We start from the raw sequence: 115,343 nt of genomic DNA on the forward strand, positions 1-115,343 counted from the left end.
TTATCGTCTTTGCCGGCTCGGCGGTAAAGCCCCCAACAGCCAATTCGTCCGTATCGTCATCATTCTGCTCGATGGTTTTCAAGCAGCGGTCGTAATAATCCGGATTGAGGAAATTGATGCAGAATTCCTTGTCGCGGAGAATATTACGGTAAGTATGCGTGCTTTGCATCAGGCCGGACATGACGGCGAAAAAGCCGCCGCCGTCGCCGGAAAATGTGCTCCACGCGTGCAGGCAGGCGTTTGGCTTTCCGTTTTCTTTTCGTGTCGTAATCAAAAACAGGGCGGAGGGGACGCCGCACGCAAACTCCAGGTGGGAAAACACGTCATACTGACCTTGCCATTCTTCCGCAAAGGTTGCGGGCCGATTTTCGTCAACTTCAAATCTCATTCTTTTGACTGCTCCTTCCATTTGACATAAAAAAGTTTGAGCGGCCTGAAAGGGGATCTGCAGCAATTCCGGTTGAATTGTAGAATTTTCTTATGTCCCTCCCCCGCCGAAGGCGGGGGAGGGACATGTCCGTATTTGCAATCTAAATTGGAAATGCTGTAAGGAGCGCCCTGATGGACACTCCGGTTCCCGGCTTCGGTCTTTTTTCTGGATCTTAGCCGACCGCTTCTTACTGATACAGAATACCACGTCAATCCTGACAACTGTATGTCAGCTTCACTCGTACTGCTTTAGAATTATTTTCGCTTCTTTCCGAACAGCATCGACAAGGCTTTTGGGGGATAGAACTTTCGCGCCTTTCCCCAGCCCTAAAATGGTTTTTACCATTTCGTGTTCGTTTACATAATCCCATTTGGCAAGAATGCGGTGATCAACAATTTCGTAGGAATCCGGGCCGTATTCATCCACCGCCACATATTCGAGACTGCGGTCCAGCAGAAGGGTCGCGTATCGTTTTGTTTCAGGATCGGACAAAAACGCATCAAGATTCAAACTTTCTTCGGGAACGTCCCGAAACGGAAATGAGTCGTCGGTCATTTCCAGATGAAGCAGACGGCTGAGCTTAAACAGCCTGAAATCATCGCGCAAACGGCAATAGCCGAACACATACCACGCGGACCATTTGAAAGTAATCAAATACGGTTCCAATTCCCGCTTGGTTCTGCCGGTTTTACTGCAATATTCAAACCGCACCGCTTTTTTTGTCAGGATTGCTTCTCGAAGCAGACCGATTTTGGGCGCGAGATCGTTCTTATAAAAAGAGGCCAGATCGATGATGATTTCATCCTTGAGTGAAATAAAACGATCGGGTTCAGGGGAAAGCTTCGCGATCAGGGAACGGATGGATGGGTTTGACATTACGCTTGAAAGACCTTTCAGCCCAAGTAAAATACTCTGCATTTCCTCCCGTGTGAGCGCGCTTTTGTCCAGCTTAAAGCCTTTCTCGATTCCGATTCCGCCGTCTCCACCCGGGTAGGTGATAATTGGAATTCCGGCTTTCCCGATATCCTCAATATCCCTGTAAATGGTACGCAGCGACACTTCGAACCGTTCGGCAAGATCTTTTGCTTTCACTTTATTCTTTTGTGTAAGGATCGTCAGGATTCCGAGTAAACGGTCGACCTTCATGACATCACTTCCATTCCTACCGGTATCATAGCAAAGCTGTCATGAGAATGTCAACTTAATTGCCTCCCCGCAGAACTGTTTTTCGGTTCAAAAAGCATGATGCGAAATCCAATTCTCTATTCTAAAAGGAAGAGATGTATGGTATAATTTTTTAAAACATCGGTCCGTTTTTTCCTTTTCATGTTTGAATATTTTCGGCTCAGAGATCGAAGAGCAGGATTGGGATTGGGATGCGGAGCAAGGAGTAACAGCGTGAAAACAGACCGGCTTCTGGAGATTATTATTTATCTGCTGAATCACGAGAAGGCCACGGCGAAACAGCTGGCAGACAAATTCGACGTTTCTGTCCGAACAATCCAGAGAGATGTTGACAGCATTTCTTTAACCGGAGTTCCGATTTTGGCCGCGACGGGCCTTCATGGCGGTTATTCCATAGATTCCGATTATAAAATCCGAAACCAGTTTATCGGCAAAGAGGATTTTGCCTGGATTGTCATGGCGTTGAAAAGTTTGAGTACAAGCTGCGAGAATGACAGGCTGAATTTGATTCTGGAGAAATACCGTTCCCTGAACCACGTGGATGAGCCGAAAATATTTTTGGATTACAGTGTTACAAGGGAAAATCAAGACGTTTTGCTGCATAACAAAATAATAGAAGAAGCAATTTCACGCTTATTGCAGATTCAATTCGATTATCAAAATGTCAAAGGCTCTCTGTCGCGAAAAACCGTGAACCCCTTGATTTTGCGTTTTAAGTGGTACGCATGGTATCTGTTTGCTTTTGATGTGGAAAAGGAAGAATATCGGACCTATAAAATTGCAAGAATGGCAAATCTTGTGATGACAAACGTTCCATTCCAATCCCCTGATAATGTGGAAGAACGATTGGCTGACAGCGATAAAAATTATCTTTGGACCTGCGAAAGCATAGAGGTCTGGTGCAGGGAGGACTCAATCGCGGAGCTTGAGGAGTATTTCCCCGGGGAAAAGAAAGAACGGCTGAACGACGGAAATTATTTGCTGCACCTGCATGTACCGCCGCAGGAAAAACTGTGGCAGGCCCTGCTTCTCAGTATGGGACGCAAAGTCAGAATTTTAAGCCCGAAATCTTATCGGGACAGGCTGGTTCGTACCGCGGCCGAATTTTTATCGAACCATGACATGCTTATGTCGTAAATGCTGTGCTATGATGAGGAAAACTTGAAGGAGTGATTTTTATGAATTCATTTGGCACGGCGCTGATTGCCTCTCAAAAAAATGCGGTGATTCCGGAAGAACAAAACCTATTCGGGCAGTTTGTCGGCGATTGGGATTTTGACTGGTATGACAGGATCGGGGCGCATGCGGGAAGGCATGCCAAAGGGGAATGGATTTTTGCGTGGGTGTTGGAGGGTGCCGCCGTTCAGGATTTGTTTATCTGCCCCTCACGAGAGGAACGGCTGGTTAACAGCCAGCCTGATAACGAGTATGGCACGACAATCCGAATCTACAATCCCCAAACCTGCGCATGGGATATTTTTTATGGCTGTACTGGGGAAGCCACTCGGCTGGAGGCACGGAAAGAAGACGATAAAATCGTACTGACTGAGACCGGTGACAGGAAAATGAAGTGGATTTTTTCAGAGATTACAAAAGATTCTTTTCGCTGGCAATGCGATGATACGGAAGACGGCGTGACATGGAAGACTTACCGGGAACTTTTTGCGGTGAGGAAAAAAAGATAAGAACTATTCCTTTACGGTCCATGCGTAAGAAAAATATCCAATGGATCAAATAAAAAAGAGAAGGCTCGGCATCAAGAGGAAACTTGAAGCTGAGCCTTTTCTATTCGCAGCAGAAACGGCTGCCGATCTTATTCAAAAAATCCAGGTTTTGCCAACCTGCGGCAGGTATGGAAGAGTTATCCTTTCACAGCCCCGGCGGTCAGGCCTTTCATCAGGCTTTTCTGAAAGATCAGAAAAGCAACGATCACGGGAATCACGGCAATCACGGCCGTCGCGGCCATCAAATTCCAATGCGCACCGGCAAACTGCTGGAAATAAACCGACAGCGCCTGAGGAATGTTATGCTTTTTTGTGTCCTGCAGGAAGAACACCGCCTGGGCGTAGTTGTTCCAGATGCCGAATCCATTCAAAATTACAACGGCGGCAACGGACGGCTTGAGCAGAGGAAACGTGATTTTCCAGAAAACCCTGAACCAGGAGCATCCGTCGATAATCGCGGCCTCTTCAATCTCCCTTGGCAGGGACTTTACAAATCCCGTAAAGATGAAGACGGAGGAGGGAAGAGCGATTGTGGCGCAGACCATGCTCATTCCCCAAAGCGTGTTGATCGCGTTCAGACGGATCATCAGAGCATAGAGAGGGACGGTGTTGATGATTCCCGGGATCATCATGCAGCTCATAAACAGCCAGAACACAAACTTGTTGAATTTATAGTCGAACCGGGCGATGGTGAAGGCGGCCATTGCCCCGAAAATGAGAATGATCGCCAGCGATTCCACAGTGATGACGGCGGAATTGACAATCGCCGTTCCAATGTGGGATTTCTGCCAGGCATCAATATAGTTTTGAAAATAAAAATCCGGTACGAACAGATTTCCCTGGTAAAAGATCCGCTGGGGCTTGTTGAGAGACAGAATCAGAAGGATATAAAACGGAATCAGACAAACGGCGCAGATCAGAATAATTGCCAGATGTTTCATGAAATTGACTGCAGAATTCAAACCGTTCACTCCTTTTCCCGCGTCAGCCGCATCGAAATCATGACGGGAATCAAAATGATAAAGAACATGATGATCGCCACGGCGGTGGAATACCCGGTTTTGCTTCCGTAGCACATACGCATGATATATATGCTGAGAGTTTCGGTGGCGTACCCCGGGCCGCCGTCGGTCAGAGCCATGACAATATCGAAGACGGCAAGGGAACCGATAATGTTTGTAACGACGTTGATCCGGATAGAAGGCAGCAGCATCGGCATGGTGACATAGCGAAAGCTGTCCCAGAAACCGGCTCCGTCAATTTTCGCGGATTCGTACAGCTCATCGGGAATATTCTGCAGCCCCGCCAGGTAGATTACCATGGTCATACCGGCGTACTGCCATACGTTTACAAGAACAAGCACAACCATACACGCGGTGTAATCCCCAAGCCAGTTGCCGAGAAGCGATGATTTCCCGATCAGCTCCAGCGCGTGAAAGACAAATCCGCGGTCCGGCTGCAGCAGCATATACCAGATGTACCCCATGATCAGGGGGCTGATTATGGCGGGCAGATAAATCATCACGCGGGCAATGCCTTTTCCCTTGAATTTTCCATTCATTAAAAGCGCGTACCCGAGCCCGACGATATTCAGCAGCGGTGCGCTGCCCAGCGCGAAGATCAGCGTGTTTTTAATGTCCGAGATGGCCCTGCTGTCCTTAAAAAAATCAAAAAAATTCCGCAGACCGATAAAATTAGCCCGGCTGATGCCGTCCCAGTCCGTCAGGCTCATCCAGATTCCCTGCGAAAGCGGGTAAAGAAAAAACACCGCGAATAACAGAAAAGCGGGAACGGCCATAAAAGTGTGCAATCCAATTTTTTTTGTTTTCATCATACCGGCAGATAACCCCTTTTAAAAAACGGAGGGTATCTTTCAAGACACCCCCCGTGCAAAATGTCTTCGCTTATTTCATGGCTTATTTCATGCCGTCGTCCCAAGCTTTTTGGTACGCGGTGGCAAAGGTTTCCGGCGTGTATTTTCCGCCGAGCAGGTCCTGCACCATGCGGCCCGCGTCGTCGCCGGAAAATCCGGCCGGCTTTTCATTGGTGAAATCGATGTTGACGGCGGATTTCAGGGCGGTGGTGACCTCATTTGCCAGAAGCGCCGGCGCCCAATCGGCCTGAACATCCGTGAAGGCGGAGGGAGCTCCCGCGGCTTCGCTGTATTTTTTCTGGTTTTCCGGTTTAAACAGATAATTTAAAAATTCGATGGCCTCAGCTTTATGCTTTGTTGTGGCGGAAATGGAATAACCGGAATCCTCCGCGCTTAAAATGACCGGTTTGGATTTCGGCATATAAGACGGATAAGGAGCAAAGCCAATTTTGCTCACGATATTGGGGTCGGCGTCCGTCAGGCTGGACAGAACCCACATGCCGTTGCTGAACATGGCGGCTTTTCCCGTGACGAAATCCTGTACGCAGTTATCGTTGGTCGCGGTCAAAGCGTCGGAGTTGATGAGACCCTTGCTTTTCAGTTCCAGCAGGTCTTTTGCAAATACGGCCATGGGTCCGTCGGCAGCGCCGAAGTTCAGCTTTTCCTTGTCGTTGTCGAGCATCGCTTTTCTCGCATCGACCGTACCGAGCGTCTGCTTTATGTAGCCGTGCGGAATGAATTCAATCAGGTGCCCCAGGGACCATGCTTCCTTTCCGAAGATAAACCAGGGGGTCACGCCGGGTTTCTTTTGTTTGATGGTTTCCAGATTCTTTTCAAATTCTTCCCAGGTGGTTGCCTGCTTTAAGCCCAACTCGCTGAAAATATCTTTGTTGTAAAAGAATCCGGCCATTGTCATGTTGGTGCAGACACGGTACTGCTTTCCGGTCTTTACATCGGTGCAGTCGGCCTTCATCGCGGCGGAGAGTCTACTCCACCAGTCTGTCTGGTCGGACAGGTCAAGGTATTTACCCTGATCGACGTAACCCTGTTCGTAGGTCGTCATGATGTCGGGAACCTCACCGGACGCAAACTTAATCTTGATGATGTTACTGGCGTCTTTCTGGTACTCCTGTTCCACCGTGATCTTGTCCTGGGACGAATTAAAATCATTGATGATTTCATTCATGACATCGATGGTTTCGATTTTGCCCGTGAACAGTTTCAGGGTTACTTTACCCCCGGAATCCGACTGCGAGCCTGCTTCGGAAGACGAGGCCCCCTGAGGCTGAGACGACGCGGATGGGCTGACCGACGTAGCACATCCGGAAAATGTTCCCCCAAGAAGCGCCGCACTCAACAGTACGGCTAAAAGTTTTTTCAATGAAAATTCCTCCTTTAAAATTCAACATGCCTCCTTTTTTAAGAGTAACATGTTTGCAAAGAAAAGAAAATTCCCGCTTTATTAGATAATAGTTTGAGTTTTTTGGATTGATTATTGGTTCAATTGCTTAACGGCCGGATTGTTGATATAATGTTAATAAAGGGGGACGGCGTTGATGAAAAAACGATTTTTTCACCCCTATCGCAGTTGGAGCATTCGGCGAAAGCTGCTGGTGATCATTTCTCTGCTGATTGTCTTGTCCGTGACGCTGGTATCCGTATTAAGCTATAACCGGTATACGAATTATTTTACGGAGCAGACCAAAGAACAGACCCAGCAGATTATCGACCAGATCAGCATGAATGTGGATACCTACCTCAAAGAGCTTTTTCGGCTCAGCCTGACACCCTATTATAATAACAGTGTCATGGAGGAACTGGAAAGTCAACCCCAAAACGATATGGATAAGCTGGAAAAGCAGCGAAAAATCGAAAGTTATCTGGGCTCCGTTATGATATTGCCCCGCGACGATATTCTGCGCGTCTATATCCTGACGGACAGCGGCGTTTACTCCAATATAAAAACGCCCTATAATATGGCGGATTACCTTGATTACACGAAATCTTCGTGGTATCGGCAGGCCCTTTCCACGCAGCAACAGATTTTTCTTCCCGTCCATTCGGAAAAGGTCTTCGGAAACGATAAAACGCAGATTTTTTCCTTTGTTCAGAGTCTTCGAAGCAAAGAGGATAATTCCAGGGTTCTCGGCGTGATCAAGGTTGACGCGAATTACGCGGAAATTAAAACCATTTGCGATAAGGTTCAGCTGGAGGACGGCAGCGCGCTTTTTATTATCGACCAGGATAAAAACATTATCTACCAGAACAGCAGATTTACGGTCGGAAAGCTGGATGACCCGATTTATCAGGCTGCTCTGGAGACGGACGGCAGCAGGATTTCTTTGATTGGCGGGACAAAATATGTCATCAACACTTCTACCCTGAGTACGACAAGCTGGAAAATCGCGAAAGTCAGTTCTTACAACCAGCTGAACCGGTATTTTTTGGAAACCAGGAACGCCGCGTTTGTCGCCGCGCTGATCTGCGCGGCCGCCGCCGTCTTTGTGCTGGTCCTGTTTGCAAACAGCTTTTTAAATCCTATTTTCACGATCGTCAGGCGAATGCGGGAGGTGCAGGATGGCGACCTGTCGGTGCAGGTTCCGGTGAAAAATCATGATGAAATCGGGTATTTAACCGAATCTTTCAATACGATGGTGAACAGACTCCGGAAAACGGTGCGTAAAAACACCCGGCTTGTCAAGGAGGTCTATCAGTCGCGCTATCTGCAAAAGGAAGCGCAGTACAACGTGCTGTGCAGTCAGATTAAGCCGCATTTTTTGTATAACACGCTCAATACGATCAGCTTATTGATTAAGTGCGGGGAGCAGGACGAGGCGATCCGCAGCATAGAAGATTTTTCGTTTTTTCTCCGGGGAGTCATGAACACCGACAAGGACATTCCGCTGTCCGCGGAGCTGAAGCTGGTGGATGCTTATCTGAGTCTGCAAAAGACCCGGTATGAAGACCGCTTTTTGTACCGGATTGAGATTCCGGAGCGCTTTTTGAAGTATGAAATTCCTGCCTTGACGCTGCAGCCGATCGTGGAAAACGCCATTATTCACGGCTGCGAGATGAAACGGGGGAATTCCGTTATTCAGATCGGCTGTAAAGAGGAGAAAAACTGCTTTGTGATTTCCGTTGAGGATAACGGCAAAGGAATGGAACAGGCACAGGTGGAAGAACTGAACCGTATGTTTCGGGTCTCTTCTTCTCAAGCTTCTGACCGGGGAGAGGATGTTTTGAACGAAAGCATCGGGCTGATGAATGTGAATTCCAGACTGCAGCTGAAATTCGGGGCGGAATATGGGATCAGTATTGCTTCAAAAACCAATGAGGGCACCTGTGTTTCTTTGCGTATGCCGATCAACGGCAGGAAAGGAGAGTCGACCGATGTATTCCTTAATGATTGTTGACGACGAACCGCTGATGGTGAAATATTTTAAAAACAGTATTGAAAGGATTGCTCCGGAGTGGCAGGTTTCCGGCATTGCGCTGGACGGCCTGCAGGCAGTTGAACTGCTGCAGCGGCAGAGTTTTGAACTGGTGGTCACGGACATTCGGATGCCGGAAATGGACGGCCTGGAGCTCGCAAAATTTATCAGCGAAATCCATCCGCAGACCAGGGTCGTGATTATTTCCGGCTTTGATGATTTTGACTATGCGCAGAGGGCCATTCGCTGCGGCGTTTCGGATTATCTTTTAAAACCGATCAGCGATCAGAGCATCGCCGATACGCTGAAGAAAATTTCCGAGCAGATCCGCTCGGCTCAGGCAAAACTTGTTTCGGAGGATTTCCTTGTCAAAGAGAGTTTGACGGACCCGGAGCTGCGGTCCCGGTTTTTAAGTTCGGTGATCCATCAGGAGAACTCCGGCATGAAATCGATTTATTCCGTCATGGCAGGCAAAAAGATGGAGCTGCTTCAGCAGGCATGTTCTTGCGTGGGGATATTCGGCGTCGATTCGGCCGTTTTGATGACCGAGGGAAAAAGCTATCAGGAAACGGAGTCGTATCAAATGCGCTTGAATCAGATCTGCATGGAAAACTGCAAAGACGACCCCAACTCCGCGGTATGTTACTGCGACGGAGACAACACGGCCGTTTTAATCTGTTCCCGGGAAAAAGAAGAGATGCTCGAAAAGGCTCGGCGGTTTTACAAAGAGGTGCGTTCCCAAATGGAACGCGACTATTCTGTTCCGATACTAAATGCGATTGGTACGGTGGAACATGATATTCTGTGCCTGCGGAATTCCTACGAAGCCGCGTCGCAGAATTTCATCCTGGCTTTTTTGCAGCAGCCGGGGCTCTCTTCGGGGGAGGAAGGCCGGAATCCGGCCGCCGGCTTTGCGGGGCTCGCGTCTTCGGTTTATTCCGACTACGTATCGGGCAATGATTCCGGGATTTACGCCGCTCTCAATGAATTTTTTCAAGGTATGCCGGACTCTGCCGACCCTCTGGTTTCCGCGCGTTTCGGCCTTTCGCTTCTGCAGCAGATTTCGAAGCGGGGCAAAGTCAAAAGAAATCGTTTGGATAGAGGTTTTCAGCAGCTTGCGCTGTCATGGCAGAAAACGCGCGGCAAGGCGACGGGAGATGGAATGGCGGACGCGGTTTATCAGGCGATCCTGGCGCTGAATCAGGATGAAAAGTTCCAGCTTGCCGACGACGGCAATCAGTTGGCGGAACGGGCCAAGGAATACATTGCCGCCCATTACAGCGAACCGATCAGTCTTACACTGATCGCTGAAAAATTGGGGGTTTCGTCCAGCTATTTAAGCGATCTGTTTCACAGGGAAGTGGGGGAGCCTTACTCCAAATTTGTTACCCGGGTCAGAATGGAACAGGCAATTATGAGAATGAAAGCGGACCCGAACAAGAAAATCTATACGTTAGCCGCGGAGGTTGGGTTTATCAATTCCAAGCATTTTAATTCGGTTTTTAAGAAATTCTACCATGTTACTCCTACAGAATACTTTAAAACCCTGTGACTCCTCAATAATAATGTGCAAAAATGCGCCTTGAGCGGGCGTTAAAACCCGCTTTCAGGCGCATTTTCTTGTTGTTGAAGCTTCAAGGCGCTTTTCGGCTCAGCTTAACAGGTAGACGCGGCTTTCGAAAGGAGGAAGAGCCATCGTTTTCGAGAGAATCCGGTTTTCACATGCCGGATCGTTTGAAATGAGCAGAGTTCCGGATGGATCGACGGAATCCGGAAGCCTGACCTGCGCGGCTTCTTTGCTGAAATTCAGAACCATAAGCAGAGTCTGGTCATGATACTCTCTCTCAAAGCAGATGACCTGTTCGTGGCCTTCCAGCAATGGGCGGTAGAAACCGTAAATCAGCGCCGGGAATTTCCGGCGCAGCCGGATCATTTTCCGGTAATAATGAAAAACGGAGTCCGGGTCGGAAAGGTTTTGGCTGACGTTGATCCGGCGATAGTTTGGATTGACCGGAATCCACGGCTCTGCCCGGGAAAAACCCGCGTTGGGAGTATCGTCCCACTGCATGGGGGTTCGCGCGTTGTCGCGGCTTTTTGCGCGGATGTACCGCATGACCCGTTCCTCTTCGCCCGGATACCGGCCGTTCAGTTCGCGGTAAGCGTTCAGCGTTTCAATATCGCGGAACTGCCCGATATTCTGAAAGGGAACGTTGGTCATTCCGATTTCTTCTCCCTGATAGATAAAAGGCGTTCCCTGCAGGGTCAGCAAAAGGGTTGCAAGCAGCTTTGCGGATTTTTCCCGGAATTTTCCGTCGCTTCCGAACCGCGAAACGGAGCGCGGCTGGTCGTGGTTGCCAAAATACAGACTGTTCCACGCTTTTCCGTTCAGCTCCGTTTGCCAGCGGGTGATGATTTCTTTCAGGTCGCGCAGCGCAACCGGCTGGTCGTTCCATTTTCCGTTTTCGTTGCCTCCGAGGTCCACATGCTCAAACTGAAAAACCATATTCAGCTCATGCCGGTCAAAACCGGCATATTTTTGCGCGTCCGCCGTTGTGATTCCGCCGGTTTCCCCAACCGTCATCACATCGTATTTGCTCAGAACCTCCCGGTGCATTTCCTGCAAAAACTCATGGACACGCGGCCCGTTGGTGGTGTGTTTCCATCCGTCTCCGTACTTTTGTCCGGGCGGGACCTCTCCGTCAGGAAAACGCTGATCTTTGGAAATGGCGTTGATCACGTCCATTCGGAACCCGTCGACGCCTTTTTCCAGCCACCAGGTCATCATATCGTAGACGTTTTTTCTCACCTCCGGATTTTCCCAGTTTAAATCCGGCTGCTTTTCGGCAAACAGATGCATGTAATATTGTTTTGCGGAATCGTCGAATTTCCATACGGAGCCGCCGAAGACGGCGCCCCAGTTGTTGGGCTCCCCGCCGTCTTTTCCGTCTTTCCAGATATAATAGCCGCGGTACTGATTCGCGGGCGACTGCCTGCTTTTCTGGAACCATTCATGCTCGTCGGAGGTGTGGTTTACCACAAGGTCCATCACGATTTTCAGGCCCTTTTGATGGGCCTGTGCGAGCAGCTCCTCGAAATCCCGCATGGTGCCGAATTCTTTCATAATTTTGCGGTAGTCCCGAATATCATAGCCGTTGTCCGCGTTCGGCGAATCGTAGATCGGGCAGAGCCAGATCACGTTTGCGCCTAAATCCCGGATGTAGTCGAGCTTTTGGATGATTCCCCGCAAGTCGCCGACGCCGTCCCCGCTGCTGTCCAGAAAGCTTCGCGGATAGACTTGATAAACGACGGCTTCTTTCCACCATTTCTTTTCCATTGACTTAACCTCGCTGTCGTCATAATTTTTTTGTCAATGATCCCTGCATTGACGTTAGGGTAATTTGACCTTGATCGCAATGACATCCCAGACCTTCAATTCCGGAATTGAAAATTGAACCGCCCGGCACCCGTTCTCACGAATACTGCGAGTGAAATTCAGCGCTTGACTCTCTCCGTGCTTCAAATCGGGCGACATCAGACGTACTTCCTCCACGTCCTCCGCGACCAGCGCGTCAACTTGGATTCCTTTCACAAAATCGGGCGATTTTTCCTGGGCGCGGTTCCAATCCATGTGGTCAATCCCGGTGAAATTGACCAGATGGATCACCCGGTAGGCCGCCATGTGTTTGATTTGGGTCCAAACGCAGCCTGCCTTTGGAGTCGTTGAAAAATCGGCCCCGGCAAACAGATAGTCTTCGTTGATTCCGCCGGTATGCGTTCTGGTGTCGTCGACAAGGGAAAGATCAAAAAGAAGTTCTCCGTAGGCGGTGATAAAATCGTAATAGTCAAGCATTCGAGAGACAAATTCCCCGCTTGACAACCGGCAGTAATCAGAATAATATGCCTGTGTCAGCAAACCGTTTTCTTCCCCGAGCAGAAGATGAAAGCCTCCGCTTGAAAAGATTGTCGCCATGGTAAGAAAGGCGGTCCACATAATGTTTTGAGGATCGTCACAATCCGCGAAGGGAAGCAGATATGCGGCCAGAATCACCTGTTTGTCCGGCGCCGCCTTCTTTGCGTCGGCGATTAATCGGGTTAAGTCGAAATAGGTGTCGTTGGGGGACCAGACTTCAATATAAACACAGTCCTGATCCGTATCCGCAACGGAGTCGGCCGGCCAGTTGTTCACCGCGTTAAAAATGGCCCCGCAGCCCGGCAGGGCCGCCTTTGTGTCGTTAATCAGCGCGGGAAAGTCTTCCCGCAGCTTTCGGAGCCTCCATTTTCTGTTCTCTTTGGCGTACGCCTCCTTGGGAAAGCCGTACTGATCCATATGAATGCCGTCAAAGCCGAATTCAACCGCTTTTTTATATTCGCCGAGAATATGGTCGTGCCATTCGCTGCCCCTGCTGATATCCATAAAATAGATGCGGTCGATAAATTTCATCGGTTCGCCGTGCCCGTCATAAAGAGAGCTTTCCGGGTGTTCCTGACGGTACTTTTCGGCTCCGTAAACGGCTCCGTAAGCGAAGGCCTTCATGCCGTGGCGGTGTGCAAGCCCGATTTTATTTTTGACCGTGTCCATGGAAGAGGCTTTCCCCATAATATCCGTGAAATCGCTTTTCGGAGGGAAAAAATCATCATGCCGGTACATCCAGTCGTAAAACTGGATGACATTCAGATGATAACGGTTCATCTGGAGAACGTCCCTTTCATCCGTGAGATTTTCTTTCTCAAAATCGGACAAAAAGCCGTATCTCGGAGCGTACCTCCAGTTTACCGCCCTGTCGCACGCGGTGGTTTGCCGCGAGACAACCGTTTCGCCCCGTTTTTGGATGGCCTGCACCCAATATCCCTCCATGCTTCCCTGGCAGCTTTTAGGAGCGTATTGAAACAACAGGGTTTTTTGAACGGCTTTCTCTTCTTCAAAGCAAAGCCGGCCCAAATGAAACAGCCGGATTTTTACGGTGTCGTCGGAAGAAAATCCTTCCTCGACATGGACTTCGAAGGCGAGGGGTTCGTTCATGGAAAACTGAGCTTTTAGCGGTGTGATGTCTCGAATCATATGGTTTGCCTCCCGTCTTAATTTCACCTCAGCCCTTCACGGCACCTTCGCCGCCCGCGGACTGAACAAGATTTTTTTGTACGATAATAAACATAATCAGCTCCGGAATAAACAGGAGGACGGAAGCTGCCATCACCGTTCCCCATTCGGTTGCGTGTTCCCCGCGCAGCAGCTGCAAGGCCACGGGCAGGGTCCATTTGTCGCTGTCTTTTATAAAGGTCAGAACGGTGAAAAAATCACTCCATATTCCTGAAAACACCATAATGCCGAGGGTTCCGAGAGAGGGTTTGGAAAGCGGGAGAATAATGTGCCAAAAAACGCACCAGCGTCCGCCGCCGTCTATGATCACCGATTCTTCAAGCTCATGGGGGATGTTTTCAAAGAAGCCCCGCAAAAAGAAGGTGTTACCGGCAATGCCTCCGCCGACCATCAGCAGAAGAATCCCCGTGTAGGTGTTGACCAGATGCATTCCGCTGATGACGGAATACTGGGCAATCAGGTTTAACACCCCCGGAACCATCATGGTAAACAGATAAAGGTTGAAAATAAATTTTTTAAACGGGAAATCAAACCTTGCGAATCCGTATGCGGACATGGAAGAGATGAGAAGAACGCACGCTGTTACAACCGTTGCCAAAAACACGCTGTTAATAAAGTACCGTAAAAAATTGTCCTCTTCTATGACCTTAACGTAGTTCGAAAAATTGACGGAATCCGGCAGTATTTTCGGCGGGTAGGGCAGCTCGTACATCGCCTGACTGAAGGATGTGCTGATCATTGATAAAAACGGAATGATCGAGATGATGACAAAAAGCCATAGAAATATGTATTTTGCGCTTTGACCAAGTCTGTGTTTCATCCAAGCCACCTAGTTCCTTTCATACTTAAAGAACTTATCTCTGAATATCGTCAGCAGCAGAATCGAAAGCCCTGTGATGACGCTGATCGCGCAGGCATAGCCGAAGTTCATGTATTTGAAGGCCTGATTGTACATGTAGTTCTGCAAGACATCGGTAGTTCCGATGGGGCCGCCGCTGGTCAGCATATAGACGGCAAAGAATACGTTGAAAGAACCGATAATCAGATTGATCAGAACGAAATACGTTGTGGGCCGGATTAAGGGAATGGTGATTTTTAAAAATTTCTGCGTTTTGGTCGCGCCGTCAATTTCGGCGGCTTCATAAATATCCTTTGAAATTCCCTGCAGGCCCGCCAGATAAATAATCATCACCCACCCGATGCTTTTCCAGATTCCGAAAATCCAGATGACCGCGTTTGCGGTCCAAGTGCTCGAGAACCAGGCGATCGGCTGCTGTAAAATATTCAGCTTCATTAAGTAGTAGTTGACAAGGCCCGCTTTTCCGTCGGAAAACAGATAAAGAAAGATGATACTGACGACGATCCAGTCGATGAGGACCGGAAGGTACAGAATCGCGCGGAAAAACGTATTGAACTTTTTAACGCCGTTGATCAGAACGGCCAGGATGAGTCCGATCAGCATCCCGGGCGGAATGGTGAATACGCCGTACAGGATCACGTTGCGAAAGGCAATCCAGAACTTATCTTTTTCGTCGCCGACAAAGGCCTTCGCGTAATTTTGGATTCCCACAAAGACGCTGTTCGACGGCTGCATGATGTTATATTCCGTTAAGCTCATCCAGACGTTTTTAATCTGCGGGTAGATGACGAAAATGCAGACGAAAACAAATCCGACGAGGATAAACGGAGCAACCGCGATCAGCTGGCGCGCGCCTTTGCGGAAAGACGTTTTTTCAATCGAGTTTTTATCCATAGACACACCTCCTGATAAGACAACCGAGTAATTGCTTGAGCCGGACGATTATGCCTGCGTCTGCACGACAAGCATATTCCAGTATTGCAGAGAAGGAATGTTTACACTTAGTTTTCCATTTTTTACGGAAAAGTCAAGAGGAAACATGCTTCCGCCCTTGATATCCGGCGACGCCAGATAAACGCTTTTGACTTTGCCGGAAAAATCGTCCAACTTCAAAGTAAAGGCGCCGAGTGTTTTCGGGTTTTCACAGCTTGCCGTATCGTCGCGCCATTGCTCGTCGGACCTCGACAATAAATTGATCAGCTGAATGGTTTCGCACGTTTTGTTTTTGGAACCGAAAACCCAAACGCTGCCCGAGTCGCCCGAATCACTGACGGGATAACCGTCAATCTCCGCAGTGAGACCCGACCAGCTTTTCTGGCCATGCAGAATATTTTCATAGGCGGTCAGAAAATCGTAGTAGCTTCTTAAATCATTTTTCAGGCGATCCGACAAAATCATTTTTTGATTCGGGAAATACTCGCTTGAAAGCATCCCGGTATCTCCCAGTTCAAGGTGGGACCCACCCGCGGCGAAAATAACGGCGTCTGTCAGTTTAACCGCGTTTTCGTTGAACTCCCGACCGGACGCTTTGTAATTCATATATGCGGCGATTACAGACGATTTCTTTCCCCCGGAAAGCCGTGTGTTATCATCAACCGCGTCTTTCAGGCGGCTGTAGGTCGGGTAGGTGTCGGGCCAGACTTCGGTGTACAGAAAGTCCGTGTTTGCTTTGGCGGCTTCGCCTGCTCCATACCCGTTTACCGCGTTCATTACGATCCTTTTTTTCAGAGCCTTTTTCGCCTGGTTCAGAAAACCGGTGTACTGTTCGTCCAGTGAAATCCTGTTTCCGTCGTAATCATACCGGATTCCCCGGTTGCCCAGCGTATCGACATGGAAGACGTCGAAATTGTAAATTTCAAAAGCATCTTTCTCCCGTGAAAGAAGGTCGTTTTGCCAACCCGCGCTGCCGGGATTCATCAGATTCAAATTGCTGGCCCAGCTGGCCGGAAGCTCGTGCGTGTCCTGCAAATCATGCTCGGGGTCCTTATAGAGTCCCCATTCTTTTTGAATGCCGCGCTTTTCGTAATCGTTGTACGCCGCGAACATCAGATTGTAGTTGCAGGCCATCATGTTTCGGCTGTGGCAGGCCTGAATATAGTTTTTCACGGTCGATGCGAACGTGTCGCGGTTGGCGATATCTTTCCATTCTTCCGCCGGATTTTGTACGGTTCCGGCAAGCGGCTGGTCGTGGGAGTTCTGCCAATCATAAAATTGCAACCCGTTCATGTGATATTTGCACAGCCAATCCACCGTGTCCTGAGTCTGTTCCTTCGTCATTTCACCGTAATTGCACAGGTACCCGTAACGCGGGAATTTTTCCCATGTGGACGATACGTCGACCGCGGTGTTTTTCTGGTCTTCTATTTGATTGCCCGATACGGCCAGAACCTCTACCAGATAGCCCGTGTAATCCTCCGACGGCGGAAGCCATGCGGCTGAAACGGACTTTTCCTCGCCCTTTTTCAGGCCGACTTTAATCTCCTGTGTCTTTACCGTCTGATCCAGATGTTTGAAATTCAGATGGAGCGTTCCTTCGAAGTCGCTGCCCGTCTGATTGTTTAAAGAAAGGGTGAGGCGGACGGTTTCCTTCGGGTGATACGCCGATTTGTCCGTGAACACATCATGGATCAGTTTGCTCTGGGCCGCGTAGGAATCCGTCGTCTGAACCCTGACCTGATTGCTTTGGGAACAGCCGAACGTGAATAAGAATAGGGAGCCCAATAAGAGAATCCCGGTGATTCTGTTGCTTTTTTTCATAAGAACCTTCCCGTCAAAAAAGTATGGCAAAATCCGGCCGCCGCTCCGCCGCTGCGGAGCGGCGGCCGATTTGCTTCAGGATGGCGCGGTTTGTTCGCAATGGGAAAAGCTTTATGAATTCTTCGCGAACAAGTCGTCGAGCTGCTTTGCGAGCGCATCCAGATTTTCTTTTACGGTGCCTTTGTGGCGGAATGCCTTTTCAAAAGCAAGGCTGATGTCGTTATCCATTTCCTCAATCGACGGATTCGGAATCCTTGCCCAGGAGGTTTCAAGCTGCTGCATATAAGTTTTGAAAATCGGGTTGGAGGTCAGTTCGGAGTCCTGAGCGACTTTTTTGTTGACGGGATACTGATTTACCTCAAGCGCCATGGTCTTCTGGGCATAGTCGGAGAACATGAATTTCATGAACAGCCAGGCCGCTTCCTGATTTTTGCAGTTCTGGAACATGACCATGTCTTCGCCCCCGACCACCGAAATGCTTTTGGAAGTGTCGGCGGGCATTTGCGCATAGGTATCGTTGTCGGTTGTCTTTTTATCCTGCAGGGTATAGAACCACGGCCCGTCGTTCACCATCATATAACCGTCGTTTGCTTTCAGGCCGTCCCATGTTCCGGGCTGGCCGTTGAGCATGCACTTGCCGATCAGACCCTTGTCGTTCCAGGAAACCAGCTTTGTCAGGGCCGCGATACTCTCATTGCTGTTGACATATCCGGTTGCCTTTGTGTAGCCGTCGTCACAATATTTTCCGCCGAGCGACAGAAAAAACGGCGCCATGCTCCACATACCGGTTCCGGAAATACCGATCAGCCCGTTTGGATGCTGGCCTTTAATTTTTTCAGCCGCGTCGGCCAGTTCATCCATCGTTTTCGGTGCCGCGCTCAAGCCCGCGGCCTGTAAATCGGCTTTATTATAGATTGCGATCGTCGTATTGGTATCGAGAGGAACGCCGTAATATTTCTCTTTCCATTTACACGTGTTCAAAGTAGCCTCATAGCTGTTGGATTTGATGTCGCTGAATCCGTCCATGCCGTCGACCGCGACGAGAGCGTTTAAATTTGCAAACTGCGGAACCCAGGTAATATCCATGCGCATAACGTCCGGCGCGGAACCGCTCGCCGCCGCCTGTAAAACCTGCTGCTTAAAGTTGTCGGTGGGCATTGTGACCGATTTGATTTTGATATTCGGATACTCCTGATTAAAAGCCGGGATGATTTTTTCATTCAGCACTTTCGCCTCTGAATTTGCGCTGTAGGTATGCCAGAACGTGACCGTAGCCTTTATGTCTTTTGCCGATGTCGCCGACGCCGTACCGCCCGACGCCCCCGGAGCCGCGGAAGCAGCGCCGGAAGAACCGGACGAGCATCCTGCCATCGACGCTACCATGACGGACAGCGAAAGGAATAGTGCCGCCAAACGACTTGCTTTGTTTTTCATAACAGCAACCCCCTGAAAATAATATAATAAAACTTTGAAAAGTGCCTGACAAAAAGATAAGGGTAATCGTTTACGTAACCGGACAAAAAAGAATCAGATCTTTTTGACCGAATCGCGTTCCACGATTTCATAGGGAAGGATTTGATTCTCCGCTTTTTTTCCCTGCTCCATTTCGTTTTGCAGCATATGAAAGGCCTGCTCCCCCATGGGGTAGAGAGGCTGTGAAACAGTAGTGAGGGGCGGAACCGCCATTTCTGCGGTTCTGGTGTTATCGTAGCCGATCACAGAGAAAGCATCGGGCACTTTTAACCCGGCTTCATAAGCGGCGGAAATTGCGCCGACGGCGACCTCGTCGCAGCAGGCCACAACACCGGTGAAGCTTTCGCCGCTGTTCAGCAGATCCTTTGCGGCCTGCAGTCCTGTTTCATAGCTGAAGCGGGTATACTGGACCAGCTTCGGACTGTAGGGAATCTGGTTGTCTTCCAGTGCTTTTCGGTAGCCCTTCAGTCGCAGCACGCCTGCGACAACGTCATCCTGAGAGCCCGCAAGCATCGCGATGTTCTTATGACCTTTTTTGATTAAATAGGTAGTTGCGGCATAAGAGGCCTTGAAATCGTCCACCCTGATATAGGGAATGGAATAGCGGGAGGACAGAGTGGAAACCAGCACGCAGGGAATTTCACATTCTGCCATCAGCGTGTCGATCTTCTCATCCGGAGGGAGGCTGCAGCCAATGATACCGTCCACCTGGCGCTCCGCCAGCATTTTAATATATTCCTGCGTTCTGTTCCCGGAAATCCCCACATGGCAGACCATGACGCTGTAACCGCAATTTTGCGCCGCGTCCTCGATTCCGTTCAGAATTTTGACGTAAAATGTGGTTTCTACCTGAGGAATCAGAACGGCGATAATGTTTGTCTTTTTCATTTTCAGATTTCTGGCCACAGCGTTAAACTGGTAACCCAGCTCGGCGATTGCGTTGCGTACCCGGATTTCCGTTTCGGCGGAGAAGCCCGTAAGACCGTTCAATACACGGGAAACGGTAGCGACCGAAACATTTGCTTTTTCAGCAACGTCTTTTATGGTAGGATTATTTAACATTTTACCTATATTCTCCATTACGTAATCGTTTACCGATTATTAAAATATCACTAATACTTTTGAATGTCAAGAAGAAATTTTAGGGAGGAATTGAAGAGAAAACCGCCGGAAGGCTTGCGGCTTTTTTTATTGGCACCTGATTGATTTTCCGTTTACCTGTTGCTATGAATTAATGACGATGAAAAATTGCAAAATGTATTGACATCAGGACCAAACAATTATATAATAGTAATCACTTTATAAATGAACAAATAATAATGCTTTTACTATCTTATTAACAAAGAAAGCAACGGTGCTTTCCCAAAAAACGAGGGGAGACCGCTGCTTTTTTTAATAATTCAGAAAAGGAAGGAAATTACAGATGAGATTAGCACATATCTCCTGGGTGAAAGCAGAAGAGTACTTCCGCAATAACGATATGATCGTCATAGCGGTCGGCAGCAACGAATGTCATGGAAAACATATCGCGCTTGGTACGGATACGCTGATCCCCGATAAAATTCTGGACCTGATCGAAGAAAAGTCGGATGTTATGATTGCGCCGACTTTGCCTTACGGCGCGTGCGACGATCTTTCCATGTTCCCCGGCACCATAACTCTTGGCACCGACGTGTTGTACAGCGTTCTGAAAAAAATCACGGATGGTTTTTTCAAGTTCGGGGTTCGCCGGTTTGTATTTTTGAACGGCCATGGCGGGAATATTCAGGTGCTGGACCGCATCTGCTCCGAACTGCATCAAAGGGGCGCGCTTGCGGCGGAACTGAACTGGTGGCTGATGGCATGGGAACTGAATCCTGCATGGAAAGGCGGCCACGGCGGCGCGGAAGAAACGGCGGCCGTCATGGCGGTGAACGAGTCTTTTGTGGACAAGAGCATGATTGGTCCGATGGAGCTGAAAAACGATATCGGCGAAAATATGATCACCACCGGATTCCGCTCCGTACAGTATAAGGGCGTAACGGTTCAGTTTCCGCGTTATGTGAAAGAATACGCCGGCAACGGATGGATCGGCCCGGACCATCCGGAAAAGGCGACTCCCGAATGGGGCCGCGAAATGCTTCAGGCTACTGCGGACTATATTGTTGATTTTATGGGAGAAATGAAGAAGCTGAAACTGCCGCAGCCGATCGATTAAAAGGGTTTTGATCAAATAACATAAATATAGAAACTGGAGAATGAATGCATGCAGCCAATGGAGCAAAATGTTTTAAAACTTGCTGAAGAGTTGTCCAATGCGAAAGGGGCTTCCGGATTTGAGGACGAGGTCCTCGCGGTAGCCAGAAAATACGCCCGGAATTTTGCCGAAATTCAGGAGGACAGTGTCAGAAACTTATACCTCAGATATGCGGAAAGCACGGGGAATAAGCCGGTTGTAATGCTGGACGCTCATACGGATGAAGTATCGTTTATGGTTCAGGCGATCAAACCGAACGGAACGCTGCGCTTTATTTCGCTGGGCGGCTGGCCCGCAAATTCGATTGCGGCCCACAGGGTTTTAGTCCGGAACGCCGGGGGAGACTACATACCGGGCATTACCGTCAGCAAACCGCCCCATTTTATGACGGAAGCCGAAAAGAAAATGGAAAACGACATTTCCAATATGGCAATCGATATCGGGGCCATGTCAAAAGAAGACGCGGAACAGAGATTTCATATCCGAATCGGCGAGCCGGTTGTCCCCGACGTAACTTTTGAATACAATGCGGAAACAAACCTGATGTTCGGCAAGGCGTTTGACTGCCGGCTGGGTGTCGCTTCCGTGATCGGAACGATGAAGACTCTGATTGGGGAGAATCTGAACGTCGATGTAGTCGGCGCTCTTGCCTCACAGGAAGAAGTGGGAACACGCGGCGCAAAGGTAACGTCCCGTACGGTGAAGCCGGATATTGCGATTGTATTTGAGGGTTGTCCCGCGGACGACACGTTTACGGAAGATTACATGATTCAGACTGCGGTAAACAAAGGGCCTATGCTCCGTTTCATCGACCGCGCGATGATTACGAATCCGAGGTTCCAGCGTTTCGCGCTTGATCTGGCGGAAGAGCTCGGCATTCCGGTGCAGACCGCAGTGCGTACCGGCGGCTCGACCAACGGGTCGCAGATTCATTTGTCCAACAGGGGAGTCCCCGTGATTGTAGTCGGCGTTCCGGTCCGCTATGCGCATACGCATTATGGCATTTCGTCCTTGTCGGACTGTATGAATGCGATTCGGCTGGCAACCGAAATTATCAAAAGACTCAATCAGGATCTCATAAAAAGTTTTTAGTATTAGAGGTGGCGTATTATGAAAAAGAAGTTCACAGGAAAAATCGCGCTGATTCTTGCGGCCTGCAGTATCGTCGGCTTATCCGGCTGCTCGGGGCAATCCGCTTCGTCCGGCGCGGCGGCGGGCAGTTCGTCCGCGGCAACGGAGTATGAGGACACCGTCAACATCGGTCTCGCCGGCGACCCGGCGTATCTCGACCCGGACCAGTCGTCCATCGGCCCCACGGAAGCAACCGTGATGCAGCAGATTTATCAGGGCCTGGTTACGACCAGCGCGGACAGCAAGTCGATTGAACCGGACCTGGCGAAGGATTGGAAAATCAGCGACGACGGCCTGACTTACACCTTCAACCTGAAGCCGGGAATCAAGTTTTCAGACGGAACACCCGTAAAGCCGAAGGACTGGGTCTGGTCGCTGACCAGGGCGCGCGACTGCGACACCTCCGAATACCGTTTTATCGCGGATGAAATTAGAGACGTGAAGGCGGATGAAAAGACCGTTACCATTACCCTGAAGTACCAGTGGGCCCCGTTCCTGGCGGACCTGTGCAACTTCAACATGGTGGTGGGCTGCAAAGCCTATTACGACAAAGTCGGCGGGACCCAGTACGCGCAGAAGCCCCTGGGAACCGGCCCGTACATGCTGAAGGAATGGGTCAAGGGCAGTACGCTGACTCTGGTCAAAAATCCGAACTACGCGGAGTCCGGCTACCCCAAAACATCAACCCTGAAATTCACGGTGATTCCGGACGACAACACCCGGCTGATGCAGCTTCAGTCCGGACAGCTCGACGTTGTGGGCGACGTACCGTATTCTCAGGTCGAAACCATTCAGAAAGATCAGAACCTGAAGGTACAAACCTTCAAATCCACGCAGATCCGCTACTTGATTCTGAACACAACAAAAAAACCGCTCGATAATCTGAAAGTGAGACAGGCAATCCTTTATGCGACCAACAAGCAGGAAATTGCTAATCTGGTTGCAACAAAGTACGGCCAGCCGGTTGCCTCCGTCCTTTCCGAGTCCCAGGGCAAGTGGTTTAATTCCGACCTTAAAGTGACAAATTACGACCCCGAAAAAGCAAAAGAGCTGCTGAAAGAGGCCGGGTTCCCGAACGGCGTGACACTGACCATCAGCGTCAGCTCCGGGTCTCAGGTTTACCAGCAGATTGCGACTCTGCTTAAGTCCGAATGGGAAAAAGCCGGCATTACCGTCAATATTGAGCTGCTGGAAAAGGCGGCGCTGAGCAATAAGTTCCAAAGCCTGCAGCACCAGGCCACGGTATTGCAGTGGGTGGACGACATTATGGACCCGTCCGAGGTTTCCGGCTGGATTGCGGATTATGACCAGAGCCATGCGTGGTATACGGGCTTGAAGGACCAGGCGCTGGATGATCTGAACGCGCAGGCCAGCAAAGAGATGGACGAAACCAAGCGGCTTACCATGTACAAAGAGATTCAGCAGAAGATTTCCGACAACGCGAACGTGATCCCGCTGTTTAGGAACGATTTTGTGTACGCAACATCCAATAAGATTCAGAACCTCGAAGTAAGCCCGTTCAGTGTTATGAGGCTCAAAGACATTCAGAAAACGAAATAGTTCAGTGCTTTAAAACCCATTTGGAAGGCGAAAAGCGAAATAAGTTTGTGAAAAGAATTTGTGAAGGACCGGGAAGCGCCTAAGACTTCCCGGTCCTTTATAAAAAGGTGCCATACTATGAATCGATTAAATTATATCATCAAGCGCATTCTGCAGATTATTCCCGTTCTGTTTGTGGTCTCCATTCTCATCTTTCTCATGCTGCGCTTTATTCCGGGCGACCCGGCCCGTTTGGTGCTGGGCGAGAAGGCAACCAACGCGGAAGTGGCGGCCATGCACGAAAAGCTTGGTTTGAACAAATCGCTGCTGGAGCAGTACTGGATTTATCTCAAGGGAATTCTCACATTGAATCTTGGGGATTCGCTGAAATATCAACGGCCGGTGATTGACCTGCTGAAGGAGCGTACCGGCGTGACGCTGTTGCTGACGCTGGTATCCACACTTTTTTCACTCATTGTCAGTTTTCCGCTCGGTTATTTTGCGGGGATGCACAAGGACAGGCTGGGTGACCATGTGATCCGTACGACCGCGCTTGCGGCGATCGCGATGCCGTCGTTTTGGGTCGGGCTTTTGCTGATGATTGTTTTTGGGCTTTGGTTCCGCGTACTGCCCGTCGGCGGCTGGGGCGCCACACTGCCCGATCAGCTGAAATGCTTGATTCTGCCGGGAATCACACAGTCGTTAATGACTTCCGCACTGCTGATTCGAAATATCCGCAACTCCGTGGTTGAAATCAATCTTCTGGATTATGTTGATTTTGCCCGAAGCAAGGGGATTCCGGAGGGCGAAGTGAAGAACAACCATATTCTGCGCAACGCCATGATTTCGACCGTGACCCTTCTGTCCATGCGGATGGCCTATATGCTTGGCGGCAGCGTCATTATCGAGACCGTCTTTTCCCTGCCCGGAATCGGCGCGCTCACGACGGAAGCGATTTTCTCGCGCGACTACTCGCTGGTTCAGACATTGGTTTTCCTTTTTGCTCTTCTTGTACTGATCATCAATCTGCTGACCGATATCCTGTATTCATTTCTTGACCCACGGGTGGAATTTTAAAAGGAGGACCGCAAAATGTTAAAATCCAAGATCAAAGAACGGCGTTTCACAAAGCGGCCCGCCTGGCTGAGAAATCTGTCCTTCCTCACCGGAGCGGTCATCGTGTTGTTTGCGGTGGTCGTCGCTCTTTTTCCGCAGCTTTTTACTTCCCACGACCCTCTTGAGGTGAACGCTCTCGCCGTTTTGCAGGGCCCTTCCGGCGCGCATCTGTTTGGCACGGACAATTACGGACGCGATGTTTTTTCGCGGGTTGTTTGGGGAACGCGGATCGACCTGCTGCTCGGCGTGCTCGGCACCGTCATTCCCTTTGTCGTCGGCTGCATTCTCGGCCTTCTTTCCGGTTATTTCAGCGGAACTCTGGACAATATCCTGATGCGCGTCATCGATATTTTGATGGCGTTTCCGTTTATCGTGCTTGTCATCGCGATTATGACCGTGCTCGGTCAGGGGATGATCAATGTTTACATCGCTCTTTGGGTCGTCGGCTGGATTTCTTATGCAAAGCTGGTTCGCGGCGATGTTCTCGTGCTGAAAAATGCGGAGTACATTCAGGCGGTTAAAATCGCTGGCTTTAAAAACAGCAGAATCCTCCTGCGCCACCTGCTGCCGAACGTGATTAACGCGGCGGTTGTTTTCGCAACTTCCGACATCGTGCTGAACATGCTGACGGGCGCAAGCCTGAGCTTTATCGGCCTTGGCATTCAGCCCCCGACTCCGGAATGGGGCGCCATTATGAACGAGGGCCGCGGGTATATCAATATCGCCTGGTGGATTACTCTTTTCCCGGGACTTGTCATGGCGGTCACCGGAATCGGATTCAGCCTGTTAGGGGACGGCCTGGCCGATTTTCTGCGGACAAAAGGAAGGTGACGGCGATGGAGAATTTACTGGAAGTCAGAAATTTAAAGACCTATTTTTATACGCAGGACGGCGTGGTAAAGTCGGTTGACGGGGTCAGCTTTTCCGTGCGCAAGGGCGAAACGTTCGGGCTTGTGGGGGAATCCGGCTGCGGAAAAAGCCAGACCTGCCGGTCCGTGCTGCGGCTGATTAAAAAACCCGGCAAGATTGTCGGCGGCGAGGTTTTGTACCGCGGGCAGGATCTTGTCAAAATGAAAGCCCGTGAACTGCGGAAAATCAGGGGAAAAGAGATCAGCATCATTTTTCAGGAGCCGATGACTTCTTTAAACCCCGTGCTGAAAATTCGGAAGCAGATTTACGAGTCCTTTGAAGGATTGAACCTTTCAAAGCAGGAAAAGAACGACCGCGCCGTGGAATTGCTGAAACTGGTTGGGATTCCGATGCCGGAGACACGCCTGGACGAGTACATTCATCAGTTCAGCGGCGGAATGCGCCAGCGGGCGATGATTGCCATTGCACTCGGCTCTAACCCGAAGCTGCTGATTGCGGACGAACCGACCACGGCGCTCGACGTTACCATTCAGGACCAGATTATGAAGCTGCTGAACCGGTTAAAACAGGAGCTGGATATGAGCGTGATTCTGGTAACGCATGATCTGGGCGTTGTCGCACAGATGTGCGACCGTGTGGCCGTCATGTATGCCGGTATGGTGATGGAGATGACCGATACGGTCACACTGTTTGCAAAGCCGCGTCACCCCTACACCTACGCGCTGATGTTGTCGCTCCCGGACCAGAGCAAGCGGGGAAGCCGCTTGGAACCGATTCTCGGTTCTCCCCCTGATCTGGGGAATCTTCCGCAGGGCTGCCCTTTTGCCCCGCGCTGCAAATATTGCCGTGACATCTGTAAAAAAGAATTGCCCCCGCTGGTAGAGGTCGAGCCGGGTCACATGAGCCGCTGCCACCTGAAAAAGGACGAAACAAATTTCAGCGGGATTATTTCAGTCCCGGAAGCAAAGGGGGAGAAAATACTGAAATGACGCGGGAATTGAATGATCAAACGGCCCAAAAGGTGCTTGAAACCCGGAATCTGAGTAAATGGTTTGCCCAGAAATACGGAATTGCAGACCGCATTTCCGGGAAACCGCAAAAGTATGTGAAGGCGGTCAACGACGTTTCCATCCAGATTTACCGCGGTGAAAATCTGGGTCTTGTGGGAGAGTCCGGGTGCGGAAAAAGCACTCTGGCAAGAACGATCCTTCGTCTGTACGAGCCGACGAAGGGGAAGATTCTGCTTAATGGAACCGACATTACCGGTCTGCGGGGAGAAGAATTGAGGAAAATTCGTCCGGCCATGCAGATGGTCTTTCAGGATCCCTATTCTTCCCTGAATCCCAGAATGACGGTCTCCGAAATATTGTCCGAAATGCTTTCCGTTCACCATGTTGTTCCGAAACAGCAGATTCCGGAACGGGTGAAAGAGCTGCTTGACATGTGCGGACTTGGCTCGGAGGCCGCAAATCGTTTTCCGGGAGAATTTTCAGGCGGCCAGCGGCAGAGAGTCGGAATCGCGCGGGCGCTGTCTCTGAATCCGGAATTTATGATTGCGGATGAACCGGTTTCCGCGCTGGACGTTTCCATTCAGGCGCAGATCATCAACCTTCTGGGCGAACTTCAGCGCTCGCTGAACCTGACGATTCTGTTTATTTCCCACGACCTTCATGTGGTTCGCTATATTACCCACAGAATCGTCGTGATGTATTTGGGGTCGGTTGTGGAGCAGGGCGGGACGGAACAGATTTTTCGACAGCCCCTTCATCCTTACACGGATGTTCTGATCAAGGCGACGCCCGGATTAAATCCGCTGGTTAAAACCAGGGAATACGCGATTACCGGCGAGCCGCCGAGTCCGGTCGATATTCCGTCGGGGTGTGTCTTTCACCCCAGATGCACACGCTGCAAACAGAAGTGCAAAACGGAGGTTCCCGCGCTCAGGGAGGTCTTGCCGGGGCGTTTTGTCGCCTGCCATTATCCCTTGACGGAAGAGCAACCCTGTGCGGAGAAAGGAGCGTCGTCAGATGCCAAACAATAATGATGAGGCGGATGTCAAAAAACTGTCTGAAAAACTTCTGAGGAGCGGCAAAAGCCCGCGGATTTCGGACGAGCTTTGGAACGAGGCGTATGAGTACGCCGAAGGTTATAAGGTGTTTATGAACACCGTGAAGACGGAGCGGGAGGCGGTCGTTTATGCGGTCAATTTGGCCGAAAAAGCTGGATTTTCCGCTTTTCAGCCCGATAAAAAATATGCGCCCGGTGACCGTGTGTATCTGAATAACCGCGGAAAAGCGCTGCTCATGGCAGTCATCGGCCGGGACGGCTGCCAAAACGGCGTGCGCATTACGGCGGCTCATATCGATTCGCCCCGCCTTGACCTGAAGCCCCACCCGTTGTTTGAAAAAGACGGGCTGTCTTTTTTTAAGACGCACTATTACGGCGGGATTAAAAAGTACCAGTGGACGGCGATTCCACTTTCCATGCACGGCCGTATTGTCCGCAAAGACGGGACGGCCATTGATATCAGGGTCGGAGAAGAAGAAGGAGAGCCCCGCTTCTGCGTCACGGATCTACTGCCTCATCTTGCCGATGAACAGATGACAAAAACCATGGAGAAGGGGATTGAAGGGGAGAAACTGAATCTGATCAACGGCAGCCGTCCGATTTTCCCGGAAGAACCCTCTCCGGAAGGAAACCGGGTTCGGCTGAACGTGATGAAACTCCTGAACGAAAAGTATGGGATCACGGAAGAGGACTTTGTTTCCGCGGACCTTGAGTTTGTCCCCGCGTTCCCTGCGGTGGATATCGGCTTTGACCGCAGCATGATCGGCGCGTACGCGCAGGATGACCGCGTCTGCGCCTATCCGGCGCTGATGGCCACGTTGAACACTGAAATCCCGAACAAGACGGTCGTTACGGTCTTAGCGGACCGGGAAGAAATCGGAAGCGTGGGGAATACGGGGCTGAATTCTCATTTTCTGACGGACTTTATCGAGGATCTGGCACAGGCGGAGGGACTTTCCGCACGCCATGTGCTGGCTGGATCCCAATGCCTTTCCGCCGACGTGGCCGCGGCTTACGATCCGAATTTTTCGGAGGTATTCGAGCCGAGCAATTCCTGTTATTTGAACGGCGGGGTCGGAATCGAGAAATATACCGGCGGAAGAGGAAAGAGTAAAACAAGCGAAGCCTCAGCCGAATATGTCGCCCAACTGCGAGGTATGTTTGAACAAAACCATGTATTGTGGCAGATGGGGGAAAACGGAAAAGTCGACGCGGGCGGCAGCGGAACTGTTGCAAAATTTATTGCGGCGCTCAACGTAGACGTCATCGACATCGGTGTGCCGGTTCTTTCCATGCATGCTCCGTTTGAGGTGGTCTCTAAACTTGACCTCCTGATGACCGACCGTGCGGTGCGGGCGTTTTACCAGGAATAGAGCGTTTTTGAATCTGAAATCAAAAAGCCGTAAATCGATCTTTCATCGGTTTACGGCTTTTTGTTAGGTTGCCGAAAAAAGCTATTCTGATTTGTTTTCTTCTAAAAAATTTACGACATTATATGCTCTTGTGACCAGATCATCGTATTTTTCTCCCATTTCTATTACGATGCAGGAGGCGATCAAATTAATCAGCGCGACCGGCAAAGACAAAGAGTTGTAGAAGAGCTTGGTCGAGGTGTTGCAGAAGAAATTCAGGCTTCTTTTTGTGATGATGGGCGATGTGGGGCTGTCGGTAATCGTAATAATATCGGCGCCGCTTTGCTCGGCGTATTTTGTGATGCTTTGAATCAAGGTGTAATATTTTGGGAAAGCGATTGCAATTAACAGATCACCGCGCTTCATACGGATAAGATTTGCCTGCACGTTGTCCATGTCTTCCGGATGAATATAAGAACAGCCGATGCTCAGGTGCGAGAGATGCAGATAAAAATTATCCGCCAGTATTTTGGAAACGCCGTGAAAACAGATGAAAATATTCCGTGCTTTCAGAATTCGATCCGCGGCCGCAAAAATATCCTTATCGTTGATCGTATGATAAAAGCTGAGACTTTTCTCACAGTCGTTGTCGCGGATTTGATGAAGCAGGCCTTCCTTTTCGTTTTCCTTGCAAACTGGCATGTCCAAAACAAAAAAATTGGAACTGGAAGAATTTTTGACCAGCTTTTGGGTGTGCACGCGAAAGGCGTTTTTCAGCTCAACATAATTTTGAAACCCAAGTTTTTTGCACATGCGCAGAATGGTTAATTCCGATACCGAGAGGTGCTCGCTTAAGTTTTTGAGCGTGATATAGCAAATATCTTCCGGATTGGAAAGCATATAATCGGCAATTTCCTTTTGCTTGGATGTCAAGTCGGAATAGTATTTTTCAATATTCTGATATAAGTCCATGGTACACCCACTCTATCTGTCGTTTTATGGCAATATTATAACACAATGCAAAATAAAATAGCAATTCCGTATTCATGCACTTTACTGGGAATCGGATTCTCCGGTTCCAAATAAAAACTGTTAATCCGGTATTTTTTGGTCTTATTTGCGTTTCACGGTTGAAAGAAGGCCGAAAGAAAATTATAATAGATAACAATACTTGTCATCGGAGGCAAAACTTATGAGATATGTCCCGACACTTTGTCTGCGTGAAGGCATGGTGCTTGCGAAAAGTTTATATGCTTACGATGGCAGCCTTTTGCTGCAGAAGGGTCAGCCGCTGAAGCATTCATACATTTTGCACATAGCCAAAAACGGCTTTCAGGGCGTTTATATCGTCGACCAGCTTTCGGAAGAGATCGAAATCAAAGCCGTGATTGACGATGAACTGAGAAATTCGGCCGCGAAGGCGGTCAAAGAAATTTACGCCCAAAGCGTGAATACCGGGATCAGCCGGGCCATGGCGGAAAATGCGAAAGCAATTGTTCACAGCATCGTGGAAGAGATTATTGAAAACAGAAACATCATCGTCAATATGATCGATTTAAAATCATACGACGATTATACCTACTATCATTCCGTCAATGTCGGGGTGCTTGCCATTGTAATGGGGACGGCGCTCAACATGAATTCCACAAGCCTCTTCAAACTCGGGTTGGGAGCATTGCTTCATGACATCGGCAAGGTGTTTATCGACAAAGAAATCATTGATAAACGGTCTTCGTTGACTCGGGACGAGTACGAGGAGGTCAAAAAGCATCCCGCGTTGGGGTACGAGTATCTTGTCAACAGCAATCTGGATCTGCCTGTATCCGGCTTAATTGGGATTTTGCAGCATCACGAGCGAAACGACGGGAGCGGTTATCCGTCGGGTCTTGCCGGGAAAGAGATTAGTCAATTCAGCCGTATTATTTCAATCGCTGACGTCTTTGATGCCATGACCTCGGACCGCCCTTACAGACCGGCCATGATGCCGTCGGAGGTGATGGAATTTTTAATGGGCGGCGCCGGAACGCTGTTCGACCCTGAGCTTGTTTCCCTGTTTACCAGGAAAGTCGCGGCATATCCGCTTGGAACCTGCGTGCAGTTGAGCGACGGCCGGACCGCGATTGTTGTTGAGAACTTTGAGGACTGCTGCCTGCGGCCCAAGGTTAAGGTTTTGGGTAAAAACGCTTCCGACCCGGTTTATCTGGACCTGAAAAACGACAGAAGCCTGGCGAATATAACAATTACGGATGTCGTAAAAATGTAATGAGAACGTGCTCACATGATATGCCGCATAGAAAACTCCCGCCATATCTCGGCTATGGCGGGAGTTCTTTTCGATTGGATCGAACGGAACCTTTTATTGAAAGTTATTGTTCTGTTTGTTTTGCACGATCTGTTTCCCTTTGTCAACCGCGCCCTGGTCGTTGGGCTTCAAAAGATAAATCAGCTGTTCCAACTGGCCGATGTGTCCTTTTTCTTCTTCGGCGATGCCGGAAAGAACTTTTTTCACCCGCTCGTCCGTGGTCGCTTCAACATGCGCTTCATATCCGATAATTGCCTCGTACTCGTTGATAATATCTTCCCTCAGGGACTGGATCACCTCTTCCGCGTTCATGGTTTTCGGAACGTTTGCTGTAAACGGGTTGCTGATTAATGCCATAATAGATTCTCCTTTTCATGGGTATTTGATCGGGTTATTGTTTTTGAGACAGAACCACACGGATCGCTTCGCCGATTTCTTCATAGCTGGTACAGCGGCAGATGTTGCTTTGCAGCCATTCGTCGATGACGAAGTCCGGCGGGTTCGGATGCTTTTGCGCCAGCGCATGGCAGGCCATTAAGAATCCGGACGTACAGTATCCGCACTGAAATGCGAATTTTTCGATGAACGCCTTTTGGATCGGCGCGTTTTTCAGCCCCTCCACCGTCGTGATTTTTTTTCCGACGGCCTCCGCCGTCAGCATCAAACAGGATTTGATCGGCCATCCGTCCACAATGACCGTGCAGGCCCCGCAGTCGCCGTTCTCGCAGCCGGGCTTTGCTCCGGTCAGGGCAAGCTGATTGCGCAGCGTGTCGAGAAGGATATCGGAGGGACGTGCGACGACTTCACGGTCTTCTCCGTTCACATTCAGGTGAAGGATGCTTTTTTCTTTGATGCGGAACATGTTACGCCCCCTTTAACGTCTGCAGTACATTAATCAGCGTGTTGTTTAAGACGAATTTGCGAAACTCGGCAGAACCGTCCAGATTGTTCACAAGATGCGGAGCCGCCAGAGCGGAAATCTGCTCGGCCCGTTCGGGAAAGCTCAGGCTTTTGTCGTTCATCAGGCTTTCCCAATGCAAATTGCGAAACGGGTGGGGCAGCAGACCGCTGAACGCCATCCGGATTTGATCGTCCGCCTTCAGGCAGGCAACCGTCAGCAAAGGATAGTCGACCTTTTCATTCTTTGTCTTTTTTACATGAATATAGGGCGCGGACAGCCAGCGCTTTTCAATTGATGCCCTCACAAGAAATTCCCCGCGGGGTAGCTGAAGACGTTCGCGGAAAATCTGTGTGATTTTATAATCCCGAAGTCCGTCCTGTGTTGCCACGGTGACAACGGCGTCGGTCAGCAGAAGGGGAAGAACGGTTTCTCGGTAAATGATTGTGGAAGCAAGGTTTCCTCCGAAGGTGATCTTGCACTGCATGGTGTGGTCCGCGATGCGCCCGGCCGTATGATCCAGCAGGGGGAAGCGTTTCGCCTCCACAAGGTCGGAGAGCGTCAGCGCGGAGCCGATGAGAAGACGGTCCTTGTCGTATTCGAACACACGGCATTCCGGAATTGCTTTCAGGTCGACGACGGCCCCGGTTTTTACGTTGCCCATGCGCGCCATGCTGATGATTTCTGTTCCGCCGCCGAAAAACATCGGGTTTTTCCGTTCCGCGTCGAGCTGCCTGAAAACCGTCAGCGCCTCTTCGATGGTGTCGGGGCGGTCGTATTCAAAGTCAAAAGGAATCACGCTTTGCCTCCCGTCTTAATTCTCCAGATTGTTTCCGGCACCAGGGGCAGTTCGTCCAGTTCCGCGCCGGAGGCAACGGAAAGCGCGTTGGCAAGCGCCGCCGGAATCCCGATAATCCCGTGTTCGGCCAGTCCGCGCGCGCCGTAAGGGGAATTTTCAAGAGGTGTCTCCACAAAATCAACCAGATACTGCGGCGTCTCGCCGAAATGCATCACCTTGTAGGTGCGCAGACTGGTATCCAGTACCTCGCCCTTGGCGCTGTATGAAAAATTCTCGCGCGTTCCAAGGCCCAGGCCCATACACATGCCGCCCTTTAGCAGAGCCTCGCACATCTTTGGGTTCAGGACCTTTCCGGCGTCGATTACGGTAGCGGCCTTGACCAGCCGATAGGTGTATTCCTCGGTGTCGAATTCCACTTCCACGCCCTGAGCCCCCACGGTCCACCAAGGCCCGGCTTTTCCTTTGCCCGTCTCCTTGTCCAGCAGATTCAGGTCTCCCATGATGAAGCTTCCCCGGCCGATGATCTGCCCCTCCACCGCGTTGCCGTTCTGGTACTGGTATCCATGGACCAGGTCCTTGAAGTGAATGAAATTGGACGGTTCATGGCGGACGTAGACCCGTTCGCCTCCCACTTCCAGATCTTCCGGCGGGCACCGAAGCACGGCCGCGGCAAGGCTGGTCAGCTGGCGGCAGACATCCTCCGCGGCGCGCATGGCGGCCCGCCCCTGCATAAAGGTCGTCATGCTCGCAACGGTTTTCCAGTGCGTCGGGCTGTACTTTGTGTTGACGTCCATATTCACATGAATGCGGTCAATGTCCATTTTCAGCTTTTCGGATAAAAGCTGCGCGACCGTGGTTTTCATGCTCGGCCCGTATTCCACGCAACCGCAGTTCACGTTCAGACTGCCGTCTTTGTTAAATGTCAGGATAATACCGGAGACAGCGCCCGGGGGAGAATCGGAGGTTTTCCAGAAGCAGCTAATTCCCTTGGCCCGGATTTTATGGTTGCCCAGCTCAATTCTTTGGCCTTCTCCCCAGTTGATCAGCGGCTTGAGCTTTTCGATGCACGGGCCGAGACTCCCCAGATTGCTGGCGGTTAACGGAACCTGCGTGGGGGTCAGGTTTCCCGGGGCAAGTCCGTTTTTCTTTCGCAGTTCCAGCGGGTCCATCTGCAGCTTTTTTGCCAGCTTGTCAAGCGTTCGCTCCACGCAGAAGGTGTAAGAGGCGTGTCCGAAGCCGCGAAACGAGGTGGCGTAAGGGTGGTTGGTGTAAACGCAGACCGCGTCGCAGGAGACGTTTTCAATGCTGTAAGGTCCCGTGCAGTCGACCGCCATTGCCTTGCTGAGTCTCGGCCCCATGTCGGCGTAAGCGCCGGCGTCCACCAGATAGGTCATCTGCGCGGCTTTGATCATTCCGTCTTTCGTCGCGCCCAGCCTCAGCGTCGCGTCCAGCCCCAGCTTGCAGGGGGAGGACGCGATATCCTGTTCCCTTGAATTCCGAATGTCGACCTCGCGGCCGCACACCGCTTTCGAGGCCATATAGGCAAGCAGCTCCAGCTGAATCGGCGCTTTCCCCCCGAACCCGCCGCCGACGAACGGAACCTCCACAATCACTTTCCCCTGTTCTAGATTAAAAACGGTGCTGAGCTCCTTTTCAATTCCGAACGGGGCCTGGGAGGCGGATTTGACAAATACGGTTCCGTCGGGCGCGATTCTTGCGCGGGCGGTCCGGGTTTCCATGGCGATGTGGTCCGACTGGGGAAGGCTGTAATGCGCTTCGACCGTCACGTCGCATTCTGAAAAAGCCTGGTTGACGTTTCCTTTCCGGATTTTTTTGCTGTCGCAGATATTGGTTCCCGGCTGCGGATAAAGATCCTTGACAATGTGTTTATAGTTTTCCTGATGTTCATGGACCAGCGGCGCGCCGCTTGCAAGAGCCTGCGACAGGGAATTGACGACCGCCAGCGGTTCATATTCCACCTTCACAAACGTGACGGCCCTCGCGGCGTCGAATTCCGAATCGGCAACCACAAGAGCGACCGGTTCGCCGTAATAGCGGACTTTTCCGTTCGCCAAAGGAGGGCGGTCCTCCACCAGCCCTCCGCTTAAAACCGGATAATCCTTTCCGGTAATCACCGCTTTCACGCCTTTTTGCAGAAGCGCCTGCGAGTAATCAATTTTTGTGATTTTTGCGTGTGCGAAGGTGCTGGTGACCATTCGGGCGGTCAAAACTCCCGCCGGATTTTCGTCGTCGGTATACTTTGCGTTACCAGTGACTTTATCCCATGCTTCTTTTCGAATGACGGTTGTTCCGATTCCGGTTTTTGCCATAGAAATCACCCTTTTCTTTCGTATCTCTCGTATTATTTGCAATCAGTTGTTAAAAATACGAAATGAAGGGAGAGATTCGATGGAAAAGGCTTTGAAAGAGCCTGATATCTATATGATCGTGATTGGAATCATCATGGGTGTTTCCGCCCGCATTGCCACGCTGAAGGTGGATTACAGGCAGATTCCAACCTACCCGTGCGCTTATTTTAATAATATCGTCATGGGATTTATCGCGTCCAGCTTGGGGGCAATCGCCATTCCGGCAATCCTGTCCGGCGACTTTGTTTCCATTACTTTTCTGACGGTCGCCGTTCAGCAGTTTCGTGAAACCCGCAAGGCGGAGGGCGAAAGCCTGGGCCGGTTGGAGCATACCGAATACACGCAGCGCGGGGACGCTTATATCGACGGAATATCTAAAACGTTCGAATCCAGAAATTATATTGCCATGGTTACTTCTTTGATTTCGGTGCTGGCAATGAAACTCAGCAATTCCAAGTCCCTGGTGGTTTTGGTCCCCTGCGGGGTCATCACGGGAGTGGTTGTCATTGCTTTGCTCTATCGGTTTACAAAGGGCAAAACCATCGGGGATATCTGCAATATCCGCGACGGGAAGATTGAGGTAAAAGGCTCGGAGCTTTTTGTCGACGGAATCTTTGTGACCAATACGCTTGGGGCCGACAAAAGCAGAGAGCTTTTTACGAAAGAAGGCCTTGCCGTCGTAATCGAACCCAAAAGGCCGGTCAGCCGGCTGACCCTGGAAAATTACGGGCAGAGGCAGGCGATCCTTTTTGAAGCGGTCAAGGCGCTGGGAGTCAGAAGATACAAATACACCAGAAGGAATTTTTTAAGCGAAACCGGTATGATCATTATTGCGTTTGTACCCATGATCAATGACCAGAATTTACTGCACTATGCGGTCGCGCATACTCCTGTTCTTGAGAACAGCAGAAAAGTCGGCCGAATCGTTAAAGGGGGCTAACCGTGAAACAGCAAATTGAAATACTGGCCTATATCACTGCCGACGAAAACAGGGTTCTCGGCGGCGATCCCCTGACGCTGCTGGTGAAGGACCCGGAGAAGCAGAAAGAGCTTGTCAGGGATCTGGGCCTTGCGCTGCGTGCGAATGTGGTGCAGCTCAAAAACGGAGATTATATTCTGATTACGGATTGATAAAGGCACGGCCCGGACAAATCTGTCCGAAGTCGTGCCTTCTGTGAATTTTTTTAGTGTACCATACCCTGGCCCTGCTGATTTGTCTGGTTCGGAATGTTGAATTTCGGGGGTTTGGGATTCTGCAGGTTGTTAGTGTCGAAATATTTGCCGGGGGTCGACAGGTCAAAATACTTTTTGGAGTCAGACGTCACGCCCCAATCGGCCAGCGAACCGGTTTCCTCCAATTTGTTGAAAGCCTCGCGGAACAGGGTGTTGTGCGCTTCTTCCCGGTTGAGCAGAAAATCGATGGCTTCTCTTACGCCGGTATCCGTAATCTGACGGTACAGATATTCATAGACGACCTTTGCTCTTTGCTCCGAAGCAATGTCGGATAGAATATCTGCGGCCAGGTCCCCGGTTTCGTTGATCCACGCGGCGTTAAACGGGTAGCCGGAAGCGTTTGTCAGCATTGGAGTCAGGCCAGACATGGTTGAAGCTTCCACCGACCCCACAGTTGTGTTCTGCGCGTCCAGATTATGGCCGTTGAGCAGGTTGACCAGAGTGCCGACCATTTCCATGTGCCCCAGCTCTTCCGAACCGATATCAAAGAAAAGATCCTTGATCGCGGGGTCTTTGATGCGAAAGCTCTGAGAAATATACTGCAGTGCAGCCTTCAGTTCACCCTGTGGGCCGCCAAACTGCTCCTGCATCATGTTGGCGTAATTTAGGTTGGGTCCGTCGACGCGGACTTCTTTTAACAGCTGCTTTTCATGTTTAAACAATATAATCCCTCCTGCGGCGCCTGAAATCAAACGCCACAGTTAGTATGGCGAAAAAAACGGCGGATAAACATACCCGCCGTTTCAAGACCTTCAATGAATCGCAGAAAAATCGCTTTTTATACGGACGTTCGCCGCAAGCACAGACTCCCGCGCGCATACAGAGCTGCCGGTCAATGCTGGTGATGCTCCCCGCAGGTGCTTTCAAATTCGTGCTCGTGGCAGACGCTGCCGGCGGATTTCAGTTCTCCCTTAAGGTATTTTTCCACCGCTTCTCCCGAATCTCCCGCCGCGCCGGAAATCACTTCGATATTTTTTTCGTTAAAAATATCGATTGCTCCGCCGCCGATGCCGCCCGTAATAATGGCGGAGACGCCCAGGTCGCTGAGGTAATTGGGAAGAAATCCCGGTTTATGGCCCGGGTTCTGGTTGAATTTACGCTCGGTGATCTTGCCGCCTTCCACGGTAAACAATTCAAACCCCTCGCAGTGCCCGAAATGTTCGGAAACGTTTTTGCCGTCGCATGCAACCGCAATTTTCATCATGATCATACTCCTTTTTCAATATTTTCATTCATTAACATAGGATAAACTTGCTCCCAAATCTGCCGAATCGCTTTCCCTGCCTCACTGCCGGGATCGTCAACCACGGTTCTTCCGGAATTGACGGCTTTTGTGACAGCCTGGTCAAATGGGATTTTCCCCACCAGAGGGATTTGTTCCCGTTTGCAAAACGATTCGATTTTTTGTGAAATTTCAGTGCAGACATCGTATTTGTTGATGCACGCGGCTGCTTTGGTACCAAACCGCCGTGCGGTTTCAACAACCCTTTGCATATCGTGAAAGCCGGACAGGGAAGGTTCCGCAACAAGCAGAACCAGATCGGTTCCGGTAATGGACGCAACCACGGGGCAGCCAATGCCCGGGGAACCGTCCAGAATGGCCAGCGGCTCTTTGGACGCGGCTCCGTAAAGGTTTGCGCGTACTTCCGAAACCAGGCGCCCGGATGCACCGCTTCCGATTTGAAGCTGTGCCGTTGAAAACGGTCCGGCCTTCGTGTGGAACAGCATGGTTTTTCCGGATGTCCGGTCTTCCAGCCGGATCGCGGGCCGCCCGTCGCCGTCGCGGGAGGGGCAGACCGCCTCGCACACGCCGCAGCCTTCGCATTCATATGGGTTGACGGAGCCGTTTGCAATGGCGCTGAACCGGCAGGAGTCCTCGCACCGGCCGCAGCCGATACAGGCTTCCGTGTTCAGCACGGCTTTTTTTAACCCGAAATACGGCTTTTCCTGCGGCTGTTCCTTTCCTGTAAAAATCTGATGCAGATTTGGGGCCTCCACATCGCAGTCCGCGAAGACTTTGCTGCCGCACAGCCGGATCAGGGAAGACGCAACCGTTGTTTTGCCGGTTCCGCCTTTCCCGCTCAGTACAACAAGCTGCTTCATGCTTCCTTTTCCTCCGATCCTTTTATTGTTTCCAAAAGATTCAGAAAGATCGGGCGGAAGGTTTCGCGGCCGGCGGCAAGATTTCCCTGCGCTGACGCCCGGGCAAGTTCCGCGTCATAGGGAATGCGCGCGAAAATGGGAATTTGAAACTCAAGCGCTGTCGCGTCCATCATTTTTGAGGAATCCGTATCCTTGTTTACGACGATCGCGCAGGGTTTGTGAAATGTCCGCGCAAGCTGCAGGACGAGTTTCAGGTTTTCAAGGCCGAACAGCGTCGGCTCCGTTACCAGAAGACAGAAATCGGCGCCCTTGATACTTTCCATCACGGAGCAGGAGCTTCCGGGCGGGCAGTCAATGACGGTGACCGGGGCTGCGGGAATTTCACGAAGCATTTGCCGGATAATCGGTACGCCGGTCGCTTCGCCGCTGTTGAGGGTTCCGGAAAGAAAGGTGATTCCTCCGGCTTTCCCGCGTTCAATCACACCGACCGCGCGCTTTCGTTCCCGGATTGCCCCTTTGGGGCAGAGCAGGGAACATCCGCCGCAGGAATGGCAGAGCTCCGGAAAAACGCGTGGTTTTCCTTTGAGAAAGGCAAGCGCGTTGAAACGGCAGAACCTGACGCAGCTCCGGCAGCCGTCACAGACGCTTTCGTCGATTTCCGGCACGGCAACTTCAACGAATTCCGTTTTTTCAATTTCAGGCTTTAAAAACAAAAAGCCGTTGGGCTCTTCCACGTCGCAATCGACGTAAGCGGCATCTCCCGCCGCTGCGGCAAGGTTGACGGAAAGAAATGTTTTTCCGGTTCCGCCTTTGCCGCTTAACACCGCAATCTGCATTTCTCCGCCCTCAGCCCTGACCGCCGTGGTATCCGGCGTGAATTTCGCTCAACTCTGCCAAAGTCCCGTTTTTCCATGCTTCCGCCATATCGGCGACCGTCCCGGGAACCGCTTTCCAAAGCTGGATTCCTGCGGCGTTTAGAACCTCCGCGGCGTTTTCCCCGCAGTGAAACGTCGCCACCGCTCCGGCGCCGCTGTCAACGATCGCCTGGGCCGCTTTGATGCCGGCGCCGCCCTGAGCCGCCGCGGCTTCGTTGTCAATTATCTCAAAGCCTCCGGTTTCCGTATCCGCGACAATAAAATAGGGGGTTCTGCCGAACGACCGGTTTACGGGGCTGTCCAGTTGTTTTCCTTCTGATGGTACCGCAAGTTTCATTTGCGATCTCCTTTCGCTCTGCCGTCATTAGTTTCCGTCGATTCCGACACAAACATTTCAACCAGTATTTGGGCCGCTACGCCGAAGCCTCAACTCTGATCTTGTATTATGGTCATATGCTCATTATTGTATTCATTATAATCTTATAAAAAACAGTTGTCAATCAATCCATGAAAATAGTGGAAGAATGTTATTAGCAGAGAGCCGGAACCTGTTGCAAATTATCTGCGGACAAACTATAATAAGGCTCTGGGCTGCCGGGGCCTGAAGCGTATTCTCCGGGAAAATCGTTTCACTGTATAAATAAAAATATCGATTAAAGTAGGAGAAGAAAATGGATCTTATCAGAGCGATTCTGTTCGGTATCATCGAAGGCTTGACCGAATGGCTGCCGATTAGCAGCACCGGGCATATGATTCTGGCCGAAGAATGGATCAAAATGGATTTGTCCGCTAAATTTATGGAAATGTTCCTTGTCGTCATTCAGTTCGGGGCGATACTGGCTGTCATTGTTTTATATTTTCATAAGCTGAATCCCTTTTCCGGACGAAAATCGGCCGTTCAGAAAAGGGAAACCGTCTCCCTGTGGATGAAAGTCCTGTGCGCCTGTGTTCCGGCCGGAATCATCGGGGTATTATTTGATGACCCGATCAACGCGCTCTTCTACAATTATAAAACCGTAGCGATAACATTGATTTTGTACGGAGTGTTTTTTATTCTGGTGGAAAACCGGAATCGCGGAAGAACTCCTTCCATCCGGAACTTTTCGTCCCTGAGCTACCGCACCGCTTTCATCATCGGCATTTTTCAGGTTCTGGCGCTGATTCCCGGAACGTCCCGGTCCGGCGCGACCATCCTGGGCGCCATTTTAATCGGAACTTCGCGGGAAATCGCTGCGGAGTTTACGTTCTTTCTGGCAATCCCCATCATGTTCGGGGCAAGTTTGCTGAAGATGTTAAAATTCGGGTTCGCCTATACCCCAATGGAGGCCGGGGTATTGCTTCTTGGCATGGCTACGGCTTTTCTGGTATCCGTTTTTGCAATCCGCTTCCTGATGGGATACATTAAAAAGCACGATTTTAAACCGTTTGGCTACTACCGAATTGTTTTGGGAATCGTTGTTCTGCTGTACTTCGGACTTGTACACTAAACGGTTGGATTTTCCGGCGCATAAAACGGTCCCCGAACAACCAGTTCGGGGACCGTTTTGGGCTGCGTAATGATTTACTATTCCATTTCCCGTTGCAGTCTGGCCGACTTTTTCGCAAGGCGCTCCGGAGTAATGACATTTTCTTGGAAATTGAAGGTTTTAAGCCAGCCCAAGCAATCGGACCGAGTTCGCAACCAGAAAACAGACGGCAATCCCCGTTACAGTCGGAATTACGAAAGAAAGCAGAGTCCATTTCATGCTTTGAGTTTCCTTATGGATGGTAAGACAGGTCGTTCCGCAGGGCCAGTGCATCAGGGAAAAGAGCATGACGCAGACGGCCGTCAGCCAAGTCCAGCCGTGGCTGACAAATAAAGTATGCAGCTGAGCCAGACTTTCGTAGTCCGTCAAGGCCCCCGTGGCCATATAGCTCATAATGATGATGGGCACGACGATTTCATTTGCGGGGAAGCCGAGAATAAACGCCATCAGTATATATCCGTCCATCCCGATCAGACGGCCGAAGGGGTCGAGAAAGCCTGCGCAATGGGCCAGAAGGCTGATGCCGCCGACATGAATGTTGGCCAGAAGCCAGATTACCAGCCCGGCTGGAGCCGCCACAACGACTGCGCGTTGCAATACAAACAGTGTCCGGTCGAAAATGGAACGCACGATCACACGGCCAATCTGCGGACGACGGTAAGGAGGAAGCTCCAGATTAAAGGAGGACGGCATCCCTTTTAGAATCGTTTTGGAAAGAATTTTGGAGATTATCATGGTCATGAAGACTCCAAAAACAATAACTATGGTTAAAGTCAGAGCGGAAACGGCGGACTGGAACGGACCGGACACCGCCGCCGCAAAAAACATGGTGATAACGGCGATCAGTGTGGGAAACCTGCCGTTGCACGGAACGAAGTTGTTGGTTAGAATGGCAATCAGCCGTTCGCGCGGGGAGTCGATGATCCGGCAGCCGATGACGCCGCACGCGTTGCAGCCGAACCCCATGCACATGGTTAAGGCCTGCTTACCGTGCGCATGCGCCTTCCTGAAAAAATCATCCAGATTAAAAGCGACGCGCGGCAGATAGCCGAGATCCTCCAACAGAGTGAATAGAGGAAAGAAAATCGCCATCGGCGGCAGCATGACGGACACCACCCATGCAAGCGTGCGGTACATTCCGTCAACCAGAATCCCCTTGACCCAGGCCGGAGCCGAGATCAGGGTAAAAAAGTCCGTCAGCCGGTCTTCTACCCAGAAAAGCCCGGCCGCGATCAGCTCGGACGGATAGTTTGCCCCCGTAATTGTCAGCCAGAAGATCAGCAGAAGCAAAAGCAGCATGATGGGGATACCGGTTGCCCGGGAGGTTAAAATCCGGTCGATCTTCCTGTCGCGCTCCGCGTATTTTTCCTTGTCGCATACGATTACGCCGCGGCAGATGTCCTCGCAGTTTTGTATGATTCTGGTCACGACCCGGTCGCGGAACAGGTCCCCGGTGATCGAATTTTCGGCCAGAAGGGAACGGGCGCGTTCCAGACTTTCCACAACATCTTGAAAAGAGAGAAGGTCATAGCCAAGATAGTTTTTCAGTGACTTTAACAGGCTTTCATCTCCGTCCAAAAGCTTAAGGGAGACCCAGCGGCCGTTCAGCTTTCCGCCGAGCACATGATCGACGGCGGGCCGGAGAAGTTCAATGGCGTTCTCAACCGCCTCGTCGTAGGTGATTGGAAAGGGATTCGTTTTTTGGTCCGATCGGGTCAGCCGCATGACGGTTTCCATCAAATTGTTCAGCCCTTTTCCGCTACGGGCGCTTGTTCCCACTACGGGGATCCCGAGCTTCTGCGAAAGCAGCTTCAAATCAATGCGGATTTTTTTCTTTCTTGCTTCATCCAGAAGATTAACGCATAGAATCACACGTCCGGAAATCTCCATTGTCTGAAGAACGAGATTCAGATTCCGTTCCAGACAGGTTGCGTCCGCGACAACAACAGTTGCGTCCGGGTTGCCAAAGCAGATGAAATCGCGGGCGATTTCTTCCTCTTCGGAGTTGGCCATCAGGGAATAGGTTCCCGGAATATCCACCAAAATGTAATTCCTGCCCTGATACCGGTAGGTTCCCTGCGCGTTTGCTACTGTTTTGCCGGGCCAGTTTCCCGTATGTTGGTTCATTCCTGTCAGATTGTTAAAGACCGTGCTTTTCCCCACGTTTGGATTTCCCGCGAGTGCAACGACCTGATCCAGCTCGGTTTCTTTTTCTATTTGCAGCAAGCCGTCGCAGCAGCTTAACACACCCGCTCCGGTAGACGCTCCGGATAAGCCCATAGGATTTCCCTCCTGCTTCGATATATGGATTCCAACCTGAAAACAGGGCAAATCCGGGGGAGCCGGCAAAAAAGGAAACCTAATCCCCAATCTGCCTGATTCTGGCGGATTTACCCTGTCTGTCAGGCGTTTACCATGATTTTAGCGGAAACGTCCGACCTTAAAGCAATTACGGCGCCGCGAATCAAATACGCGACCGGATTCCCCGAAGGGCTTTGATAGAGTGATTCTATCTGTGTGCCGTCAATTACGCCAAGGTCCAGCATCCGGCGCCTGGTGGTGCCGTCTGAAAGAAGCGAAGTCACGCTGGCCTTTGCCCCGACTGGCAGCTGGTTCAGCGGAATCTCTTTTCGGTTCATTATGGATTTACCTCCCATATATTTTTATAGATAGCGGTCGTTGAAATTGTTTCACTAGGCTAATCTATGGTTCTTCAGCTGAAAGTGTTACGGCTTTCAATTACCCGGCGTAAAAAAACAGCCTGTCAATACCATTCGGTAATGACAGGCCTGTCTTGGCTTCTGCCGGGCAGGCAGAAAACGTTTTTTTGCAAAATCACGGATATTATGGCATCAAGCTATTTGGAAGGCCCCATATCCTGGTCAATCAGGTAGTTCATATAGGCGTTCAAGCTCATTCCGAGAGAATCCGCGTGAGCTTTGATTTCCGCCTTACGGCCTTTTTTTACGCGGAATATGATATCGTCTAATTTCTTCAAATATTTTTTCGTCGCTTTTTCCCGGGCCCTGCTTATCATGTCAAAACACCTCGGATTATATATCGACTTTATAAATAAATACTTGATAGTAAAAGTGCATTTTATAGGTATTTTATAATCAAAATTAAAAGCAGCCTTCCGCAGCGGCATAAGCCGCCGGGAAGGCTGCAACATTTTTTTAGCTTAACGGTTCAAGCAAACATGTCGAAAACGAGTTTGGAAAAGAGAAGAATCAAGACCAGTACCATGACCGGACGAATGAATTTGGCGCCCTTTTTAATCGCGAGCCCGGAACCGATCCAGTGCCCCGCAATGGAACAGGCAGCCGCTGGAACCGCCAGATTGTATTGAATGGTGCCGGCCGCAATGAATGTGGCGAGCGCCGCCAGATTGGAGGCCAGGTTGACAACTTTGGTATTGCCGCAAGCGGTTTTCATGTCGAAGCCAAGAATTGTCGTAAAGGCAAGAATCAGAAACGTACCTGTTCCCGGCCCGAAAAAGCCGTCGTATGCGCCGATGACCAGACCGATCACAGCGGAAAGCAGAATGGCGCGGCGGCGTGGAATTTGGTCAAATGTATTGCTGTCCGATCTTTGCCGGCCGCGCCAAAAAATAAATACGGCCGCGGCGGGCAGCAGAATCAGCATGGCGATACGAAGCGCGTGGTCGTCGAGAAACAGGGTTAATCTGGCTCCGAGAAAGGAACCGCCCAAAGCGGCCGCCGCGGCGACGGCCGCGGTTCTGAGATGGAAATTTCCGCTGCGAAGGAATCTGCCCGTGGAAAAAAGCGTTCCCGTGCAGGATGAAAATTTGTTGGAACCAAGGCAAAAATGAGCCGGAAGCCCCGTAAGGTAATAGGCGGGAAGCGAGATGAGTCCGCCACCCCCGGCGATGGAGTCAACAAGGCTTGCCAGAAAAACGAGCGGGCAAACAATAGCGATCAGATGTAATAGCGTCATGGAATCCCCCTGTGGTGAATTTGTCAATCCTACACATTGTGACAAATTTTCAGGCGCTTTTCAAGTACTGCGGGTAAAAAACGATTTAACTACGACAGGAGGTCATTTTGTACCCCGAAAGTATTTAAAAATTCGGTACGGGATTCTTATACGATTTAAATGGAGATAAAGGGCCAAAACGAAACCCTGAATTTTAAAAATCATTAATTATGAAAGACAGCTTAAGTTTTTTATGATGAGGTTAAAAATTTGCGGGAAATAGCTGGTTCCCGAGATTTCCATGCTACTTAACAAAATCAATGTTAAGTGAAACTGTGATACAAATTGCACAATAAAATACAATAAATAAGTAAATTTATTGACATATATCAATAATTGTGTTACTATTATCGCGTACACAGAAGTGACAAGGATGGCCTTCAACAGAACTCCTTTCTTGGTTGGATGAAAATTAAATGGAACCGACATCATTTTTTTGCCTGCTTCTCCTTAATTAGAATTTCTCCCCGTTACTGGAACTGTAAAAGCTGAAGCCGGCACCAATGGATTTTGCTCATGCAATTTCTGAAAACCGGAAATAAAAAACCGGAAATGTTCAACAACATTCCGGCTGTTTCTTTTTTAAGCTATTAAGTTTTAACTTCGCACGGAACTAATATCCGGTTGTCTTCTTCCTCTTTCCCGTAGTCCAGAGCAAGCATTTTTTGCAATGTTTCAATGGCGGTATCGGCAATTTTTCGGTTGGGAATAAAAATAATTTTTGTGTCGGGAAGCAATATGTTGGAATCATCAAAATTCGACACGACGACAAGATCGTGCCGATTGATATATAGTTCCGTCTCAAGCCCAAGGATATCTCCCAATATGATTCCTTTTCCTTGGCGATGCGTTTGGAGAAACAAGTTCAAATCTGCGTCTGAAGAATTGATAAAAACGTCGTTGGGAGGAAATTCTCCAATGATTTGATCCTTTAAATCCTCGTTACAGATGTCCTCCATCACGAGAAACGGCGAATTTGTATTCAGCATGGTTTTTGCCTTTCGGATCGCGTTCTTATAATCCGGGTAGATTTTACAGAATAAGCTGTCGTTCGTGTCGCAATTTAAAAAAATTGCGGGCACATAGTAGTGCTTTGTGATTTTATCAGCAATTTTGCTGTCGATATCAATAAAAAATGCCGCGCTGAAATTATGGCTTGAAATCGTGTCAACATCTTTTTCCGGATCTTCCGTTTCAAGTACGATCGTTTCGAAGTCGAGAGTTTTCATTTGAGCGCTCATTTTTGACGCAAGATCATAATAAGCCATTCTTTTTCCAAGGGTATCGTGACCTTTCCAGCAGATGATGACCCCAACCAGATCGCTTTTCTGTTTTTTGACGGCATTTCGGGGCTTGTAATGTAAACGGGTTACGGCTTCCACGATCTTCAAACAGGTGTCATGCCCGATTTTTTCATTTTCAGAGTGATTCAGGACATATGAAACAGTGGCCACCGAAACATTGCACTCTTTGGCAATGTCCCGCATGGATACTTTATGCTTTGACACATAAAACGCCCCTTTGAGTTTCTTTTCGGTTCAATTTTATCATGGCTTGGCAATTTACGCAAGAATGAAGCCGCAAATATAAATATTATAATCAAGTTTCATAAAAAATTGGAAACAGACAAATCTTGGCAGTTTATTTGCTGTTTCAATCAGTCGGAATAGGGGAGGCAAATGCAATGACGAAAAAATACAGTTCTACCATTTTATCCTGTCTTTTCTGGGGGAGCGGACAGTTTTTTATCGGCAGGCAAAAGGCAAAGGGAATCCTGCTTTTTGCCGCCCAGGTTTTGCTTTTCGGAATAGAGTCGGTCTCCGGCTATTGGTTTAATTTCTTCGCCGGACAGATTCCGGATTTTCAAGTGCGATTATACGGCGGTTATTTTTCACGAGGAATTTGGGGCCTGTTTACTTTAGGCGCCGTACCCGTCGAGGACCATTCGACCTATTTAATGGTCAATGGAATTATGGCCCTAATGATTCTGATGATTTTTTTAGGGATTTATCTATGGAATATCGTCGATGCTTATCACACGGGAAAAGCGGTTGACGACACACACGCTTACTTAAGCTCGCGCGCATTCGGCAAGAAATTATATCAGAAAATGTTCCCTTATTTTGTGCTGGCGCCGATTCTTTTTCTTGTTTTGTATATCGTAGTCATGCCGATCATTTTTTCGGTTCTTACGGCTTTTACCAATTACAATGCGGATCATCTTCCTCCTGCCAATTTGGTTAAATGGGTCGGTCTGGATAATTTTTTAAGATTAGTCAGCATACCGATCTGGTCTCAAACGTTCCTTGTCGTTTTGGCCTGGACCGTAATATGGGCTTTTCTTGCAACCTTTTCCACTTATTTTATGGGTCTTTTTCAGGCATTGCTGATCAACAGCGATTGTGTGAAGCACAAATCATTTTTTCGCTCCATTTACATATTGCCGTGGGCGATTCCTGGAATGATCTCGCTTTTAATGTTCCGAAATTTATTTAACGGACAATTCGGTCCCTTGAACCAGCTTTTATTAGACTGTGGACTGATTCACAGCAGAATCCCATTTCTGTCCGATGCTTTTACCGCGAAAGTTACGATTATCATAGTGAATTTGTGGATTGGTTTTCCGATGTTTATGGTTATGCTGCTCGGGGTATTGGCAAATCAGGACCCGGCCCTTTATGAGGCTGCTCAAATTGACGGGGCGAACAAACTTCAGATTTTTCGACGGATTAAATTACCTTTGCTGATGAAAGCGACCGCGCCTTTGGTATTAATGAATCTGGTCGGCAATTTCAATGGATTTGGGTTTATCTATTTCCTAACAAACGGCGGACCCAATAATTCCTCGCTGCAATTCGCGGGAGACACTGATATTTTGATTTCATGGATTTATAAGCTGACCCTAAACCAGAATATGTATAATCTGGCTGCTGTTTTAAATATTCTGATTTTCATATTAGTCGGTGTTGTATCTTACTGGAATTTAAAGGGTACGACTGCTATTAAGGAGATGTAAACAAATGAAGAAAAGTATAAACTCCTTTTTCGTGCATTTAGAGTTGATTATGGTAGCGCTTTTTGTTTTGATTCCGATTCTCTGGATTGTTTTGTCATCCTTTAATCCCGGGGACAGCCTGGTTTCCTCTTCGCTTATCCCGAAACAGCTTACGCTTTATAATTACGCCAGACTTTTTAAAGAAACCAATTATCCGGTCTGGTTTAAGAATTCTTTCCTGATAGCTACCCTTAACGCGGTAGTTTCCGTCGTCCTTATTATGATAACCGCGTGGATCGTTTCACGTTTTCATTTTAAAGGCAGAAGATCGGGTTTAATTGGATTACTGCTTCTTTCCATGTTCCCTAACTTTTTATCCATGACAGCGCTTTATACGCTGTATTTGACGCTGGGCCTTTTAAACCATCCGCTCGCACTGGTCATTATTTATTCCGCCGGCGCAATACCGTATAATGTATGGCTTGTGAAGGGTTATCTGGACGGCATCTCAAAGGAGATCGATGAGGCGGCCTATATTGACGGATGTTCCTATTTTTCCACTTTCTTAAAAATTATTTTGCCAATGTCGAAACCAATTATTACCTATTGCGCGGTGTCCCAGTTTATGCTGCCGTGGATGGACTTCATTATGCCCAGCCTGCTTTTGTCAACGGATAATGACAACACGACAGTGGCGATCGGCCTTTACAATATGATCTCCGGCAAGGAAAACGATAAATTCACCATGTTTGCGGCGGGGGCTATTCTGATCGCGGTCCCGATCACAATTTTATTTATCTTGTTTCAAAAATACCTGGTTCAGGGCGTTGCCGCCGGCGCAAACAAGGGCTGAATGATGAATTCCGCCCCAGGCGCGGCGATAAAAAAATCCCGGTTGTGGTTGGCAGAACACGTTTTAACGATGTCCCTGATCAAAAATAATATTTTTGTGCCTTGTGCACAATGAAAGGATGAGCAAGTATGAAGTTAAAGAAAATTTTAGCCGTTACCTTATGCCTGTCGGCGGCATTCCCTTTGGCAGCCTGCAAATCCAACGTGCCGGTCGATACGGCCCAGTCGGCGGCACCGCCGGTCGAAAGCGGGGAGGCGCTGACGCCGGAAAAGGGCGCAACATTAATATTTCGCACTGGCGGCGAAGACAGCGATTTGGCGTGGGGCAAAGCGGTTGCCGCAAAGTTTAAGGAAAAGTACGGGGTTTCGGTAACCGTGCAAAAAGGAACCAGGGAAAATCTGAAAAAAGCAAAGCTGGAAGCTGTGGCAAAGTCGGGCGCGGACGTGTTTATGCTTTCGCATGACCAGTCCTATCAGGCGATTGTACAGGGGATACTCTTGCCTTTCGACAACAATATTATAAAGGGGATGAAAGCTGATGTCAGCTCCGTGGCGCTGAAAACAGTGACGAAGGACGGCAAGGTTTACGGCGCGCCGGTTTCTGTTGAAACGTCGGTACTGTTTTACAATAAGAAACTGGTGAAAACCCCCGCGACAACCTTTGAAGAGATTTTTCAGGAGGCGAAGACCTACAATGATACAAAACAGAATAAATTCTGGTTCCTGTTTAACGCGAATGAGGGATCGTCTCTCTACCCGATGCTCAGCACCTACGGTTATAATTTGTTCGGAGCCGACGGCAATGATGAAAATAAACCTAACTTCGATACTCCGGAATTTTTGAAAGGACTGCAGGTGATTCAAAAATTCCATGAGCTGATGCCGATGAAAGCGGTTGATTCCAGCAATACGGATTTTCTCAATAAGCAATTTACCGGCGGCAAAGCAGGTTATATCATGAGTGGCCCCTGGGATGTAAAAACCTATGAAAAAGCGAACGTCGATTTCGGAGTAATTCCGATTCCAACCTATGACGGAAAGCAGCCGAAGGTATTTTCCTACATTCAAAACGCGCATGTTGCGTCATACACCAAATACCCCAAAGCCGCGCAGCTTTTCGCGCAATTCCTTGTTTCCAATGAAAGTGCGGAACTGCTTTATTCCAAAGCGGCCAAAATCACGGCCAGAGAAGATGTTTCCAAGGTCAGCGGGCTTTCAACGGACCCCATCTCCGGCGCTATTCTGGAGGCGTTCCAAAAATCCGCTCCCATGCCAAGCGTCAAGCGGATTTCTTATTTCTGGACGGTCATCGGCGAAATCGGCCCGGAAGTATTCGATGAGAAACTGTCGCCTGAAGACGCACAGAAAAAGGCCGTGTCAGAATGGAACAGTCTCGTACAGACGGAATCGTGAGGCTCATTGCAGCATTTCCAATATTAGATTGCAAATATGGACATGTCCCTCCCCCGCCGAAGGCGGGGGAGGGACATGAGAAAATTCAATTCAACTGGAATTGCTGAAAGAGAACATTCTTGCATTCCAAAACGCAATCAGGAGGTTAAACTTGAACTTACAAGCACTTTATCATAACCCCAAAAGCAACTATGCTTTTGCTTATAGCAGTCATGAATTACATATCCGTCTGCGCACGGCAAAGGATGACTGTAAATCCGCAATATTAGTAATTGCAAAAAAACACGCATGGATGACGAAACAAAAATTTCAAATGGAAAAGGTCGCCACCGACCGTTACTTCGATTATTATCAGTATAACTATGCAACGGACGATCCGAGGCTGGGCTATTATTTTTTAATCTCCGACGGCAAAGCGACTCTCGTTTATTCCGAATCCGGAGTAACCGAAACTTTCAACGATCAATATGCCTATTTTCATTATTTTCAGTATCCGTTCATCAATCCGATTGACGTTCACACCGTTCCCTCCTGGGTCCATGAAGCAATTTTTTATCAGATTTTTGTAGAACGGTTTTACAATGGCAACCCCGGCAATGACCCCCGGAGCGTTTCCCCATGGGGCAAGCTTCCAAAGCCGAAAAGTTTTTTCGGCGGTGATTTGCAGGGCATCCTTGAAAAACTTGATTACCTGAAAGGACTTGGAATCAACGGGCTGTATCTCACTCCGATCTTTGAATCCCCCAGCAATCACAAATATGACACAACCGATTACCGAAAGATCGACCCCGCTTTCGGGGATAAAGACCTGCTGTGTAAACTCGTAAAACAGGCGCATGAAAATGGGATTCGCGTAATTCTGGATGGGGTATTCAACCACAGCGGTTACTTTTTTGCCCCGTTTCAGGACGTTTTGAAAAACGGCGTACATTCCCAATATGCCGACTGGTTTCATTTTACAGAGTTTCCCGAGCATGGCGACGAACCGAAATACCGGTGCTTTGGAACAAGCCCCAACATGCCGAAGCTCAACACATCAAATCCACAGCTCAAAAAGTATCTTTTTGATACGGTTTCGTACTGGATGAAAGAAACGGGGATCGACGGCTGGCGCCTCGATGTTTCCGATGAAATCGACCATCAGTTCTGGCGGGATTTTCGCCAACTGGTTAAAGGGATCAATCCGGAAGCCGTGATTATCGGCGAAAACTGGCATAATTCTTACCCGTGGCTGATGGGCGACCAATTCGACGGAGTGATGAACTACCCTGTAACAAAATCGTGCATTCAATTTTTTGCATCACGGGAAATCAGTGCGGAAGAATTTGCGGAGGATTTATCCGGCAGCCTGATGTGGAACTCGGATCAGGCCAATTTTTCCATGCTGAACCTTTTGGACAGCCATGATACCATGCGTTTCCTAACCTGGTGCCGGGGGGATAAAAAGAAACTGATGCTGGCCATTTTGTTTTTATTCAGTTATATTGGCGTACCTTGTACCTATTATGGAACGGAAATCGGCATGGAAGGCAACGGCGACCCGGACAGCAGGCGTACCTTTGACTGGGACGAGAACCGTTGGGACAAAGACTTACTTGCCTTTTATCAACAGATCATTTCCTTTCGCAAAAGCTGCAAACCGCTTCAGTACGGAAATGTAAAAATGTGGGCCGATAACGGGGTCTTTTATCTGGAACGGGGTTATGGTGATGAAAAGGTTCTGACCGTATTAAACAACACAGGAGAAGGCAAAAACATTGTTCTGCCGGTTGGCAAAGCGATCGACTGGGTTTCCGCCGAAAAAACGGAACTCGCGGAATCGGGATTTTTAAATCCGTTTGGCGGATTCTCTTTTCACTACTCCATTTGAATTGAAAATCAAGTACAAAAATCAGATGCTCGGTTTCCGGAGCAAAAATCATTTTGCCGGCGTGTCCAACTTGAACTTGCGGTCTGCGGCCGGCATTGCGGTCAATCCCTGCTTTGATTTCCCTTTTATGGAAGCCGGATACGCCTTCCACACTTGTCAAGTTAAAATACTGCATCCCGATTTCATCGCCGTATAGCGGGCCAAAGTGCTCCATATGGAATACCATAAACAAAACTGCGATACGCCCCCCTTGCGGGAGTATATCGCAGTTTGCTGTTATCTACCTGTTTTACGGTCTGCGTGCAGTTCCTCGTAAACTGATAGAAATGAAAGGTAAGACTAGAATTTTCCATAACGGTCGGCGGTGTTTTCGGCGTACCCCAGATCATAGGAAAGCTCCTGAGAGCATTGTTTCACATCCCTTTTCAACAGCTCGATGCGTTTTGAGTCAACGCGTGAAATCGGCGCGATCAGTCCCATGGAGGCGATAACCGATCCGTTCCTGCTGAAAACGGGAGCGCCGACCCCCATCGCGTCACGAATATATTCTCCGCAGGAAACGGCGATTCCCTCCCTGCGGATTTTCTTCAGGTCTTCCATCAGCGTTGTAGGATTTGTGATCGTATTGTCCGCGTGCCGGCTGAGGCCGTGTTCGATAAAGTCGCTGATAAAAGAATCCGTCTGATAAGCGAGCAGGGATTTCCTGATCGCCCCGCAGTGAAGGTCGACCTCGTAGCCGAACTTTTCGATGACTTTCAGGTTGTTCGGGCCTTCCACCTTTTCCAAAACCAGGCCCTTAAAGCCCGCGAGAATCACAAGGAACGTATCCTCGCCCGTCATGGAGGAAAGCTTTCTTAAAATGGGGGGCGCCGCGTTTTGCAGCTTTACATTGTGCGTAGCAGCCATTCCAAGCGAAATCAGCGCGGGACCCAACTGATAAAGGTGTGTTCTTTCGTCCCGTGTCACGTAGTTTTTGGAACAGAATGTTTGCAGAATGCGGTGAATTGTGCTGGGGGGAAGCTCTAAAGCCTCCGACAGCTCCGCAAGCGAGAATGATTTTTCCGGTTCTTTCAATGCTTCCAAAACGTTGATTGCGCGGATTAAACTCTGTATCATAATTCATTTACCTTCCTGCATAATTCCTGCATGGTATTCTAAATAAAAGTATAACTCATAATTCCATATGATGCAATTTATTTAAACCCGGTTTCTCAAACCGGATTGTGACAATGAATAGAAATTGCTTGCTTTTTATTGACAGAGACGTACAACAATGCTATCATGTTAATTGAAATTCTATCATATAGAATACATTTCATATTACGAAATAGCAATTATCAAATATTTTTTTGGTATTCCTATCCTGATGAACATGACAGGGATAATTATAAAAATGGAGGAACAAAAAATGTCGAAGAAAGTGGTTCTGGCGGGTGCCGTAAGAACGGCTGTTGGAAAAATGGGCGGGTCTCTCTCTGCGGTGCCGGCTTCAACGCTCGGGTCCATCGTGATTCGGGAGGCGCTGAAAAGAGCCGGCGTTCAGCCGGAGCAAGTGGATGAAGTGCTGATGGGCTGCGTGCTACAGGCGGGGCTTGGCCAGAATGTGGTTCGCCAGGCTTCCGTCTTTGCCGGCATTCCGCAGGAAGTCCCGGCATTGACCCTCAACAATGTCTGCGGCTCGGGATTGAAAAGCGTCAATCTTGCCGCGGCAATGGTAGAGTCGGGTGAAGCGGACATTGTTGTGGCGGGCGGAATGGAAAATATGTCCATGGCGCCGTACTCGATCTCAAAAGCTCGCTTTGGTTACCGCATGAACAACGGAGTATTGGAAGATTTGATGATCAAAGACGCTCTTTGGGATGCGTTCAATGATTTCCATATGGGGATCACGGCTGAAAATGTCGCGGAAAAATACGGAATTACCCGGGAAATGCAGGATGAATTCGCTGCATTCAGTCAGCAAAAGGCGGAAAAAGCACTTGCGGAAAACCGCTTCCACGACGAAATTGTTCCCGTCGAGGTAAAACTGAAAAAACAGACCGTTCTGTTCGATACCGACGAGGGCCCCCGCAGCGGCGTGACAAAAGAGAGCCTTGCCAAACTGAAACCGGCTTTTAAACCGGACGGAACCGTAACAGCCGGCAATGCTTCCGGCATCAACGACGGTGCGGCGGCAGTGATTGTCATGAGCGAAGAAAAGGCAAAGGAGCTCGGCGTAAGCCCGATGGCAACCTGGATTGCGGGGCAGTCCGTCGGCGTTGACCCGGCCTACATGGGAATCGGCCCGGCGTTCAGCACAAAGAAGATTATGGAGAAAACAGGGCTTACTGTAAATGACATGGACCTGATTGAGGCGAACGAGGCCTTTGCGGCACAGTCGCTTGCGGTTGCGAAACTGCTGGATCTTGATCTTGCGAAAGTCAATGTCAACGGTGGGGCCATAGCCATCGGACATCCGGTCGGAGCTTCCGGCTGCCGGATCTTTGTAACCCTGCTTCACGAAATGCAGCGCCGCAACTCGAACTATGGTCTTGCAACGCTTTGTGTCGGCGGCGGGATGGGCGTTTCTGCGATTGTTCGCCGCGAATCGTAACCTTTCACAAAAGTTCTGTTTATAATTTGTTCATAATTTATTGCGAAAAAGTCTGTATTTTCTCAATTATTATGATAGTTTCGAACTGGTTTGTATATAATAGAACCAGTACAAGGTGGAATTTGTTTTATCATACGGAATTCTATGTGGGCGGATTCCGAATTGTGAAAGAAGTATGTGTTAAATACTATAGAATTTGTGAAATGAATTCCACAGTACGGAATGTATAAATTATGTTCTTCATGGAGGTTGGCATTATGTGGACGGAAGCGAGCATGAATCTGATTCAATCGCTGACGGTATCCGGATTAGGCTTGACCATCGTTTTTCTCACGCTGATCATACTTGCGCTGGCTATTTTGGGTTTCTCCAAAATTTTCTCCGCCGCGGGAATCAGCAAAGGGACCGGTGCGGTGAAGGAGAATTCGGCCGCGCAGCAGGCTCCGACAGGTGAAAAAGAGGAAGACGACGTTCTGGCGATTCTGATTGCGGTGATCAGCGAAGAGATGAATCTTCCGGTCGATCGCTTTCAAATTACAAAGATTCAGGAAATCTGATTGTGAACCCGGCTGATGTTCAGCTGATTTATCATTGTTAGGAGAAAAGATTATGAAATACATCGTTACTTTAAACGGCAAAAAATATGAGGTTGAAGTGGAAAAGGTGGAAACTGGATTCAAACCTCTGTCAAGGTCTGCTGCGACGGCGGCAGCGAGCGCACCCGCATCTGCTCCCGCTCCCGCGCCGGCGCCTGCCCCGGCGGCCCCGAAAGCTGCTCCGGCCCCCGCGCCCGCAGGTTCTTCAAATGTAACCAGCCCGATGCCGGGCTCCGTCCTTGATATTAAGGTTTCTGTTGGAGACACTGTTAAGGCAGGTCAGGTTCTTGTTTTGCTGGAAGCCATGAAAATGGAAAACGAAATTGTCTCTCCCTGCGATGCTGTCGTCGCATCGATTCCGGTGAAGAAGGGCGATATGGTAGACACCGATCAGACACTTGTAACTTTGAAATAAGGAGGCTCCCCAATGAATTTTTTCTCCGTGATGGGGACGCTTCTTGATGAATCCGGTTTTGCCGCGCTTACTTGGCAGAGCGGAGTGATGATTCTGATCTCTTTTGTCCTCATGTATCTTGCAATCGCCAAAAAGTTTGAGCCGCTGCTTCTGCTGCCGATCGCTTTCGGAATGTTTCTGGCAAACCTTCCGCTCGCGGGCATGATGACGGAAGCGGACCCATGGTATCATTCGGGCCTGATCAGTATCATCTATTACGGAATCAAAAGCGATCTGTTCCCCTGCCTGATTTTTATGGGTGTCGGCGCGATGACCGATTTCGGTCCGCTGATCGCGAATCCGGCCAGCCTGCTTCTAGGCGCGGCCGCACAGTTCGGCATTTATACGGCATTTATTCTTGCAAACGCCACCGGATTGTTTACGCCCGCACAGGCGGCGGCAATCGGAATTATCGGCGGCGCGGACGGCCCCACTTCCATTTTTATTGCGAACAATCTTGCGCCGAACCTGGTTGCGCCGATCGCGGTGGCGGCTTATTCCTATATGGCGTTGATCCCAATGATTCAGCCGCCGATTATGAGACTGCTGACCACGAAAAAAGAGCGGTCCATCAAAATGGGGCAGCTCCGCAAGGTCAGTAAAGTGGAAAAAATTGTTTTCCCGGTATTCGTTGTTTTGCTTACTGTGCTGCTTCTCCCTTCGGTCGCGCCGCTGCTCGGCATGCTGATGCTGGGCAATCTTTTCCGTGAGTCCGGCGTGGTTTCACGTTTGTCCGAAACAGCCCAGAACGAGCTTTGCAATATTGTTACAATTATGCTCGGCCTCAGCGTGGGGGCGACCGCAAACGGCGAACTGTTCCTGCGCACGCAGACTTTGGCCATTATCGCGATGGGACTCTTTGCATTCGGCTTTTCCACGGTGGGCGGCCTGCTGTTTGGCAAGCTTCTTTGTTTCATCACGCGCGGCAAGGTCAACCCGATTATCGGCGCCGCGGGCGTTTCCGCCGTACCGATGGCCGCCCGTGTTGCCCAGGTGGAGGGCGTGAAAGCTAACCCGACCAACTTTTTGCTGATGCACGCAATGGGCCCCAATGTTGCGGGCGTGATCGGTTCGGCGGTTGCCGCAGGCTTTTTCATGATGGTTTTCGGGCATTGATTTCTGCATAAATAAACATGGACAGACAATAAATAAACACAGACAAGACATTTTTATAAATTATTTTAGGAGGTCTTTCGTTTGGGAAAAATACATTCCTTGTCAGACGCGATTTCAAAGTTCGTTCATGACGGCGATCATCTGGTTTTCGGCGGTTTTACAACAAACCGCAAGCCGTACGCAGCCGTCTATGAAATCCTGCGGCAGGGGCAGAAGGATTTCATCGGAGAGAGCGGCCCTGCCGGCGGCGATTGGGACATGCTCATCGGAGAAGGCCGTGTCAAGGCGTTTAACAACTGCTACATAGCCAATTCCGGCTTTACCAACGTCTGCCGCCGCTTCCGCAAGGCGGTGGAAACAGGCGAGCTTCTGGTGGAAGACTATTCCCAGGACGTTCTGATGCTGCAGCTTCACGCGGCGTCTCTCGGTCTTCCGTATCTTCCCGTTCGCCTGATGATGGGTTCGGACCTGGTGGACAAATGGGGCATCAGCAAAGAGGAGCGCCAGAAAATCGACAAACTGCCGAACGACAAGTTTGTCATTCAGGACGACCCCTTCCATCCCGGGCATAAAGTGGTTCTCTGCCCGGTTCCGGAAATCGATACCGCGATTATCCATGTTCAAACGGCTTCTCCGGACGGAACCTGCCGCATCGTCGGCGATGAATTCCACGACGTGGATATCGCGGTTGCCGCCAAGCACTGCATTGTCACCTGCGAAGAAATTGTCAGCGACGAAGAAATTCGCAAGGATCCGACGAAGAACTCGATTCCGGGCTTCTGCGTGGACGCCGTTGTCCTGGCTCCTTACGGCGCGCATCCTTCCCAGTGTTACGGACTCTATGACTACGATAAGAAATTATTCCAGGATTACGATAAGGCCAGCAAGACGGACGAGGATTTCAAATCCTTCCTGGACGAATGGGTTTACGGCGTCAAGGATCATGAGGAATATCTGAATAAGCTCGGCGCGGTTCGCCTGAGCAAGCTGAAAGCGGTTCCCGGCTTTGGATATTCGGTCGATATGACCAAGGAGGGTAAATAATGGCTGACTATACGAATTACACCAATAAGGAAATGCAGGCGGTTGCCATTGCAAAATCCATCCACGACGGTCAGGTCGTTATCGTTGGAACCGGGCTGCCGCTGATCGGCGCCTCGCTTGCCAAGAGAGTCTATGCCCCGAAATGCAACCTGATCGTGGAAAGCGGCTTGATGGACTGCTCGCCGATTGAAGTTCCGCGCAGCGTGGGCGATTGCCGCTTCATGGCGCATTGTGCCGTTCAGTGGCCGAATGTGCGCTTCATCGGTTTTGAGGCGAATGAATGGCTGCATGATACCGACCGTCTGATCGCCTTTATCGGCGGTGCACAGATCGATCCGTACGGCAACGTGAATTCCACCTGCATCGGAGATTACAATCATCCGAAAACCCGCTTTACGGGCAGCGGCGGAGCAAACGGCATTTCCACATACTCCAACACGATTATCATGATGCAGCATGAAAAGCGCCGTTTCATGGATCATATCGATTACATCACCAGCCCGGGCTGGATCGACGGACCGGACGGCCGTGCGAAAAAGGGTCTTCCGACCAACCGCGGGCCGCAGATGGTGGTCACCGACCGCGGCATTCTGAAATTCGACGAACAGTCAAAACGCATGTATCTTGCCGGATACTATCCGACTTCTTCCCCGGAGGATGTCGCTGAAAATACCGGCTTTGAAATCGATGTGTCAAGAGCTGTCGCGCTTGATGCGCCGGATCCGGAAGTTATTCGCATGATTCGCGAAGAGATTGATCCGGGGCAGGCTTTCATTAAAGTCCCGCAGTGAATAAAGGAGTAAACGAATGAGTAATCACGAATATTCCATGCCGGGCTATTTTCAGAATATGCCCGTGGTCGGGAGCCCTTTAAGCCGGCTGAATGAAGAGAATGAAACAGAATTTAAAAAGGTGGAAGAAGAAATTCTTCAGCTTGTAAAAGAAGCGGAAGACGCAGGCCGTCCCGACGAGTCCATCAGGCAGTCCGGCCAGATGACGGCAATGGACCGCGTCCGCGCGCTGGTTGACGAGGGCACCTGGTGCCCTCTTAACAGCCTGTATAATCCCGCTGGCAACGCGAACCATTCCACCGCAATTATAAAAGGTCTTGGCCGCATTCACGGAAAATGGGCCGTCGTGGTTGCGTCCGACAATAAAAAGCTGGCGGGAGCCTGGGTGCCGGGACAGTCCGAAAACCTGCTTCGTGCTTCCGATACCGCGAAATGCCTTCATATTCCGCTCGTTTATATTCTGAACTGCAGCGGAGTGAAACTGGATGAACAGGAGAAGGTTTACGCAAACCGCCGCGGCGGCGGAACGCCGTTTTACCGCAACGCGGAACTGCAGCAGCTGGGTGTGCCGGTCATTGTCGGCATTTACGGCACAAATCCCGCGGGCGGCGGTTACCACAGCATCAGCCCGACCGTTCTGATCGCGCACGCAAAGGCCAATATGGCCGTCGGCGGCGCGGGAATCCTGGGTGGAATGAACCCGAAGGGATACATGGATCTGGAAGGAGCCGAGCAGCTGATCAAGGCGCAGTCGCAGGCGAAAGTGGACCCGCCGGGCTCCATTGCCGTCCATTACAGCCAGACGGGATTTTTCCGCGAGGTTTACACCGAAGAGCTCGGCGTGCTGGAAGCCATTAAAAAATACATGGACGATATTCCGGCCTATAACCTTGATTTCTTCCGTGTGGATGATCCGCGCGAGCCGCAGTACGACCCGAATGAGCTGTACGACGTTGTGCCGATGAACCAGAAAAAGCCCTACAATATTTATGATGTTCTCGGCCGCGTATTCGATAACAGCGAATTTTCGGAATTCAAACCCGGTTACGGCCCTGAAATTGTAACGGGCCTTGCAAAGGTTGACGGTCTTCTGGTCGGCGTGGTCGCGAATATGCAGGGCCTGCTGATGCAGTATCCGGAATATAAAGAAAACGCCGTGGGCATCGGCGGCAAGCTGTACCGCCAGGGCCTGATTAAAATGAATGAGTTTGTAACGCTTTGCGCCCGCGACCGTCTGCCGATCATTTGGATTCAGGATACGACGGGAATCGATGTCGGCGACGACGCGGAACGCGCGGAGCTCCTGGGTCTGGGCCAGTCCCTGATCTATTCCATAGAAAATTCCGGCGTTCCGCAGATGGAAATTACCCTGCGCAAGGGAAGCGCCGCCGCGCACTACGTCATGGGCGGCCCGCAGGGCAACACCACCAACGCGTTTTCGCTGGGAACGGCGGCAACCGAGATGTTCGTGATGAACGGCGAAACCGCCGCAGCAGCGATGTATTCCAGAAGACTGGTAAAAGATAAGAAAGCCGGCAAAGACCTTCAGCCGACGATCGACAAAATGAACGAAATGATTCAGGAATATGTGGAAAAATCCCGTCCGAAGTTCTGTGCACAGGAAGGCTTTGTGGATGAGGTTGTCCAGCTTCCGCAGATTCGCGGCTACGCAAAGGCGTTTGTCAATTCCGTTTATCAGAATCCGGAATCGATCTGCGCGTTCCATCAAATGCTGTTACCTCGCGTGCTTCGCGATTATAATACGTTCCAAAAGAAGTAAGATCACGCGGCTTTCGTGCTGTGACTTTCATTAGCTTTAAATAGGATCTGCCAAATTCATCTGTGAAAGGCGTCTGCTTTTTTCCGAAAAGAGAAGGGAAAGCGCGGGACGATTTCTGACGGAAATGCTTTTCGGAATCGGAAAGGAGGAAAATGAAAACCGAAAAGCGCAGCCGGAATCAAGAGCAGCGAATGCGGAGGAATGATCTGTATTACTTGAATGCTTGATGCTTCCTTGGCAGGAACTATTGGAAACAAATAAACAAGGGGAGAAGTATTAACAATGACTCTTACGAACGGTATTCTTCGATCTGTGTTCCAAGACGGACCCTTTGCCCCGCGCTTTGTGTGCAATTAAGTAGGAGGAGAATGAATTATGGATAAAATGATGACCTATTTTGGGACTTTCACCGCCGCGAAAGACGGTGCCGTTGCCTCTTTCAAATTCGAGTATCTGACTACGCTTTTGTTCGCTGCGATTGTTATTTTCGTAGGGCAGGCTATGGTCAAACATTCCAAGCTGCTTCGCAAATATGCTATTCCGGCCCCGGTTGTATCCGGCTTGATTTTTTCAATCATCGTTTCCGTTATCAAGGGCTCCGGAGCCATCGGATTTGAATTCGACACAAAAATCATGAAGGACTTCACACAGAATATTTTCTTCCTGTGCGTTGGGTTCGGCTTCAGCACAAAGATGCTGAAACATGCAGGTGGAAAGCTGTGTGCCAAAATCGCATTTGCGGCTATTTTGCTGATCACGCTGCAGGATGTGGCGGGCGTCGGACTCGGTAAACTAATCGGAATGGATCCGCTGCTCGCGCTGCAGTGCTCTTCTGCTGCTATGTCCGGCGGCGTTGGAACCGCATCTGCTTTCGGTCCTATTTTCAAAGGCTGGGGCGCAGACGCCGCGACAACGGTTGGCGTTGCGGCAGGTACGATGGGAAATATCATGGGCTCCGTCATCGGCGGCCCGGTCGCGGCATTCCTGATCGCCCGCTACGCGCTGAAGGCTGACCCGAATGATAAACCGGCGGAGCTGGCAAACGGAAAGGTCAACGCGCTGGAAAACCACAGCATGGTCAGAGCGTTCGCAATGCTGCTTCTGCTTGCCGGACTCGGCATGCCAATTTACTTCCTGTTGGACAGCATCCCGATGATTTCCATGCCTAAGTTCATCGGCTGCCTGTTTGCCGGCGCAATTGGCCGTAATGTACTGGAGGCCACTCACCAGAATACTTACGAGCCAGAAGTCAATGCCCTTGAGCACATGTTCCTGGAACTGTACCTGGCTCTGGTGCTCATGACCATCGACCTTACAAAGCTCGTTTCGGTTGCCGGCCAGATGGGCATTATCCTTCTGATGCAGGCAGTTCTGATTGCTGTGTTCGGCATCTTCATTTCGTTCAGACTTTTCGGGAAAGACTACGGCGCAGCGGTCATGACCGCCGGCAACATCGGTTGGGGCTGCGGTTCCGGTCCGAACGCGGTTGCGAACGAAAAAGCAATCATGGACGAATATGGCTGGCACAACATCGCATGGGTTCTTTATCCGTCTTTCGCTGTTATCATCGACGATATTTACAACCCAATTTTCCTTTCGGTTTTCGGCAGTCTGTTTAAGCACTAAAAAGACGACACGTATCACCTGATTTTCTGAAATCACTTGAACCCGAAGAAAGTTCGGAGTAAAGTATGACTTGGCATGAAGGCCGCTGCAGCGAACGGAAACGTAACCATGCGGCGGCCGCTGCCGCGTCTTGGGGGCCGGATCGAAACCACGCCGTCGGGGCGTCGGCTGTATGCGGGCGGAAACGCTCACGGAAAATCATCTTTCTAAGGAAGGTAATTATGAATACGCTTTATACGATGGGAATCGATATCGGCTCGACGGCCTCAAAATGCGTGATCCTGAAAGACGGAAAAGAAATCGTCAGCAAATCGCTGATTTCCGTCGGTGCCGGTACCAGCGGGCCTTCGAGGGCGATCGCGGAGGTGCTGGAAAACGGCGGACTGAAACGAGAGGATATGGCCTTTGTTCTGGCCACCGGATACGGCAGAAACTCCCTTGAAATTGCGGATAAGCAGATGAGTGAGCTGAGCTGCCACGCGCACGGCGCCCATTTCCTATTTCCAAATGTGCATACGGTGATCGACATCGGAGGTCAGGACGCGAAAGTTCTTCATGTCGGCGACGACGGGAATCTGGTCAATTTTGTCATGAACGATAAATGTGCGGCCGGAACCGGAAGATTCCTGGATGTTATGGCGCGTGTTCTGGAAATTGACGTCGGCGATCTCGCTGGGCTTGGAGCAAAGTCTCAGGTTCAGGTCGAAATCAGCTCCACCTGCACCGTGTTTGCGGAATCGGAGGTTATTTCCCAATTGGCGAAGGGGACGGACCGCTGCGACATTATCGACGGAATCCATCGCTCGGTTGCCGGTCGGGTCGCGGGGCTGGCCCGCCGCGTAGGAGTTCAGCCGGACGTCGTCATGACGGGCGGTGTCGCAAAGAATTACGGAGTTTTGCACGCGCTCGAAAAAGAGCTGAATACAGAAATTCAGACATCTCCGCTTGCCCAATATAACGGCGCCCTGGGTGCCGCGTTGTTTGCTTTTGAGAAATGCAGGTAAGATCCTTTTGCTTCTTATAAGGGATGATTCCTATTAAGTTTGCACATCCAAATGTGCAGCGACCATCATGCTGGTTTTTGACAGAATCCGTATCAGAACAAAATTCGCATCTGCCCGTGAAAATACTCTATCGCTTTCAGCAAAAGATTCTGCCGGCAGCATAATAACAGTTAGGAGGAAGCTATTTATGAACGACAAGGAGAAGGCGGAGCAGGCCCCTGTTTCGGCAGAGGCGGCTCCCGTCAAGAAGAAGAAAACTCAGTCTCCCGGTGTTTTGGCTCTGCAGAAGGTCGTCAATGATGTTTATCAGGCGGCCCGCGACGCAAAAAAGGAAGGGAAACTTGTCGGATGGTCTTCATCCAAATTCCCCTGCGAAATTGCCGAAACCTTTGATTTGAATGTTGTATACCCCGAAAATCAGGCTGCGGGCATCGCCGCGCACCACGACGATACACGTCTCTGCACGATCGCCGAAAACGAGGGCTACGACGCCGATATCTGCTCTTACGCCCGCATCAATCTTGCCTATGCGATGGGCAACGAGACGACAAACGAGGGCAGGCGGATGCCGATGCCGGATTTTGTTCTTTGCTGCAACAACATCTGCAACTGCATGACAAAATGGTATGAGAACATCGCCCGTATCCACAACATTCCCCTGATTATGGTCGACATTCCTTACTCCAACCATCCAGAGGTCGACGACGACTTTGTTGCCTATGTTCGCGGTCAGTTCGATATCGCGATCAAACAGCTCGAGGAATTGACGGGTAAAAACTTTGATGAAGAGAAATTTAAACGCGTTTGCGGATATGCGAACCGTACGGCGAACGCATGGATGAAAGTCTGCGACTATTTGCAGTACAAGCCGTCGCCGATGTCCGGTTTCGACCTGTTTAACCACATGGCGGATGTTGTTACTGCCCGCGGTAAACAGACAACGGCAGAAGCATTTGAATTGCTGGCTAGCGAGCTTGAGGAAAACCTGAAGACTGGTAAGTCCACCCTTCCGTTCCCGGAACAGCACAGAATCATGATGGAGGGAATTCCGCCGTGGCCGCATCTTCGCGAGCTGTTTAAGCCTTTGAAAGAGCATGGCCTGAATGTAACGGCGGTTGTTTACGCCCCTGCGTTTGCGTTCCGGTTTAACGATGTCGAAGGCATGGCGCGTTCTTATGCCGTGGCCCCGAACAGCGTCTGCCTCGAAAAGGGCGTTGACTGGCGTTCGCAGTTGTGCAAGGACAACAAGGTTGACGGCGCTCTCGTTCATTACAACAGAGCCTGCAAGGCCTGGTCCGGCTATATGCCCGAAATGCAGCGCCGCTGGCAGAATGAGCTCGGAATTCCGGTTGTCGGCTATGACGGCGACCAGGCCGACGCCAGAAACTTTAACGCGGCCCAGTATGAAACCCGCGTGCAGGCTCTTGTTGAAGCAATGGAAGAAGCCGACAGGAAAAAGGAGAGTGGAAAATAATGGCGATTGCGGAAAAATTAGCGGAATTCAGAAAAATTGCCGACAATCCGAAGGCACAGCTGGAGCATTATAAGGCAAAAGGAATGAAAGCCGTCGGCATCATGCCTTACTTCGCTCCGGAAGAGCTGGTTTTCGCCGCCGGAATGTTTCCCGCGGGGATGTGGGGCTCCAACACCAAGACGATTTCCCGCGCGAAGGAATACTGCGCAAGCTTTTACTGCTCCCTGGTGCAGCTTGACCTTGAAATGCTTCTGGACGGCACGATGGACGGTTTGGACGCGGTGATTACACCGACCTGCTGTGATACGCTCCGCCCGAATTCCCAGAACATCAAGGTCGCCATGAAAGACAAAATGAAGGTTATCTTCCTGGCGCACCCCCAGAACCGTTTCCCCGAATGCGGCGTGAAATACACGGAATCCTGCTACAATAAAATCCGTGCGGAACTGGACGAGGTTTCCGGCCATAAGACGACCGATGAAGAGATTCAGAACGCGATTAAGGTTTACAACCGTTCCCGCGCGGCCCGCAGGGAGTTCGTAAAACTGGCCGGGGCACACCCGGAGGCGGTTTCCGCGGTCATGAGGAGCGGCGTTTTAAAGGCCTCCTATTTTATGCGGAAGGATGAATACGCCGACAAGCTGGAAACCTTGAATGCGGAGCTGAAATCGCTTCCGGCTTCCGACTGGAAGGGCGTCAGAATCGTAACTTCCGGCATCATCTGCGATAATCCCACGCTCCTGAAAATCCTTGACGAGAATCAATGCGCGATTGTTGCCGATGATGTGGCTCAGGAAACGCGCTCCTTCCGCTGCGATGCTCCTGAAGATGACGCGGACCCGATCCATGCGCTCGCAATCCAGTTCAGGGATCAGGATTACGATATTCTTCTCTATGACAAGTTCTCGAGCCAGAACCGCCGCGGCGAGTACGTCGCCAAGATGTGCAAAGACAATCACGCCGACGGCTTAATCCTTTTCATGCAGCAGTTCTGCGATCCGGAAGAAATGGAGTATCCGTACCTGAAAAAAGCCCTGGATGCGGCTGGTATTCCTCATATCCGTCTGGGAATCGATCATCAGATGCGCGACTTTGGTCAGGCTCAGACTGCAATTCAGGCGTTTGCCGACGTTCTGGGCTAACGATTACTTGTTTATAACGAACTTATTTTCCTGATCCATCAAAAAGGCGGTCTCTGAAAGGAGGCTGCCTTTTTGCATTCGGGAATCAAGGTTTGCCCAGCATTGCCGCGTGTTTTCGATGGGGCAGAAGAGAGCTGAAAAAAGAGAGAAAGGGTTGCTTCTTGTCATATTTTAGTTTATAATCAAGACAGATTTTATAACTTTTAGTAATAATTTGGATTAGAATAATCGTGGCATTAGGGGAACAAAAGGTTCCGCTTGGAGTGAATCGAATGAATAAAAGAACCGTACTGAAAAAAACAGTCTCCGCAGTTTGCGCGGGCTGCCTTGTTCTATTCTCCTTTCCGCTGTCTTTCGGCGCCGCTTCCGCGACGGCAAAGACAACGGATTATCTGAATCTTCGGCAGGGTGCCGGGACAAATTCGAATGTTATTTTAACCATTTCCAAAAATACAATGGTGACCGTTCTTGATAATTCGGATGCCCAATGGGCCAAGGTGCAGACATCGGACGGCAAAACGGGGTACTGCTTTAAGCAGTATCTTAGCTTTTCATCCGGCTCAGCCACGGTATCCGGTTCAGCCGTGACCGCAAAAACGATGGACAATCTGAACCTGCGGCAGGATTCTTCCCTGAGCGGGAAAATCCTGATGGTGCTTGGCAAAGGAACCTCGCTCACGGTCCTGGACAATTCCAAATCAGGCTGGGTAAAGGTTCAGACGCAGAACGGGACGCAGGGCTGGTGCAGCCGCGCTTATCTGACGGTTTCCGGCGCGGCCGCCCCGCCGGAAACCAACACCTCTTCTTCCGCCGCAACGGCAAAAACCACCGATTACCTCAATCTGCGTTCCGGGGCCGGCATGAGCAACAAAGTACTGCTCACATTGAGCAAGGGAGTCAGCGTCACGGTTCTGGACAACTCAAATTCAGACTGGGTGAAGGTTCGCACGCAGAACGGGACGCAGGGCTGGTGCAGCCGCGCATACCTGACCGTTACAGGCGGAACGAACACCGGAACAAATTCCTCGTCCTCTACGCCGCCGTCAAGCTCATCCGCCGTATCCTCCCAGCCGCCGTCCTCCTCTTCTTCCACCTCCTCGTCCGGCGGCAGCGGTTCGGAGAATGCGGATACCGGCACGGATTCGGGAGTATCCGGGATCAAGAGCGCAACCGTAACCGCCGACGTGCTGCGTTTGCGGGAGCAGGCGAACACATCCTGCAAGGTCCTCTCTAATCTTGTCAACGGCACTAGTCTGCAGGTGCTCAGCGCGCCGGCTTCCGGATGGGTCAAGGTACAGACTCCGGACGGCAAGACCGGCTATGTGAGCACGGATTATGTAAAAATCATCTATTCCGACGGCACTTCGACGGGCGGAAGCACCAATACAAATCAGGGCAGCGGAACGAACGCGTCCTCTCTTTCGCTTTCGTCGGGTTCACAGACGGTGCCGGCCGGAAAGACTTTATACCTGAAAGCTTCAACCAGTCCGAGCAATGCGGATGTCGGCTGGTCGAGCAGCAACACCTCCGTCGCAACGGTTGTAAACGGGTATGTGACCGCCGTATCAAAAGGCAGCGCGGTCATCACCGCAACCTCCGGAACAGAAACCGCCACCTGCGGCGTCACGGTTTCGGACGCCGAACCGGTCCGAACGGCTTTTGCGTCGCCCAATATTGCTGGGCCGGGCGAAACCGTTACTTTGACTGCGATTACGGACTCCAGCCGTGACGGGGTCAGGTTTTATGTTACCAAACCGACGGGGATTACAAGTTCCATAGATGCCGTCAGCAGCACGCTGGAAACGACAAACGGCGTAACGACCAAAGTCTGGAAGGCGAGCGCTGCCTTCAGCGACCCGGGCAATTATACCGTGCTTGCGCAGTCGCGGGCCGGCGGGGGTTACACCACCGCGGGGTTCACCACAAGCGCGTATATTACGAAGCAGGCCGACAAATCCGTTACATCCTCGGAGGAACGCCGTGTCAGCGACGAAATGATTCGGCTGATTTCAAAATGGGAAGGTTACCGCGCATGCGTTTATACGGATACCATGGCGTCCAGCCAGATTCCCACCATCGGCTACGGCTGCACGCTGGGGGCAAACGCCGAGTTTTACAACGGGGTGAGCGAAACCGAAGCGTGGTCCATGATGGTCAACCGGATCAACAGCTCGTCTTATACTTCCGAGTTGAATAAGATGATTCAGAATAACGGGTTTTTAATGAACCAGTATCAGGCGGATTGTCTGATCAGCTTTGCCTACAACGTTGGGTCCGGGTATTTCAACAGCTCCACAGAGAGGGATTTTATCAAAATCATGAAGAATGCGGTCCAGCCTCCGGATTTCTCCTCCGGCACCACCTATGAGGCGACGGTCACGGGAGATACCCAGGTCAGGAATAACATCGGGATCATGTCCGCGCAGACCGGGTCCGTGGCGGCGGGAACGGCTGTTGTTGTTACGGGCGGCGATTTTTCCGACAAAAAGGACGGATGGTATCAGGTCAAACTGACTGACGGAACGGTCGGCTGGGTCAATTCCGCGTATGTCAGCCTCGCGAATTCCTCCCGGCTTGTCCATGACCTTGCCTATACGAACGCCTATGCGATGGGGACGGAGCTGATTCGCTGGAATCAGGCGGGCGGCAAGTTCTACACCGGGCTGTTCTATCGCCGCCTGGGGGAAGTCAACGTCTACAATTACGGTGATTACAGCGCGCTTCGATACAATAAGTACGGGTATGGATATCCGAGCGCCGCGGCTTCGCTGCAATAAAGTGAAATGGCGGTGGCCGGTGGCAAAGCATCAAACGATTGATCGCGATAGGAGCTTAAAAATGATAAATCCAAAACCGCTGTTCCCCGGGGCGAGGGTCGCGCTGATCGCGCCGTCGGGTCCGGTGCCGGCCGAGCGGCTGGAGCCCGCCGTGCGGTCGGTGGAAAAACTGGGACTTGTGCCGGTCGTTTATGAAAGCTGCCGCAGCGCTCACGGGTATCTCGCGGGAGAGGACCAGTTGCGGGCCGACGATCTGAATCATGCGTTTGCAGACAGCAGCATTGATGGTATTCTTTGCATTCGGGGCGGATACGGCGCTCAGCGGCTTTTAAAGAAACTCGATTTTTCCTGCATTCGAAAGCATCCGAAGTTTTTTTCCGGGTACAGCGATGCTACCGCTCTGCATATTGCGCTGAACCAGATCTGCGGTTTTATTACCTATCATACGCCGATGCCTTCCACGGAGCTGTACGACGGCGCCGACGAATACACCATGGAAAGCCTGAAACGGGTGATGTTCGGCGATCCGGCGGGCGCGCTGGAGAATCCCGGCGCAATGGAGCCGGAAGTTCTTGTGCCCGGGTGTGCCTGCGGGCGCCTGACAGGCGGGAATTTGTCGCTGGTGGCTTCTTCCCTCGGCACGCCTTTTGAAATTGATACCCGAGGCAAAATCCTGTTTCTGGAGGATGTCGATGAGGAACCTTACCGGATCGACCGGATGCTGACACAGCTTTTGCTGGCCGGCAAACTGGACGACTGCGCTGGTCTGATATTTGGGTACTGGACCCGCATCGAGGCCGAACAGCCCGACCGTTCCCTGACTCTTTTACAGATTTTCAGGGAGCTGGTTGTGCCGCGGGGGCGGCCGGCTCTGATGAACCTCGCCTGCGGGCACAGCCTGCCGTCGATGTCTCTTCCAATGGGGAAAAAGTTGAAAATGGATGCTTCGGCAAAAAAGATTTCGATTCTAAGATGATTTATTATTTTATTTTTCTTGACAAATATGAAGAAAAATTTTATAGTAGTTGAGACAAAGATGCCGCAGTGATTTTCTGGGGCATCTTTTGCTTTTTTGAACAGGGGGCATTTTCCAAAGTCCGGCTGCATTTGTTGAAAGAAAAGTGAGGTGTCGGCAAATGGAGACAGATTTTCTGAAGCAGGCCGCGCAGGAGATGAAACCATGGCTTTCCCAGATCAGGAGGGACTTTCACATGCATCCCGAACTGGGAAACAAGGAATTCCGCACCAGCCGGATCATTCAGAATTATCTGAGTGAATTCGGAATCGATTTTCAGACCTATGAAGACAGCACCGCGGTTGTCGGGCTGATTCGCGGGGCCCACGCGGGGAGAACCGTGGCGATTCGCGCGGATATGGACGCTCTTCCGATTCAGGAGGAAAACGAGGTGCCGTATCGATCACTGACTCCGGGTGTGATGCATGCCTGCGGGCACGACGCTCATACGGCTGTTCTTCTGGGAACCGCCTGTTTGTTTTCTCAGTACCGCGAACAGCTGCACGGCAATGTTCGCCTGCTGTTTCAGCCGGCGGAGGAAACCACCGGCGGGGCGGAGAAATTGGTGGCGGCGGGCTGCATGAAAAATCCGGATACGGACTATGTCATCGGCCTTCACGTGTCGAGCCATCCGGTCGGAACCATCGAGATCAGAAAAGGCGCCGTATACGGGGCGAGCGACCAGATTGATATTCGGGTGCTTGGCAAGCAGGCCCACGGGGCTCATCCTGATACCGGGGTAGACGCAATCGCAATTTCGGCGCAGGTTGTCACGGCTCTGCAGAACCTGGTCAGCCGGAAAATTTCACCGGTCGACTCCGCCGTTTTTACTGTCGGCAAGATTCTCGGCGGAGCACAGAGGAATATCATAGCCGACGAGGTTCAGATGGAAGCGACGCTGAGGACTTTATACCCGGAGACCCGCATATTTGCAAAAGAGCAGATTACGGAAATTGCGAAGGGCGTCAGCACCGCGCTGGGCGGTCGGGCGGAGGTTGATATCCGGGAAAGCTATCACTCCCTGTTTAACACGGACCGGGTGGTGGACGTGGTTCGCGGCGCGGCGGCGGAACTTGTCGGCAAAGAAAATTTGCTGGAGGATCCGTTCCCAAGTCTTGGAGTCGAGGATTTTTCATATTTTCTGGATGCCGCGCCGGGTGCCTTTTATTGTCTGGGCACAACCAATCCATCCAAGGGAATTACATGGCCGGCCCATTCGTCACGTTTTGACATCGATGAGGACTGCCTGCCGACCGGCGTTTTACTGCATATTCTCACGGCGCTTCGTCTTTTAAACGGAGAAGCGGAAGAAAACTGATTTAGGAGGATTATCATGAAGTTGTATCTCAGCGCGGATATTGAAGGAACCGCGGGCGTTGTTAAATGGTCGGAAACCGAGCCGAACGATCCATATTACCCGTATTTTGCAAACGAGATGACGCAGGAAGTCCGCTGCGCCTGCGAAGGCGCCATGGAAGCTGGCGTCAACGAAATTCTGGTCAAGGACGCGCACCATACCGCCACCAATATTGATCCCGAAAAGCTGCCTGAAATTGTTAAGATCATGCGCGGCTGGACGCGAGGCCCGCAGGAGATGATGGCCGGTGTTGACGGCGGTTTCGACGCTGCCGCAATGGTTGGGTACCACAGCGCGAGCGGAACGAACGGGAATCCTCTGGCGCATACGATGAACACCCAGAACGAATCTGTTGCCATAAACGGGCAGCTTGCCAGCGAATTCATGATCAACGCTTATACGGCAGCGTACTATAAAGTGCCCGTCGTATTTGTCAGCGGGGACCGGTCTTTGTGCGAAAGCGCGAAGAAGCTGATTCCGTCCATCACTGCAGTACCTGTCAGCGAAGGAATCGGCAATGCTTCCGTATCTCTGCATCCGGCCGCGGCGCAGGGAGCCATCCGGAAGGGCATGCTTCAGGCCATGCAGGGAAACCTTGCCGAATGCCTGTTGAAGCTTCCGGAATCCTTTGAGGTTTCGATTCTGTTTCATGTACATGACAAGGCCTATTATGCGTCCTATTATCCGGGTGCCCGGTCGGATGGCTTGAAAACGGTCACCTTTTACGCTTCAGATTATTTTGAGGTGCTTCGTTTTCTTCTGTTTGTTCTGTAAAGATTCATACACGGAGGCCGCCGGAATCGCTTCCGGCGGCCTCCGACCATAAAGTCGCGCAGACGCAAAATTGCAGCTCATTTTGCTTGCGGCGCTGCTGTTCCCTCATTTACGGGTTTGCCGCAGGGCCCTTTTGCCGCTTTGCGGCAATTCAACCTTTAAGGGAATTCTCTTGCACGATTTTCGAAGGCATGCCTGTTTTTAGACAGACCAAGGGGGATCTTGCAAAATGAATTTGCAAGATCCCCCTTTCCTTGCGGTACGAAACCTTCCGGTTGTGCCGGGGGTGACTTTCCCTGATTAAAGTTCTTTCAGCCAGTATTTTCGGTCAAGGCTGCGGTATTGCACCGCTTCCGCCACATGGGCGGATTCGATGGCGTCGCTGCCGTCCAGGTCCGCGATCGTTCGGCAGACCTTTAGAATCCTGTCGTAAGCCCTGGCCGAAAGCCCGAGGCGGTCGAAAGCTTTTTTTAAAAGATTGCGGCCGGGGTCGCTCAGACGGCAGAAGTCGTGCAGCCGGTCCGGCCTGATTCTTGCGTTGCAGGTGATGCCGGTGCCGCGAAAGCGGTCGTTCTGGATTCGGCGGGCGGCGTTTACCCGCTTTCGGATTGATTCGGAGCTTTCCTCTGTGCCGCGGGAGTCCAGCTGTTCAAATTCTACGGGGGGGACTTCAATGTGCAGATCAAGGCGGTCAAGCAGAGGACCGGAAACCCGTGAAAGATAGCGGGAAACGGCCTGCGGAGAACAGGTGCACCGGCGCGTCGGATGGCCGAAGTAGCCGCAGGGGCATGGATTCATTGCCGCGACAAACATGACGGAGCAGGGATAGCTGACCGTGCCGCCGACCCGTGAAATCGTTACGGTGCCGTTCTCAATCGGCTGGCGAAGAACCTCCATGGAGCTTCGTGAGAACTCAGGCAGCTCGTCAAGAAAAAGCACGCCGTTGTGCGCCAGCGAAATTTCACCGGGCTTTGGGATGCTACCGCCGCCGGAAAGGCCCGCGGGGGACACAGTGTGGTGCGGGGAGCGAAACGGCCTGACCTGAACCAGCGAGACACCGGGTGGGAGAGTCCCCGCGATGGAATGGATTTTGGTTGTCTCGATTGTTTCCTCGAAGGTCATTTCGGGAAGTATGGAAGGAATTCTGCGGGCCAGCATGCTTTTTCCGGAACCGGGCGGACCGATCAGCAGGGCGTTGTGGCCGCCCGCGGCGGCAATTTCCAGGGCTCGTTTTGCTTCTTCCTGACCACGGACGTCCGCGAAATCCGGGCAGTTCTGCGGACTGCCGCACTCAGCGGGAGAGGGCTGCGCGGGCGCGATCTGCCCGCCGCCGTTCAGGTGTTTGAGCAGTTGAGGAAGGTCCGTGACGGGATAAACCTCGATTCCCTGAATTACCGCCCCTTCGGCGGCGTTCTGCTTCGGTACGAAAAAGCGTTTGAAACCCTCCTGCCGCGCACGTATCGTCATGGGAAGAATGCCGCGCACGGGCCTCAGTTCCCCGGTCAGGGACAGTTCCCCGATAAAAACGCATCCCTCAAGGTCCGCGGCAAGCTGGCTGCTGGCTTTCATCAGGGCAATAAACAGCGGCAGGTCGTAAATTGGACCTTCCTTGCGCTTGTCGGCCGGAGCAAGATTCACCGTTATTTTACTGACGGGAAAATCGAATCCGCAGTTTTTCATCGCCGATCTGACCCGGTCGCGGGATTCCTTGACCGCCGCATCCGGAAGCCCAACCACTTCAAAGGAGGGCAGACCCGAGGACAGGTCCGCCTCCACCTCCACAGGGAATGAATCCATGCCGTAAAGTCCCATGCTGTATAAATGCGAAACCACTCTGTAGCCCCCTTTTTTGACAATAACAAATTCATTATACTCATTTCGGTAAAAATCCGCAATAGAATTCTGATTCGGAACAGAGGTTTCGAAGAATTACATTGACTTCTTGACCGGCGTAAGGTATGATGAGAGCATATGAAAGTGATGTATCATGAGGTGTTTTGCCTTGGCAGTTCCGAACCGTACGCCGCTAACCGATTTTTCAGACGGCCAGTTGGCCGTTCTTGTTAAGGATGGCGATTCAGACGCCTTTGCCGAACTGACGGCGCGGTATATGTCTCTCATCCGCTATAAATCCGCGCCGTTTCATTCCGCGCAGTTGGAAACGGACGACCTGTGCCAGGAGGGCCTGGTTGGCCTTTACAACGCGGCGCGCACCTACAATTCCGCCAACGGGGCCGCGTTCAAGACCTACGCGGGCACTTGCATAGCGAATCGCATGATTATGGCTTACCGCTCCGCGCTGAGCAGAAAAAACGAACCGCTGAGTAATTTTGTGTCGCTCAGCGACGGCGAACATTCCGGGCTGGAACTGCCGGTCGGCGGTTGGGACCCGGAGACGCTGCTTGCCAGCAGCGAAGGCGTGGGCCAGTTGTGGGAAAAAATAAGGTCCGTCCTGTCGGAAAGGGAACTCCGTGTGCTGCGCCTCTATTTGAGCGGTTACAGTTATGCCGAAATAGCGGCAAAACTGGCCATAACGGCAAAGGCGGCCGATAATGCTCTGCAGCGCGCCAGAATCAAGCTGAAAAGCCGTTTTAACGGCTGAACGATATGCCCGGGTAGCTTAAGCAGAGCGTTGATTATCAAAGGCGGCGGTTCGAATCCGTCTCAGGGCAATTTATTAAAGCGAGGTAACAACATGTACCAGGACAAAACTCTCATCTGCAAAGACTGCGGCAACGAATTCGTATTCACTGCCGGAGAACAGGAATTCTACGCATCCAAGGGCCTGATGAACGAGCCGCAGAGATGTAAAGCCTGCCGCGACGCCTACAAGAACAGACAGAAACCTGAAAGGACTATGTATACCGCCGTTTGTGCCTCCTGCGGCAAGGAATGCAAAGTTCCGTTTCAGCCGCGCGAAGACCGTCCGGTTTACTGCAGCGACTGCTTTTCCAAGAAGAAAGACCAGAGAAGATACTAAAAAAATGCAGCGGAATATCCGCTGCATTTTTTTGTATCAGTAAGATTCCAGCCTGCGCTGCTTTCTCAGATCGCGGCGTCTTTTTCCCGCTTCCCAATCGGCTTTCTCTTCCGGCGTGTCGCAGATCAGTCCGGGCACGGGAGTCGGTCTCCCGTTTTCATCCAGCGCCACCAGCACCAGATACGCGGTATTGACCAGCTTGCGCTCCCCGGAAAGCTCTTCAACGTAACTGTCCACTCGGACCTCCATGGAGGTCCTGCCGACATAGGTCATCCTTCCGTGAAGGACGACGACGTTGTTCGCATAGACCGGGGATTTAAATTGCAGGCTGTCGATTTCCGCCGTCGTTACATTTCGCGCGGAATGCCTGCGCGCGACGGCACCTGCCACAATGTCGATCCAGGAGACGAGTTCGCCGCCGAACAGGCGCTTCTGCGAGTTTAAATGAGAATAGAAAACGGGCTGAATCTGTTCCGTTACCGAGTCCGATACATGTTTCGCGTTGCATTCGCCCATAGTAACTCCACCATTTCTTTTTTTATATCATATCCTGTTTCAGCTGATTTTTCAACTGCCGGCGTTTCGGTATCCCGCTTGCGGGGTGAAGCAAAAATGCTTATAATAAAATGGATTTGGGGGAATTCAATATGGCTGATCATTCAGCGGAAAAATGCTGCGCGATTATCGCGGCCGCCGGCCGGTCCACCAGAATGGGCGGTGACATTTCCAAACAGTTTCTTCCGCTTCTTGGCGTGCCCGCCATTGTCAGAACCCTTTGGGCGTTTGACGGCGCTTCTGAGGTGGGGCAGGTCATTGTCGTTTGCCGCGGAGAGGACCTTGAACAGATGAAAGGCTGCATCGACCGGTATCGTGTTCAAAAAGTGACCGAGGTTCTGCGGGGCGGCGGCACACGGCAGGAATCCGTTTCCATCGGTGTTCGGGCGGTCCCTGCGGCCGCCGGCTGTATAGCTGTGCACGACGGCGCCAGACCGCTGATAACGCCGGACGAAATCAACGCATGCGTCGGCGACGCGCTTCGGTGCGGTGCTTCCGCTTTGGGAACGCCGCTGAAAGACACCGTTAAAAAAATCGATTCGTCGCAATGCGTTCTTTCTACGCCCGCAAGAGAGTGCCTATGGGCGGTTCAGACGCCGCAGGTGTTTCACCCGGATCTTTACCGGCAGGCGCTTGCAAAAGCTCAGGCAGCCGGGAAAGACTATACCGATGACTGTCAGCTGGTGGAGCAAATCGGAATCAGGGTTCATCTTTGCAGGGGCAGCTACGAAAATATCAAACTGACGACCGAAGAGGATCTTGCGGTTGCGGAAGCAATCCTGAAAAAAAGGGAGGCTGGAATTTGAGAATCGGACAGGGATATGACGTTCATAGGATGATTCAGGGGCGCCGACTGATCCTGGGCGGTGTGGAAATCCCCTGTGAAAAGGGACTTCTCGGCCATTCCGACGCGGACGTTCTGGTCCACGCCGTAATGGACGCGCTGCTGGGCGCGGCGGCGCTTGGGGATATCGGCGCATATTTCCCGGACAGCGACCCCGCGTTTCAAAACGCGGACAGCATCCTGCTGCTTCAAAAGGTCTGCGGATTACTGAAAGAAAAAAGATACAAAATTGTCAATCTCGATTCCACCGTGATTGCGCAGGCCCCCAGACTGAGCCCCTTCGTTTTGCGGATGAGAGAACGAATCGCCGCAGCCTGTGAAATATCGGTTGACCGCGTCAGCGTCAAGGCCACGACGGAAGAACACCTCGGGTTTACCGGGGCGGGTGAGGGAATCGCGGCGCAGGCCGTATGTCTGATCGACTAGGCTTTTAAAACGAAATGCGATAAAGTCAAATAATCAAACGGCTTTCCACAGCATACTCTGTTAGTAAATAACAGAGGGGTGATTGTTGTGGGCAAGCCGTTAATCATAGTTGGTTCCATCACAAATGCCATCAAAAGCCGCAACATCCTGGCGTGGATGGGGATTCGTTCCTATGTGGAAAGAACGCCCCGCAGCGGACCGAACGGCGGCTGCGGGTACAGCATATACGTTCCGGAGCGCACCGATGAAGCGGAGGATATTCTGATCCGCTACGGCATTCGGGTCGGCGGACGCGCGGAAAGAGGGGACGCATCTTGATCTATCTGGATAACGCGGCCACGACCTATCCAAAACCGAATTCAGTCAGCAGTGCGACGGCGCTCGCTCTTCGGAAATATGGCGCAAATCCGGGCAGGGCGGGGCATAATATGTCGATTGCCGCCGCCGAAGAAATTTACCGCTGCCGTACGGCGGCGGCGGATTTTTTTCGCGCTCCGGATCCGGAATGCGTTGCCTTTACGCTGAACTGCACGCACGCGTTAAACTATGTTCTGAAGGGGCTTTTGAAACCCGGCGACCACGCGGTTACCTCCTGCCTGGAACACAACGCGGTATCCCGTCCGCTTCACGCCCTGTCAGAAGCCGGGGTGGAGGTGAGCGTAGCGCAGGTCTACCCGGGGGATAACGACGCGACGGTGGACTCTTTCCGCCGGGCGATCCGGTCCAATACCCGGCTGATTGTCTGTACGCACGCTTCAAACGTATGGGGAATACGGCTTCCGGTGGAGCGCCTCGCGGCGCTTGGCCATGAATACAGAATCCAGATCGCGGTGGACTGCGCCCAGTCCGCCGGCGTGCTTCCCATCGACATGGCGGACAGCGGGATCGACTACCTTTGTATTGCCGGGCACAAGGGGCTTTACGGCCCAATGGGCACGGGCCTTCTGATCACGGCGAACGGAAGCGGTTTGTCGACGCTGATCGAAGGAGGAACGGGCACGAATTCCGCCCAGGAGGAACAGCCTGACGGCATGCCAGAACGGATGGAGAGCGGTACCCAGAACATGCCGGGCATTGCCGGCCTGCGGGCGGGGATCGAATTTGTCAAAGCACGCGGAACCGACCGCATTTTCCAGCATGAGATGACTTTGACCCGTCATTTATATGAGCGTTTGGCGGGGATGAAGAATATCCGGTTGTATACGGATGAACCGACTCCCCGTTATTTTGCCCCCGTGTTGTCGTTCAACGTCGGCGACCTGCCCAGTGAAATTGTTGGAAGGAAGCTGAACGAACACGGAATCGCCGTCCGAACGGGACTGCACTGCGCCCCCGCCGCCCATCGGTTTTTCGGTACTCTGGAGCAGGGCGCGGTTCGCGTATGCCCCTCAGTTTTCACCCGCAGGCAGGAAATTGACCGTCTGGTACAGGTTTTAGCGACAATCCGTTAAAAATGCGGAAGAAAAGGATTGATTCTAAAATCATATATGATAAAATGAAGACAGGGCCGGAGAATATGGCGCCGGCCCTGTGATTGTTTTGCGCTGAAGGAAGATAGCCGTCGGCGTTTTTCAATTAAGTTACGGAAGCGGAGCGCTCCGGCGCTTCGGTTCTTTCAGGAAAGGATAAATAATATGGAATTTATCATCGGCCTATGGAATGTTTTTCTTCAGCTGATCCATAATTTCCGGATTGCCGACGCGCTGGATATTGTCCTTGTAACGTTTATCATCTACAACGCGATTAAACTTGTGCGCGAGACAAGAGCGGGTCAGTTGGTGCGCGGAATCATTGTTCTGATGGTCGTGTGGCTCCTTTCCTATTGGCTCAATCTTTATATGATGCAAAGCATCATCAGTTATCTGTTCCAGTTTGCGTTTATCGCGCTGCTGATTATTTTTCAGCCGGAAATCAGACGGGCCCTGGAACAAATCGGCCGCAGCGGAATCGGGGCCGGAAAGACCTGGAATTTTGGGTTTACTTTTGTCTCCGGCGAAGCCGAAGCAAAGCTTCAGAAAAGCCGGAAGGCGGTCAATGCCGTCGTTGACGCGGTGGTCCAAATGTCCAGGCAGAAGACGGGCGCCCTGATTGTATTTGAAATGAAAACAAAACTGGGCGATATTATCGATACCGGAACCATCGTTGAGGCGATTCCCTCCGCCCAGATTATCTGCAATATCTTTTTCAACAAAGCTCCGCTGCATGACGGCGCCATGATTGTCCGCAACGGAATGGTATATGCCGCCGGATGTATTCTGCCGCTGACCAAAAGCGACAATGTCAGCGTTGAACTCGGAACGCGTCACCGCGCCGCGATCGGGATGAGCGAAAATTCAGATGCGGTGATCGTTGTTGTTTCGGAGGAAACCGGCCAGATTTCCGTTGTGACAAACGGAACCATTACGCGGAATTATACCAGGGAAACGCTGAACAGCGAGCTTGAGAATCTAGTGCTGTCGGAAACCGCTGAGCCCGACGAGAAAAAGCAGAGCTGGATTTCTTCCTTTCGGAGGACCAAAAAGCAATGAAGATAAAAAAATTCTCACTGAATCATTTGTTTTACAATAATAAATTCGTGCTGTTTTTCTCCCTTGTGATTTCCGTCTTTCTGTGGCTGTTCATTTCATCGGCGGATACGGAGGACCATCCGCGCGCAATTACCAACGTACCGATAGAGGTTACGCTGTCCGACGCCGCGCAGGCGGACGGTCTCAAGGTGTTCAGCCCCGTGAATAAAACGGCGACGGTGTATATCAAGGGGAACAGCCTGGTGGTCAACCAGGTCAGCGCCGACGACCTGAAGGTGGCCGCCCTTTCGGCTTCCTCCATTACTTCGCCCAATACCTATACGCTCCCTCTGACCGCGCAGAAAACGGAAAAACGGAATCTGACGGATTTCAGCGTTTCGTACGTATCACCGGAACAGGCCATTGTCATTGTGGACCGATATAAGGAAAAAACGTTCAACATACAAAGCGCGATCAAATATCCGACGGATTACAAGTCGGATCCGGCGTATTTTGTGGGGCAGGAGACGCTCAACAACGATACGGTTACGGTCTCCGGGCCTGAAAAGCAGGTACAGGAAGTGAACCGGGTTGCCTTTGAATATCAGGTGACGGACACGCTAAGGGAAACCAAGAACTTTACGGCGGATCTTGTGATGTATGACGCAAACGACAACAAGATCACGGACAGCAGTCTGACGCTTAATCCGAAGCAGGTTGAGGTGACCATTCCGGTTCTGCCGAGGGAGGTCCTGCCGCTGGATGCCGCATTCACCAACAAGCCGGCCGGTCTGCTGCTTGGCAGCGGAAAAATAGCAATCGATCCGCGGACGATTGAAGTTGCGGGGCCTGCGGATGTGCTGACGAATCTGTCGGAAGTTAGTCTGGCACCGATTGATTTTTCAAAGGTGAGTCCGAGTACCAATTCGTTTGACGTGGATGTCAGCCTGCCCGCCACATGCAAAAACCTGAGTAATATTCCGACCGCAAAAGTTACACTGGACCTGAGCGGCCTTTCCACAAGGAGCATTACCGTAACAAATTTCAAAGTGGAAAATCTGAGCTCCGGCAAGTCGGCGGAGGTCAACACGAAAGCGCTGAATGTTACGGTTGTCGGGCCGGAGGATGAAATCTCAAAACTGACGGGAAATAATGTGGTTGCACAAATCAATATGTCCGGGAACGAGAACTTTACCGGCCACACGGAAATGCCTGTGACCTTCAGCATCAGCAATGCCCCGAGCTCCTGGGTGTACGGAAGTTATATGGTGAACCTCAGCGTCAGCAGCGGTTAAATCAAAGTGAAATGAGGGTGAAAATCTTGAAAGATCAGTTGTATATTCTTTGGACGAACGCCGATCCGATTACGTCGCAGAAAATGGTTCTCATGTATGCGACCAACAGCATGCTGAATTCCTGGTGGAAGAGTGTAACGGTCATTTTATGGGGCGCGCCTGCCGGTCTTGCGGCGGGAAATACCTCCGTTCAGGAAAGAATCAAGATCGCACAGCAGGCGGGCGTCCGATTTTCCGCCTGCAAGGCCTGCGCGGATCAGCTGAATGTAACGGATGAGCTTCTGGATTTGGGGATTGCGGTTGAGTATTGGGGGGAACGGTTGACGGAAATTCTGAAAGAAGATCAAAGAATTATCACCATCTGGCGACAAAAAGCTTTGACATGGGAAAACATGCCGGAGCTTTTTGTGTTCTCAGGGAATGATCGGAAAAAGGCGTGCATATTTTGTACAGGGACCGAAAGGGGGGATCGGGATGAAAAAACTTGGCTGCCTGTTTTTGATTGTTATATTGTGCTTGCCGGTTGCCGGATGCGGAGCCGGATTCCAGCAACAGAATTCGTCCGGTCAGTCTGTCGAAACCCGGGAGACAGCCGTCAGGAATCTTGTCACGGATTTCGGAGGACAGCTGCAGAAGGTTTCTCTGACGGCATCAAAGGAAAAGGTTGCCGAGGACATGCAAAAGTATTACGGGGATTACATTACCCCGTCGCTGCTGGAGGAATGGCAGGCCGACCCATCCTCCGCTCCGGGCCGGACCGTCTCAAGCCCGTGGCCGGACAGGATCAACATTCTCTCCGTTCAGCGCCTGGCTGACGACGCCTACGATGTCACGGGAGAAATCATAGAGGCGACCTCCGCGGATGAGTCCGGAGGTCAAACGGCGGGCAAACAGGGAATCCGGCTTTCCGTAAGAAACATCGGAGGGCGCTGGCTGATTGACGACGTCACGGTGGATCAGCAGACGCTTTCAGCCTCCGTTGTTTATGAGAACACACAATACGGCTTTACCGTGAGTCTTCCGTCCAGCTGGAAAGGTTATACCGTTCGAACCGAGGACTGGCAGGGGTATTCGCTGGTTCCGGGTCAGGAGGGAAAAATTACGGAAACCGGCCCTGAAATATTTATCCGCCATCCGAAGTGGACCAAGGAAACGCCGCGACAGGATATTCCGATTTTGATTTTTACCCTTGATCAGTGGAACGAGATCCAGAAGGATCAGTTCCATATCGGTGCGGCGGCCATCGGTCCAAGCGAGCTTGCCCGTAATTCAAAATACGTGTTTGCTCTGCCCGCGCGGTATAATTTTGCATTTTTGCCCGGTTATGAAGAGGTCGATACCCTGATCCGCGGCGGTGCGGTGAAGGCAACTGAAAAGTTTGGCGGCAGCTGAGATGATGGACGCAATGGCGCGAAAAGGACCGGGCGATCAAGGCCCGGTCCTCTCTCATGGCGGTTAAGGTTCGCAGCCCGGCTCGCTTAGCATTCGGGCGGTCAGGGCCTTGATTCGGATTCCCTGCTGCAGAAACATTTTTTCATGCTCTGTCTGGATATTATCCTCCGGCGGATCGGCATAAAGGTCTTCCGTTCCCGTCAGAATTTCAAATCCGCAGGATTCAAGATATCCCTTGGTGTCTTCGTAAAGCTCGTCGTCATCGGTTTTGAAATGCAGTTCGCCGCCGGGAACAAGAAGCTGCCGATAATGGACCAGCTGCCGCGGATGGGTCAGACGCCGCTTCTTATGCTTCTTGCGCGGCCAGGGATTGCAGAAATTGATATAAATCCTGCTGACCTGATCCTGCGGCCCCATCGCGTTCTGGATCTGTTCGATATTCAGCGCCGTCAGGATCACATTATCCACGGGCCGGCCGGCTCCCCGAAACGCCTGTTCGATGTTTCTGCGCGCGGGCCCCAGAACGGCGTCCTTCAAATCGATTCCGATATAGTTGACCTGCGGATTTCTGGGGGCGGCGCCGGCCAGAAACAGACCCTTGCCGCAGCCCAGCTCCAGATAAACCGGCTGCCGCCGGGCAAAAAGGCTGTGCCACCGGCCCAGATACTGCTCCGGCTTTCGGTAAAAATATGGGCAGGCATTCAGCTCCGGTGCCGCCCAGTGCTTTGTTCTCATTCTCATGGCGGTCATGCACCTTCCCGTTTTTTACATACGTCCACCCATTGCTTGCTTTTTGACAGATGAAAGAGTTCGTCACAGGAAAGCATCACGCAGGAACTTTCGCTGCCTCCCGCCGGGTAGACCGAATCAAAGCGCGTTAAAGAAACATCACAGTATACCCGGGCGTCCGGCGGGTTGTCGAACGGGCAGACGCCGCCGATCCGGTACCCGGTCAGGGGTTCCACATCTTCCGCGTTCAGCATTTTCGCTTTGAAACCGAATTGTGCCTTGAATTTTGCGTTATCTATTTTGGTGTCTCCGGCAGTTACAATTAAGATGCAGCCTGCTTCGCGGTCGCGGTATAGAGAAATCGTTTTTGCAATTCTCCCCGGTTCCACCCCAAGCGCATTTGCCGCAAGCTCCACCGTGGCACTGGAAACCGGGAACTCCTGCAGGCGGTTCTGCATGGAAAAACGGGACAAATATTGTTTTACCCTGTCAACCGACATGATTTTCATCCTCCTGTTCTGATCGAGTCAATTATAGCATAAAAAAGAAAAAGTATGGCAGTCGTTTTATTTCATTTTATAAGAAAAATCCCCCAAATTCCATATGATAAGATGAATTTCAAACTAAATTAACAATAAATGTATAAAAACATGAATAAACCTCGCACACTTTGCTTGTTTTACTGGACTTTCGGTGAAAAGGTGTTATAATTTAACATAGATTTGCTTTTTTAGGGGGAAGCTGATGCTCAATCAAAAAAGAATCGTTTTGGCGCTGGCCATTTTGCTTTGCGCGGCAGTTTCCGTCACCGGATATTTCTGGGTGAAAACCAGAAAACCCGCTTCCTACGAAAGTGCCGACTTTGCGATGGGCACGTACATTCAGCAGACCGTATATGGAAAAAACGGCGAAGCTGCGGCAAAATCAGCGCTGAGTAAAATAACAGAGCTGGAAAACCGGATTTCATGGCGGATTGACAGTTCCGATGTTGCACGTCTGAACGCCGCCGCCGGGACCGACTGGATCACCATAGATCCGGAGACCGCTTCCATCCTTGCAGCAAGTCTGGACGTGGCGCAGAAATCGGACGGAGCGTACGACCCGACGATTCTACCGGTATCGTCACTCTGGGATTTCGGCGGAGAAAACCAACACGTTCCGCCAAAGTCGGATCTGCAGAAGTATATCAAATATGTTGATTACCAAAACCTTCGGGTGGATCAAAAAAATTCCAAGGCGTCGCTGAAACTGCATTATATGGCGATTGACCTGGGCGGAATTGGAAAAGGCGCCGCATGCGACGATGCGGTTGCCGCTTACCGCAGTGCCGGCGCCGATTACGGAATCATCGCTGTGGGCGGAAGTATCGGGGTTTACGGCACAAAGCCGGACGGGTCCGCCTGGCATATCGCAATCCGCGACCCCGCGACAAAGGATGAAAACGCCGATTCCATGGGGCAGATTGACCTGACCTCCGGATTTATCTCCACATCCGGAACCTATGAGAAGACTTTTACCCAAAACGGCGTTACTTATCATCATCTGCTGAATCCGAAAACGGGATATCCGGAGAACAACGGGCTGGTTTCCGTTACGGTGAAAGCGAATAACGGCGCCATAAGCGACGCGCTTTCGACCGCCTGCTTCGTTCTCGGCCGTGAAAAGGGAGAAAAGCTTCTTTCCGAGTATCACGCGGACGGCGTGTTTATCGATTCCAGCAACAAGGTGTATGTTACCGCCGGGCTGAAAAGCAGTTTTCAGATTACGGGCGGCAAGTACGTTCTTGCGGGCTGATTTTCTGATCCAAGATTCACTTCGGCTCCGGTTCGGGAGGGAAACTCAAGAATCAGCTGCCGTGATTGAATATGTTTTTCATTATTTCATTAGTGTAGTTTAGTATGTATTGGAGGATTTAAACATGGAATTGACTTTTCCAACAAAGCCATTCAAAACGCATGGCGGTGCGGCAGTTCCTCACAGGAAAAATACCGCGCAGATGGAATCTGTCATGCTGCCGCCTCCTGAGCAGGTAGTCTTGCCCATGCAGCAGCACGTAGGTCCGCCCTGCGCTCCAACGGTAAAGGTTGGGGATACCGTTTTGATTGGACAAAAAATCGCCGACAGTTCCGCGTTTGTCAGCGCGCCGATTCATGCGACTGTTTCCGGTACGGTCAGCGCCATCAAAAAGGTGACGCTGTCCGGGGGTCAGTTCATGGATGCGGTTGTAATTGATTCAGACGGTAAAATGGAGGTTTCGCCCGACGTAAAGCCTCCCGTCATCAACAGTCTTGCTGAGTTTCTCAGCGCGGTGCATGAATCCGGGCTGGTTGGTTTGGGCGGCGCGGGCTTTCCCGCGCACGTCAAGCTGAAGGTGCCGGACGATAAAAACGTGGACACGCTGATTATCAACGTCGCGGAGTGCGAGCCTTACATTACCTCCGACAACCGGTGCGCTGTGGAAGACACAGACGACATTTTTGCCGGAGTCCGCGCAGTAAAACACTGGCTGGGGCTGCATCGCGCGATTCTCGCGGTGGAAGGCAACAAGCCGGATGTCATTGCCAAATTCAACTCCTTCCTCAGCGAAAGCAAGGAAGAGTCCGACCGGGAAATCAAGGTTCTCGAGCTGCGTTCCAGTTACCCGCAGGGCGCTGAAAAAGTGCTCATCCAGTCCTGTACGGGCCGCCGGGTTCCCATGGGCAAGCTGCCGGCCGATGCGGGCTGCGTTGTCATGAACGTCACCTCCTGCGCTCATTTGGGCGAATTCCTGAGAACGGGGATGCCGCTTGTCAGCAAACGTCTGACAATCGACGGTTCCGCCATCAACGACCCCAAAAATGTGATTGTTCCGATCGGAACAAACATAAAAACGATTATTGATTTCTGCGGCGGTTACAAGGCGACGCCAAAAAAAATCCTGATGGGCGGCCCGATGATGGGCGTTTCCATCGCGAGCGACAATCTGCCCGTCATTAAGCAGAACAATGCGATTATCTGTCTGGATGAAAAGGAAGCACATAAGCTGGAGCCTTCCGCCTGCATTCGCTGCGGACGCTGTGTTTCCGGCTGCCCGATGCACCTGATGCCGACGCTTCTGGAGCAGAACGCGATTGCCAAGCGTGTGGAGCAGCTGAAAGAACTGGACGTTATGGACTGCATGGAGTGCGGCTGCTGCTCGTTCAACTGCCCGGCGGGCCGTCCCCTGGTTCAGGCGATCCGCCTTGGCAAGTCACTGGTTAGAGCGGAGGGGAAGAAATAATGGAAGAGAAATTAGTCGTATCATCCTCGCCTCACATCAGAAGCGGGGCAACCACTCGGAAAATCATGCTGGATGTGATTCTGGCGCTTGTGCCGGCCGCCATCGCGGCGGTCATCGTGTTCGGGCCCCGCACGCTGCTGATCATCGGCGTTACCATCGCTTCCTGCGTACTCAGCGAATACATATGCCGCAGGGTGATGAAACGGGAGAACACCATTGGCGATTTAAGCGCGGTTGTAACCGGTCTTCTTCTCGCGTTCAACCTGCCCGTTTCCATCAATCCCCTCATGGCCGCTTTCGGCGGAATGGTCGCGATTGTCGTGATCAAGCAGATGTTCGGCGGCATTGGGCAGAATTTTGTCAACCCGGCGCTGACGGCCCGTATCATCATGCTGAACTCTTTTCCGACGCAGATGACAACCTGGGTTCAGCCTCATTCCTATCTTGGCGACGCGGTGACCACCGCTTCGCCGCTCGGCCTTTTAAAAGAAGGCGGCTCTCTTGACCAGATGCCCAGTCTGATGAGCATGTTCGTCGGCAACACCGCGGGCTGCATCGGTGAAACCTGCGCGCTTGCATTGATCCTGGGCGGGATTTACCTTGTGGTTCGCAAGGTCATTTCTCCGGTGATTCCGCTGTGCTACATCGGCACCGCGGCGGTTCTTTCCGCGGTGATGGGCCGGAACGTGATGATAGACCTTCTTTCCGGTGGCCTGATGCTCGGCGCGATTTTCATGGCGACCGACTATGCAACCTCTCCGATCACGGTCAAGGGCCAGGTCATTTTTGCAATCGGATGCGGCGTGATCACGATGTTGATCCGCAATTTCGGCAGCCTGCCGGAAGGCGTTTCCTACTCGATCGTTCTAATGAATATTATTGTGCCGCTGATTGACTCCGCAACACGTCCTGTGGCATTCGGAAAGGAGCCTGTAAAAGATGAAGTTCAACGCTAAAGAGGTTCTGAAACCGACTCTGATTCTTGTACTGATTTGCCTTGTCATGACTGCCTTCCTTGCCGGCACGAACCTGCTGACAAAGGACGCCATTGTTGCACAGCAGGCGAAAGTAGCCGAAGAGTCCCGCAAAGTTGCTTTGCCCACGGCTGACTCTTTTGACAAGTCCACGAAAAGCGATATCTGCTATGTCGGCAAAAAGGGAAGCGATATCGCAGGGTATGTCTTTACCACCGAAGCCGGCAGCTACGGCGGAAAAATTCAAGTCATGACCGGTATTGACAAAGACGGAAAGGTGACGGGCGTCATTCTGCTGAGCACAAGCGACACGCCCGGCCTCGGACTGAATGCGAAGAAAGAGTCCTTCCGGAAGCAGTATCAACAAAAAGCTCCGGACAACGGATTTGAAGTTGTCAAGGGAGGCGGCGCAAAGGAAGGGCAGATTAACGCCATGACAGGCGCTACGATTTCAAGTAAAGCCGTCACAACCGCCGTCAATGAAGCGATCAAGGAATATCAGAAAGTTAAGGGTGGTGAGTGAGATGGCTAAAAACAGTCTGGCACGTGAGTTTACAAAAGGTATTATCAAGGAAAACCCCGTTCTGCGGCTTGTATTGGGATGCTGCGCGACCTTGGCCGTTACAACCGCCGCAAGCAACGCAATCGGGATGGGACTTGCCACAACCTTTGTCCTGGTTTGTTCCAATGCGGTTATTTCACTGTTGCGCAATGTGATTCCCGATAAGGTTCGTATTCCAAGTTATATCGTTGTCATCGCGGGTTTCGTAACGATTGTGCAGATGCTGGTGGAGGCCTTTTCGCCTGCGCTGAGCGATGCTCTCGGCATTTATCTTCCGCTGATTGTCGTTAACTGCATTATTTTCGGCCGTGCCGAAATGTTCGCAAGCAAAAATAAAGTTCTGCCGTCCATTTTCGACGGGCTCGGCATGGGAATCGGTTTTACCGCAACCCTTCTTGCGATGGGAATTATCCGCGAGTTGTTTGGCAGCGGCTCCGTTTTCGGCGTATCCATCCTCTCCGGCTTTATGCCGCCGATCATCGTTTTCCTGCTCCCTCCGGGAGGATTCTTTGTCTTCGGTATCCTGATCGCGATCGCGAACAGGCTTTCCGGTGAAGGCAAAAAAGTGGAAGAGATCGGCTGCGGCGGTTTTACCGGCTGCGCGGGATGCGCGCTCTCGTCAAATTGCTCCCTTATCGACAGTAAAGACAAGGAGGCCGAAACGAAATGATTAAATCGCTTTTCGCCATCATTCTTACGGCAATTCTGACAGAAAACTATATCCTGGATAAATTCCTTGGAATCTGCCCGTTTCTGGGCGTTTCCAAAAACCGCAGCAGCGCAACCGGCATGAGCATTGCCGTTACCGTTGTTATGGTGATTGCAACCGCGGTAACATGGCCGATTTACTACGGAATTCTGGTTCCGAAGGATCTTGCCTATCTGGAAACGATTGTATTCATTCTGGTGATTGCGGTGCTGGTCCAGTTGATTGAAATTATCCTGAGAAAATACATTCCGTCCCTGTACAATGCGCTGGGCGTTTATCTGCCGCTGATTACGACGAACTGTGCGGTGCTTGGCGTAACCATGCTGGTGCTTGACAAACATACGGCGGATCCGGCCGCATACGGATACCTGCAGGCGCTGGTCAATGCGTTCGGCGCCGGTATCGGTTTCCTTGTTGCTCTGGTGATGTTCTCCGGTGTACGTGAAAGAATGGAACTGAACGATGTGCCGAAATTTATGAAGGGTCTGCCGATTACTCTGGTTGCCGCGTCTCTGGTATCCCTGTCGTTTCTCGGATTCTCAGGCCTTGTCAACGGCATGCTGGGTTAAGGAGATGATATAAAATGAACGATATTTTGATTCCAATCTTGATTTTGGTTGTAATCGGTCTTTTGTCCGGCTTGATCCTGGCGATTGCATCCATCGTGATGGCCGTTCCGAAGGATCAAAAGACGGAGGACATCCGTGCGATGCTTCCGGGTGCAAACTGCGGCGCTTGCGGCTATTCCGGCTGCGATGGCTATGCGAAGGCACTGGCGACAGGGGAGGCCCAGCCCGGGCTTTGCACGGTTGGCGGCAGTGATGTTTCCAATTCCATTGCGGCTTATCTTGGAGTTGCGGCTACTTCTGTGGAACCGCATATGTCGGTTGTCCGCTGCCTTGGAAGCCACGACAATACGACGGACCGCGTTGAGTACGAAGGAATTACAAGCTGTGCCGCGGCCGTTGCGGTCGCGGGCGGGCCGACCAGCTGCACTTTTGGATGCATCGGCCTGGGCGACTGCGTAAACGCCTGTAACTATAACGCGCTCAGCGTACGCAACGGTGTGGCAATGGTGGAACCGAAGAACTGCGTTGCCTGCGGACTGTGCCTGAAAGCGTGCCCGCGGAATCTGCTGACGCTGACTCCGGTTAAAAAGCAGGCCATTGTTTTGTGCAGCAACTGTGATAAAGGCAATCTTGTCAATAAAGTCTGCAAGGTTGGCTGCATCGGCTGCATGCGCTGTGAAAAGACCTGCAAATACGACGCGATCCATGTAAAGAATTTCCTGGCGACCGTTGATCCCGAGAAATGCGTGGGATGCGGCGAATGCGTCGATATTTGCCCAAGGCACATTATCGGTCTTTACAACGCTTAAGACTGTTTTAACAGAACCGGAATATCCATTGCGGATATTCCGGTTTTTTCTGATAACGGCCTTGATTTCTCCATAAATTTATTATATAATATGCTAAGTTGTCGTTGAAGAAAAGTGAATATGCCGGTGTGTTGGAATTGGCAGACGAGACAGACTCAAAATCTGTTGTCCGCAAGGGCGTGTGGGTTCGAGTCCCACCACCGGCACCATTATGAATGGCCCTTGAGTGGTCATAACGACAAAAACAGGCTGATGAATATCAGCCTGTCAGTCTGAAGACAAGGTATCAAAGGAATGGTACTTTGTCTTTTTTTAATGCTTTGGGGATGATAAAATATAGACAGGTGATGAGAAGTGCTGAATGAAAAAAGTAATGGGGGCCGAGAGCAGGTCGGCTTTTACTGTATGGAAGATTTGGTTCCGAAAGACCATATTCTGAGAAAAATAGAGAAAGCGATTGATTTCAGCTTTATCTATGATTTGGTGAAAGACAGGTACAGCGAAGACATGGGCCGTCCCAGTATTGATCCGGTGGTGCTGTTTAAAATTGTATTCATTCAATATCTGTTTGGAATCCGCAGCATGAGGCGGACGATCAAAGAAATTGAGGTAAATGCTTCGTATCGCTGGTTTCTGGGATATGACTGGAACGAGCCGATTCCGCATTTCAAGACATTTGGGAAAAACTATACGAGAAGGTTTGAAGGTACAGATATTTTTGCAAAAGAAAAACACGGGTTGAGATATACCTCTCTACGAGGTAAAGCCAAAGTAACGATGCAGGCTTTGCTTACTTTCGCCTGCATGAATCTCAAAAAGCTGGCGATCTGGAAGTTGAGGGACCCGAGGTTCCGACCAAAATCCGGCTTTTCAATTTTATTCTTACTTAAATTAATTCTCCATTCGAATATCTCTGCTAAAAGCGGCGCTTGGAACTTTGTCCCAAACGCCGCTTTGTCTACAATCTGACAGGCTGATGAATATCAGCCTGTTTTTGTTTGTGTGCGATGGTAATAATTTTTATCGATTATTAATTTGACATACAAGATAAAACACCAGTCACTTTCGTGGAAAATGGCTTGCTAAGTTATGCAGTAGTTAAATTTGACTAGACAGTCAGGAGATCAGTTGCCCATTTGTCAGCTTTGCTTAAACTTTCCTCAGAATTTTCCTTGGGTTCTAGAAAGGCCGTCTCACCGGTGAACTTATTTCCCGGGAGTGCTGCCTTTAACTTTGCAAAGCACTTTTCGGCTCCGTTTCCTCCGTGGCTGGCAAACAATGCTATCCGTTTGCCCTGAAGTTTATACTGACTGATAAAACTCTTTATTGGCGGCGTATAGGATCCTGCCCAGACTGGCGTCCCGATATAAATTGTTTCATACCGGTTCAAATCAATCCTGTCGTTTGTAAGCTTTGGCTTCTCGCCGAAAACTACGCTCTTTCCTCCCCAAAAGAACTTCGAAAATCCTTCCGTTGGGTATCTCTTGCTCGTTTTTAATTCAATAATATCTGCGTTTATTGTTTCAGTAATCTTTTCTGCAATGAGTTTTGTGTTGCCGTCAAATGAAAAATATATAACTAATGCGCCCATAACCATTCTCCTTAATTTTATTATACTTGTAATTACTGCTGTTACCGGAATATTCCAAAGCTGATTGCTTTCTTGGGGCATCCGTCGACGCATTCGAGACAGTTTATACATTCAACCGAATCCATGTTTCCTGATTTAACCATCTCAGCTATGCTCAGACCCATTGGACAGTTCCTACTGCATTTTCCACAGGAAACGCAGTCGTCGGGTTTTGCTTTCAGCCTGAATCTCGGGATGTGAAGAAGATCTGCAAGCTTTTCGCCGATAATCATGAATGGAGCCATCCAACAGAGACTGTGGCACATTCCGCGTTTACCGGTCAGAAGTGTGAACAGGTAGATTACAGTCATAACAATTGCATATATGATAATATACAGTATATCAATGTTCACAAGATACAGGAAGTCTCCTTTGAGCGGCCTGTTATGTATCCATAGAAATACAATAAATGAAAACCAAACTGCCCAAATAATATATTTAGAGAGGTTTTTTCCTTTACTGTTCCAACAGCGGTTGTTGGCACCGGAAATATAGTCCTGTACCGCGCCGCCGGGGCAAAACCAGCCGCAGAACAGACGGCTGCCAACGATTGAAAACAGTAGGAGCAGCCCAAAAATCATTGCGCTTCCATTCAACATACCATTTGCTGCCGACATAACGATTACCATGGGCGATAAAAAGAAAAAGGTAATAGGAAACATCAGTGCTGAAAAAACCAAGATACCTTTACGAACTCTTTGTCTCATTACAAATCATCTTCTTTCTTTGAAATTATTTTTTTGGCCTCGACAGCCCAATCTTTCATTGCGGAATAGATATAAACGCCACAGAGTGCTGTTAGTTGGCTGTAAGTGCAGTCCGTTCCCTGCTCTTTGAGTTGGTCGAAAAATTTGATATAACCGTTCAGGTCCTTGACCAGCTTTTCATTTCTTCTGACAAAGTCGTCCAGATGCCCGAGCAGTACTTCCGGTTCAGTGTTGTCGCCGAAGGAAACCTTAAGAAGTATTTCATATCTGAGTTTTTCAATCTCAGGTTCCTCGCGCAGCCAATCCGAAAGCTCTTTCCGACCGGCGTCGGTTATGCTGTATACGATCTGTCCGCGGCCGTTTTCGATCTCCGTATTGTCGGAACTGACGGCCAGACCCTCGGCTACCAGTTTCTTGAGAGTAGGGTATATTTGACCGTAACTCTCCTGCCAGAAATGGCTGTATTCCTGCTCAATCCATTTTTTAATTGTATAACCGGTTTGCGGCATACGCGCCAGCATCCCCAGTACTACATATTTTGATTTTCCTGTGTTTTCTTTCATACGGCATATCTCCGTCCCCTTAATATATCCGAATGATATAACATAAAGATATATATGTCAAGTCAATTGCAAAAATTTTGTTCCCATAGTGCGCAAAACCAGAAGTTATCAGACTATGATTGATCTGTGGAGTTAGCAAAAACAGTCGTAATATTCATTTGCCTGATGCCGAAGATGAACACTCGTCCCAAAAATTGGAGTTTCCCAAATGAAGAGAAGAATGCTCCAACTTTTTCGTAATGCTCCGGACTTGACCATGTCAAGCTCCCGACAGCGGCAACACAAAAAATCCATGTGTCAGAGCTTGAACCCGCAAATGGATTTTTTGCATTTGCTTTAGCAGGTTTTCCAAACATCTTGCCGTTTGAAAAACGAAAATCCGCGCACTACGCGCGTGAGATTAAAAGCTTGAGAAAAGAGCATCACCTTTCTGAAATAATGGCGAGCATTTAAGCCGCCAAAAACCAGAAGAAAGGTGATGCCCCATGGCAAACAGTTTAGCACCAACAAAATGGGTGCGCAGATATCATTTGTGTCCGCTCCGAAATATAGGAGAAAGATAATTTACAACCAGCTGAGGGCTGATATTCAGAAAGACATAAGGGACTTATGCAAATGGAAAGGAGTAGAAATAATAGAAGGTCGTATTTCCCTTATCGCTTGATCGATGCGTCTACGACCTCGAAGTGATATTGAATCGCCTGAACTGCGCCATCCGCGTCGTTGCGGCTCAAGGCCTCCACCAACTTTTCATGCGCCGTATATAGTCGCTCGGCCTGCTCCTTATCCTGCACAATGCTTCCATACATAATCCTGATGAAATCATTGATGGTTGACAGCATAGCCATAAAAAGCGCATAAATCAGCTTGTTCCCGGCAGCTTCACAGAGGAGCGTATGAAACCTTTGATCAAGCAGAGACCCTTTTTCGGCGTCCGGCTCTTCGCGCATCCTTCGCACCAGATCCGCGAGCTTTGCTGTTTGCCGGGGTAAAATGCGGCCTGCCGCCAGGCGCGCCGTCTCCGACTCCAAGCCCCTGCGAAGCTGACTCACCTGCAGATAGTTGGTTTCACCCATCAGCATCATAATTCCGAGTGTTTCACTCAGATTCTGCTCCAGGTCACACGATATAAAGTTCCCCCCGCCGTGCACGCTCGAGATAAAGCCCATCAGGCTCAGCGTTCGCATCGCCTCACGAACAGAGTTTCGGCTTACCCCAAGCAGCTCCGCAAGATCTCGCTCCGACGGCAGACGTTCGCCCCGTTTCAGGTTTCCGCGCCAGATTTCGTCCTTAACATAGTTGATTACCCGTTCATATGCTTTTTCATTTTTTTCCGATTTTATATCCATAGAAGCCTCTCTTTGCAGCGGTACTGTAAATCCGTGATTTTTTCAAAACCAGGTTTTGCGGGTCCCGCCCGAAAAACCGCTGGATTTTATCATTCCATATAACTGCGTATGATAGAATTAATTGTAGCACTATATTGTAACATTTCTTCGCTTTTTTCTCAAGACCACTTCTGTTTTCAGCCAAGATCAGACAGGCCGCCGGCTGAATTCAGCCGGCGGCCTGTCTGATTTTAGTTGGAAAATGGGACGAGCCGATTTATTTGACGCCCATCCATCCCGAAACAACCATCCGCTGCACTTCGCTGGTTCCTTCGTAGATTTCGGTGATTTTGGCGTCGCGCATCATGCGCTCAAACGGATATTCGCGGGTGTATCCATACCCGCCGACCAGTTGCAGGCAGCGACGGGTTACGTCGCTGGCGGTGTCGGCGGCGAACAGCTTTGCCATTGCTGCGAGATGGGAATATCGGTCGCCGTCCTGCTTGGCCTGAGCCGCGCGGTATGTCAGCAGGCGGGCCGCGTCGACATGCGTCTGCATATTGGCCATCTCAAACTGCGTGTTCTGGAACTGACTGATGCGCTTTCCAAACTGTATCCGCTGGTTAAGGTAGGGAATCGTCTGGTCAATACAACCCTGTGCGATGCCGACCGCCTGCGCGGCGATGCCGATGCGGCCGCCGTCCAGCGTCATCATCGCGATCTTAAAGCCCTTTCCGAGCTCGCCCAGCAGGTTCTCTTTCGGTATTTTGCAGTCCTCAAAAATCAGCTCGCATGTGGCAGAGCCGCGAATCCCCATTTTCTTTTCATGGGAACCGATGCGAAAACCGGGCGTGTCCTTTTCGACAAGAAACGCGGAAATACCCTTTGTGCCCAGGCTTTTATCCGTCATTGCAAAGACCACGTACACGGACGCAAACCCGGCATTGGTGATGAAAATTTTGGATCCGTTGAGAAGCCAGCAGTCGCCTTTATCCTCCGCAACCGTGCGCTGCATGGCCGAATCGGTCCCGGCGCCGGGTTCGGTCAGGGCGAAAGCCCCCAGCTTTTCTCCGGAGCATAAATCCGGCAGGTACTTTTTCTTCTGCTCCTCCGTGCCAAAGGCAAAGATCGGCCAGGTGCACAGGGAGGAGTGCGCGGAAAACATGGTCCCGGTGGCCGCGCAGTGCTTTGAAATCTCCTCCACCGCCGCAATATAGGTCAGGTAGCTTATGCCGGCTCCGCCCACCTCTTCCGGGTAGGCCATGCCCATCATGCCCATTTCGGCCAGCTGATGCCAGGTTTCCTCGGGAAAACGCTCCTGATCGTCAATCTCCGCGGCCATCGGCGCGACGGTCTTGACGCAGAAATCATGAAGCATATCCAGAATATCCTGCTCTTCATCGGTAAATTTGAAATTCATAACGGAAGACTCCTTTTCTATAAGATCAGATTACCTCAGGCTTTCGCCTTTTTGATTTCATCTGTCAGCAAGGGTACAATTTCAAAAAGATTGCCCACAAAGCCGTAGTCCGCAATACCGAAAATCGGGGCGTCAAAGTCCTTGTTGATCGCCACGATCACGTCGGACGAGCTCATGCCGGCCAAATGCTGGATCGCGCCCGAAATGCCGCAGGCGATGTACAGCTTCGGGCCGACGGTTTTGCCGGTCTGTCCCACCTGATGGGAATGGGAAATCCATCCCTCGTCCACCGCCGCGCGGGACGCGCCGACAGTGCCTCCCAGTACATCCGCCAGCTCGCGAATCACCCGGAACCCCTCCGTTCCGCCGACCCCGCGGCCGCCGGATACGATGATGTCGGCGCCTTCCAGGTCGACAATTTCGGCTGAAGCTTCGCGGATGGTCTCCAGCAAGGTGGTACGGATTTGGTCCGCGGGGACATGGAAATCCTCACGGATAATTTCCGCTCTGTTCTCGCATGTGTCAGGTTTCTTAAAGACTCCCGGCCGCACCGTCCCGAGCTGCGGGCGGTGGTCCGGGCAAAGGATCACCGCCATCAGGTTACCGCCGAACGCAGGGCGGGTCCAGGCGATGTTGCCGCTGGCCTCGTCAATGTCCAGCGCGGTGCAGTCCGCGGTAAGGCCGGTGCCAAGGCGGCAGGACAGGCGCGGCCCGAGGTCGCGGCCGTTCGGGGTCGCACCGATCAGCATGCTAGTGGGCGCGTATTTTTTGAGCAAATGTGCCAGCGCGGCGGTATAGGCGTCCGTCGTGTACCGCCGGAATTCCTCGCCGTCGACCACGATTACCTGATCCGCTCCGTGCGCGCCCGCTTCCTTCACGGCTGCGTCCGTGCGGCAGCCGATCACAACGGATACCAGCTTGCCGCCCTGTTTGTCGGCCAAACGGCGGCCGGGGTTCAGCAGTTCAATCCCAACATTTTTTGCGGTGCCGTCCTCGTTCGTCTCCAGCAATACCCACAGGTCCTTGGTTTTGGTTTCCATTTCCGATGCCTCTCTTTCAAATCACGTGCGCCTTGCTCAGAAGATCAAACAGCTTGTGAGCGGACGCTTCGACGGTTTCCTCTTTGACCACGACGCCGGCTTCTTTGCGCGGCGGCACATACGTGCGCTTCACCTTTGTGGGCGAGCCCTTCAGCCCGGCGTGCGCCGGGTCGATGCCTGTGAGCTCCGCCGCGGTAAGCTGAGCGATTTGCGCTTTGCGCGCCGCAATTTTGCGTTTGATGGTGGGAAAACGCGGATCAAAAGAAGGCTTTGTGAATGTAATAAGACAAGGCGTCTTCACGCCGATGACTTCCTTGCCGTCCTCCGCCTCGCGGTACACATGAAGGCCGTCGGCTTCCGACTTCACTTCCAGGGCGCAGGTTACCTGAGGATAACCAAGATGCTCCGCCAGCTCCGGGCCAACCTGAGCGGTGTCTCCGTCGATCGCCTGCTTGCCGCAGAAGATTGCGTCGAATTTTTCATTTTCAAGCTCTTCCACTTTGCCGATTGCCTTGCTGAGAATATAGCTTGTAGCCAGCGTGTCGGAACCGCCGAACGCGCGGTCCGTCACCAGGTATGCCTTGTCGGCCGCAATGGCCAGACATTCGCACAGCGCGGTCTCCGCCTGCTGCGGGCCCATGGAAAGAACCACGATCTTTGTGTCGGGCGCGTTGTCTTTGATGCGGGCGGCCGCTTCCAGCGCGTAGCCGTCGAACGGATTGACAATACTCGGGACACCGTCCCGAATCAGTGTGTTGGTGTCCGGATCGATCTTGATTTCATTTGTGTCCGGCACCTGTTTGACACATACCAGAATATTCATTTTATTCCTCCTATAAAAGTCCCTTGTCTCACAGTTTCATGCAGACCTTGCCGGGGTTCAGAATCAGCTTTGGATCAAAGACTTTTTTGATTCCAAGCATCAGGCCCATGTTGACCGAACCCGCCGCTTCCTCCAGATAATGGACCTTGCCGAGACCAATCCCGTGTTCGCCGGAAATCTGGCCGCCGAATTCCATGGTTTTCCGATAAATGGAGTCCAGAAACTCTCTGACCTGCTTTTTAAACTCTTCCCGATCCATATCGGTGGAACATTCGTAGATATGTAAATTGCCGTCGCCTGCATGCCCGAAGTACTTTACCTCAAAATCGTATTTCTTTTTCGCCTCGTCGACAAACTCGACATAAGGAGCAATCTTGTTTACCGGCACCACCACGTCGCACTCGTCGAGCAATTTTGTCTGCTCCTCAATGCCTTCAAGGAAAGACGAGCGAGCCGCCCAGATGTCTTTCAGCTTCGGCGGGGTGTCGGCCACCAGAACATCCAGCGCGCCTTCTTCCAGCAGCATCTCGGAGGCGCTCTCCACAATCGGGTCCAGTTCCTCCATGGAATTCCCGTCGAAAGTAATCAGCAGGTAAGCGCCGATGTCCGTGCCTTCTATTTTGCGCGGAAAAACCTGCTTGCCAAGGTACTGCTCGGAGGAAACCAGAATTTCCTTCTCAAAGAATTCCAGCGCCTGAGGCTGATAGTGCTTCATAAAAAACTTCGGCACAACGGAGATGCAGGCAGCCAGATCCTCAAACGGGGCCATCAGGCTCACCGTAGCCTGCGGAGCGGGGATCAGCTTCAGCGTCAACTCCGTAATGATTCCCAGCGTGCCCTCGGAACCGATCATCAGGTTAATCAGGCTGTAACCGGAGCTCGTCTTGGAGACCGTGCCGCCGAAGTGGGTGATTTCGCCGTTCGGCAGTACAACGGTCATGGTACGAACATAGTCGCGGGTGCAGCCGTATTTTACCGCGCGCATCCCGCCGGCATTTGTGGCAACGTTGCCGCCCAGTGTTGCCATCTTCTCGCCCGGGTCCGGCGGATACATGCAGCCGTGCTTCAGGGCGTCCTCGGCAAGCTGCTGCAGCAAAACGCCGGGTTGGACGGTGACCGCGAAGTTTTCCAGATCGTAAGATAAAATCTTGTTCATGCGCATGGTGCAGATCACAACGCCGCCGCAAATCGGGGTGCACCCGCCCACCAGACCGGTGCCCGCGCCGCGGGTTGTGACGGGAATATCGTGTTCATAGCAGATTTTCATGATCGCGGAGACTTCCTCGGTGCTTTGCGCATCGATAGAAACTTCCGGCATCCGGACCCCGTAAATCGGCATTTCGTCCTTGGAGTAATCGGGGTTGACGTCCGCGCCGGTCACGACACGGCCCGGAGCGGCCTTTTCCAGTTCGGCAATAATCTCCGGAGTTACCTGATGATAGTTTGGCATGGTAAATCCTCCCTCTAAAAATATATTGATGTCTGCTGGTAAGAGCAACTCGGCTTTATTCCCTCACCATGACGGAAATACCGTTCGGAATTACGACCAGATGAGCGGTGGCGCCTTTCAGCCGCCTGGCTTCCCGCAGCGCGGTATCCACATCCGGCGCCCAGGCCATCTTCATTTCCTCAATGGTCTTTTTCTGCTCCGGATTTGTGACGTAGATGACGTGATGTTTGCAAAGCACACGGCAAAGGATTTGAAATTCCCACTGGTCCGGCTTTGTCCGGTCCTGCGGGGTCGTGAGAATCTGTTCCATGAGTTTTTGCGGGGAAACGCAGTCTTTCAGCGCGTGATAAAAGCTTTCGCCCCCGTGGCCGTCGCCGCAGGCGCTGACCATAATCAGCACGGCACCCGGAGCAGCCGCGGCTTCCGCTGCGGTCAGGCCCTTCACGCTTTGGTAGATATTCTGGTCCAAAGGATAGCCGCCGTTGCTGGAAATGACAATGTCGCCGCGCTGCTCCGGCTTTACCTGACAGTATTTCAGAAGCAAATCGCAGCCCCGGCGGTGCGCCGTAATAAAGTTCCCTGCGAAGGCTGCCACAACGCGCTTGTTTTCGTCAATGATCACGTTTACGATGTAGGCCAGATTGGCCATTTTCCCCGCGGCGAGCATATCCTTGTGCAACGGGTTGCCGTCCAGCACGCCGGTGCGTGCGCAAGGGGATGCGATAAACTTTGAGCAATGGTTTCCAAGCACAGTCACCTGATCACAGACGCCGGGAAGCACACTCTTCCGTCCGCCGGAGAAGCCCGCGAAAAAATGCGGCTCAATAAATCCCTCAGCAACCAGCAAATCCGTTTCCACTGCCGCTTTGTCGACCACGCAAGCCGCACCGGAGGGCAGCACGCCGATCTGCACATTGGCGGAAGCATCCCGGCTGTCGTGGATTACAATCTTTTCTTTTTCGACAATTTCCGAGCCCAGTTTTGCCACGAGTTCTTCCTTGCTGCTTGGGCGGTGGTAACCGGTCGCTACCAGAAGAGTCACGTCGATCTCCGGATTCCCCTCGCGCAGTTCTTTTAGCATCGCGGGGACAATGTGCTTGCTCGGAACCGGGCGCGTGTGGTCGCTGAGGATGACGGTGCAGGTCTTTTTGCCTGCCGCGAGCTCCCGAAGGCGGGGCGAGTCAATCGGATGGTCCATTGCGGCACGCACAAGACCGTCCTCCGAATCGACCGCTTTCAGTTCCGCTACACTGGATTCCAGAATTTCCGCATGGCTCAGATCTTCGGTCAGCCGCATTCCGGACTTTCCATAAGGAATGATTCTTGACATCGGGCACCTCCGATTTTTTCGCCTGCTTTCCAAATGAAACAAATTCAGAAGCAAGGGAAATAAAGTAAATTGGTCGCTCCAGTCGTTTCGCTTACCATCCTACCACATTTCCACATAAATACAATCCCCCAAAGTGCAGTTCTATTTTTCAAACAAATAAGGCACTGCATTTTAGTAATATATTACAAAATGATCTAATATAAATAAATATATCTAGACTTTATGCTTAGGACGATCTATAATATGCGTAAAACAAGCGCTCTTCCCCAAAGATTTTTCGAGTCGCACTTTTTAGGTCAGTTGGCTTATTTGCATTAAACTGGTAGAACCAAACATACGCAAATTGCGGCTTGGAGCCGCTGAAATAAAAAGGGGAGGTCCTGATATATCATGCTTCAATCTTTTCTTGCGCTGGTGCCGATCATCTGGCTGATCTTTGCTCTTACATACCTGAAAATGCCCGGCCACAAAGCGTGCATCAGTGCATTGGCTGTCGCCGCCATTCTGGCGCTTACGCTTTGGCACATGCCGGCGGCGGATTGCGCCACGTCCGCTCTGGAAGGCTTCGCCACCGCGCTGTGGCCTATTATCCTGGTCATTATCGCGGCCATCTTTACCTATAACCTTTCCCTCAAGACCGGCGCGATGGACATCATTAAGCGAATGCTTACCGGTGTTTCCTCCGATAAGCGTATCCTGATCCTGCTTGTGGGGTGGTGCTTCGGCGGATTTCTGGAAGGCATGGCCGGCTTCGGCACGGCAATTGCCATACCTGCCGGAATGCTGGCCGGTATGGGAATGGATCCGATTATAGCCTGCGTGGTCTGCATGATTGCCAACGCTTTTCCAACCGCATTCGGTTCGGTCGGTATTCCCACCGTGACCCTTCAGGCTGTGACCGGTCTGGATATGCTGCCGTTGGCTTTCACGACGGTGTTCCAGATGGTGCCGTTTATGATTCTGGTGCCGTTCCTGATGGTGATTGCGGGCGGGGGTGGTATCAAAGCGCTCAAAGGAGTCGTTGGCATCACGCTGATGTCCGGCCTTTCCTTTGTCCTTCCGGAATTGATTGTTTCAAGGTTTCTCGGGCCTGAACTGACCGTCATTGTCGGCTGTGTCGTTTCGCTGTTCTGCACTTTTTTGATGGCCAGAGCACGGAAAAACAAACCGGTTCCAGCCGAATACGACATGAGCGCGGGTATTTCAGAAGAATCGTCTCAGCAGGAAGGACGCCCGATGTCGCTTGTGGTTGCCAGTCTGCCGTTTATCCTGATCTTTGTCTTTCTCCTTTTAACTTCAAAGCTGGTTCCGCCGGTGAACAGTTTCCTTTCGATTTTCAAATCTACCGTAAGGATTAATACGGCTCCCAACGCCGGTTCGATCTCCTTCAGCTGGATCAATACCCCCGGCATCATCATTTTCCTCGCGGCCATCATCGGCAGCCTTGTGCAGAAGGCCGGCGGCAAGATGATGTGGCAGGCGTTGACCGGCACCGTAAAGCAAATGTCCAAAACGATCGTTACCATCATGTCGGTGCTCGCCGTTGCGAAGATTATGACGTACTCCGGCATGATTTCAGATATGGCTCATCTTTTTGTCACTCTGACCGGCCGAAACTATCCGTTCGTGGCACCGATCATCGCCGCGGTCGGCGCGTTTGTCACCGGAAGCGGAACCAATACAGAGGTCCTGCTGGGCACCCTGCAGACGGCTGCCGCTCAGCAAATCGACGTATCACGCTATTGGCTGGCGGCGGCAAACTCACTGGGCGCTGGGATCGGCAAGATTATGTCGCCCCAGTGTATCGCAACAGCGGTTGCCGCGGTCGGGCTTGTCGGACAGGACAGCAAAGTGCTGCGGGCGGTTTTGAAGTGGGCATTGATTCTGCTTGTGCTTGCCTGCGCCGTAATTGGTTTGGGTGTTTCGCTGACACCCGCCTGAATCCATTTTGATTATCCTTTCCAGTTGTGATTCGTTCTGACCCGCGATTCGATTTTTCTCACCTTTATGAAGATTAAACCTCTTAAACGAGATATTGTCTCGATGCAAACGATATGACAGGACCGGGAAGCTGTGCGTTCGCGCCAGCTTCCCGGTCCTGTTTTCGTTGTTTCCCATGGAGTGTTTGCGAAGTGCGTGCAAAATATTACCGGTACCTGTAAAAAAAGTCTTGACATGTTCTACAGGTACCAGTATAATGTATTCGTACGGTACCTGTAGAACAGGTGCCTGCAAAAAAACGCAAGGAGGAATTCTCGATGAACGAGGCGAATACAGAATTGTATGAAAAACTGGAAAGACTGATGAGATTGCTGCACAAGCACCATCTGCGCGCATATGCGGAAAGAGGCCCCATGGCCGACCCCACGCGTGGGCAGGGCAGGCTGATCGCGATTTTGAAAATGCAGGACGGCATCTCTACCAAGGATTTGTCGTATCTGCTGGGTATCCGCATTTCTTCTCTCAATGAATTGCTGTCCAAGATGGAAAAGGCCGACTACATTACGCGCGAGCCATCTGAAACCGATAAGCGCGTGATGCTTGTCAAACTGACTGAAAAGGGAAAAAACGAACAGCAGCAGGAATGGAATCCCGACGCAATTTTCGATTGCCTCTCGGAAGATGAGCAGAAGGCGTTCGGAGCTTATCTGGACCGGGTCATCAATTCGGTCGAAGCCAATCTGGGAGAAAAAATGGATGAAGACGAGCGTGAGTGGTGGATGCGCGAAGCACGGGAACGCATGGGGGATGAAAGGTTTGAACGATTTGCCGCCATGCGGCAAGCCGGCTTCATGATGCGGGGACTTGATCCGCACGGCGGTTTTGATGACTTCCACGGAGGTCGGGACGGCCGCTTCAAGAGGCGCAAATAAGAGGTATTTATGAAAAATAAAAGTTTCCCAACACTCGCCGCCTGCGTTGGAGCGTCTAATAAAAGGAGGATTCCTCCGTGCTGAAACTCGTAAAATATTTGAAGCCCTATGTTGCCCTGATTCTCATCGCGGTCATGCTGCTCGGCATTCAGGTGGTCTGTGATCTTTCCCTGCCGAATTACATGTCCGATATCGTCAATCAGGGAATCCAGCAGGGCGGAATCGTCAACGCGGTCCCGCAGGCAATCCGCCAAAGTGAAATGGACAAGCTTACTCTGTTCTTAAACGACGACGAGAAAAAAGAAGTGCTTGACGACTATACACTGCTCGACCGATCCGAGCTTTCCGAGGACGTGTACGCCAAGGACATCAGTCAGTTTCCCGCCCTTGCCAAAGAACCTGTCTATCAACTGAAAACCATCGGCAATGCCGAAAATGGTAAAATCAATTCAATTATTGGCAGGGCTTTCGTGGCGGCATCGTTCGTCGACAAGCTTGCGGCGCGGGCTGAAAGCGGGCCGGTAAGCCTGGGCGGCACGACAATCCCAAAGGGGACGGATCTGTACGGTATGCTTCAAAAACTGCCCGATTCACAGCTTGAACCGATGCGGACGCAGATCGATCGGAAAATCAACGCCATGACAGACTCCGTGATCACCCAGTCGGCCGTTTTATCGGTAAAGTTGGAATATCAGGCGATCGGTATGGACACGGACAAAATCCAAAGCGGAACCATTACCCGAACCGGCTTGTGGATGCTCTTGTTCGCCCTGCTTTCCGCGGCCTGCACCGTTCTGGTGGAGTTGATCGGCGCGAGGGTTTCGGCCGGCTTTTCGATGGATCTCCGCAGAAAGGTCTTTACCAAGGTCGAGAACTTCTCCAGCCGAGAATTCGACCGGTTCTCCACCTCATCCCTGATTACCCGCACCACCAACGACGTCACGCAGATCCAGACGGTGGTTTTCATGGTCATCCGGATGATGATCTATGCGCCGCTGATCGGCGTGGGGGGCGCTGTCATGGCGCTGCAAAAGAGCACCTCCATGTCCTGGATGATCGCAGTCGCGGTGATTATTCTCGTCGGCATAATCCTCACGCTGTTTTCTTTCTGCCTGCCAAAGTTTGAACTCGTGCAGAAGCTCACCGACAAGCTGAACCTTGTGACAAGGGAAAGTCTTTCGGGCATGCTGGTCATCCGCGCGTTCAATACGCAGAAGTTTGAGGAAAAGCGCTTCGACGGCGTCAATTCCGACATTACAAAAACCAATCTGTTTGTCAACCGGGCGATGGCATCTTTAATGCCCGCCCTTACCCTGATCATGAACGGAATGTCCCTGCTGATTGTCTGGGTGGGCGGGCACCAGATCGCCCAATCCGGTATGCAGGTCGGCGACATGATGGCGTTTATGCAGTACGCCATGCAGATTTTTTCGGCTTTCATCATGATCTCAGTGCTGTTTATCATGCTTCCGAGAGCTTCCGTCTCGGCACGGCGCATTGCCGAGGTGATCGACACCGACCTTTCCGTCAAAGACCCGAAGCAGCCTGAAGCGTTCACCGCGTTTCAAAAAGGAACGGTCGAATTCAAAAATGTTCATTTCCGGTATCACGGAGCGGAACGGGATGCTTTGAGCGACATCAGCTTCACTGCCTTGCCCGGACAGACGACCGCGATCATCGGGTCCGCGGGTTCGGGCAAAACCACCCTTGTCAACCTGGTTCCGCGTTTTTACGATGTGACGGAGGGAGAAGTCCTGGTGGACGGAATCGACGTGCGCAAAGTTTCGCAGCATGCGCTGCGCGAACGGATCGGGTATGTTCCACAGAAGTCGTCCCTCTTTCAGGGAACGATCGAAAGCAATCTGAAATACGCGGATGAGCACGCGTCGGAGGATACTCTTCAAAAAGCCGCTGACATCTCGCAGTCCATGGAGTTTATCGCATCGAAGTCCGAAGGTTTCGAAACGGGAATTGCCCAGGGCGGCAAAAATGTTTCGGGCGGACAGAGGCAGCGGCTCTCGATCGCCCGCGCTCTTGTGAAAAATCCGGAGATCCTGATCTTCGACGACAGCTTTTCCGCGCTCGACTTCAAGACGGACTCCCTGGTGCGCAAGGCGCTGAATTCCGAAACCGGAGACAGAACCGTGATTCTGATTGCCCAGCGAATTTCTTCGATTATGGGAGCAGACCAGATCATCGTACTGGAAGAAGGCCGGATTGCCGGGATAGGCCGGCACGACGAGCTGATGGAGACCTGTGAAACATACCGGGAGATTGCGCTTTCCCAGCTCTCAAAGGAGGAACTCGCATGAGTGAACAAAAGAGCCGCAAAGAATCAAATTCGACGCCTTCCCGCGGACCGGGCGGTTTCGGCGGGCACGGCGGACATGGCATGATGATGCCCGGGGAGAAAGCGTCGAATTTCAAGGGGACGATCAGCCGGCTGATTAAGTATCTTGGGGCCTATAAGCTCCCCATCCTCATTTGCTTTGTCTTTTCCGCCGCAAGCGCCGTCTTTTCCATTGTAGGGCCAAAGATTTTAGGTCAGGCGACCACCACGCTGTTTGAGGGCGCGATGGGAAAAATTGCGGGCAGCGGCGTGGGAATCGACTTTTCCGCCATCGCGCGGATTCTGATCACACTGGCGCTGCTTTACGTACTGAGCGCATTGGCCGGATACATTCAAAGCTGGATCATGGCGGGGGTTTCCGTTAAAATCTCCTACCGGTTTCGCAAGGATATCTCGGAAAAGATCAACCGTCTGCCGCTCAGCTATTTCGACGGAGTCAGCCAGGGCGAGGTGCTCTCACGGGTCACAAACGATGTGGATACGGTCAACCAGACCCTGAACCAGAATATTTCCCAGATGATCTCCTCCGTCACAACGCTGGTCGGCGTGCTGGTGATGATGCTGACCATCAGCTGGCTGATGACGCTCGTAACGCTGCTGATCATTCCGCTGTCATTGATTCTTGTGACGGCTGTGGCAAAATTTTCGCAGAAATACTTCGCTCAGCAGCAGAATTACCTTGGCCATGTCAACGGGCACATTGAGGAAATGTACGGCGGACATCTGGTGATGAAAGCTTTCAACGGGGAGGAGAAAAGCGTTGAGAAATTCGATAAACTGAACAGGGTGCTCTATGACTCGGCGTGGAAGTCCCAGTTTTTGTCCGGACTGATGATGCCCGCCATGAACTTTATCGGCAACCTTGGTTTCGTCGCGATGTGCATCCTCGGCGGTTGGCTGGCTGTGAAAAAGGCCATTACGGTCGGAGATATTCAGGCGTTTGTCCAGTATGTCAAATCATTCACCCAGCCGCTGGCACAGGTGGCGGGTATTTCCAACACGATTCAGCAAACCGCCGCCGCAGCCGAACGGGTCTTCGAATTCCTGGATGAAAAAGAGGAAAGCCCCGATGCCGGACATGCGGACATTGCGCAGCCTCCGGCAGATCAGGTGGAATTTAAGAATGTGCGTTTCGGCTATTCCCCAGACAAAATCATCATCAATGATTTTTCGGCGTCGGTGAAGCCGGGCCAGAAGGTCGCCATTGTCGGCCCGACGGGCGCAGGGAAAACCACCATCGTGAAACTGCTGATGCGGTTTTATGAGCTGAACGGCGGTTCCATCCGAATCGACGGTCATGACAGCCGGGATTTCACCCGGGAAGAACTGCGCTCAAAATTCGGCATGGTGCTGCAGGACACCTGGCTTTACAACGGCACAATCCTGGAAAACATCCGTTACGGGCGGCTCGACGCCACCGATGAGGAAGTGATGGAAGCGGCAAAGGCCGCGCACTGTGACAACTTCATCCGAGCGCTGCCGGACGGATACAATATGATCCTTGACGAAGAAGCCTCCAACATTTCGCAAGGGCAGAAGCAGCTGCTGACCATCGCCCGGGCAATCCTCGCCGACCCGAAAATATTGATTCTCGACGAAGCGACAAGCTCGGTCGATACGCGCACCGAGGTGCTGATTCAAAAAGCCATGGACCGTCTGATGAAAGGACGCACGAGTTTTGTCATAGCCCACCGTCTTTCCACCATCCGCGATGCGGACCTGATTCTTGTGATGAACGACGGGGACATTGTGGAGCAGGGCAGGCATGAGGAACTGCTCAAGCAGGGCGGCTTCTACGCAAACCTGTACAACTCCCAGTTTGAAATGGCGCAGGCCGGGTAACTGAAATGGCTGCCCGGAGCGCAAAAGGCCGGTTCCCGCTTCTGCGGAACCGGCCTTTTGCAGTCGGCGGCGGCGCCCCCAATCCCTTGACTTCACAATAAATTGCGCGGCTGCGCGTCCAAAATTTACTCATTTTTACGTGTCGTTTCAATGGTCCCCAATTTCCTGACGGAAGAAATCTACGTTAGGCAAGGCTGCCCGTGTCGGAATCCGCAGGATGACGGTGGTTCCTTCGTTCACGGTGCTTGTAAAAGACAGGCCGAATTCTCTCCCGAAGTAGAGCTGTATCCGGCGCTGGATGTTTTGCAGGCCGTAACCGCTGCTTTCGGTAGTCAGAATATTCTGAAGTTTGGCTGGTGAAATTCCGCAGCCGTTGTCTTCCACGACAAACCGTATTTTTCCGTCTTCCAGCTCCGCGGAGATTTTGAGCAGTCCCCGGCCGGGGACAACACGATGGTCTATCCCATGAACAATGGAATTTTCAACCAGCGGCTGCAAAATCAGGTTGGGCATTTTATAACCGCGGACGGCAGGGTCGAATCTTTCCTCGAATTGGAAGGAATGGCTGTGCATCATTTCCTGAATTTTAATATAGGAAACCGTGTTTTCCCACTCGTCCTCTACGGATATTTCCGGATTGCCCCGGTTTAGCGTCGTACGGTAGAATGTGGAAAGCAGCTGCGCCATTTCACTGATTTCATCCTGACCTGACAAAATGGCCTTGCTGTTGATGAGGGAGAGGCTGTTATAAAAGAAATGGGGGTTTATCTGCGCCTGAAGGGCTTTTATTTCATATTCCTGCTTTTCGGTTTTCGCTTTGTAAACCTCGTTTACCAGTTGCTGAAGTTTTTCTACCATCGTATGGAATTGCCTCGACAGCACGCCGATTTCATCCTGCCCGAATTCGCTTGGAGGCAGGTCGATAAAAAGACCGTTCCGTTCGATGGACTGCATATTGCGCGTCAGGGTTTCCAAAGGGCGGACAATCACGAACGAAAGAAAATGAGTAAGCAGATGAAGCATGACGGTGCAGCCTATGACAACCAGCAGAACGGTCAGCAAAATCGGCCATGTATTGTCTCTGACCGTATTCAACGGGCGGACGATGTATAAGCTCCATCCTTCCTTGGGCAAATTCTGCCGGATTCCGATATAATTTTGCCGCAGACCGTCTCCTTTTAAGCGGGCCGCGATTTGGCCGTCGGGGATTATCAGGTCTTTTCTGCCGAAGTCCTGATACGCGTAGAGAACCGTGTTGCCGTCCAGCAGAAACACTCCGAAATTATGGGTGAACAGCGTGTCCAGCTGTGAGTAAACCTTGTTGTAATCCAGCTTGATCGAAAGATAGTTTTTGCGTTTTTGATGGGCCGAATAAATCGGACAGAAAAGATATGCCGCCTGATTCTCCCTGGAAATATAAAAAGTTGGTTTTGTCGCGTGCGCAGCGGTTGAGTACCATGGCATTTTTTTTGCTTCATTGATTGTCTGAACGGCGTCTCCGTGCGGGTTTAGGTTCGAAGAAGTATAGAGCGTTTCGGAAAGGACATCCCCGTTCAGCAATGGAATGGTTGCAAACAGCGGGTCCACAATGTCGCGGTAAGTAAGATACATCTCATAATTATTTGAATAGGTGCGGCTTACAGCCTGACCGATGCTGTCGTTCCATGCGATATTGGAAATCATATTCCGGTATGTGTCAAACCTGTTTTGCAAAACCAGGGCGGCTTGTTCCACTGTCTCCGATTCGGCTTGCTTTTCCCGGTTTATTAAAAGAGTCTGGATCTGCCCGTAACAGAATATGCCCAGAGCAAGAACAGGGAATAGACCGGCGCCGATGCACACCAAAGACACTTTTTGACGGAAATTAATGTTTCGGTACCATCTTAAAATTGATTTTCGCATAGGCGCTGCTCCTAATGCGATGTCCGGAAGGATTCCGGAGTCTGACCGAAGGTTTCTCGGAAGCTTCTGCAAAAATAGGAGAAATTGGAATACCCCACGTCTCTGCAAATATCCTGAATTTTCTGGTTCGTATTTAACACGCGCTCTTTTGCCTGTTCCATTCGCAAGGTTTTGACGTACTTGTTGATTCCGCAGCCGGTCTTTCGGATGAACAGGTCACTCAGATATCGGGGTGAAAGGTAGACCTGTTCGGCCAGCCGGGTCAGGTTCAGCTCCTCTCCGTAATGGTTTTGGATATACTGCTTGACAATGCAGATCACATGCTCGGCGGAATCCTGTTCGACTTCAAGGTTCTGCAGAACCCTGGCAAGCGTATCCGAGATAAGGACCCTGATCTCGTCATAATACTGGCATCGATAAATCTTCTCAACCATCCCCTGCAGCTCGTCTTTCCCGGCGGACGAAGCCTTGCATAGGGTTTGTGCGAGTCTGGAGAAAATATAGCACACACTGATATGGGACTGCTTCTGTTTTTGCTGATATTTCTCCAAAAGCAGGTTTACGCTTTTTTGCAGGCTGTATCCGTCCCTGCATTCGATGGCGTCCGCAGCGGCTTGGAGAAGGGCGTCGTCATCCTCAAGGTTTTCCCGATCGTTCGGGCTTTCGTCCGGGATGGGGTAGATATAGCGGTTCATAAAAAAGAAACGGTCGTCCAGCGCCTGCTCCGCCTTTGAGAACGCGGCCGCAATGGAATCGGCGCCGGAAAACGGGCTGCTGACGGAAAGGTAACAGCTCTTTGCAAAAACGGATGAGAACCGCTCCTGCAGTGATTGGGCTATGTAAACGACAGACCGATGGAGGGTTTCTTCCTTCTGTAGGAAGATCACGCTTTGGTTTGGATTCAGGTTCAAAAAGTGAAAAGGCTGTTCCCCGAACACCTCGCCGGCTGTCTTTTCAAATTGATTCTGCGGGAACCAGCCGAAAACCGGGTCGTCAAACTGCAGCAGAAACAGCCTATTGTACTTCTCCAGAAAATCGAGGTCTTCTTTTCCGTATTTCCTGTAAAGCAGCTCGGCCCTGGTTCCGTACAACAGGCCGGAAAGGATATAGTTTTGCAGGTAAACGGAGGCAAGGCGCTCCTGCCTGACGGTACGGGCCTGAGCGTCCAGCCTTTGAATTGTTTTCATCATAATTTTTTTCAGTTCTTCCGGATGAATGGGCTTAAGAATGTAGTCGACGGCGCCCAGCGAGAGCGCTTTTTTGACATAGGGAAAGTCGTTGTAGCCGCTGAAAAATATGATTTGAAGATCGGGATACATTTCCTGCGCGCGTGACGCGAGGTCCGTCCCCGGCAGAAAGGGCATGCGAACATCCGTAAAGAGAATGTCCGCCTTCTTTTTCCGGAGCATTTCAAGAGCCTCGCGTCCGTTTTCCGCTTCATCTATCGACAACTGGAAATGAAATTTTTCGAGTAAAAAAGCTATTGTTTTTCGTTCATCCTTTTCGTCGTCCGTAATCAAAATCCGGTACATGAAAAAGACTCCTTTCCCTTAAAATTTATCACAAGTGTTACGGAATGTATAGTATATAGACAAAAAAAACGTTCAAAATAAGAAAAATCAGGAGAATAGTACAAAAAACCGGATTCTTTATCATTTACAGTACGAGCTCTGTGAGAATATACTGAAAGCGTTGTAACCGCCCCACCGCCGCAGGAAAGACGTGGGGAACTTACGAAATTTTTAGAGGAGGTTTTGGTTCATGAAAAGAATCCAGCATGCAAAACGCGCCGTTGCGCTTGTATTGTCAGCGGCTTTACTGGTCGGCGCTTCCGCGTGCGCAAAGACCAATACGCAGAACCAGAGTACCGCGCCGGCGGCGGTTTCCAAATCGACGGATCCGCTGGCGAAGTACTCCCAGCCGGTCGTGATCAACACAGGGCGCCAGACGGCGACAAACCCGCGCTTTCCCAAGGGGGATACCTACGAAAACAATGCGTACACACGTTTTCTGAAGCAAAAGCTGAACATAACGATAAAAGACGCGTTTGAAGCGAACGGCGCGGACTACGACCGTCAGGTCTCGCTTGCCATGGCCGGAAACAGTCTGCCGGATATGATGCTGGTCGACAATCACAGCGACCTTCAGGAAATGGTAGACAACGATCAGATTATGGATCTTACCGACGTCTATAACCAATACGCCAGCGACAAGATTAAAGAATACTACAATTCCTACAAGGATGTTTATCAGGGGGGCGCTTTCGGAAAATGCACGTTTGACGGAAAGATCATGGCGATGCCGGATGTGGGCGGAGACGCGGGCTCCAACGTCGCGTGGATTCGCCAGGACTGGCTTGATCAGCTTGGCATCAAGGTTGACCCGGACGGCGACGGGTGCATTACTCCGGATGAACTGAAAAATGTAGCCAAACAGTTTCTTGCAGAGGATCCCGGCAAAACCGGGAAGCCCGTCGGCATCCCCGTGCAGCCGACTCCGACCGACGGCAGCAACGACGGCGGTTCCTTTACGCTGACCGGCATCGCGAATGCGTACGGCGCTTTTCCAAAGCATTGGGTGAAAGACGCGAACGGAAAAGTGGAATACGGTTCCGTTCAGAATGAGACGAAAGAATTCCTTACCGCCATGGCGGGCTGGTTCAAGGAGGGAATCCTGGATCCGCAGACCGGCACGCGCACCTGGAACGACTGCCAGAGCCTTTTGGTAAACGGCCAGACCGGAATTGCGTTCGGCCAGTGGCACATGCCGGACTGGTGCTTCAACCTGGTAAAGGAAAAAGATCCGAACGCGGAGTTCCGGTGCTATGCCATTGCGGACAAAAACGGAAAAGTAAATTACATGCACGTGGCGCCGAGCGAAAAATACCTGGTCGTACGCAAAGGATATCAGCATCCGGAAGCCGTCATCAGAGTCCTGAATCTGTTTTACGACGCGTTAAACGGAAAAGACGCCTCGACCGTCATGCCCAATATCAACGAGGCGATGAAGATGGATAACGCCACCAAACCGGTGAATATGGAAATTCTGGACTCCGAACTGAATCTGAACAGCTACAAGCAGATTTCGGCAGCCGTAAAGGATCCTTCCAAGCTTAAGGACATCGATATGTCGGAGGACAAGATGATTGTCGGCGAGATCAACGAATACAACAAGGATCCCAAGTCCGCGTCGGTGGAAGACTGGTCACACGACACTTCCCGCTTGTTCGGCTTAGGTCTCTATTATAAGCTTACCGAAAAGAATTTGTTTGACTGGAGAATGCCCGGATTTACGGGTACGACCGATTCGATGGAATCCATGTGGACAAATCTGGATAAACAGGAGAACGAAGCGACCATAAAAATTATAACCGGCGCGGTCCCGCCGAGCTATTTCAATACGTTCGTAAAGAACTGGAAGTCGCAGGGCGGCGACCAGATTACAAGCGAAATCGAGTCTCAAAATGCCGGCAATTAGAAAAGAAATGGGGCTGTGTCGCCGAACACAGCCCCGCTTTATCAAGGAGGATTCCCATGGAAGCAACCCATAAAGCCGGAGCGCGAATCACTGCCTCCAACCGGCTGCGCTCTCAGGAAACAATGTTTCACGCGATGATGCTGCCGGGCATGATATTTCTGGCAGTTTTCAGTTACATTCCTATGGTCGGCGTCGTGATGGCATTCCAGAATTTTTCCGCGGGCAAGGGGATTTTCAGGTCTCCGTTTGTCGGCCTCAAGCATTTCCGGTATATGTTTTCCCTTCCGGATATCTGGGAAATCATTCGCAATACGCTGACGATCGCTATCGGCAAGATGGTCCTTACCACCCTGCTGGCCATCGTGTTTGCCATTCTGCTCAATGAAATCCGTCAGCGTTGGCTGAAGCGGACGGTTCAGACCATTGTTTATCTGCCGCATTTCCTTTCGTGGGTTATTTTGGCGGCGGTCGTCGTCAACCTGTTCAGCCTTGACGGCTCGGTCAATCAGATTTTGCAGAAGCAGGGCTTTGCCCAGGCGAACTTTTTGGGCAGCAACACGCTGTTCCAGCCGACTTTGATCATGACCGACGTCTGGAAGGAATTTGGCTATGCGTCCATTGTATATCTGGCCGCAATCACTTCAATCGATCCGGGCTTATATGAAGCGGCCGCCATCGACGGGGCGAACTGGTGGCAGCGTGTCTGGCATGTTACTTTGCCCGGGATGCTGAGCATTATCTTGCTGATGTCGGTTATGAACATTTCCAATGTGCTGAACGCGGGGTTCGACCAGGTGTACAATTTATACAGCCCGATGGTCTATGATACGGGCGATATTATCGACACCTATGTTTACCGGATGGGTCTGTTAAGCCACCAGTACAGCTTTTCCACGGCGGTCGGGCTGTTCAAGTCTGTTGTGGGAATGTTTTTACTGATCGCCGTGAACGAGATTTCCAAGAAATTTACGGACGCCCGCATCTTTTAAAAGGGGAAATGTTTATGCAGCAGCATCAAAATGCATGGGCGCAGATGGGGAAAGCGGTTATCTACATACTTGTCGTGTTGATGGGCTTCAGCTGCCTGCTGCCCCTGCTGAATATCTTAGCGATCTCCTTCAGCGGAAGCGCGGCTGTTACGGGCAACCAGGTGGGACTGGTCCCGGTCGATTTTACGCTTGCGCCATATCAGAAAATGTTGGAGGACTCACAATTCTGGCGTTCGTCCCTCATTTCGGTGGAACGTGTTTTCTTGCAGCTTGTGCTGAATATGGTTTTAGTCGTGCTGATGGCGTATCCGCTTTCCAAGCCGAAGCACGAGTTCCATGCGCGCGGATTTTATATGAAAACCATGATTTTTGCCATGCTGTTTAACGGCGGCATGATCCCCACCTACCTGGTGGTAAAGCAGCTGGGTCTGCTGAACACCATCTGGTCGCTGGTTTTGCCGGGCGCGGTGCCGATTTTCAATGTCATACTGGTCATGAATTTTTTTGCCGGCGTCCCAAAATCGCTGGAAGAAGCCGCGGTGATAGACGGCGCCAGCCCGCTGCAGGTCCTGCTGAAGGTGTATATTCCCTGCTCGGTGCCTGTTTTGGCAACGGTTGCCCTGTTCAGCATCGTGGGCAGCTGGAACGATTTTTTCAGCGGCCTGATTTATATTACCAAAGTGCAGAACTACCCGCTGATGACCTATATACAGTCTTTGAGCATTAATATCGCCGACCTTTTAAAGTCCGGCGTCAGCGCAAGCACGCTGGAAAATGTCACTCAGCTTTCGAACAAGAACTTAAACGCGGCCAAGATTGTGGTTTCCACCATTCCGCTGATCGCAATTTATCCGTTTTTGCAAAAATATTTTGTCACCGGCATTGTGGTTGGAGCAGTAAAGGAGTAGACTGGTATCAAGGTCTAAATTTTTAATCGGGGAGAGATTTTTATGCCGAAATGGCTTAATGACGCGGTATTTTACGAAATTTATCCGCAAAGCTTTTACGATTTAAACGGCGACGGGATCGGGGACATCAACGGTATTACCGAAAAGCTGGATTACGTCAAATCCCTCGGCTGCAACGCCGTCTGGCTGAATCCCTGCTTTGATTCTCCGTTTATGGACGCAGGGTACGACGTTCGCGATTACAAAAAGGTTGCCCCGCGCTACGGTACGAACGAAGACCTGAAGCGGTGTTTTTTCGAAGCTCATAAAAGGGGAATGCATATTCTGCTCGACCTTGTGCCGGGGCACACCTCCGACCGGCACGCGTGGTTCCGGGAAAGCCAAAAAGCCCAAAAGAATCCATACAGCGGCCGCTATATCTGGACGGATTCCGTGTGGAACCGGCCGGCTGACTTCGGATGCATGTGCGGCGTTACCGAACGCGACGGATGCTATCTGCTCAACTTTTTTTCTTCCCAGCCGGCTTTGAATTACGGCTTTAACAAAATCACCGCGCCTTGGCAGCAGCATTATACGCATCCGGATTGCGTCGCGACGCGCGAGGCGATGAAGGACGTCATGCGGTTCTGGCTCGACGCGGGCTGCGACGGTTTCCGGGTGGATATGGCCGATTCCCTTGTCAAAAACGACGGCGATCGCACTGCAACCGCGGAAATCTGGAGGGGCGTGCGCGAAATGCTGGACCGGGAATATCCTGAGGCCGCGATGGTATCCGAGTGGTCCAATCCCAAACAGGCGATTGTGCAGGCGGGCTTTCACATGGACTTCCTGCTGGACCATCCGGGCAAGGGATACCATTCCCTGTTCCGGGAGACGGGACCCGACGGGGGCCAGCACAGCTTTTTCAGCAAGCAGGGTAAAGGAAATATCATGAAGTTTCTGAGGGATTACCTGCCCCAGTACGACGCGTCTAAAAACAGCGGTTATATCAGCCTGATCACCTGCAACCATGATACGCCCCGCATGACGCTGGGATTTGATGAGCTGGAATGTAAAATCGCGTATTCGTTTCTTTTGACCATGCCGGGCGTTCCGTTCCTCTATTACGGCGATGAAATCGGCATGCAGTATTTTAAACTTCCAAGCGTCGAAGGCGGCTATCAGCGCACGGGATCGCGCACTCCCA

Annotated in this window: 103 protein-coding genes, 1 tRNA gene and 1 pseudogene (2 of these 105 cut by a window edge); 62 read left to right on the forward strand and 43 right to left on the reverse strand. The window is 51.2% G+C overall.

The features are described from left to right. Together ACLQ3M_RS06720 and ACLQ3M_RS06725 are read right to left on the reverse strand one after the other, a co-directional pair. A protein-coding gene (locus ACLQ3M_RS06720) for a flavin reductase family protein (protein ID WP_411676922.1) crosses the window boundary here: on the reverse strand, positions 1 to 388 show its 5' portion. The gene continues 257 nt to the left of window position 1, outside the view; only the first 388 of its 645 coding nucleotides appear in the window; its start codon is at positions 386 to 388; its stop codon lies off the left edge, out of view. A 276-nt stretch (positions 389 to 664) separates the two neighbouring features. Further along, on the reverse strand, positions 665 to 1,576 hold the full coding sequence (locus tag ACLQ3M_RS06725; RefSeq protein WP_411676923.1) for a helix-turn-helix transcriptional regulator: 912 nt from the start codon (positions 1,574 to 1,576) through the stop codon (positions 665 to 667). Positions 1,577 to 1,828: 252 nt separating this feature from the next. Between ACLQ3M_RS06725 and ACLQ3M_RS06730 the strand changes: the two genes are divergently transcribed. Both ACLQ3M_RS06730 and ACLQ3M_RS06735 read left to right on the forward strand, forming a co-directional pair. Next, complete coding sequence (locus ACLQ3M_RS06730; RefSeq protein ID WP_411676925.1) at positions 1,829 to 2,752, forward strand: helix-turn-helix transcriptional regulator; 924 nt, start codon at positions 1,829 to 1,831, stop codon at positions 2,750 to 2,752. 41 nt (positions 2,753 to 2,793) lie between these two features. Continuing rightward, on the forward strand, positions 2,794 to 3,300 hold the full coding sequence (locus ACLQ3M_RS06735; RefSeq protein WP_411676926.1) for a hypothetical protein: 507 nt from the start codon (positions 2,794 to 2,796) through the stop codon (positions 3,298 to 3,300). Between the two features lie 176 nt (positions 3,301 to 3,476). On the opposite strand, the gene ACLQ3M_RS06740 is transcribed toward ACLQ3M_RS06735, so the two are convergent. From ACLQ3M_RS06740 to ACLQ3M_RS06750, 3 genes are all read right to left on the reverse strand, one after another. Beyond that, positions 3,477 to 4,301 carry a carbohydrate ABC transporter permease gene (locus ACLQ3M_RS06740; RefSeq protein WP_411676927.1) on the reverse strand — a complete coding sequence of 275 codons (825 nt, stop codon included), beginning with the start codon at positions 4,299 to 4,301 and terminating at the stop codon, positions 3,477 to 3,479. Between the two features lie 5 nt (positions 4,302 to 4,306). Beyond that, positions 4,307 to 5,173, reverse strand: coding sequence for a carbohydrate ABC transporter permease (locus ACLQ3M_RS06745; protein WP_411676928.1), 867 nt, complete (start codon positions 5,171 to 5,173; stop codon positions 4,307 to 4,309). An 82-nt stretch (positions 5,174 to 5,255) separates the two neighbouring features. Continuing rightward, on the reverse strand, positions 5,256 to 6,593 hold the full coding sequence (locus ACLQ3M_RS06750; protein WP_411676929.1) for an ABC transporter substrate-binding protein: 1,338 nt from the start codon (positions 6,591 to 6,593) through the stop codon (positions 5,256 to 5,258). A 175-nt stretch (positions 6,594 to 6,768) separates the two neighbouring features. On the opposite strand from ACLQ3M_RS06750, the gene ACLQ3M_RS06755 reads away from it, so the two are divergent. Together ACLQ3M_RS06755 and ACLQ3M_RS06760 are read left to right on the forward strand one after the other, a co-directional pair. Next, positions 6,769 to 8,625 carry a sensor histidine kinase gene (locus tag ACLQ3M_RS06755; protein ID WP_411676930.1) on the forward strand — a complete coding sequence of 619 codons (1,857 nt, stop codon included), beginning with the start codon at positions 6,769 to 6,771 and terminating at the stop codon, positions 8,623 to 8,625. After that, the gene (locus ACLQ3M_RS06760; RefSeq protein WP_411676931.1) at positions 8,603 to 10,195 is read left to right on the forward strand and encodes a response regulator; all 1,593 of its coding nucleotides are present in this window, start codon (positions 8,603 to 8,605) and stop codon (positions 10,193 to 10,195) included. The genes ACLQ3M_RS06755 and ACLQ3M_RS06760 overlap by 23 nt, the downstream gene beginning before the upstream one ends. 99 nt (positions 10,196 to 10,294) lie before the next feature. Here ACLQ3M_RS06760 and ACLQ3M_RS06765 read toward each other — a convergent pair whose 3' ends face one another. The 7 genes from ACLQ3M_RS06765 to ACLQ3M_RS06795 all read right to left on the reverse strand — a co-directional run bounded on the left by ACLQ3M_RS06765 (position 10,295) and on the right by ACLQ3M_RS06795 (position 19,892). Continuing rightward, a complete protein-coding gene (locus ACLQ3M_RS06765) occupies positions 10,295 to 11,977 on the reverse strand; it encodes a glycoside hydrolase family 13 protein (protein ID WP_411676932.1) in 1,683 nt (560 codons plus the stop codon). Between the two features lie 54 nt (positions 11,978 to 12,031). Then, positions 12,032 to 13,702 carry a glycoside hydrolase family 66 protein gene (locus ACLQ3M_RS06770; RefSeq protein WP_411676933.1) on the reverse strand — a complete coding sequence of 557 codons (1,671 nt, stop codon included), beginning with the start codon at positions 13,700 to 13,702 and terminating at the stop codon, positions 12,032 to 12,034. Between the two features lie 28 nt (positions 13,703 to 13,730). After that, positions 13,731 to 14,561: a carbohydrate ABC transporter permease gene (locus ACLQ3M_RS06775; RefSeq protein WP_411676934.1), complete on the reverse strand. Its 831-nt coding sequence runs from the start codon at positions 14,559 to 14,561 to the stop codon at positions 13,731 to 13,733. Positions 14,562 to 14,570: 9 nt separating this feature from the next. Beyond that, complete coding sequence (locus ACLQ3M_RS06780; RefSeq protein WP_411676935.1) at positions 14,571 to 15,494, reverse strand: carbohydrate ABC transporter permease; 924 nt, start codon at positions 15,492 to 15,494, stop codon at positions 14,571 to 14,573. Between the two features lie 48 nt (positions 15,495 to 15,542). Then, complete coding sequence (locus ACLQ3M_RS06785; RefSeq protein WP_411676936.1) at positions 15,543 to 17,357, reverse strand: glycoside hydrolase family 66 protein; 1,815 nt, start codon at positions 17,355 to 17,357, stop codon at positions 15,543 to 15,545. Positions 17,358 to 17,468: 111 nt separating this feature from the next. Beyond that, positions 17,469 to 18,791 carry an extracellular solute-binding protein gene (locus tag ACLQ3M_RS06790; RefSeq protein WP_411676937.1) on the reverse strand — a complete coding sequence of 441 codons (1,323 nt, stop codon included), beginning with the start codon at positions 18,789 to 18,791 and terminating at the stop codon, positions 17,469 to 17,471. 93 nt (positions 18,792 to 18,884) lie between these two features. Then, positions 18,885 to 19,892: a LacI family DNA-binding transcriptional regulator gene (locus ACLQ3M_RS06795; protein WP_411676938.1), complete on the reverse strand. Its 1,008-nt coding sequence runs from the start codon at positions 19,890 to 19,892 to the stop codon at positions 18,885 to 18,887. A 361-nt stretch (positions 19,893 to 20,253) separates the two neighbouring features. Between ACLQ3M_RS06795 and ACLQ3M_RS06800 the strand changes: the two genes are divergently transcribed. From ACLQ3M_RS06800 to ACLQ3M_RS06835, 8 genes are all read left to right on the forward strand, one after another. Next, positions 20,254 to 21,027 (forward strand): creatininase family protein, encoded by a 774-nt coding sequence (locus ACLQ3M_RS06800; RefSeq protein WP_411676939.1) that lies wholly within the window; start codon positions 20,254 to 20,256, stop codon positions 21,025 to 21,027. 48 nt (positions 21,028 to 21,075) lie between these two features. Then, on the forward strand, positions 21,076 to 22,158 hold the full coding sequence (locus ACLQ3M_RS06805) for a M42 family metallopeptidase (RefSeq protein ID WP_411676940.1): 1,083 nt from the start codon (positions 21,076 to 21,078) through the stop codon (positions 22,156 to 22,158). A gap of 18 nt (positions 22,159 to 22,176) precedes the next feature. Further along, entirely contained in the window at positions 22,177 to 23,757 is a 1,581-nt protein-coding gene (locus ACLQ3M_RS06810) for an ABC transporter substrate-binding protein (RefSeq protein WP_411676941.1), read from the forward strand. Between the two features lie 117 nt (positions 23,758 to 23,874). Beyond that, complete coding sequence (locus ACLQ3M_RS06815) at positions 23,875 to 24,813, forward strand: ABC transporter permease (protein ID WP_411676942.1); 939 nt, start codon at positions 23,875 to 23,877, stop codon at positions 24,811 to 24,813. Between the two features lie 15 nt (positions 24,814 to 24,828). Beyond that, positions 24,829 to 25,683: an ABC transporter permease gene (locus ACLQ3M_RS06820; RefSeq protein WP_411676943.1), complete on the forward strand. Its 855-nt coding sequence runs from the start codon at positions 24,829 to 24,831 to the stop codon at positions 25,681 to 25,683. 5 nt (positions 25,684 to 25,688) lie between these two features. Beyond that, positions 25,689 to 26,711 carry an ABC transporter ATP-binding protein gene (locus tag ACLQ3M_RS06825; protein ID WP_411676944.1) on the forward strand — a complete coding sequence of 341 codons (1,023 nt, stop codon included), beginning with the start codon at positions 25,689 to 25,691 and terminating at the stop codon, positions 26,709 to 26,711. Further along, positions 26,708 to 27,763 (forward strand): ABC transporter ATP-binding protein, encoded by a 1,056-nt coding sequence (locus tag ACLQ3M_RS06830; protein ID WP_411676945.1) that lies wholly within the window; start codon positions 26,708 to 26,710, stop codon positions 27,761 to 27,763. The genes ACLQ3M_RS06825 and ACLQ3M_RS06830 overlap by 4 nt, the downstream gene beginning before the upstream one ends. Further along, on the forward strand, positions 27,750 to 29,162 hold the full coding sequence (locus ACLQ3M_RS06835) for an aminopeptidase (protein ID WP_411676946.1): 1,413 nt from the start codon (positions 27,750 to 27,752) through the stop codon (positions 29,160 to 29,162). Before ACLQ3M_RS06830 ends, ACLQ3M_RS06835 begins: the two co-directional genes overlap by 14 nt. A gap of 81 nt (positions 29,163 to 29,243) precedes the next feature. On the opposite strand, the gene ACLQ3M_RS06840 is transcribed toward ACLQ3M_RS06835, so the two are convergent. Continuing rightward, a complete protein-coding gene (locus ACLQ3M_RS06840; protein WP_411676947.1) occupies positions 29,244 to 30,113 on the reverse strand; it encodes a MurR/RpiR family transcriptional regulator in 870 nt (289 codons plus the stop codon). Between the two features lie 220 nt (positions 30,114 to 30,333). Here ACLQ3M_RS06840 and ACLQ3M_RS06845 point away from each other — a divergent pair, with 220 nt between their 5' ends. Next, positions 30,334 to 31,404, forward strand: coding sequence for an HD-GYP domain-containing protein (locus ACLQ3M_RS06845; RefSeq protein ID WP_411676948.1), 1,071 nt, complete (start codon positions 30,334 to 30,336; stop codon positions 31,402 to 31,404). 93 nt (positions 31,405 to 31,497) lie between these two features. On the opposite strand, the gene ACLQ3M_RS06850 is transcribed toward ACLQ3M_RS06845, so the two are convergent. The 4 genes from ACLQ3M_RS06850 to ACLQ3M_RS06865 are packed head-to-tail and all read right to left on the reverse strand — an operon-like array spanning position 31,498 to position 35,470. Next, entirely contained in the window at positions 31,498 to 31,800 is a 303-nt protein-coding gene (locus tag ACLQ3M_RS06850) for a rubrerythrin family protein (RefSeq protein ID WP_411676949.1), read from the reverse strand. Between the two features lie 34 nt (positions 31,801 to 31,834). Then, a complete protein-coding gene (locus tag ACLQ3M_RS06855; protein ID WP_411676950.1) occupies positions 31,835 to 32,305 on the reverse strand; it encodes a (2Fe-2S)-binding protein in 471 nt (156 codons plus the stop codon). Between the two features lies 1 nt (position 32,306). After that, complete coding sequence (locus ACLQ3M_RS06860; protein WP_411676951.1) at positions 32,307 to 33,140, reverse strand: FAD binding domain-containing protein; 834 nt, start codon at positions 33,138 to 33,140, stop codon at positions 32,307 to 32,309. Then, a complete protein-coding gene (locus ACLQ3M_RS06865) occupies positions 33,137 to 35,470 on the reverse strand; it encodes a xanthine dehydrogenase family protein molybdopterin-binding subunit (RefSeq protein ID WP_411676952.1) in 2,334 nt (777 codons plus the stop codon). Before ACLQ3M_RS06865 ends, ACLQ3M_RS06860 begins: the two co-directional genes overlap by 4 nt. Before the next feature lie 79 nt (positions 35,471 to 35,549). On the opposite strand from ACLQ3M_RS06865, the gene ACLQ3M_RS06870 reads away from it, so the two are divergent. Together ACLQ3M_RS06870 and ACLQ3M_RS06875 are read left to right on the forward strand one after the other, a co-directional pair. Next, on the forward strand, positions 35,550 to 36,449 hold the full coding sequence (locus tag ACLQ3M_RS06870; RefSeq protein ID WP_411676953.1) for a YIEGIA domain-containing protein: 900 nt from the start codon (positions 35,550 to 35,552) through the stop codon (positions 36,447 to 36,449). Positions 36,450 to 36,451: 2 nt separating this feature from the next. Further along, a complete protein-coding gene (locus ACLQ3M_RS06875) occupies positions 36,452 to 36,640 on the forward strand; it encodes a capping complex subunit for YIEGIA (protein WP_411676954.1) in 189 nt (62 codons plus the stop codon). Positions 36,641 to 36,693: 53 nt separating this feature from the next. On the opposite strand, the gene ACLQ3M_RS06880 is transcribed toward ACLQ3M_RS06875, so the two are convergent. The 5 genes from ACLQ3M_RS06880 to ACLQ3M_RS06900 all read right to left on the reverse strand — a co-directional run bounded on the left by ACLQ3M_RS06880 (position 36,694) and on the right by ACLQ3M_RS06900 (position 40,057). Continuing rightward, positions 36,694 to 37,404 carry a manganese catalase family protein gene (locus ACLQ3M_RS06880; RefSeq protein ID WP_411676955.1) on the reverse strand — a complete coding sequence of 237 codons (711 nt, stop codon included), beginning with the start codon at positions 37,402 to 37,404 and terminating at the stop codon, positions 36,694 to 36,696. 170 nt (positions 37,405 to 37,574) lie between these two features. Continuing rightward, a complete protein-coding gene (locus ACLQ3M_RS06885) occupies positions 37,575 to 37,946 on the reverse strand; it encodes a NifB/NifX family molybdenum-iron cluster-binding protein (RefSeq protein ID WP_411676956.1) in 372 nt (123 codons plus the stop codon). Positions 37,947 to 37,948: 2 nt separating this feature from the next. Beyond that, complete coding sequence (locus ACLQ3M_RS06890; protein WP_411676957.1) at positions 37,949 to 38,845, reverse strand: 4Fe-4S binding protein; 897 nt, start codon at positions 38,843 to 38,845, stop codon at positions 37,949 to 37,951. Next, on the reverse strand, positions 38,842 to 39,681 hold the full coding sequence (locus ACLQ3M_RS06895) for an ATP-binding protein (protein WP_411676958.1): 840 nt from the start codon (positions 39,679 to 39,681) through the stop codon (positions 38,842 to 38,844). The genes ACLQ3M_RS06890 and ACLQ3M_RS06895 overlap by 4 nt, the downstream gene beginning before the upstream one ends. A 10-nt stretch (positions 39,682 to 39,691) precedes the next feature. After that, entirely contained in the window at positions 39,692 to 40,057 is a 366-nt protein-coding gene (locus tag ACLQ3M_RS06900) for a NifB/NifX family molybdenum-iron cluster-binding protein (protein ID WP_411676959.1), read from the reverse strand. 334 nt (positions 40,058 to 40,391) lie between these two features. Here ACLQ3M_RS06900 and ACLQ3M_RS06905 point away from each other — a divergent pair, with 334 nt between their 5' ends. Further along, a complete protein-coding gene (locus ACLQ3M_RS06905) occupies positions 40,392 to 41,207 on the forward strand; it encodes an undecaprenyl-diphosphate phosphatase (protein WP_411676961.1) in 816 nt (271 codons plus the stop codon). Positions 41,208 to 41,366: 159 nt separating this feature from the next. Here the strand turns inward: ACLQ3M_RS06905 and feoB are convergent, their stop codons facing one another. The 5 genes from feoB to ACLQ3M_RS06930 form a co-directional block, all read right to left on the reverse strand. Then, on the reverse strand, positions 41,367 to 43,526 hold the full coding sequence (feoB, locus tag ACLQ3M_RS06910) for a ferrous iron transport protein B (RefSeq protein ID WP_411676962.1): 2,160 nt from the start codon (positions 43,524 to 43,526) through the stop codon (positions 41,367 to 41,369). Between the two features lie 122 nt (positions 43,527 to 43,648). Then, positions 43,649 to 43,885: a FeoA family protein gene (locus ACLQ3M_RS06915; protein ID WP_411676963.1), complete on the reverse strand. Its 237-nt coding sequence runs from the start codon at positions 43,883 to 43,885 to the stop codon at positions 43,649 to 43,651. A gap of 218 nt (positions 43,886 to 44,103) precedes the next feature. Further along, positions 44,104 to 44,283, reverse strand: a complete 180-nt coding sequence (locus ACLQ3M_RS06920) for a hypothetical protein (RefSeq protein ID WP_411676964.1) — start codon at positions 44,281 to 44,283, stop codon at positions 44,104 to 44,106. Positions 44,284 to 44,435: 152 nt separating this feature from the next. Next, the gene (locus tag ACLQ3M_RS06925; protein ID WP_411676965.1) at positions 44,436 to 45,203 is read right to left on the reverse strand and encodes a sulfite exporter TauE/SafE family protein; all 768 of its coding nucleotides are present in this window, start codon (positions 45,201 to 45,203) and stop codon (positions 44,436 to 44,438) included. A 629-nt stretch (positions 45,204 to 45,832) separates the two neighbouring features. Beyond that, positions 45,833 to 46,750, reverse strand: coding sequence for a LacI family DNA-binding transcriptional regulator (locus ACLQ3M_RS06930; RefSeq protein ID WP_411676966.1), 918 nt, complete (start codon positions 46,748 to 46,750; stop codon positions 45,833 to 45,835). A 176-nt stretch (positions 46,751 to 46,926) separates the two neighbouring features. On the opposite strand from ACLQ3M_RS06930, the gene ACLQ3M_RS06935 reads away from it, so the two are divergent. The 4 genes from ACLQ3M_RS06935 to ACLQ3M_RS06950 all read left to right on the forward strand — a co-directional run bounded on the left by ACLQ3M_RS06935 (position 46,927) and on the right by ACLQ3M_RS06950 (position 52,372). Further along, positions 46,927 to 48,258, forward strand: a complete 1,332-nt coding sequence (locus ACLQ3M_RS06935) for a carbohydrate ABC transporter permease (RefSeq protein WP_411676967.1) — start codon at positions 46,927 to 46,929, stop codon at positions 48,256 to 48,258. Positions 48,259 to 48,262: 4 nt separating this feature from the next. Then, complete coding sequence (locus ACLQ3M_RS06940) at positions 48,263 to 49,090, forward strand: sugar ABC transporter permease (protein WP_411676968.1); 828 nt, start codon at positions 48,263 to 48,265, stop codon at positions 49,088 to 49,090. A gap of 128 nt (positions 49,091 to 49,218) precedes the next feature. Continuing rightward, positions 49,219 to 50,502, forward strand: coding sequence for a maltose ABC transporter substrate-binding protein (locus tag ACLQ3M_RS06945; protein ID WP_411676969.1), 1,284 nt, complete (start codon positions 49,219 to 49,221; stop codon positions 50,500 to 50,502). 151 nt (positions 50,503 to 50,653) lie between these two features. Next, on the forward strand, positions 50,654 to 52,372 hold the full coding sequence (locus ACLQ3M_RS06950; RefSeq protein ID WP_411676970.1) for a glycoside hydrolase family 13 protein: 1,719 nt from the start codon (positions 50,654 to 50,656) through the stop codon (positions 52,370 to 52,372). 339 nt (positions 52,373 to 52,711) lie between these two features. Here ACLQ3M_RS06950 and ACLQ3M_RS06955 read toward each other — a convergent pair whose 3' ends face one another. Further along, on the reverse strand, positions 52,712 to 53,488 hold the full coding sequence (locus ACLQ3M_RS06955) for an IclR family transcriptional regulator (RefSeq protein ID WP_411676971.1): 777 nt from the start codon (positions 53,486 to 53,488) through the stop codon (positions 52,712 to 52,714). 292 nt (positions 53,489 to 53,780) lie between these two features. On the opposite strand from ACLQ3M_RS06955, the gene ACLQ3M_RS06960 reads away from it, so the two are divergent. The 15 genes from ACLQ3M_RS06960 to ACLQ3M_RS07030 all read left to right on the forward strand — a co-directional run bounded on the left by ACLQ3M_RS06960 (position 53,781) and on the right by ACLQ3M_RS07030 (position 71,915). Next, positions 53,781 to 54,965 (forward strand): acetyl-CoA C-acetyltransferase, encoded by a 1,185-nt coding sequence (locus ACLQ3M_RS06960; protein ID WP_411676972.1) that lies wholly within the window; start codon positions 53,781 to 53,783, stop codon positions 54,963 to 54,965. A 257-nt stretch (positions 54,966 to 55,222) separates the two neighbouring features. Further along, the gene (locus ACLQ3M_RS06965; protein ID WP_411676973.1) at positions 55,223 to 55,522 is read left to right on the forward strand and encodes an OadG family protein; all 300 of its coding nucleotides are present in this window, start codon (positions 55,223 to 55,225) and stop codon (positions 55,520 to 55,522) included. A 52-nt stretch (positions 55,523 to 55,574) separates the two neighbouring features. Then, a complete protein-coding gene (locus tag ACLQ3M_RS06970; RefSeq protein ID WP_411676974.1) occupies positions 55,575 to 55,976 on the forward strand; it encodes a biotin/lipoyl-containing protein in 402 nt (133 codons plus the stop codon). A gap of 12 nt (positions 55,977 to 55,988) precedes the next feature. Beyond that, positions 55,989 to 57,131: a sodium ion-translocating decarboxylase subunit beta gene (locus tag ACLQ3M_RS06975; RefSeq protein ID WP_411676975.1), complete on the forward strand. Its 1,143-nt coding sequence runs from the start codon at positions 55,989 to 55,991 to the stop codon at positions 57,129 to 57,131. A gap of 81 nt (positions 57,132 to 57,212) precedes the next feature. Next, the gene (gene gctA, locus ACLQ3M_RS06980) at positions 57,213 to 58,175 is read left to right on the forward strand and encodes a glutaconate CoA-transferase subunit A (protein WP_411676976.1); all 963 of its coding nucleotides are present in this window, start codon (positions 57,213 to 57,215) and stop codon (positions 58,173 to 58,175) included. Next, positions 58,175 to 58,966, forward strand: coding sequence for a glutaconate CoA-transferase subunit B (gene gctB, locus ACLQ3M_RS06985; protein ID WP_411676977.1), 792 nt, complete (start codon positions 58,175 to 58,177; stop codon positions 58,964 to 58,966). Before gctA ends, gctB begins: the two co-directional genes overlap by 1 nt. 16 nt (positions 58,967 to 58,982) lie before the next feature. Continuing rightward, entirely contained in the window at positions 58,983 to 60,746 is a 1,764-nt protein-coding gene (locus ACLQ3M_RS06990) for an acyl-CoA carboxylase subunit beta (RefSeq protein ID WP_411676978.1), read from the forward strand. Positions 60,747 to 61,121: 375 nt separating this feature from the next. Then, positions 61,122 to 62,372, forward strand: a complete 1,251-nt coding sequence (locus ACLQ3M_RS06995) for a sodium/glutamate symporter (RefSeq protein WP_411676979.1) — start codon at positions 61,122 to 61,124, stop codon at positions 62,370 to 62,372. Between the two features lie 221 nt (positions 62,373 to 62,593). Next, the gene (gene hgdC / locus ACLQ3M_RS07000) at positions 62,594 to 63,376 is read left to right on the forward strand and encodes a (R)-2-hydroxyglutaryl-CoA dehydratase activase HgdC (protein WP_411676980.1); all 783 of its coding nucleotides are present in this window, start codon (positions 62,594 to 62,596) and stop codon (positions 63,374 to 63,376) included. Between the two features lie 187 nt (positions 63,377 to 63,563). Beyond that, positions 63,564 to 64,850 carry a 2-hydroxyacyl-CoA dehydratase subunit D gene (locus ACLQ3M_RS07005; protein ID WP_411676981.1) on the forward strand — a complete coding sequence of 429 codons (1,287 nt, stop codon included), beginning with the start codon at positions 63,564 to 63,566 and terminating at the stop codon, positions 64,848 to 64,850. Then, positions 64,850 to 65,992 (forward strand): (R)-2-hydroxyglutaryl-CoA dehydratase subunit beta, encoded by a 1,143-nt coding sequence (gene hgdB, locus ACLQ3M_RS07010; protein WP_411676982.1) that lies wholly within the window; start codon positions 64,850 to 64,852, stop codon positions 65,990 to 65,992. The genes ACLQ3M_RS07005 and hgdB overlap by 1 nt, the downstream gene beginning before the upstream one ends. A gap of 272 nt (positions 65,993 to 66,264) precedes the next feature. Beyond that, the gene (locus ACLQ3M_RS07015) at positions 66,265 to 68,769 is read left to right on the forward strand and encodes an SH3 domain-containing protein (RefSeq protein ID WP_411676983.1); all 2,505 of its coding nucleotides are present in this window, start codon (positions 66,265 to 66,267) and stop codon (positions 68,767 to 68,769) included. Positions 68,770 to 68,830: 61 nt separating this feature from the next. After that, positions 68,831 to 69,745, forward strand: a complete 915-nt coding sequence (locus ACLQ3M_RS07020; protein WP_411676984.1) for a S66 peptidase family protein — start codon at positions 68,831 to 68,833, stop codon at positions 69,743 to 69,745. A 160-nt stretch (positions 69,746 to 69,905) separates the two neighbouring features. Then, on the forward strand, positions 69,906 to 71,102 hold the full coding sequence (locus tag ACLQ3M_RS07025) for a M20 metallopeptidase family protein (RefSeq protein ID WP_411676985.1): 1,197 nt from the start codon (positions 69,906 to 69,908) through the stop codon (positions 71,100 to 71,102). 15 nt (positions 71,103 to 71,117) lie between these two features. After that, entirely contained in the window at positions 71,118 to 71,915 is a 798-nt protein-coding gene (locus ACLQ3M_RS07030; RefSeq protein ID WP_411676986.1) for a M55 family metallopeptidase, read from the forward strand. Between the two features lie 300 nt (positions 71,916 to 72,215). On the opposite strand, the gene ACLQ3M_RS07035 is transcribed toward ACLQ3M_RS07030, so the two are convergent. Next, the gene (locus ACLQ3M_RS07035) at positions 72,216 to 73,748 is read right to left on the reverse strand and encodes a YifB family Mg chelatase-like AAA ATPase (protein WP_411676987.1); all 1,533 of its coding nucleotides are present in this window, start codon (positions 73,746 to 73,748) and stop codon (positions 72,216 to 72,218) included. A gap of 169 nt (positions 73,749 to 73,917) precedes the next feature. On the opposite strand from ACLQ3M_RS07035, the gene ACLQ3M_RS07040 reads away from it, so the two are divergent. Then, positions 73,918 to 74,517 carry a sigma-70 family RNA polymerase sigma factor gene (locus ACLQ3M_RS07040; RefSeq protein ID WP_228725022.1) on the forward strand — a complete coding sequence of 200 codons (600 nt, stop codon included), beginning with the start codon at positions 73,918 to 73,920 and terminating at the stop codon, positions 74,515 to 74,517. Between the two features lie 93 nt (positions 74,518 to 74,610). Then, positions 74,611 to 74,895, forward strand: a complete 285-nt coding sequence (locus tag ACLQ3M_RS07045; protein ID WP_411676988.1) for a zinc-ribbon domain containing protein — start codon at positions 74,611 to 74,613, stop codon at positions 74,893 to 74,895. Between the two features lie 36 nt (positions 74,896 to 74,931). Here ACLQ3M_RS07045 and ACLQ3M_RS07050 read toward each other — a convergent pair whose 3' ends face one another. Then, a complete protein-coding gene (locus tag ACLQ3M_RS07050; protein ID WP_411676989.1) occupies positions 74,932 to 75,411 on the reverse strand; it encodes an acyl-CoA thioesterase in 480 nt (159 codons plus the stop codon). A 131-nt stretch (positions 75,412 to 75,542) separates the two neighbouring features. Between ACLQ3M_RS07050 and ispD the strand changes: the two genes are divergently transcribed. From ispD to ACLQ3M_RS07085, 7 genes are all read left to right on the forward strand, one after another. Further along, entirely contained in the window at positions 75,543 to 76,256 is a 714-nt protein-coding gene (gene ispD / locus ACLQ3M_RS07055; protein ID WP_411676990.1) for a 2-C-methyl-D-erythritol 4-phosphate cytidylyltransferase, read from the forward strand. Next, a complete protein-coding gene (gene ispF / locus ACLQ3M_RS07060; protein ID WP_411676991.1) occupies positions 76,253 to 76,720 on the forward strand; it encodes a 2-C-methyl-D-erythritol 2,4-cyclodiphosphate synthase in 468 nt (155 codons plus the stop codon). The genes ispD and ispF overlap by 4 nt, the downstream gene beginning before the upstream one ends. Before the next feature lie 87 nt (positions 76,721 to 76,807). After that, positions 76,808 to 77,038 carry a putative Se/S carrier-like protein gene (locus ACLQ3M_RS07065; RefSeq protein WP_228725023.1) on the forward strand — a complete coding sequence of 77 codons (231 nt, stop codon included), beginning with the start codon at positions 76,808 to 76,810 and terminating at the stop codon, positions 77,036 to 77,038. Further along, positions 77,035 to 78,171: an aminotransferase class V-fold PLP-dependent enzyme gene (locus ACLQ3M_RS07070; RefSeq protein WP_411676992.1), complete on the forward strand. Its 1,137-nt coding sequence runs from the start codon at positions 77,035 to 77,037 to the stop codon at positions 78,169 to 78,171. Before ACLQ3M_RS07065 ends, ACLQ3M_RS07070 begins: the two co-directional genes overlap by 4 nt. A gap of 183 nt (positions 78,172 to 78,354) precedes the next feature. Next, positions 78,355 to 79,248 carry a diadenylate cyclase CdaA gene (gene cdaA, locus ACLQ3M_RS07075; protein ID WP_411676993.1) on the forward strand — a complete coding sequence of 298 codons (894 nt, stop codon included), beginning with the start codon at positions 78,355 to 78,357 and terminating at the stop codon, positions 79,246 to 79,248. Then, on the forward strand, positions 79,245 to 80,522 hold the full coding sequence (locus ACLQ3M_RS07080; RefSeq protein WP_411676995.1) for a YbbR-like domain-containing protein: 1,278 nt from the start codon (positions 79,245 to 79,247) through the stop codon (positions 80,520 to 80,522). Before cdaA ends, ACLQ3M_RS07080 begins: the two co-directional genes overlap by 4 nt. A gap of 474 nt (positions 80,523 to 80,996) precedes the next feature. Further along, positions 80,997 to 81,914, forward strand: a complete 918-nt coding sequence (locus ACLQ3M_RS07085) for a hypothetical protein (RefSeq protein WP_411676996.1) — start codon at positions 80,997 to 80,999, stop codon at positions 81,912 to 81,914. Positions 81,915 to 81,977: 63 nt separating this feature from the next. Here ACLQ3M_RS07085 and trmB read toward each other — a convergent pair whose 3' ends face one another. Further along, a complete protein-coding gene (trmB, locus tag ACLQ3M_RS07090) occupies positions 81,978 to 82,655 on the reverse strand; it encodes a tRNA (guanosine(46)-N7)-methyltransferase TrmB (RefSeq protein ID WP_411676997.1) in 678 nt (225 codons plus the stop codon). A gap of 5 nt (positions 82,656 to 82,660) precedes the next feature. Then, positions 82,661 to 83,143, reverse strand: a complete 483-nt coding sequence (locus ACLQ3M_RS07095; protein ID WP_411676998.1) for a YbaK/EbsC family protein — start codon at positions 83,141 to 83,143, stop codon at positions 82,661 to 82,663. Between the two features lie 244 nt (positions 83,144 to 83,387). On the opposite strand from ACLQ3M_RS07095, the gene ACLQ3M_RS07100 reads away from it, so the two are divergent. From ACLQ3M_RS07100 to ACLQ3M_RS07140, 9 genes are all read left to right on the forward strand, one after another. Next, a complete protein-coding gene (locus tag ACLQ3M_RS07100) occupies positions 83,388 to 84,437 on the forward strand; it encodes an FAD:protein FMN transferase (RefSeq protein ID WP_411676999.1) in 1,050 nt (349 codons plus the stop codon). Positions 84,438 to 84,561: 124 nt separating this feature from the next. Then, on the forward strand, positions 84,562 to 85,902 hold the full coding sequence (gene rsxC, locus ACLQ3M_RS07105) for an electron transport complex subunit RsxC (protein ID WP_411677001.1): 1,341 nt from the start codon (positions 84,562 to 84,564) through the stop codon (positions 85,900 to 85,902). Further along, positions 85,902 to 86,858, forward strand: a complete 957-nt coding sequence (locus ACLQ3M_RS07110; RefSeq protein WP_066643099.1) for an RnfABCDGE type electron transport complex subunit D — start codon at positions 85,902 to 85,904, stop codon at positions 86,856 to 86,858. The genes rsxC and ACLQ3M_RS07110 overlap by 1 nt, the downstream gene beginning before the upstream one ends. Next, positions 86,842 to 87,399: an FMN-binding protein gene (locus tag ACLQ3M_RS07115; RefSeq protein ID WP_411677002.1), complete on the forward strand. Its 558-nt coding sequence runs from the start codon at positions 86,842 to 86,844 to the stop codon at positions 87,397 to 87,399. The genes ACLQ3M_RS07110 and ACLQ3M_RS07115 overlap by 17 nt, the downstream gene beginning before the upstream one ends. Position 87,400: 1 nt before the next feature. Beyond that, positions 87,401 to 88,108 carry an electron transport complex subunit RsxE gene (gene rsxE, locus ACLQ3M_RS07120; protein WP_066643093.1) on the forward strand — a complete coding sequence of 236 codons (708 nt, stop codon included), beginning with the start codon at positions 87,401 to 87,403 and terminating at the stop codon, positions 88,106 to 88,108. Continuing rightward, positions 88,105 to 88,716 (forward strand): electron transport complex protein RnfA, encoded by a 612-nt coding sequence (locus ACLQ3M_RS07125; RefSeq protein WP_411677004.1) that lies wholly within the window; start codon positions 88,105 to 88,107, stop codon positions 88,714 to 88,716. Before rsxE ends, ACLQ3M_RS07125 begins: the two co-directional genes overlap by 4 nt. Before the next feature lie 14 nt (positions 88,717 to 88,730). After that, the gene (locus ACLQ3M_RS07130; RefSeq protein ID WP_411677005.1) at positions 88,731 to 89,525 is read left to right on the forward strand and encodes an RnfABCDGE type electron transport complex subunit B; all 795 of its coding nucleotides are present in this window, start codon (positions 88,731 to 88,733) and stop codon (positions 89,523 to 89,525) included. A gap of 122 nt (positions 89,526 to 89,647) precedes the next feature. Beyond that, positions 89,648 to 89,734 (forward strand) — tRNA-Leu (locus ACLQ3M_RS07135). A gap of 196 nt (positions 89,735 to 89,930) precedes the next feature. Continuing rightward, on the forward strand, positions 89,931 to 90,494 hold the full coding sequence (locus ACLQ3M_RS07140) for a transposase (protein WP_411677070.1): 564 nt from the start codon (positions 89,931 to 89,933) through the stop codon (positions 90,492 to 90,494). A gap of 139 nt (positions 90,495 to 90,633) precedes the next feature. On the opposite strand, the gene ACLQ3M_RS07145 is transcribed toward ACLQ3M_RS07140, so the two are convergent. The 3 genes from ACLQ3M_RS07145 to ACLQ3M_RS07155 form a co-directional block, all read right to left on the reverse strand. Then, positions 90,634 to 91,116 (reverse strand): flavodoxin family protein, encoded by a 483-nt coding sequence (locus ACLQ3M_RS07145; protein ID WP_411677006.1) that lies wholly within the window; start codon positions 91,114 to 91,116, stop codon positions 90,634 to 90,636. A gap of 41 nt (positions 91,117 to 91,157) precedes the next feature. Next, entirely contained in the window at positions 91,158 to 91,736 is a 579-nt protein-coding gene (locus ACLQ3M_RS07150) for a 4Fe-4S binding protein (RefSeq protein ID WP_411677007.1), read from the reverse strand. 125 nt (positions 91,737 to 91,861) lie between these two features. Next, positions 91,862 to 92,425: a PadR family transcriptional regulator gene (locus tag ACLQ3M_RS07155; protein WP_411677008.1), complete on the reverse strand. Its 564-nt coding sequence runs from the start codon at positions 92,423 to 92,425 to the stop codon at positions 91,862 to 91,864. A gap of 485 nt (positions 92,426 to 92,910) precedes the next feature. On the opposite strand from ACLQ3M_RS07155, the pseudogene ACLQ3M_RS07160 reads away from it, so the two are divergent. After that, positions 92,911 to 93,074, forward strand: a pseudogene (locus ACLQ3M_RS07160) (transposase); the annotation flags it as partial. A 4-nt stretch (positions 93,075 to 93,078) separates the two neighbouring features. On the opposite strand, the gene ACLQ3M_RS07165 reads toward ACLQ3M_RS07160, so the two are convergent. The 6 genes from ACLQ3M_RS07165 to larA form a co-directional block, all read right to left on the reverse strand. Beyond that, complete coding sequence (locus ACLQ3M_RS07165; RefSeq protein WP_411677009.1) at positions 93,079 to 93,774, reverse strand: FadR/GntR family transcriptional regulator; 696 nt, start codon at positions 93,772 to 93,774, stop codon at positions 93,079 to 93,081. Positions 93,775 to 94,030: 256 nt separating this feature from the next. Further along, positions 94,031 to 95,173 carry an acyl-CoA dehydrogenase gene (locus tag ACLQ3M_RS07170; RefSeq protein ID WP_411677010.1) on the reverse strand — a complete coding sequence of 381 codons (1,143 nt, stop codon included), beginning with the start codon at positions 95,171 to 95,173 and terminating at the stop codon, positions 94,031 to 94,033. Between the two features lie 35 nt (positions 95,174 to 95,208). Then, a complete protein-coding gene (locus ACLQ3M_RS07175; RefSeq protein WP_411677011.1) occupies positions 95,209 to 96,213 on the reverse strand; it encodes an electron transfer flavoprotein subunit alpha/FixB family protein in 1,005 nt (334 codons plus the stop codon). Positions 96,214 to 96,229: 16 nt separating this feature from the next. Then, positions 96,230 to 97,036: an electron transfer flavoprotein subunit beta/FixA family protein gene (locus ACLQ3M_RS07180; protein ID WP_411677012.1), complete on the reverse strand. Its 807-nt coding sequence runs from the start codon at positions 97,034 to 97,036 to the stop codon at positions 96,230 to 96,232. 28 nt (positions 97,037 to 97,064) lie between these two features. Further along, entirely contained in the window at positions 97,065 to 98,486 is a 1,422-nt protein-coding gene (locus tag ACLQ3M_RS07185) for an FAD-binding oxidoreductase (RefSeq protein ID WP_411677013.1), read from the reverse strand. Positions 98,487 to 98,541: 55 nt separating this feature from the next. Next, positions 98,542 to 99,816, reverse strand: a complete 1,275-nt coding sequence (larA, locus tag ACLQ3M_RS07190) for a nickel-dependent lactate racemase (protein WP_411677014.1) — start codon at positions 99,814 to 99,816, stop codon at positions 98,542 to 98,544. A 390-nt stretch (positions 99,817 to 100,206) separates the two neighbouring features. On the opposite strand from larA, the gene ACLQ3M_RS07195 reads away from it, so the two are divergent. The 4 genes from ACLQ3M_RS07195 (at position 100,207) to ACLQ3M_RS07210 (ending at position 106,881) form a co-directional block, all read left to right on the forward strand. Next, on the forward strand, positions 100,207 to 101,757 hold the full coding sequence (locus ACLQ3M_RS07195; RefSeq protein ID WP_411677015.1) for an L-lactate permease: 1,551 nt from the start codon (positions 100,207 to 100,209) through the stop codon (positions 101,755 to 101,757). 317 nt (positions 101,758 to 102,074) lie between these two features. Further along, positions 102,075 to 102,689, forward strand: coding sequence for a MarR family winged helix-turn-helix transcriptional regulator (locus ACLQ3M_RS07200; RefSeq protein WP_411677016.1), 615 nt, complete (start codon positions 102,075 to 102,077; stop codon positions 102,687 to 102,689). A gap of 77 nt (positions 102,690 to 102,766) precedes the next feature. Then, complete coding sequence (locus ACLQ3M_RS07205) at positions 102,767 to 105,001, forward strand: ABC transporter ATP-binding protein (RefSeq protein ID WP_411677017.1); 2,235 nt, start codon at positions 102,767 to 102,769, stop codon at positions 104,999 to 105,001. Beyond that, complete coding sequence (locus tag ACLQ3M_RS07210) at positions 104,998 to 106,881, forward strand: ABC transporter ATP-binding protein (protein ID WP_411677018.1); 1,884 nt, start codon at positions 104,998 to 105,000, stop codon at positions 106,879 to 106,881. Before ACLQ3M_RS07205 ends, ACLQ3M_RS07210 begins: the two co-directional genes overlap by 4 nt. A gap of 147 nt (positions 106,882 to 107,028) precedes the next feature. On the opposite strand, the gene ACLQ3M_RS07215 is transcribed toward ACLQ3M_RS07210, so the two are convergent. Together ACLQ3M_RS07215 and ACLQ3M_RS07220 are read right to left on the reverse strand one after the other, a co-directional pair. Further along, positions 107,029 to 108,783, reverse strand: a complete 1,755-nt coding sequence (locus ACLQ3M_RS07215) for a sensor histidine kinase (RefSeq protein WP_411677019.1) — start codon at positions 108,781 to 108,783, stop codon at positions 107,029 to 107,031. A gap of 11 nt (positions 108,784 to 108,794) precedes the next feature. Beyond that, positions 108,795 to 110,315, reverse strand: a complete 1,521-nt coding sequence (locus tag ACLQ3M_RS07220; RefSeq protein WP_411677020.1) for a response regulator — start codon at positions 110,313 to 110,315, stop codon at positions 108,795 to 108,797. Between the two features lie 229 nt (positions 110,316 to 110,544). On the opposite strand from ACLQ3M_RS07220, the gene ACLQ3M_RS07225 reads away from it, so the two are divergent. From ACLQ3M_RS07225 to ACLQ3M_RS07240, 4 genes are all read left to right on the forward strand, one after another. Further along, positions 110,545 to 112,260, forward strand: coding sequence for an extracellular solute-binding protein (locus ACLQ3M_RS07225; protein WP_411677021.1), 1,716 nt, complete (start codon positions 110,545 to 110,547; stop codon positions 112,258 to 112,260). 122 nt (positions 112,261 to 112,382) lie between these two features. After that, the gene (locus ACLQ3M_RS07230) at positions 112,383 to 113,249 is read left to right on the forward strand and encodes an ABC transporter permease (protein ID WP_411677071.1); all 867 of its coding nucleotides are present in this window, start codon (positions 112,383 to 112,385) and stop codon (positions 113,247 to 113,249) included. 14 nt (positions 113,250 to 113,263) lie between these two features. Continuing rightward, positions 113,264 to 114,157 (forward strand): carbohydrate ABC transporter permease, encoded by an 894-nt coding sequence (locus ACLQ3M_RS07235; RefSeq protein WP_411677022.1) that lies wholly within the window; start codon positions 113,264 to 113,266, stop codon positions 114,155 to 114,157. Positions 114,158 to 114,199: 42 nt separating this feature from the next. Beyond that, on the forward strand, positions 114,200 to 115,343 hold the 5' portion of the coding sequence (locus tag ACLQ3M_RS07240) for an alpha-amylase family glycosyl hydrolase (RefSeq protein WP_411677023.1). The gene runs 404 nt beyond the window's last position; 1,144 of the gene's 1,548 nt are visible here — the first part of the coding sequence; the start codon lies at positions 114,200 to 114,202; its stop codon lies beyond the right edge, outside the window.

It is taken from the genome of Caproicibacter sp., from assembly GCF_046707225.1.
In the GTDB taxonomy this organism is placed as follows: domain Bacteria; phylum Bacillota; class Clostridia; order Oscillospirales; family Acutalibacteraceae; genus Caproicibacter.

What these genes read in the sequence shown, in the direction of transcription:
- ACLQ3M_RS06795 (WP_411676938.1), bottom strand. Translation starts at nt 19,892, where the DNA reads ATGTTAAATAATCCTACCATAAAAGACGTTGCTGAAAAAGCAAATGTT.
- feoB (WP_411676962.1), bottom strand. Translation starts at nt 43,526, where the DNA reads ATGGGCTTATCCGGAGCGTCTACCGGAGCGGGTGTGTTAAGCTGCTGC.
- ACLQ3M_RS06735 (WP_411676926.1), top strand. Translation starts at nt 2,794, where the DNA reads ATGAATTCATTTGGCACGGCGCTGATTGCCTCTCAAAAAAATGCGGTG.
- ACLQ3M_RS06870 (WP_411676953.1), top strand. Translation starts at nt 35,550, where the DNA reads ATGGAAAAGGCTTTGAAAGAGCCTGATATCTATATGATCGTGATTGGA.
- ACLQ3M_RS07225 (WP_411677021.1), top strand. Translation starts at nt 110,545, where the DNA reads ATGAAAAGAATCCAGCATGCAAAACGCGCCGTTGCGCTTGTATTGTCA.
- ACLQ3M_RS06965 (WP_411676973.1), top strand. Translation starts at nt 55,223, where the DNA reads ATGTGGACGGAAGCGAGCATGAATCTGATTCAATCGCTGACGGTATCC.
- ACLQ3M_RS07015 (WP_411676983.1), top strand. Translation starts at nt 66,265, where the DNA reads ATGAATAAAAGAACCGTACTGAAAAAAACAGTCTCCGCAGTTTGCGCG.
- ACLQ3M_RS07180 (WP_411677012.1), bottom strand. Translation starts at nt 97,036, where the DNA reads ATGAATATTCTGGTATGTGTCAAACAGGTGCCGGACACAAATGAAATC.
- ACLQ3M_RS07185 (WP_411677013.1), bottom strand. Translation starts at nt 98,486, where the DNA reads ATGCCAAACTATCATCAGGTAACTCCGGAGATTATTGCCGAACTGGAA.
- ACLQ3M_RS07235 (WP_411677022.1), top strand. Translation starts at nt 113,264, where the DNA reads ATGCAGCAGCATCAAAATGCATGGGCGCAGATGGGGAAAGCGGTTATC.
- ACLQ3M_RS06815 (WP_411676942.1), top strand. Translation starts at nt 23,875, where the DNA reads ATGAATCGATTAAATTATATCATCAAGCGCATTCTGCAGATTATTCCC.
- ACLQ3M_RS06745 (WP_411676928.1), bottom strand. Translation starts at nt 5,173, where the DNA reads ATGATGAAAACAAAAAAAATTGGATTGCACACTTTTATGGCCGTTCCC.
- ACLQ3M_RS07030 (WP_411676986.1), top strand. Translation starts at nt 71,118, where the DNA reads ATGAAGTTGTATCTCAGCGCGGATATTGAAGGAACCGCGGGCGTTGTT.
- ACLQ3M_RS07140 (WP_411677070.1), top strand. Translation starts at nt 89,931, where the DNA reads ATGGAAGATTTGGTTCCGAAAGACCATATTCTGAGAAAAATAGAGAAA.
- ACLQ3M_RS06775 (WP_411676934.1), bottom strand. Translation starts at nt 14,561, where the DNA reads ATGAAACACAGACTTGGTCAAAGCGCAAAATACATATTTCTATGGCTT.
- ACLQ3M_RS07125 (WP_411677004.1), top strand. Translation starts at nt 88,105, where the DNA reads ATGATTAAATCGCTTTTCGCCATCATTCTTACGGCAATTCTGACAGAA.
- rsxC (WP_411677001.1), top strand. Translation starts at nt 84,562, where the DNA reads ATGGAATTGACTTTTCCAACAAAGCCATTCAAAACGCATGGCGGTGCG.
- ACLQ3M_RS06830 (WP_411676945.1), top strand. Translation starts at nt 26,708, where the DNA reads ATGACGCGGGAATTGAATGATCAAACGGCCCAAAAGGTGCTTGAAACC.
- ACLQ3M_RS06890 (WP_411676957.1), bottom strand. Translation starts at nt 38,845, where the DNA reads ATGAAGCAGCTTGTTGTACTGAGCGGGAAAGGCGGAACCGGCAAAACA.
- ACLQ3M_RS06915 (WP_411676963.1), bottom strand. Translation starts at nt 43,885, where the DNA reads ATGAACCGAAAAGAGATTCCGCTGAACCAGCTGCCAGTCGGGGCAAAG.
- ACLQ3M_RS07095 (WP_411676998.1), bottom strand. Translation starts at nt 83,143, where the DNA reads ATGTCGGTTGACAGGGTAAAACAATATTTGTCCCGTTTTTCCATGCAG.
- ACLQ3M_RS06835 (WP_411676946.1), top strand. Translation starts at nt 27,750, where the DNA reads ATGCCAAACAATAATGATGAGGCGGATGTCAAAAAACTGTCTGAAAAA.
- ACLQ3M_RS06935 (WP_411676967.1), top strand. Translation starts at nt 46,927, where the DNA reads ATGACGAAAAAATACAGTTCTACCATTTTATCCTGTCTTTTCTGGGGG.
- ACLQ3M_RS06945 (WP_411676969.1), top strand. Translation starts at nt 49,219, where the DNA reads ATGAAGTTAAAGAAAATTTTAGCCGTTACCTTATGCCTGTCGGCGGCA.
- ACLQ3M_RS07100 (WP_411676999.1), top strand. Translation starts at nt 83,388, where the DNA reads ATGCTCAATCAAAAAAGAATCGTTTTGGCGCTGGCCATTTTGCTTTGC.
- ACLQ3M_RS07195 (WP_411677015.1), top strand. Translation starts at nt 100,207, where the DNA reads ATGCTTCAATCTTTTCTTGCGCTGGTGCCGATCATCTGGCTGATCTTT.
- ACLQ3M_RS07145 (WP_411677006.1), bottom strand. Translation starts at nt 91,116, where the DNA reads ATGGGCGCATTAGTTATATATTTTTCATTTGACGGCAACACAAAACTC.
- ACLQ3M_RS06865 (WP_411676952.1), bottom strand. Translation starts at nt 35,470, where the DNA reads ATGGCAAAAACCGGAATCGGAACAACCGTCATTCGAAAAGAAGCATGG.
- ACLQ3M_RS07210 (WP_411677018.1), top strand. Translation starts at nt 104,998, where the DNA reads ATGAGTGAACAAAAGAGCCGCAAAGAATCAAATTCGACGCCTTCCCGC.
- hgdC (WP_411676980.1), top strand. Translation starts at nt 62,594, where the DNA reads ATGAATACGCTTTATACGATGGGAATCGATATCGGCTCGACGGCCTCA.
- ACLQ3M_RS06820 (WP_411676943.1), top strand. Translation starts at nt 24,829, where the DNA reads ATGTTAAAATCCAAGATCAAAGAACGGCGTTTCACAAAGCGGCCCGCC.
- ACLQ3M_RS06905 (WP_411676961.1), top strand. Translation starts at nt 40,392, where the DNA reads ATGGATCTTATCAGAGCGATTCTGTTCGGTATCATCGAAGGCTTGACC.
- ACLQ3M_RS06800 (WP_411676939.1), top strand. Translation starts at nt 20,254, where the DNA reads ATGAGATTAGCACATATCTCCTGGGTGAAAGCAGAAGAGTACTTCCGC.
- ACLQ3M_RS07175 (WP_411677011.1), bottom strand. Translation starts at nt 96,213, where the DNA reads ATGGAAACCAAAACCAAGGACCTGTGGGTATTGCTGGAGACGAACGAG.
- ACLQ3M_RS07080 (WP_411676995.1), top strand. Translation starts at nt 79,245, where the DNA reads ATGAAGATAAAAAAATTCTCACTGAATCATTTGTTTTACAATAATAAA.
- ACLQ3M_RS07155 (WP_411677008.1), bottom strand. Translation starts at nt 92,425, where the DNA reads ATGAAAGAAAACACAGGAAAATCAAAATATGTAGTACTGGGGATGCTG.
- gctB (WP_411676977.1), top strand. Translation starts at nt 58,175, where the DNA reads ATGGCTGACTATACGAATTACACCAATAAGGAAATGCAGGCGGTTGCC.
- ACLQ3M_RS06990 (WP_411676978.1), top strand. Translation starts at nt 58,983, where the DNA reads ATGAGTAATCACGAATATTCCATGCCGGGCTATTTTCAGAATATGCCC.
- ACLQ3M_RS07045 (WP_411676988.1), top strand. Translation starts at nt 74,611, where the DNA reads ATGTACCAGGACAAAACTCTCATCTGCAAAGACTGCGGCAACGAATTC.
- ACLQ3M_RS06725 (WP_411676923.1), bottom strand. Translation starts at nt 1,576, where the DNA reads ATGAAGGTCGACCGTTTACTCGGAATCCTGACGATCCTTACACAAAAG.
- ACLQ3M_RS07150 (WP_411677007.1), bottom strand. Translation starts at nt 91,736, where the DNA reads ATGATTTTTGGGCTGCTCCTACTGTTTTCAATCGTTGGCAGCCGTCTG.
- ACLQ3M_RS06975 (WP_411676975.1), top strand. Translation starts at nt 55,989, where the DNA reads ATGAATTTTTTCTCCGTGATGGGGACGCTTCTTGATGAATCCGGTTTT.
- ACLQ3M_RS06780 (WP_411676935.1), bottom strand. Translation starts at nt 15,494, where the DNA reads ATGGATAAAAACTCGATTGAAAAAACGTCTTTCCGCAAAGGCGCGCGC.
- ACLQ3M_RS07220 (WP_411677020.1), bottom strand. Translation starts at nt 110,315, where the DNA reads ATGTACCGGATTTTGATTACGGACGACGAAAAGGATGAACGAAAAACA.
- ACLQ3M_RS07165 (WP_411677009.1), bottom strand. Translation starts at nt 93,774, where the DNA reads ATGGATATAAAATCGGAAAAAAATGAAAAAGCATATGAACGGGTAATC.
- ACLQ3M_RS06955 (WP_411676971.1), bottom strand. Translation starts at nt 53,488, where the DNA reads ATGATACAGAGTTTAATCCGCGCAATCAACGTTTTGGAAGCATTGAAA.
- ACLQ3M_RS06970 (WP_411676974.1), top strand. Translation starts at nt 55,575, where the DNA reads ATGAAATACATCGTTACTTTAAACGGCAAAAAATATGAGGTTGAAGTG.
- hgdB (WP_411676982.1), top strand. Translation starts at nt 64,850, where the DNA reads ATGGCGATTGCGGAAAAATTAGCGGAATTCAGAAAAATTGCCGACAAT.
- ACLQ3M_RS07020 (WP_411676984.1), top strand. Translation starts at nt 68,831, where the DNA reads ATGATAAATCCAAAACCGCTGTTCCCCGGGGCGAGGGTCGCGCTGATC.
- ACLQ3M_RS06805 (WP_411676940.1), top strand. Translation starts at nt 21,076, where the DNA reads ATGCAGCCAATGGAGCAAAATGTTTTAAAACTTGCTGAAGAGTTGTCC.
- ACLQ3M_RS07170 (WP_411677010.1), bottom strand. Translation starts at nt 95,173, where the DNA reads ATGAATTTCAAATTTACCGATGAAGAGCAGGATATTCTGGATATGCTT.
- ACLQ3M_RS06790 (WP_411676937.1), bottom strand. Translation starts at nt 18,791, where the DNA reads ATGAAAAACAAAGCAAGTCGTTTGGCGGCACTATTCCTTTCGCTGTCC.
- ACLQ3M_RS07025 (WP_411676985.1), top strand. Translation starts at nt 69,906, where the DNA reads ATGGAGACAGATTTTCTGAAGCAGGCCGCGCAGGAGATGAAACCATGG.
- ACLQ3M_RS07050 (WP_411676989.1), bottom strand. Translation starts at nt 75,411, where the DNA reads ATGGGCGAATGCAACGCGAAACATGTATCGGACTCGGTAACGGAACAG.
- ACLQ3M_RS06770 (WP_411676933.1), bottom strand. Translation starts at nt 13,702, where the DNA reads ATGATTCGAGACATCACACCGCTAAAAGCTCAGTTTTCCATGAACGAA.
- ACLQ3M_RS06850 (WP_411676949.1), bottom strand. Translation starts at nt 31,800, where the DNA reads ATGGCATTAATCAGCAACCCGTTTACAGCAAACGTTCCGAAAACCATG.
- ACLQ3M_RS07115 (WP_411677002.1), top strand. Translation starts at nt 86,842, where the DNA reads ATGAAGTTCAACGCTAAAGAGGTTCTGAAACCGACTCTGATTCTTGTA.
- ACLQ3M_RS07085 (WP_411676996.1), top strand. Translation starts at nt 80,997, where the DNA reads ATGAAAAAACTTGGCTGCCTGTTTTTGATTGTTATATTGTGCTTGCCG.
- ACLQ3M_RS06925 (WP_411676965.1), bottom strand. Translation starts at nt 45,203, where the DNA reads ATGACGCTATTACATCTGATCGCTATTGTTTGCCCGCTCGTTTTTCTG.
- ACLQ3M_RS06825 (WP_411676944.1), top strand. Translation starts at nt 25,689, where the DNA reads ATGGAGAATTTACTGGAAGTCAGAAATTTAAAGACCTATTTTTATACG.
- ACLQ3M_RS07005 (WP_411676981.1), top strand. Translation starts at nt 63,564, where the DNA reads ATGAACGACAAGGAGAAGGCGGAGCAGGCCCCTGTTTCGGCAGAGGCG.
- ACLQ3M_RS06755 (WP_411676930.1), top strand. Translation starts at nt 6,769, where the DNA reads ATGAAAAAACGATTTTTTCACCCCTATCGCAGTTGGAGCATTCGGCGA.
- ACLQ3M_RS07110 (WP_066643099.1), top strand. Translation starts at nt 85,902, where the DNA reads ATGGAAGAGAAATTAGTCGTATCATCCTCGCCTCACATCAGAAGCGGG.
- ACLQ3M_RS06940 (WP_411676968.1), top strand. Translation starts at nt 48,263, where the DNA reads ATGAAGAAAAGTATAAACTCCTTTTTCGTGCATTTAGAGTTGATTATG.
- ACLQ3M_RS07200 (WP_411677016.1), top strand. Translation starts at nt 102,075, where the DNA reads ATGAACGAGGCGAATACAGAATTGTATGAAAAACTGGAAAGACTGATG.
- ACLQ3M_RS06785 (WP_411676936.1), bottom strand. Translation starts at nt 17,357, where the DNA reads ATGAAAAAAAGCAACAGAATCACCGGGATTCTCTTATTGGGCTCCCTA.
- ACLQ3M_RS06760 (WP_411676931.1), top strand. Translation starts at nt 8,603, where the DNA reads ATGTATTCCTTAATGATTGTTGACGACGAACCGCTGATGGTGAAATAT.
- rsxE (WP_066643093.1), top strand. Translation starts at nt 87,401, where the DNA reads ATGGCTAAAAACAGTCTGGCACGTGAGTTTACAAAAGGTATTATCAAG.
- larA (WP_411677014.1), bottom strand. Translation starts at nt 99,816, where the DNA reads ATGTCAAGAATCATTCCTTATGGAAAGTCCGGAATGCGGCTGACCGAA.
- ACLQ3M_RS07215 (WP_411677019.1), bottom strand. Translation starts at nt 108,783, where the DNA reads ATGCGAAAATCAATTTTAAGATGGTACCGAAACATTAATTTCCGTCAA.
- ACLQ3M_RS06920 (WP_411676964.1), bottom strand. Translation starts at nt 44,283, where the DNA reads ATGATAAGCAGGGCCCGGGAAAAAGCGACGAAAAAATATTTGAAGAAA.
- trmB (WP_411676997.1), bottom strand. Translation starts at nt 82,655, where the DNA reads ATGAGAATGAGAACAAAGCACTGGGCGGCACCGGAGCTGAATGCCTGC.
- ACLQ3M_RS06840 (WP_411676947.1), bottom strand. Translation starts at nt 30,113, where the DNA reads ATGGACTTATATCAGAATATTGAAAAATACTATTCCGACTTGACATCC.
- ACLQ3M_RS07130 (WP_411677005.1), top strand. Translation starts at nt 88,731, where the DNA reads ATGAACGATATTTTGATTCCAATCTTGATTTTGGTTGTAATCGGTCTT.
- ACLQ3M_RS06885 (WP_411676956.1), bottom strand. Translation starts at nt 37,946, where the DNA reads ATGATGAAAATTGCGGTTGCATGCGACGGCAAAAACGTTTCCGAACAT.
- cdaA (WP_411676993.1), top strand. Translation starts at nt 78,355, where the DNA reads ATGGAATTTATCATCGGCCTATGGAATGTTTTTCTTCAGCTGATCCAT.
- ACLQ3M_RS06895 (WP_411676958.1), bottom strand. Translation starts at nt 39,681, where the DNA reads ATGCAGATTGCGGTGTTAAGCGGCAAAGGCGGAACCGGAAAAACATTT.
- ACLQ3M_RS07230 (WP_411677071.1), top strand. Translation starts at nt 112,383, where the DNA reads ATGTTTCACGCGATGATGCTGCCGGGCATGATATTTCTGGCAGTTTTC.
- ACLQ3M_RS06900 (WP_411676959.1), bottom strand. Translation starts at nt 40,057, where the DNA reads ATGAAACTTGCGGTACCATCAGAAGGAAAACAACTGGACAGCCCCGTA.
- ispD (WP_411676990.1), top strand. Translation starts at nt 75,543, where the DNA reads ATGGCTGATCATTCAGCGGAAAAATGCTGCGCGATTATCGCGGCCGCC.
- ACLQ3M_RS06845 (WP_411676948.1), top strand. Translation starts at nt 30,334, where the DNA reads ATGAGATATGTCCCGACACTTTGTCTGCGTGAAGGCATGGTGCTTGCG.
- ACLQ3M_RS06995 (WP_411676979.1), top strand. Translation starts at nt 61,122, where the DNA reads ATGGATAAAATGATGACCTATTTTGGGACTTTCACCGCCGCGAAAGAC.
- ACLQ3M_RS06765 (WP_411676932.1), bottom strand. Translation starts at nt 11,977, where the DNA reads ATGGAAAAGAAATGGTGGAAAGAAGCCGTCGTTTATCAAGTCTATCCG.
- ACLQ3M_RS06810 (WP_411676941.1), top strand. Translation starts at nt 22,177, where the DNA reads ATGAAAAAGAAGTTCACAGGAAAAATCGCGCTGATTCTTGCGGCCTGC.
- ACLQ3M_RS06960 (WP_411676972.1), top strand. Translation starts at nt 53,781, where the DNA reads ATGTCGAAGAAAGTGGTTCTGGCGGGTGCCGTAAGAACGGCTGTTGGA.
- ACLQ3M_RS06855 (WP_411676950.1), bottom strand. Translation starts at nt 32,305, where the DNA reads ATGTTCCGCATCAAAGAAAAAAGCATCCTTCACCTGAATGTGAACGGA.